Annotated in this window: 80 protein-coding genes and 1 pseudogene (1 of these 81 only partly in view); 39 read left to right on the plus strand and 42 right to left on the minus strand. The window is 70.1% G+C overall.

The genetic code is table 11. From position 1 onward, the window contains the following. The 6 genes from AB7F93_RS02180 to apbC all read right to left on the minus strand — a co-directional run. Positions 1-620, minus strand: the 5' portion of a protein-coding gene (locus AB7F93_RS02180) for an alpha/beta fold hydrolase (protein ID WP_428301241.1). 208 nt of this gene lie to the left of the window's left edge; the window shows 620 of its 828 coding nt (coding positions 1-620); the start codon lies at positions 618-620; its stop codon lies beyond the left edge, outside the window. Further along, the gene (locus tag AB7F93_RS02185) at positions 620-1,753 is read right to left on the minus strand and encodes an LLM class flavin-dependent oxidoreductase (protein WP_428301242.1); all 1,134 of its coding nucleotides are present in this window, start codon (positions 1,751-1,753) and stop codon (positions 620-622) included. The genes AB7F93_RS02180 and AB7F93_RS02185 overlap by 1 nt, the downstream gene beginning before the upstream one ends. Positions 1,754-1,776: 23 nt before the next feature. Continuing rightward, positions 1,777-2,562 (minus strand): alpha/beta fold hydrolase, encoded by a 786-nt coding sequence (locus tag AB7F93_RS02190; RefSeq protein ID WP_428301243.1) that lies wholly within the window; start codon positions 2,560-2,562, stop codon positions 1,777-1,779. Between the two features lie 177 nt (positions 2,563-2,739). Beyond that, a complete protein-coding gene (locus AB7F93_RS02195) occupies positions 2,740-3,567 on the minus strand; it encodes an MlaA family lipoprotein (RefSeq protein ID WP_428301244.1) in 828 nt (275 codons plus the stop codon). 118 nt (positions 3,568-3,685) lie between these two features. Beyond that, positions 3,686-4,252 (minus strand): dCTP deaminase, encoded by a 567-nt coding sequence (gene dcd / locus AB7F93_RS02200; protein WP_428301245.1) that lies wholly within the window; start codon positions 4,250-4,252, stop codon positions 3,686-3,688. Between the two features lie 8 nt (positions 4,253-4,260). Then, the gene (apbC, locus tag AB7F93_RS02205) at positions 4,261-5,352 is read right to left on the minus strand and encodes an iron-sulfur cluster carrier protein ApbC (RefSeq protein ID WP_428301246.1); all 1,092 of its coding nucleotides are present in this window, start codon (positions 5,350-5,352) and stop codon (positions 4,261-4,263) included. A 137-nt stretch (positions 5,353-5,489) separates the two neighbouring features. On the opposite strand from apbC, the pseudogene metG reads away from it, so the two are divergent. Further along, positions 5,490-7,127: pseudogene (metG, locus tag AB7F93_RS02210) on the plus strand (methionine--tRNA ligase); the annotation flags it as partial. Between the two features lie 43 nt (positions 7,128-7,170). Here metG and arsC read toward each other — a convergent pair. The 4 genes from arsC to AB7F93_RS02230 are packed head-to-tail and all read right to left on the minus strand — an operon-like array spanning position 7,171 to position 9,967. Continuing rightward, positions 7,171-7,518, minus strand: coding sequence for an arsenate reductase (glutaredoxin) (gene arsC / locus AB7F93_RS02215; protein WP_428301247.1), 348 nt, complete (start codon positions 7,516-7,518; stop codon positions 7,171-7,173). A 39-nt stretch (positions 7,519-7,557) separates the two neighbouring features. Continuing rightward, positions 7,558-8,412, minus strand: coding sequence for a sulfurtransferase (locus AB7F93_RS02220; protein ID WP_428301248.1), 855 nt, complete (start codon positions 8,410-8,412; stop codon positions 7,558-7,560). 13 nt (positions 8,413-8,425) lie between these two features. Beyond that, positions 8,426-8,749 carry a hypothetical protein gene (locus AB7F93_RS02225; protein ID WP_428301249.1) on the minus strand — a complete coding sequence of 108 codons (324 nt, stop codon included), beginning with the start codon at positions 8,747-8,749 and terminating at the stop codon, positions 8,426-8,428. 3 nt (positions 8,750-8,752) lie between these two features. Continuing rightward, the gene (locus AB7F93_RS02230) at positions 8,753-9,967 is read right to left on the minus strand and encodes an aromatic ring-hydroxylating oxygenase subunit alpha (protein ID WP_428301250.1); all 1,215 of its coding nucleotides are present in this window, start codon (positions 9,965-9,967) and stop codon (positions 8,753-8,755) included. A gap of 191 nt (positions 9,968-10,158) precedes the next feature. Here AB7F93_RS02230 and AB7F93_RS02235 point away from each other — a divergent pair, with 191 nt between their 5' ends. Beyond that, entirely contained in the window at positions 10,159-11,175 is a 1,017-nt protein-coding gene (locus AB7F93_RS02235) for a class I SAM-dependent methyltransferase (protein ID WP_428301251.1), read from the plus strand. Positions 11,176-11,399: 224 nt separating this feature from the next. After that, the gene (locus tag AB7F93_RS02240) at positions 11,400-11,546 is read left to right on the plus strand and encodes a hypothetical protein (protein ID WP_428301252.1); all 147 of its coding nucleotides are present in this window, start codon (positions 11,400-11,402) and stop codon (positions 11,544-11,546) included. A 13-nt stretch (positions 11,547-11,559) separates the two neighbouring features. Here AB7F93_RS02240 and hypE read toward each other — a convergent pair whose 3' ends face one another. The 11 genes from hypE to AB7F93_RS02295 all read right to left on the minus strand — a co-directional run bounded on the left by hypE (position 11,560) and on the right by AB7F93_RS02295 (position 21,493). Continuing rightward, positions 11,560-12,600 (minus strand): hydrogenase expression/formation protein HypE, encoded by a 1,041-nt coding sequence (gene hypE, locus AB7F93_RS02245; RefSeq protein ID WP_428301253.1) that lies wholly within the window; start codon positions 12,598-12,600, stop codon positions 11,560-11,562. Between the two features lies 1 nt (position 12,601). Further along, entirely contained in the window at positions 12,602-13,690 is a 1,089-nt protein-coding gene (hypD, locus tag AB7F93_RS02250; protein ID WP_428301254.1) for a hydrogenase formation protein HypD, read from the minus strand. Beyond that, a complete protein-coding gene (locus AB7F93_RS02255) occupies positions 13,687-13,923 on the minus strand; it encodes a HypC/HybG/HupF family hydrogenase formation chaperone (protein ID WP_428301255.1) in 237 nt (78 codons plus the stop codon). The genes hypD and AB7F93_RS02255 overlap by 4 nt, the downstream gene beginning before the upstream one ends. Positions 13,924-13,925: 2 nt before the next feature. After that, complete coding sequence (gene hypF / locus AB7F93_RS02260) at positions 13,926-16,205, minus strand: carbamoyltransferase HypF (protein WP_428301256.1); 2,280 nt, start codon at positions 16,203-16,205, stop codon at positions 13,926-13,928. Continuing rightward, positions 16,205-16,465, minus strand: coding sequence for a hydrogenase/urease maturation nickel metallochaperone HypA (locus AB7F93_RS02265; protein ID WP_428301257.1), 261 nt, complete (start codon positions 16,463-16,465; stop codon positions 16,205-16,207). The genes hypF and AB7F93_RS02265 overlap by 1 nt, the downstream gene beginning before the upstream one ends. A 110-nt stretch (positions 16,466-16,575) precedes the next feature. After that, positions 16,576-17,016 (minus strand): hydrogenase maturation protease, encoded by a 441-nt coding sequence (locus AB7F93_RS02270; protein ID WP_428301258.1) that lies wholly within the window; start codon positions 17,014-17,016, stop codon positions 16,576-16,578. After that, complete coding sequence (locus AB7F93_RS02275; protein WP_428301259.1) at positions 17,017-18,312, minus strand: Ni/Fe hydrogenase subunit alpha; 1,296 nt, start codon at positions 18,310-18,312, stop codon at positions 17,017-17,019. It lies immediately after the preceding gene. Further along, entirely contained in the window at positions 18,309-19,085 is a 777-nt protein-coding gene (locus AB7F93_RS02280; protein WP_428301260.1) for an oxidoreductase, read from the minus strand. Before AB7F93_RS02280 ends, AB7F93_RS02275 begins: the two co-directional genes overlap by 4 nt. Position 19,086: 1 nt before the next feature. Beyond that, positions 19,087-19,917 carry an FAD/NAD(P)-binding protein gene (locus tag AB7F93_RS02285; protein ID WP_428301261.1) on the minus strand — a complete coding sequence of 277 codons (831 nt, stop codon included), beginning with the start codon at positions 19,915-19,917 and terminating at the stop codon, positions 19,087-19,089. Continuing rightward, complete coding sequence (locus tag AB7F93_RS02290) at positions 19,914-20,381, minus strand: cyclic nucleotide-binding domain-containing protein (RefSeq protein WP_428301262.1); 468 nt, start codon at positions 20,379-20,381, stop codon at positions 19,914-19,916. The genes AB7F93_RS02285 and AB7F93_RS02290 overlap by 4 nt, the downstream gene beginning before the upstream one ends. Then, positions 20,378-21,493, minus strand: a complete 1,116-nt coding sequence (locus tag AB7F93_RS02295; protein ID WP_428301263.1) for a 4Fe-4S dicluster domain-containing protein — start codon at positions 21,491-21,493, stop codon at positions 20,378-20,380. The genes AB7F93_RS02290 and AB7F93_RS02295 overlap by 4 nt, the downstream gene beginning before the upstream one ends. Before the next feature lie 151 nt (positions 21,494-21,644). Between AB7F93_RS02295 and AB7F93_RS02300 the strand changes: the two genes are divergently transcribed. Next, entirely contained in the window at positions 21,645-22,196 is a 552-nt protein-coding gene (locus AB7F93_RS02300; RefSeq protein ID WP_428301264.1) for a hemerythrin domain-containing protein, read from the plus strand. A 37-nt stretch (positions 22,197-22,233) separates the two neighbouring features. Here AB7F93_RS02300 and AB7F93_RS02305 read toward each other — a convergent pair whose 3' ends face one another. Next, positions 22,234-23,445 carry an NAD(P)/FAD-dependent oxidoreductase gene (locus AB7F93_RS02305; RefSeq protein ID WP_428301265.1) on the minus strand — a complete coding sequence of 404 codons (1,212 nt, stop codon included), beginning with the start codon at positions 23,443-23,445 and terminating at the stop codon, positions 22,234-22,236. A gap of 163 nt (positions 23,446-23,608) precedes the next feature. Between AB7F93_RS02305 and scpA the strand changes: the two genes are divergently transcribed. Then, positions 23,609-25,774 (plus strand): methylmalonyl-CoA mutase, encoded by a 2,166-nt coding sequence (gene scpA, locus AB7F93_RS02310; protein ID WP_428301266.1) that lies wholly within the window; start codon positions 23,609-23,611, stop codon positions 25,772-25,774. After that, positions 25,771-26,751: a methylmalonyl Co-A mutase-associated GTPase MeaB gene (gene meaB, locus AB7F93_RS02315; protein WP_428301267.1), complete on the plus strand. Its 981-nt coding sequence runs from the start codon at positions 25,771-25,773 to the stop codon at positions 26,749-26,751. Before scpA ends, meaB begins: the two co-directional genes overlap by 4 nt. A gap of 17 nt (positions 26,752-26,768) precedes the next feature. Here meaB and AB7F93_RS02320 read toward each other — a convergent pair whose 3' ends face one another. Together AB7F93_RS02320 and AB7F93_RS02325 are read right to left on the minus strand one after the other, a co-directional pair. Beyond that, positions 26,769-27,248, minus strand: coding sequence for an aromatic-ring-hydroxylating dioxygenase subunit beta (locus AB7F93_RS02320; RefSeq protein ID WP_428301268.1), 480 nt, complete (start codon positions 27,246-27,248; stop codon positions 26,769-26,771). Continuing rightward, positions 27,248-28,534: an aromatic ring-hydroxylating oxygenase subunit alpha gene (locus AB7F93_RS02325; RefSeq protein WP_428301269.1), complete on the minus strand. Its 1,287-nt coding sequence runs from the start codon at positions 28,532-28,534 to the stop codon at positions 27,248-27,250. Before AB7F93_RS02325 ends, AB7F93_RS02320 begins: the two co-directional genes overlap by 1 nt. Before the next feature lie 146 nt (positions 28,535-28,680). Between AB7F93_RS02325 and AB7F93_RS02330 the strand changes: the two genes are divergently transcribed. Both AB7F93_RS02330 and AB7F93_RS02335 read left to right on the plus strand, forming a co-directional pair. Continuing rightward, on the plus strand, positions 28,681-30,405 hold the full coding sequence (locus AB7F93_RS02330; protein WP_428301270.1) for a thiamine pyrophosphate-binding protein: 1,725 nt from the start codon (positions 28,681-28,683) through the stop codon (positions 30,403-30,405). Between the two features lie 267 nt (positions 30,406-30,672). Further along, the gene (locus AB7F93_RS02335; protein ID WP_428301271.1) at positions 30,673-31,932 is read left to right on the plus strand and encodes an EAL domain-containing protein; all 1,260 of its coding nucleotides are present in this window, start codon (positions 30,673-30,675) and stop codon (positions 31,930-31,932) included. 67 nt (positions 31,933-31,999) lie between these two features. On the opposite strand, the gene AB7F93_RS02340 is transcribed toward AB7F93_RS02335, so the two are convergent. Continuing rightward, complete coding sequence (locus AB7F93_RS02340; RefSeq protein ID WP_428301272.1) at positions 32,000-34,489, minus strand: EAL domain-containing protein; 2,490 nt, start codon at positions 34,487-34,489, stop codon at positions 32,000-32,002. Positions 34,490-34,563: 74 nt separating this feature from the next. Between AB7F93_RS02340 and AB7F93_RS02345 the strand changes: the two genes are divergently transcribed. Further along, the gene (locus AB7F93_RS02345) at positions 34,564-37,773 is read left to right on the plus strand and encodes an error-prone DNA polymerase (protein WP_428301273.1); all 3,210 of its coding nucleotides are present in this window, start codon (positions 34,564-34,566) and stop codon (positions 37,771-37,773) included. Positions 37,774-37,795: 22 nt separating this feature from the next. On the opposite strand, the gene xerC is transcribed toward AB7F93_RS02345, so the two are convergent. Genes xerC through AB7F93_RS02365 form a run of 4 tightly spaced genes read right to left on the minus strand, consistent with a single transcriptional unit; the run spans position 37,796 to position 41,053 of the window. Then, positions 37,796-38,695, minus strand: a complete 900-nt coding sequence (gene xerC, locus AB7F93_RS02350) for a tyrosine recombinase XerC (protein WP_428301274.1) — start codon at positions 38,693-38,695, stop codon at positions 37,796-37,798. Then, positions 38,692-39,345, minus strand: coding sequence for a DUF484 family protein (locus AB7F93_RS02355; protein ID WP_428301275.1), 654 nt, complete (start codon positions 39,343-39,345; stop codon positions 38,692-38,694). The genes xerC and AB7F93_RS02355 overlap by 4 nt, the downstream gene beginning before the upstream one ends. Then, positions 39,342-40,151: a diaminopimelate epimerase gene (gene dapF / locus AB7F93_RS02360; protein WP_428301467.1), complete on the minus strand. Its 810-nt coding sequence runs from the start codon at positions 40,149-40,151 to the stop codon at positions 39,342-39,344. Before dapF ends, AB7F93_RS02355 begins: the two co-directional genes overlap by 4 nt. A gap of 23 nt (positions 40,152-40,174) precedes the next feature. Further along, complete coding sequence (locus tag AB7F93_RS02365; RefSeq protein WP_428301276.1) at positions 40,175-41,053, minus strand: ATP-binding protein; 879 nt, start codon at positions 41,051-41,053, stop codon at positions 40,175-40,177. Between the two features lie 49 nt (positions 41,054-41,102). Between AB7F93_RS02365 and cysQ the strand changes: the two genes are divergently transcribed. Next, a complete protein-coding gene (cysQ, locus tag AB7F93_RS02370; protein WP_428301277.1) occupies positions 41,103-41,912 on the plus strand; it encodes a 3'(2'),5'-bisphosphate nucleotidase CysQ in 810 nt (269 codons plus the stop codon). A gap of 23 nt (positions 41,913-41,935) precedes the next feature. On the opposite strand, the gene flgN is transcribed toward cysQ, so the two are convergent. From flgN to flgA, 3 genes are all read right to left on the minus strand, one after another. Further along, positions 41,936-42,289, minus strand: coding sequence for a flagellar export chaperone FlgN (gene flgN, locus AB7F93_RS02375; RefSeq protein WP_428301278.1), 354 nt, complete (start codon positions 42,287-42,289; stop codon positions 41,936-41,938). Positions 42,290-42,297: 8 nt separating this feature from the next. Beyond that, the gene (flgM, locus tag AB7F93_RS02380) at positions 42,298-42,597 is read right to left on the minus strand and encodes a flagellar biosynthesis anti-sigma factor FlgM (protein ID WP_428301279.1); all 300 of its coding nucleotides are present in this window, start codon (positions 42,595-42,597) and stop codon (positions 42,298-42,300) included. Positions 42,598-42,823: 226 nt separating this feature from the next. Next, positions 42,824-43,465: a flagellar basal body P-ring formation chaperone FlgA gene (gene flgA, locus AB7F93_RS02385; protein ID WP_428301280.1), complete on the minus strand. Its 642-nt coding sequence runs from the start codon at positions 43,463-43,465 to the stop codon at positions 42,824-42,826. A 408-nt stretch (positions 43,466-43,873) separates the two neighbouring features. On the opposite strand from flgA, the gene flgB reads away from it, so the two are divergent. From flgB to AB7F93_RS02530, 29 genes are all read left to right on the plus strand, one after another. Further along, positions 43,874-44,266 carry a flagellar basal body rod protein FlgB gene (gene flgB, locus AB7F93_RS02390; RefSeq protein ID WP_428301281.1) on the plus strand — a complete coding sequence of 131 codons (393 nt, stop codon included), beginning with the start codon at positions 43,874-43,876 and terminating at the stop codon, positions 44,264-44,266. 6 nt (positions 44,267-44,272) lie between these two features. Continuing rightward, complete coding sequence (gene flgC, locus AB7F93_RS02395) at positions 44,273-44,692, plus strand: flagellar basal body rod protein FlgC (RefSeq protein ID WP_428301282.1); 420 nt, start codon at positions 44,273-44,275, stop codon at positions 44,690-44,692. Continuing rightward, complete coding sequence (locus tag AB7F93_RS02400; RefSeq protein ID WP_428301283.1) at positions 44,689-45,354, plus strand: flagellar hook assembly protein FlgD; 666 nt, start codon at positions 44,689-44,691, stop codon at positions 45,352-45,354. Before flgC ends, AB7F93_RS02400 begins: the two co-directional genes overlap by 4 nt. A 46-nt stretch (positions 45,355-45,400) precedes the next feature. Further along, complete coding sequence (gene flgE / locus AB7F93_RS02405) at positions 45,401-46,624, plus strand: flagellar hook protein FlgE (protein ID WP_428301284.1); 1,224 nt, start codon at positions 45,401-45,403, stop codon at positions 46,622-46,624. A gap of 6 nt (positions 46,625-46,630) precedes the next feature. Then, a complete protein-coding gene (locus tag AB7F93_RS02410) occupies positions 46,631-47,374 on the plus strand; it encodes a flagellar basal body rod protein FlgF (RefSeq protein ID WP_428301285.1) in 744 nt (247 codons plus the stop codon). 19 nt (positions 47,375-47,393) lie between these two features. After that, the gene (flgG, locus tag AB7F93_RS02415; RefSeq protein WP_428301286.1) at positions 47,394-48,179 is read left to right on the plus strand and encodes a flagellar basal-body rod protein FlgG; all 786 of its coding nucleotides are present in this window, start codon (positions 47,394-47,396) and stop codon (positions 48,177-48,179) included. Between the two features lie 11 nt (positions 48,180-48,190). Beyond that, a complete protein-coding gene (flgH, locus tag AB7F93_RS02420) occupies positions 48,191-48,907 on the plus strand; it encodes a flagellar basal body L-ring protein FlgH (RefSeq protein ID WP_428301287.1) in 717 nt (238 codons plus the stop codon). Between the two features lie 12 nt (positions 48,908-48,919). After that, positions 48,920-50,014 (plus strand): flagellar basal body P-ring protein FlgI, encoded by a 1,095-nt coding sequence (locus AB7F93_RS02425; protein ID WP_428301288.1) that lies wholly within the window; start codon positions 48,920-48,922, stop codon positions 50,012-50,014. After that, a complete protein-coding gene (gene flgJ, locus AB7F93_RS02430; RefSeq protein WP_428301289.1) occupies positions 50,014-50,904 on the plus strand; it encodes a flagellar assembly peptidoglycan hydrolase FlgJ in 891 nt (296 codons plus the stop codon). The genes AB7F93_RS02425 and flgJ overlap by 1 nt, the downstream gene beginning before the upstream one ends. Next, positions 50,901-52,811, plus strand: a complete 1,911-nt coding sequence (gene flgK / locus AB7F93_RS02435; RefSeq protein ID WP_428301290.1) for a flagellar hook-associated protein FlgK — start codon at positions 50,901-50,903, stop codon at positions 52,809-52,811. The genes flgJ and flgK overlap by 4 nt, the downstream gene beginning before the upstream one ends. 2 nt (positions 52,812-52,813) lie before the next feature. Beyond that, entirely contained in the window at positions 52,814-54,016 is a 1,203-nt protein-coding gene (gene flgL / locus AB7F93_RS02440) for a flagellar hook-associated protein FlgL (protein WP_428301291.1), read from the plus strand. A gap of 209 nt (positions 54,017-54,225) precedes the next feature. Then, a complete protein-coding gene (gene gyrA / locus AB7F93_RS02445; protein ID WP_428301292.1) occupies positions 54,226-56,874 on the plus strand; it encodes a DNA gyrase subunit A in 2,649 nt (882 codons plus the stop codon). A gap of 43 nt (positions 56,875-56,917) precedes the next feature. Beyond that, positions 56,918-58,000, plus strand: coding sequence for a 3-phosphoserine/phosphohydroxythreonine transaminase (gene serC / locus AB7F93_RS02450; protein ID WP_428301293.1), 1,083 nt, complete (start codon positions 56,918-56,920; stop codon positions 57,998-58,000). Positions 58,001-58,183: 183 nt separating this feature from the next. Continuing rightward, complete coding sequence (locus AB7F93_RS02455) at positions 58,184-59,350, plus strand: phosphoglycerate dehydrogenase (protein ID WP_428301294.1); 1,167 nt, start codon at positions 58,184-58,186, stop codon at positions 59,348-59,350. A gap of 24 nt (positions 59,351-59,374) precedes the next feature. Beyond that, positions 59,375-60,466, plus strand: coding sequence for a prephenate dehydratase (pheA, locus tag AB7F93_RS02460; RefSeq protein ID WP_428301295.1), 1,092 nt, complete (start codon positions 59,375-59,377; stop codon positions 60,464-60,466). Next, a complete protein-coding gene (gene hisC, locus AB7F93_RS02465; RefSeq protein WP_428301296.1) occupies positions 60,463-61,566 on the plus strand; it encodes a histidinol-phosphate transaminase in 1,104 nt (367 codons plus the stop codon). The genes pheA and hisC overlap by 4 nt, the downstream gene beginning before the upstream one ends. Further along, positions 61,566-62,417 carry a prephenate dehydrogenase gene (locus AB7F93_RS02470; protein WP_428301297.1) on the plus strand — a complete coding sequence of 284 codons (852 nt, stop codon included), beginning with the start codon at positions 61,566-61,568 and terminating at the stop codon, positions 62,415-62,417. The genes hisC and AB7F93_RS02470 overlap by 1 nt, the downstream gene beginning before the upstream one ends. A 9-nt stretch (positions 62,418-62,426) precedes the next feature. Further along, complete coding sequence (aroA, locus tag AB7F93_RS02475) at positions 62,427-63,728, plus strand: 3-phosphoshikimate 1-carboxyvinyltransferase (RefSeq protein ID WP_428301298.1); 1,302 nt, start codon at positions 62,427-62,429, stop codon at positions 63,726-63,728. Then, a complete protein-coding gene (gene cmk / locus AB7F93_RS02480) occupies positions 63,725-64,420 on the plus strand; it encodes a (d)CMP kinase (protein ID WP_428301299.1) in 696 nt (231 codons plus the stop codon). Before aroA ends, cmk begins: the two co-directional genes overlap by 4 nt. A 112-nt stretch (positions 64,421-64,532) precedes the next feature. After that, positions 64,533-66,209 (plus strand): 30S ribosomal protein S1, encoded by a 1,677-nt coding sequence (gene rpsA, locus AB7F93_RS02485; protein WP_428301300.1) that lies wholly within the window; start codon positions 64,533-64,535, stop codon positions 66,207-66,209. Between the two features lie 109 nt (positions 66,210-66,318). Beyond that, positions 66,319-66,612 (plus strand): lipopolysaccharide assembly protein LapA domain-containing protein, encoded by a 294-nt coding sequence (locus AB7F93_RS02490; protein WP_428301301.1) that lies wholly within the window; start codon positions 66,319-66,321, stop codon positions 66,610-66,612. A 12-nt stretch (positions 66,613-66,624) separates the two neighbouring features. Continuing rightward, on the plus strand, positions 66,625-67,344 hold the full coding sequence (gene pyrF, locus AB7F93_RS02495) for an orotidine-5'-phosphate decarboxylase (RefSeq protein ID WP_428301302.1): 720 nt from the start codon (positions 66,625-66,627) through the stop codon (positions 67,342-67,344). A 3-nt stretch (positions 67,345-67,347) separates the two neighbouring features. Next, positions 67,348-68,325, plus strand: coding sequence for a D-glycero-beta-D-manno-heptose-7-phosphate kinase (rfaE1, locus tag AB7F93_RS02500; RefSeq protein ID WP_428301303.1), 978 nt, complete (start codon positions 67,348-67,350; stop codon positions 68,323-68,325). Next, complete coding sequence (gene rfaD, locus AB7F93_RS02505; RefSeq protein ID WP_428301304.1) at positions 68,316-69,308, plus strand: ADP-glyceromanno-heptose 6-epimerase; 993 nt, start codon at positions 68,316-68,318, stop codon at positions 69,306-69,308. The genes rfaE1 and rfaD overlap by 10 nt, the downstream gene beginning before the upstream one ends. Before the next feature lie 5 nt (positions 69,309-69,313). Then, complete coding sequence (locus tag AB7F93_RS02510) at positions 69,314-70,669, plus strand: MBL fold metallo-hydrolase (protein WP_428301305.1); 1,356 nt, start codon at positions 69,314-69,316, stop codon at positions 70,667-70,669. Beyond that, entirely contained in the window at positions 70,666-71,244 is a 579-nt protein-coding gene (locus AB7F93_RS02515) for a DUF2946 family protein (protein ID WP_428301306.1), read from the plus strand. Before AB7F93_RS02510 ends, AB7F93_RS02515 begins: the two co-directional genes overlap by 4 nt. Positions 71,245-71,247: 3 nt before the next feature. After that, complete coding sequence (locus tag AB7F93_RS02520; protein ID WP_428301307.1) at positions 71,248-72,492, plus strand: lipoprotein-releasing ABC transporter permease subunit; 1,245 nt, start codon at positions 71,248-71,250, stop codon at positions 72,490-72,492. Next, positions 72,485-73,174 (plus strand): ABC transporter ATP-binding protein, encoded by a 690-nt coding sequence (locus AB7F93_RS02525; RefSeq protein ID WP_428301308.1) that lies wholly within the window; start codon positions 72,485-72,487, stop codon positions 73,172-73,174. The genes AB7F93_RS02520 and AB7F93_RS02525 overlap by 8 nt, the downstream gene beginning before the upstream one ends. Before the next feature lie 459 nt (positions 73,175-73,633). Further along, positions 73,634-74,203: an AbiJ-NTD4 domain-containing protein gene (locus AB7F93_RS02530; protein WP_428301309.1), complete on the plus strand. Its 570-nt coding sequence runs from the start codon at positions 73,634-73,636 to the stop codon at positions 74,201-74,203. 493 nt (positions 74,204-74,696) lie between these two features. Here the strand turns inward: AB7F93_RS02530 and AB7F93_RS02535 are convergent, their stop codons facing one another. From AB7F93_RS02535 to AB7F93_RS02580, 10 genes are all read right to left on the minus strand, one after another. Continuing rightward, complete coding sequence (locus AB7F93_RS02535; protein WP_428301310.1) at positions 74,697-75,014, minus strand: addiction module antidote protein; 318 nt, start codon at positions 75,012-75,014, stop codon at positions 74,697-74,699. 5 nt (positions 75,015-75,019) lie between these two features. Then, positions 75,020-75,316 (minus strand): type II toxin-antitoxin system RelE/ParE family toxin, encoded by a 297-nt coding sequence (locus AB7F93_RS02540; protein ID WP_428301311.1) that lies wholly within the window; start codon positions 75,314-75,316, stop codon positions 75,020-75,022. A 194-nt stretch (positions 75,317-75,510) separates the two neighbouring features. Further along, positions 75,511-76,308 carry an ABC transporter ATP-binding protein gene (locus AB7F93_RS02545; RefSeq protein ID WP_428301312.1) on the minus strand — a complete coding sequence of 266 codons (798 nt, stop codon included), beginning with the start codon at positions 76,306-76,308 and terminating at the stop codon, positions 75,511-75,513. Between the two features lie 13 nt (positions 76,309-76,321). Further along, the gene (ntrB, locus tag AB7F93_RS02550) at positions 76,322-77,248 is read right to left on the minus strand and encodes a nitrate ABC transporter permease (RefSeq protein ID WP_428301313.1); all 927 of its coding nucleotides are present in this window, start codon (positions 77,246-77,248) and stop codon (positions 76,322-76,324) included. A gap of 3 nt (positions 77,249-77,251) precedes the next feature. Next, the gene (locus AB7F93_RS02555; protein ID WP_428301314.1) at positions 77,252-78,541 is read right to left on the minus strand and encodes a CmpA/NrtA family ABC transporter substrate-binding protein; all 1,290 of its coding nucleotides are present in this window, start codon (positions 78,539-78,541) and stop codon (positions 77,252-77,254) included. 180 nt (positions 78,542-78,721) lie between these two features. Further along, positions 78,722-80,419, minus strand: a complete 1,698-nt coding sequence (locus AB7F93_RS02560) for a bifunctional protein-serine/threonine kinase/phosphatase (protein WP_428301315.1) — start codon at positions 80,417-80,419, stop codon at positions 78,722-78,724. A gap of 30 nt (positions 80,420-80,449) precedes the next feature. Further along, positions 80,450-81,730, minus strand: coding sequence for an MFS transporter (locus AB7F93_RS02565; protein ID WP_428301316.1), 1,281 nt, complete (start codon positions 81,728-81,730; stop codon positions 80,450-80,452). A gap of 133 nt (positions 81,731-81,863) precedes the next feature. Further along, positions 81,864-83,186, minus strand: coding sequence for an alginate export family protein (locus tag AB7F93_RS02570; RefSeq protein ID WP_428301317.1), 1,323 nt, complete (start codon positions 83,184-83,186; stop codon positions 81,864-81,866). A gap of 202 nt (positions 83,187-83,388) precedes the next feature. Next, positions 83,389-83,733: a histidine triad nucleotide-binding protein gene (locus AB7F93_RS02575; RefSeq protein ID WP_428301318.1), complete on the minus strand. Its 345-nt coding sequence runs from the start codon at positions 83,731-83,733 to the stop codon at positions 83,389-83,391. A 171-nt stretch (positions 83,734-83,904) separates the two neighbouring features. Further along, positions 83,905-84,617: SRPBCC family protein (locus AB7F93_RS02580; protein WP_428301319.1), on the minus strand; the 713-nt coding region annotated here is incomplete at its 5' end.

Consider the following 84,617-nt stretch of genomic DNA (forward strand, 5'->3'; position numbering starts at 1 on the left):
GGCCGGCCGAACTGCGCCGGCGGCGTGCTGGCCGGCGAGCGAAAGCGCGCCGCGGCGGCACATTCCCACACGCCGGGTTCGAGCGTCAGCGCCACGCGCCGCTGCACGTAGGCCTCGTCCGCGGCGAAGCGCGGGTCGTTAAACACCGCCCGCAGCAGCGCGCGCATGGCGTCCGGCGTGCAGTCGTAATCCTGCAACGCGCGGCGGGCGGCGTTGTCGGGCGCGAAGCCGCCGCCGCTTGCCAGCACCAGGCGGCGGATCGGGAACGCTGGATTCGCGCTCGCCGCCACGCGGGCCAGAAACGTGCCGCCCATCGAATTGCCGACGAAGTCCGCCGCGTCGATGCGCATTTCCCGCAGGAACGCCGCCATGTGGCTCAGCACCCGCCGGTGGCCCTGCGCGAAGTCGTACAGCTTGTCGGTCCTGCCGAAGCCGAGCCAGTCCGGCGCGATGACGCGGCAGTGCTCGGCGAACGCGCCGATGTTGTGCTCCCACGACAGCTCGGCGCAGCCACCGAACTCGCCGCTGTGCAGCAGCACCAGCGTCGGGCCGCGGCCGGCTTCGAGGTAATGCGTGCGGATGCCGCCCACGTCGACGTAGCGGCTGTCCCAGGCGGCCATCAGGCGAGATCCTTCAGCCGCGGGTACACCTCGCGGCCGAACAGGCGGATGCCGGTCACCGTCTCGTCGTGTTCGAGAAAACCGGCCTGCCCCATCAGCAGCAGATGACCGAAGCCGCCGACGTCGTCGTAGAACTGCCGAATCTGCCGCTCGACCGTGTCCGGGCTGCCGGCGAACACGATGCCCTGCTCGATCAGCGTTTCAAGACTGAAATTGCCGAACAGGTACGGGCTCTTGCCGCTCTTGAGTACGCTCACCACGGCGTCCACCGGGTTGTAGCCCGGCGGGTTCGAGAAATGCGGCGGCACCTTGTTGTGCGTGATGTACCACATGAGTTTCTCGGCCCCGGCGCGCCCGGCGGCGTCGGTCTCGCCGGTATAGACCAGCGCCGCGTAGGCGGTGCGGTCGTTGTTCGGCAGGCCGTGGCCGCGCTCCTGACGGCGCCGGCGATAGGCGGCGAAGATGTCGCGCGTCTTGTCGCGGCCGGTCAGGAACGTGGCCACCACGTAGTGATGATCGGCCACCGGCGCGATGCTGCCCGCCGACAGCGCCGTCACCCACACCGGCGGGTGCGGCTGCTGCCAGGGTCTCGGCCAGATGTTCACCTGCCGGTGGTGGAAGTGCTCGGACTCCCAGCTGAACGGGCCATCGTGCGTGGTCCACGCCTTCAGGATCAGGTCGTGCGCCTCCCACAGGCGCTCGTGCATGCCGACCGGCTTGGAGTTCATGGCCGAGATTTCGTACGGCACGCCGCGCACGAAGCCGACCTCCACACGACCACGCGAGATGACGTCGACCATCGCCATCTCTTCGGCCAGACGTACCGGGTCGCGGCGGTTGGCGATCGGGTTGCCGAGCACCAGCAGCCGCGCACTGCGCGACTGGCGGGCGAGGATGCCGAGCATGATCGGCGCCGCCGGGTCCATGCAGGTGGCGGTCTGGTGGTGCTCGTTCAGCATGATGTCGAGGCCGCAGTCCTCGGCGTACAGCCACTCGTCGAGGTAGCGGTGGTAGAGATCCGCCCCCTTGTGCGGGTCGAAGATGCCGTTCGGCAACTGCACGCGGATCGACTCGAACTCGTCCTGCGGCGGCAAATAGGGATAGGCCGTCTCGGTGAAAAACCAGGCGCGCATTGTCAGCTCCGTCCGAAGGAGGGCTAGCGACAGGCCGCCAGCACGGTCGCCACGAACGCCTGCGGCTGTTCGAGCTGCGGCGCGTGCCCGGCCTGCGGAATCGGGTGAAAGCGCGCGTCCGGCAGCGCGGCGGCGAGCTGGCGCCCGTAGTCAGGCGTGGCGAGACCATCGCTCTCGCCCCAGATGCACTCCACCGGCACCCGCACGCGATGCAGCCGCCCCAGCAGGCGCGGGTTGTGCAGGTAGGGCTCCCAGACGTAGTGGACGAGCGCCTCGCGATTGGTGACGAAGGCGGTCAGCTCCTCCTCGGACAAACTCTGGAGATTCGGCGCCATGCGCGCGGGATCGTGGAACATGAGCTGCCCCACGCGCTCCGCCGGCATGGCGAAGATGTCCGGAAACTGCCGCGTTTCCCGGTCCGTGAACTTGACCCCGACGGCGTCCACCAGCACCAGCCGCCGCAGGCGCGCGCAACTCTTGGTCGCCATCTCCAGCGCCAGCCAGCCGCCCATGGAGAAGCCCATCACGGTGAGGTCGTCGAGCCCGCAGTCCTCGATGAGGTCCAGATACACGTAGGCGAGATCGTCCACCCCTGCCACGCGCGAGAGCGGCGGCGAGCCGTAGAACCACGGGTGCGTCGGCAGGATGATCTCGAAGTGCGCGGCGAGCGCGTGCAGAAACGGTGCCTGCGGCGTCGGCCCCGCACCGCCGTGCAGCATCAACAGCGGCGGGCCCGACCCGAAGCGTCGGCACGGCAACTCGGCGCCGCGCACGCGCAGCACGCCGTCCTCGACAGGCGGTCCACTCATGTCCCCTTCCTCCGGCAGCGCCTGCCCGAAGATCTCGGGGATCTCCTGTCGGCGGCGCTTTCAAGTCCAGAGCATACCCGACGATGCGATGACCGGTTTCGCGCACAAAAAAGGCCGCGGATCGCTCCGCGGCCCTGTCTCACATCCTGCCGGCGGGCGCGCGGCGCCCGCGCGCGCTTACTGCCCGAAGCTTGCTGCCGGAACCGCCTTGCCGGCGTCCTTGTTCTCGATCAGGTTCTGCCGGTGCTGCGCGTAGGACGAACGCACGAACGCGTAGCGGTCGAGTGCCGCCTGTTCCAGCACGGCGCTGGCGTCGAGCAGGCGGTAGCGTGTGTCTATGCCGCCGAGCAGCACGACGCCCCAGCGGGTTTCATCGTCCTCGATGTAGTTCTGCGGCGACAGGAAGTAGTTGCCGACCAGCCCCACGCCGTCGCGCACGTTGCTCGGACCCAGGATCGGCAGGACCAGGTACGGCCCGGAGCCGATGCCCCAGGCGCCGAAGGCCTGGCCGATGTCCTCACGGCGCTTCTCCAGGCCCCAGCCGGTGGCCACATCAAAGATGCCGACCACGCCCACGGTGCTGTTCACGACAAAGCGACCGACGTCCTCGGCGCTTTCCTGGAAGTTGCCTTGCAGCAGGTCGCTCACGGCCACCACCGGCGTGAACAGGTTGTCGAACACGTTGGAGACGCCGCGCTTGACGGGCTTCGGCAGCAGCCAGTCGTAGCCCTTGGCCACCGGCTTGATGACGAAGCGGTCGGCCTGCTCGTTGAACCAGAACACGCCGCGGTTGACCGTCTCCAGCGGGTCGCTCACCTCGACCGTGGTGTCCTGCTCCCACTCGGCGAAGTCGTCGTCGCCGGTGCTGGCCGCGGGCGCCGCCGTGTCGGCGGCGGCCACCGCGACGGGCCGCTCGTAACTGCCGGCATCAGCGGCCAGGGCCGCCCCGGCCAGCGTGGCACACAGGCTGCCGGTCAGCGTCAGCGCGACGATCTTGTTGTTCATTCGGGATTTCCTCGACTGGCTTGAAACTGGCCTTGTTTTCGCCGGCTGCGGCGCCGGCTTTAGCGCGGTTGCTCGACGCCGCGCGCGGCGGGCCGATTATGCACGTCCTGCCACGTGCTTACAGCCGGGGCACCACCACGCCCACCTGGCCCTGGTACTTGCCGCCGCGGTCCTTGTAGGACACCTCACACGCCTCGTCGGACTCGAAGAACACCACCTGTGCGCAGCCCTCGCCGGCGTAGATCTTCGCCGGCAACGTGGTGGTATTCGAGAACTCGAGCGTCGCGTAGCCCTCCCACTCGGGTTCGAACGGCGTCACGTTGACGATGATGCCGCAGCGCGCGTAGGTGGACTTGCCAAGGCACACGGTGAGCACGTTGCGCGGGATGCGGAAGTACTCGACCGTGCGCGCCAGCGCGAAGGAGTTCGGCGGGATCACGCACACGTCGGACTCGACGTCGACCAGGCTGCCCTCGTCGAAGTTCTTGGGGTCCACCACCGCCGAGCGCACGTTGGTGAAGATCTTGAATTCGCGCGCCACGCGGATGTCGTAGCCGTAGCTCGAAAGGCCATAGGAGATGACGCGCTGGCCGTCGCGCTCGCGCACCTGGCGCGGCTCGAACGGCTCGATCATGCCGTGCTTCTCGGCCTGCTCACGAATCCAGCGGTCGGCTTTGACGGTCATGGTCCTGCTCAGTCGTTGACGACGGTGATCTTGGGGAAGCGGCGCGCGTAGTCCTTGCCGCGCGTGGCGAGGCTGCCGGCGGCGCGCAGCGCGATTTCGCGGTAGGCGCGCGCCACGACGCCGTCCGGTTCGGCGACGACGGTCGGGCGTCCGCCGTCGGCCTGTTCGCGAATGCGGATGTCGAGCGGCAGCGAGCCCAGCAGCGGCGCGCCGTGCTTTTCGGCCATGCGCGCGCCGCCGCCGGCGCCGAAGATGTGCTCCTCGTGCCCGCACTGGCTGCAGATGTGGGTGCTCATGTTCTCGACGATGCCGAGGATCGGCACCTTCACCTTCTCGAACATCTTCAGGCCCTTGACCGCGTCCAGCAGCGCGATGTCCTGTGGCGTGGTGACGATGACGGCGCCGCTCACCGGCACGCGCTGGGCGAGCGTGAGCTGGATGTCGCCGGTGCCGGGCGGCAGGTCCACCACCAGGTAATCGAGATCGTCCCAGGCGGTGTCGCGGATCAGCTGTTCGAGCGCCTGCGTCGCCATCGGCCCGCGCCATACCATGGGCGCGTCGGGGTCGATCAGAAAGCCGATCGACATGCACTGCAGGCCGTGGCCGATCAGCGGCGCGATGCGGCGCTCGTCGCCCTCCACCAGGCGCGGCCTGTCGGTGATGCCGAGCATGGTCGGCAGGCTCGGGCCGTATACGTCGGCGTCCAGCACGCCCACGCGGGCGCCTTCGCGCTGGAGCGCCAGGGCGAGGTTCACAGCCGTGGTTGACTTGCCGACGCCGCCCTTGCCGGAGCCGACGGCGATGACGTTCCTGACGCCGGCAATCGCCTGCGTGCCCTGCTGCACCGCGTGCGCCACGATGGCGTGCGTGAGAGTCAGTTCCACCGCCTGCACGCCGGGCAGTGCGGCCAGCGCGGCCTCGATGGCGGGTTTCAGATCACCCGCGAGACCGGCGCTCGGGTAGCCGAGTTGCAGCGTGGCGCGCAGCCGACCATCGGCCAGCCCGAGCTCGCGCAGCGCCGGCTTCAGGCTGGCGCCGGTCCACGGATCGACGATGCCGTCGAGCGCGGCCTCGGCCGCGGTGCGCAGGGGGTCGCTCATGGTTCTGGAATCGCGTCTGGGGGAGCGCTCGGACCGCGGCCGCGGCCGGCAAAAAGGCCGCAAAGTCTAGCACGGGCGCGGCTTTGCACCGTGCTAAGCTGCCGCGCCCTGCCGCCCCGTCCCAGCCGTTCCGCCGCATGAGCCGCCGCCTCCTCGTCACCTCCGCCCTGCCTTACGCCAACGGCCCGATCCACATCGGCCACCTGGTCGAGTACATCCAGACCGACGTGTGGGTGCGCGCCATGCGGCAGTTCGGGCATGACGTGATTTACCTGTGCGCCGACGACGCGCACGGCGCGCCCATCATGCTGCGCGCCGAATCGGAGGGCATCACGCCGGAAGCGCTGGTGGAGCGCATCGGCGCCGAGCACCGGGCGGACTTCGCCGACTTCGGCGTCGGCTTCGACAACTACTACAGCACCCACAGCGACGAGAACCGCCAGCTCGCCGAGGACATCTTCACGCGCCTTTCGGACGCCGGGCACATCGTGCGCTACGGCGTGACGCGCCTGTTCGACCCGGTCAAGGGCATGTTTCTGGCCGACCGTTTCATCCGCGGCGAGTGCCCGCGCTGCGGCGCGGCGGACCAGTACGGCGACTCCTGCGAGGTGTGCGGCGCCACCTACGCGCCGACGGAACTGAAAAATCCCCGCTCGGCGCTGTCTGGCGCCGAGCCGGTGCTGCGCGAATCCGAGCATTACTTCTTTCGCCTGCGCGATTTCGCGGACCTGCTGCAGGGCTGGACGCGCGCCGGGCATTTGCAGGAAGAAGTCGCCAACAAGATCGCCGAGTGGTTCGAGGCCGGCCTCGCCGACTGGGACATCTCGCGCGATGCGCCCTACTTCGGCTTCAAGGTGCCGGGCTCGGACGACCAGTACTTCTACGTGTGGCTGGACGCGCCCATCGGTTATCTGGCGAGCCTGTGGGACTGGCTGAACCGGCGCGAGGGTCGCACCGTGACGCTGGCCGAGGTGCGCGAGTTCTGGGCCGCGCGCGAGGCGCGGCACTTCATCGGCAAGGACATCCTCTATTTCCACGCGCTGTTCTGGCCGGCCATGCTGCACGGCGCGGGCTACGGCATGCCGGCGGCCGTGCACGCGCACGGCTTTCTCACCGTGGACGGACAGAAGATGTCGAAGTCGCGCGGCACCTTCATCGAGGCGCGCCGCTGGCTCGATCACCTGCCGTCGGAACCGCTGCGCTACTACTTCGCCGCCAAGCTCGGCGCCGGCATCGACGACATTGACCTCAACCTCGACGACTTCGTGGCGCGGGTGAATTCGGACCTGGTCGGCAAGCTGGTCAACATCGCCGCGCGCACCGCCGGCTTCATCGAAAAGCAGTTCGGCGGAACGCTGGCCGGCACCCTGCCGCAGCCGGCGCTGTTCGAGGACTTCGTCGCCGCGGGCGACGCGATTGCCGCCGCCTACGAGGCGCGCGAGTACGCGCGGGCCATGCGCGAGGTGATGGCGCTCGCCGACCGCGCCAACGAGTACATCGCCGCCGCCGCGCCGTGGTCGCTGGTCAAGGATCCGGCGCGGCTGGCCGACGCGCACGGCGTGTGCACGCAGGCGCTGAACCTGTTCCGGCTGCTGGTGGTTTATCTCAAACCCGTGCTGCCGCGCCTGGCGGCGGAGGTCGAAACGCTGTTCGGCGCTCCGCTCGACTGGGCCGCGCGGGCGCAGCCGCTGCTGGATCACCCGATCGCGCCATACCGGGCGCTACTGACGCGTATTGATCCGAAGGCCATCGCGGCGCTGCTTGCGGCCGGCAAGACCGGCTAGCTTTCCACGCGAGCGGCGGGGCGCCGCGTCGGCCTTACAGCAGCTCCAGCACCTTTTCCGGCGGGCGGCCCAGCACCGCCCGCTTGCCGTCGGTGGCGATTGGCCGCTCGATGAGGATCGGGTTCTGCGCCATCGCCTCGATCAGCGCCGCGCGCGTCAACGCCGGGGCGTCCAAGCCGAGTTCCTTGTAGACCGCCTCGCCCTTGCGCATCAATTGCCGCGGCTCGATAGCGAGCCGCGTGAGCAGCGCATCGATCTCGACCGCCGTCGGCGGCTGCTTCAGGTACTCGACCACCTCCGGCTCCACGCCACGCTCGCGCAGCAGCGCCAGCGCCTCGCGCGACTTAGAGCAGCGGGGGTTGTGGAACAGCCGGATCGGCATGGCAATCACCTCGGGTATCAGCAATCGGGAAAGGAAGGCTCAGCCGCCGCGCGCCACCGGCCGCGCCGCGTCGCGGCACCACTCGCTCCACGAGCCGGCGTACAGCTGCGCGCCCGGCATGCTGGCGTGGGCCAGCGCCAGCAGGTGGTGGCAGGCGGTGACGCCGGAGCCGCAATACACCACCAGTTCGTCCACGGCATGCCGGCCGAGCAAAGTCTGCCACTCGGCGGCCAGCAGTCCGGCCGGCTTGAAGCGGCCGCCAGCGAGGTTGTCCGCGGCCGGCCGGTTCACGGCGCCCGGTATGTGGCCCGCGACTGGGTCGATCGGCTCCCGCTCGCCGCGGTAGCGCTCGGCGGCGCGGGCATCGACCAGCAGCCGGCGCGTGCCGCCCAGGCCGCGTTCCACCTCGTCGACGGCCACGGCGTGAACGCGTGGCGGGCGGATGGCTAGCGGCGGCGCGCTCGCCTGCGCCGGCCGCGGCTCACCCCGCTCGGTTGGAAGCCCCGCCTGCACCCACGCCGCGAAACCGCCGTCCAGCACCGCCACGGCGTCGTGCCCGAGCCAGCGCAGCAGCCACCAGGCGCGCGCCGCGAAGGCGCCGTCGGCGGCGTCGTAACAGACCACCTGCGTGTCGGTCGTGATGCCGAACGCACCCAACCGTGCCGCCAGCACGGCCGGTTCCGGCAGCGGATGGCGGCCGGACGTCTCCGTGACCGGGCCGGACATATCGGCCGCAAGATCGACGTAGCGCGCGCCCGGCAGGTGCGCGTCCGCAAAGGCGCGCCGCCCGGCGGCGGGGTCGGTCAGGTCGTAACGGCAGTCGAGCAACACCGGGGCGTCATCGTGCAGCGCCCGGTGCAGGGCGCCCACGTCGATCAGCGTCTCGCAGCGCACGGCCGGACGCCGCTCAGAACCACACCCTGAAGCGGGTGTGATCGAAGCCGAACGGCACCGTCGGCTGGCCGTGCGACTCGACCGCGAGCGCCACTTCCATCAGCGCGAGCGCGAGATTCAGCAGGCTCTGCTCGGCCGGCGGCAGGTTTGGCCACGGGTGCGTGTCGAGGTGCGTGCGGATGTCGCCAAGGCGCGGCAGCACGGCGTCGTAGAGAGCCTTCAGATCACCGAACGGGCCCTTGAGGCGCTCGGCGTGGCGCTCGCGCTCGGTGGGCAGCGCGTAGCGGTCAGCGTAGCCCTGCAAGTCGGCAAAGGCGGCGGGCAGTGCGTGGGCCATGACTCAAACCTCCCCGTTCACCCAGCGCATGACGTTGGTGTACTGGTGGCGCACGGCGACTTCCATTACCGGCCCGACCGTCATGTGCTTGAGCACGCCGGATTTGAGCGCCCGATGCGTGGTCTCCATGGTGGACAGATCCTCGTACAGCAGGTCGCGCAGCAGCACCTTGGTGTGCTCCTGCGCGATGCGCTGGCCGACGTCGGCGGCGGCGTACTGGTAGATGTCCATGCTCCACTCGGTCTCGTCGACGCTGATCGGCCAGAAGTTGTACGTGAAGTACCAGCCGGGGCCGGGGTCGATGAAGAAGTTCGGGAAGAACACGTTGATGTCGAAGTACCAGGCCGGGTCGTCGCTCGGGTTGGTGCCGGGCAGGCGCGGGGCCTGCTCGTTGGCGGCGAAGCTCGGGCCCATCTGCCAGGCGGCGCCGCCGAGCGGTGTGACATCGAGGCGGCTCACCAGTCGATTGCTGGCCGAGTGGTGCGGCGGGTAGAAGCGTGCCGAGGCGAGTGTGTCGAACTCGTAGCGCAGCTCGGACGGGATCGAGCAGCCCGGCAGCGAGCGGGCGTGCACCATGCCGACGTGGTAGGTCTCGTGGAAGGCGTCGACGAAGGTCTTCCAGTTCACCGCCACGCGCGCGCTGTAGCGGGCCACGCGCTCCATCTGCGCAAACGGGTAGCCGTCGATCTGCCGGCCAAGGCCGCCCAGGAACTCGACCAGCGGCCACTCGGGCTTCGCGTTCCAGTTCACGAACACGAAGCCGTTCCACACGTCGCACGCCACCGGCAACAGGCCGAGTTCCTTCTTGTCCACGCCCGGAAACTGCTCCTGCGCCGGCAGCGTGCGCAGGCTGCCGTCCAGATCAAACGTCCAGCCGTGGTAGCCGCACACGAAGGTGCGCGTGTTGCCCTCGCAGCCGTAGCGCGCCGCCACCTGGTTGCCGCGGTGCGTGCAGATGTTGTGGAAAGCGCGGATCACGCCGTCCTTGCCGCGCGTGAGCAGGATCGAGGCGTTCCACACCGCGATGTCGAACACCTTGAAGTCGCCCGGCTGCGGCAGGTCCTCCGCCCGGCACAGGTTCAGCCACGCGCGCTTGAAGATGCGCTCGCGCTCGCGCTCGAAGAACTCGGCCGACACGTAGGGCTCGACCGGGATCGGCCCCTCGATCATCGGCGGCAGGTCGGTGGTGATGCGGGTGTCGAGGTTGGGTGCGTTCATGGGGTTTCTCCTGGTGACCTCTCCAATCACGCCCGGCTCTGGGCGGCGACGCCTGGAGCCCACCCGGCCGGGTTCTGTCGTCCAAATCCTAGCAGGACGCTGACCCACGGCGGCCATGGCCGGGAGCGGCGCGCTTTGCACTATGCTGCCGACTGCACACACCGTACGCCACAAAACCACCGGAGGAGCCCATGCCCGACCGCGTCACCCAGATGCGCAAGCTGGTCGATTACTTTCTCGGCTACAACGCCACGCGTTACATCGCGCTCGGCGTCGAGACCGGCCTGTTCCGCGCGCTGGCGGCGACGCCGGACGGCGTGACGGCGGCGGACCTGGCCGCCGCGCAGGGCCTGGACGCCGAGTACACCCGCCACTTCCTGCAGACCGGCTACGCGCTGGAGTTGCTGGACCTCGACGGCGACCGCTGGCGGCTGGCCGAGCACATGGCGCCGCTGCTGGCGCGACCGGAGCACAACAGTTACCTCGGCTCGCTGGCCGGCTTTCACCACATCAGCGGGCGCGATTTCGAGCGCATGCCGGCGCTGCTGAAATCGGGCGGCACGTACACCTTCCAGCAGCACGAGGCCGATTTCATCGCCGGCGTGGCGCAGGTCACGGCGGGCATCGCCGGCTTCGTCGCCGCCAACATCCTGCCCGGCCTGCCGGAGTTCGCCGGGCGCGATGATCTCAAGGTGCTGGATCTGGGCTGCGGCATGGGCGGCACGCTGCTGGCGCTGGCCCGTGCGTATCCGAAGGCCGAACTGCTCGGCGTGGACGTCGAGCCGCGCTCGGTTGAGCGCGCCAACGCGCGCTTCGCAGAAGCCGGCGTCGGGGCGCGCGTCAAGGCGCAGCTGGCGGCGGCCGAGGGCATGGATCTCGACGCGCGCTTTGATCTGGTCACGCTGATCCAGGTGCTGCACGAGACGCTGCCCGCCGTGCGGGCGGACATCCTGGCCGGCGCCGCGCGGGCGCTAAAACCAGGCGGCGTGCTGCTGGTGGTGGACGAGCCCTACCCCGAGACCGTCGCCGGCCTGCGCGACGCGCCAAGCTGCGCCATGACGCAGTTCATCGAGCGTTTCTGGGGCAACGAGCTGCTGCCACTCACGCAGCAGAAGGCGCTGATCGAGGCGGCGGGCCTGCGCGTGGATGCCCAGTCCGTGCCGCCGCCGGGGCTGGTCAGCGTCACCATCGCGCGGCGGCCGGGCTGAGGACCACGTCCACGACCACCGGGCCAAGGTGCTGAATGGCGCACGCTGGCACTACCTGGGAGGTGCGACCACGCATTCACTGGGACGACGCCGGCGAGACGATCACCGGCACCTGACGCGGGTGCTGGGTGTGCTGGAGGCGCAGCTCGACGCTCTGGCGCGCGCGCACGACGTCGACTTCGACCTGATGCGCGACGCCATGACCTACGTCGCCGAGTTCGCGAGTGCATCACCGGAGAAGCTCTGCGAGGACATGCACCGACCTGCACCAGCTGTGGGGCCGCGGCGTGGTGCTGGACACCACCGTGCACGACAAGGCGGCGACGCTGGTGTTCGACGACGGCGGCTTCAAGCCGAAGCTCGCGGCCTGAATCGACGGCGCAGTCAACAAATACGCGGCAGCAGCTCCCCGGCCGGGAGATCCAGCGGCCGGTCGGTGCCGTAGGGGCTGCGCAGCGTCACCCGCCCGGCACCGGCGCCCACCTTGCCGATCACCGCCGCGTGCGCCCCGCCCGGCGCGGCACGCAGCACATCGAGCGCCACTGCGGCCTGCGCCTGCGGCACGAAGGCCACCAGCCGGCCCTCGCAGGCCACGTGCAGCGGGTCGATGCCGAGCAGCTCACACGCCGTGACCACTGGCGGCGTCACCGGCACGGCGGCTTCTTCCACGCTCAGATCGACTTGCGCCTCGCGGGCCAGTTCCACCAGCACGCTGGCGAGGCCGCCGCGGGTCGGGTCGCGCAGACAGTGCAGGTCGATGCCGGCATCGAGCAGCGCCGCCACCGTGCCCCACAGCGGCTGGCAGTCGCTGTCGATGGCGGTCTCGAATTCCAGCCCCTCGCGCCGGGCGAGCACCGCCATGCCGTGGCGGGCGATGTCGCCGCTCACCAGCAGCGCATCGCCCGGCCGGATGCGGTCCGGGTGCACGCGCACGCCGGCCGGCACCACGCCGATGCCGGCGGTGTTGATGTAGACGCCATCCGCCCGGCCGCGCTCGACGACCTTGGTGTCGCCGGTCACGATGCGCACGTCGGCCGCGTCCGCCGCCTGCCGCAGCGCATGCAGCACGCGGCGCAGCGTTGCCATCGGCAGGCCTTCTTCGAGGATCAGCGACACCGACAGCGCCAGCGCCCGCGCACCGGCCATGGCCAGATCGTTGACCGTGCCGTGCACGGCGAGACTGCCGATGTCCCCACCCGGGAAGAACAATGGCCGCACCACGTAGCTGTCGGTCGTGAAGGCGAGCTGTGCACCGGCCGGGAGCGCCTCCAGCCGTGCGGCGTCGTGCAGGCCGCGCGCGCCGTCCGGTCGCAATGTCGGAAGGATCAACTCGTCCAGAAGCTGCCGCATCAAACGCCCGCCGCCGCCGTGCGCGAGCTGCACGGTGGGGTAGTCGTCCTGCGGCAGCGGGCAGTCGGCGTTCACCTCAGGCCGCCGCCCCGTGGTAGCGGTAATAGGCCGCACAGGCGCCCTCGGACGACACCATCGGCGCACCCAGCGGGCGCTGCGGCGTGCACTGGCGGCCAAACGCGGGACACGCGTCCGGCCGCAGGCGGCCCTGCAGCACCTCGCCGGCGTGGCAGTCGGCGTGATCCGGCTGCGGCGCGTCGGCCAGAGCGAAGCGCCGCGCGGCATCAAAGGCCGCGTACGCCGGCCGCAGGCCCAGTCCGCCGCCGGGCAACGCGCCCAAACCCCGCCAGCGGCGCGTGACGGGCTCGAACACCTCGCCGATCAGTGCCCGGGCGGCCGGGTTGCCGTCGGCCTGCACGGCGCGCGGGTAGGCGTTTTCGAGCCGCGCCTGCCCGGCCTCCAGCTGGCGCACACAGCCCAGCACGCCGAGCAGGATGTCCACCGGCTCGAAGCCCGTCACCACCATCGGCACCGCAAACCGCTCCACCAGCGGCGCGTACTCGCCGTGCCCCATCACCGCACACACGTGCCCGGCGGCGAGAAAACCCTGAATGCGGTTGTCGGGCGCCGCCAGAATGCCCGCAATGGCCGGCGGCACGCGCACCTGCGCCATCAGCAGGCTGAAGTTCCCCAGCCCAAGCGCGGCCGCCTGGCGCACCGCCGCGGCGGCGGCGGGTGCCGTGGTCTCGAAGCCGACGGCGAAGAACACCACCTGCCGCTGCGGCTCACGCTGCGCCAGCGCCAATGCGTCGAGCGGCGAGTACACGGCGCGCACGTCGCCGCCTGCGGCGCGCGCGCCAAGCAAATCGCCCGCGCTGCCCGGCACGCGCAGCATGTCGCCGAAGGAACACAGGATCACCTGCGGCCGGCCGGCCAGCGCGATGGCCTGGTCGATCACCTCCAGCGGCGTCACGCACACCGGGCAGCCGGGGCCGTGCACCAGCGTGACCGCCTCGGGCAACAGGCGATCTAGCCCGGCGCGCAGGATGGCGTGCGTCTGCCCGCCGCAGATTTCCATCAACATCCACGGCCGGGTGACCGTGCGGGCGATGGCCTCGCACAGCCGGCGCACGGCGGCCGGGTCGCGATACTCGGCCGTGCTCACGGCGCGGCCTCGCCGAGGCGCGCGAGTTCGGCCCACGTGGCCTGCGCCGCCGCGGCGTCGATCACGGCAATGGCGAGCCCGGCGTGCACCAGCACCCAGTCGCCGACGCCGGCGTCCGGCGTGCACACCAGCGACACCTCGCGCACCACGCCGCCGAAGTCGACCCGCCCGCGGGCGAACAGGCCGCCGCCGTCCTGCACGTCGAGAATCTGCCCGGGTATCGCAAGACACATGCTCAGTGCACCTTCGCGGCCAATCGCGCCTGCGCCACCGCCGCCTGACCTACCGCGAGGCCGCCGTCGCCGGGCGGCAGGCGCTGCGGCCAGAACACCGCAAGGCCGCCATTTTCGAGCGCCGCGCGGGTTTCATCCAGCAGACGCCGGTTCTGGAAGCAGCCGCCCGCCAGCACCACGCGCGCCGCCCCCACGCGCGCCGCCACCGCCGGCACCAACGCCGCCAGCGCGGCGTGAAACCGCGCGGCGATTTCCGGCACCGCCACACCCGCCGCGCGGTCGGCGAGCACGGCACCCAGCAGGGGCGCCCAGTCGGCGACGAGTCCATCACCGTGCTGCACCAGCGGCAGGGGATACGGCGTTTGCGCCGGCGCCGCCTCGGCCGCCGCCTGCACCGCCGCCGCCGCCTGGCCCTCGAAGCTCGCGACCTCACACAGTCCCAGCAGCGCCGCGACGGCGTCGAACAGGCGCCCGACGCTGCTGGTGAGCGGTGCATTCACACGGCGCTCCAGCGCCTGCAGCAGCGTGCGCTGCTCGGCCGCGCTGAAGGGCAGCGTCACACCGCCGAGTCCCGGACCGTACGCGGCATACAGCAGCCCGAGCGCCGCCCGCCGCGGCTCGCGCGCCGCTCGTTCGCCGCCTGGCAGCGGAAACGGCCGCAGCCACGCCACGCGCCGCAGCTGCGCCCCATCGCCGCAGAGAAACTCGCCGCCCCACAGCGTGCCGTCGCCGCCGAGTCCTGCGCCATCGAACGCCACGCCGAGGACCTCACCATCGAGCCCATGCTCGGCCATCACCGCCGCCACGTGCGCGTGGTGGTGCTGCACGGCGATCGCCGGGCGCGGATCGCGGATCGCCCACACGCTCGACGCGTAATCGGGGTGAGCGTCGTGGACGAGCGCCTGCGGTGCAACGCCGGCCAGCGCCGGCAGCGTGACCGACACGGCGTCGAAGCGCACCAGCGCCAACGCGGTGTCGAGATCGCCGATGTGTGGTCCGGCGACGATCCGCCCGCCCCCGCCGACTGCCAGCGCGCTCTTGAGCTGGCCGCCGAGCGCCAGTACGGCGGGTTCGCCCCCCGCCAGCGCCAGCGGTGTCAGCCCCCGCGCCAGGCGCAGCACCTGCGCCCGCCCGGAGGCGATCTGCATGACCGAGTCGTCCAGCGGGTGCAGGATGGCGCGGTCGTGCAACAAAAAGCCGTCGGCGATGCCGGCCAGGTGTGCGAGTGCCTCGTCGTTGTCGGCGCACAGCGGCTCGCCGGAGGCGTTGCCGCTGGTGGCGACCACCGGAAAGCCGAGCCGCTCCAGCAGCAGCACGTGCAGCGGGGTGCTCGGCAGCATGGCGCCAAGGCGCGGATTGCCCGGCGCAAGATTGGTCGGCAGCGCGTCGCTGCAGCGATCCAGCAACACAATGGGCGCGGCCGAAGACACCAGCAGCGCCTGTTCGGCCGGGCTCACGCGGCACACGGCACCTAGCGCGGCCAGATCGGCAAATATCACCGCCAGCGGTTTGTGCGGCCGGTGTTTCCTCTCGCGCAGCCGCGCGATGGCCGCGCCATCGCGAGCGTCGGTGAGCAACTGAAAACCGCCCGCGCCCTTCAGCGCCAGGATGCCGCCGCCGCGCAGCAGCGCCGCGGCCATCGCGAGCGCATCTTCACCGTCGGACAGCGGCCGGCCCTGCGCGTCGCAGAACGTCAGCCGCGGCCCGCAGGCCGGGCAGGCGTTGGCCTCGTGCCGAAAGCGCCGGCTGGCCGGGTCCGCGTACTCGGCCGTGCAGGCGGCGCACAGCGTGAAGGCCGCCATCGCAGTGCGCGCGCGGTCGTAGGGCAGCGCCGCGATCAGGCTATAGCGCGGGCCGCAGTGGCTGCAACTGGTAAATGCATAGCCGAAGCGGCGGGCGGCGGGGTCGCGCAGTTCGGCCAGGCACCCGGCGCAGGGCGCCAGATCCGGCAGCGGCAGCGCGGTACCCGGCGCCTCGTCGCTGGCCGCGACGACGAAGCCGCGCGCGCCGAGCGGCGCCAGCCACGCGCACTCGACGCGCTCGACCCGCGCCGGGGCGGGCGCCGCGCGCAGGCCGTCGAGCAGCGCGGCGATGGCCGCCTCGCTGCCTTCGGCCTCGATCTCGACACCGGCCGGGGCGTTGCGCACGCAGCCGGCAAGACCGAGCCCGACCGCCAGCCGGTACACGTAGGGCCGAAAGCCAACGCCCTGCACGGCGCCCGCAACCACGATGCGCGCGCGGCGCGCGGCGGCCCGCGCGGCTGCGCTGGCCGCCTCGGCCATCAGGCTACCTCGATGCTGCGCAGCAGGATGTCCTGCGCCTGCGGGTGGTCGGCGTCGTCCGACAGCTCGATATCGAGCCGCGCGCCCTCGGCCAGGCTGCCGCGGCTGCCGGCCTCGAAATGCTCGCGAAAATGCCCGGCCGAGATGTGCGCCAGCGCGCCGATCCACACCGCCACGCCCACCACGCGCGTGGCGTGCTGCTCACGCGCCACGGCGTCGATCTTGCTCAGCAGGTTGGCGATCAGGGAGTGTTCGTGCATGGTCTGTGGCCCCGAAAAAGATGCCTGTGGGAGCGGCGCCTCGCCGCGAATCTTCCGGTCGCTACCGGCCCGCCCCGACATTCGGCCCGAGGGCGGGCCTCCCACATGAGTCAAGCTGTGGCCAGCTCTTCAACGAGCGCCGCCGCTGCCGCCGCCACCGGCGGGCTCAACCCCTCGCCGATGTCGAAATCGGCGCCCTCGATGCCGTACACGGCGAGCAGCGCCGGGAGCTGGCCGAGCGCCCTGGCGAGTTCCACGGCCTCGGCGACGCCGAGCGCGTGCGTCGAGCAGCGCAGCAGGGTCGGCGGCAGCGGCCTTGTGGCGGCATCGAAGCGGTGCACCGTGCCTGGCGCGGCGCCGGACCGCACGGCGTCGATGAGGATTGCCGCCTCGCCTCCGGCGAGTGCGTCCAGCAGCGCGAAGCCGTCGTCACCCAGCACGCGCACATCGGCACCCTCGCCAAGCCGCACGGCGAGCTGCCGGGCCACCCACACACCCACGCCGTCGTCGCGTCGGGCAGCGTTGCCGATGCCGAGCACGCGCAGCCCCACTCAGCGCCGCTCCACGGTCAGCGTGAGGAAATGCGCCGAGCAGGAGATGCACGGGTCGTAGTTGCGGATGGCGGTCTCGCACACGGCGCGCAGCGCCTCGTCCGGCTGGTCGAGCCGCGGCTCGACGACATGGCGAAGATCGGCCTCGATCACGGCCTGGTTCACCGACGTCGGGGCGACGATCTTGGCGTCCGCGATGAGGCCCGACTCATCGACCTGGTAGCGGTGATAGAGCACACCGCGCGGCGCCTCGGTGGCGCCGTAGCCCACCCCGGCGCGTGGCTCGATCGCCACGGCCGGCGTGTCGCCGGGCGCATAGCTGTCGATCAGGCGCAGCGCCTCTTCGAGTGCCAGCACCACTTCCACGCCGCGCACCAGAATGCTGCGGAACGGGTTGCGTACCACCGCCGGCAGCCCGGCCGCCTGCGCCGCCGCCCGGGCCCGCGGCGTGAGCCGGTCGCCGTTCAGCGCATAGCGCGCCAGCGGGCCCAGGTGCACCACGCCGCCATCGGCGGTGCGGCTGTGCAGCGAGGTGGAGTGCCGGACGTGGTGTTCGGTGAGGTAGTCGTCGTAGCTGGCGATGGGCAGATCGACGCCGCCGCTCGACACCAGGCGCCCGCGGCCCATCGGGTACTCGCTGTCGTGCCGCAGGGCGACGAAGGTGTAGTCGCGCTGGAAGTCCGGGAAATCGAGCGCCGCGAGCGGAACCAGCGCCGTTTCCATTGCCTCCAGCGCCCACGCGAGCTCGTCGCGCAGCGGCGCCAGTTCCGCCCGCGTCGGCAGCCGATAGAAGCCGCCGATGCGCACGTTGATGGGATGAATCTCGCGCCCGCCGAGCAGCGCCACGATGCCGTTGCCGGCCTTCTTGATGCGCAGCGCCGTGCGCACCAGCTCGCCGTGGTCCCGAGCCAGGCTCACCGCGTCCGGGTAGCCCAGAAAATCCGGCAGGTGCAGCATGAACATGTGCAGCACGTGGCTTTCGATCCACTCGCCGCAGTACAGCAGCCGGCGCAGGTCGGCGATCGGCGCCGGCACGGTCACGCCGCACAGGTCCTCGATGGCGGCGCAGGCGCTCATCAGGTACGCCACCGGACAGATGCCGCAGATGCGGGCGGTGATGTCCGGCGCCTCGCGGCAGTCGCGCCCGCGCAGCAGCGCTTCGAAATACCGCGGCGGCTCGAAGATGCGCAGTTCCGCTGCCGCAAGCTGGCCGCCCGCGATGGAAAGATGCAGCGCGCCCTCGCCTTCCACGCGGGCGAGGTAGTTCACGTCGATGGTGCGCGTGGCGTCGGTCATGGCGTGCCGTCGTGGCGGGCGGCCTCGTCGGCGAAGGCCGGCGCGGCGGCGTTGAAGGTGCGGTAAAGCCGCGTCAAGGTGGCGGGCGACATGCCGGCGGCCAGCAGATGCTCGCTCAGCGCCGGCGCGTTCGGCGTTTCCTTCGGCCCGAAGCAGCCGTAGCAGCCGCGGTTGTAGGCCGGGCAGATGGCCCCGCAGCCGGCCTGCGTGACGGGCCCGAGGCACGGCGTGCCGTGCGCCACCAGCACGCAGGCGCTGCCGCGCGCCTTGCACTCCTCGCACACGCTGTGGGTCGCCACGTTCGGCCGCCGGCCGGCCAGCAGCGCGGCGATCAGCTCCAGCAGTTGCTGCTTGTTGACCGGGCAGCCGCGCAGTTCGTAGTCGACCTTGACGTGGGCGGCGATCGGCGTCGAGGTCGCCAGGCTGTCGATCCACTCCGGCCGCGCGTAAACAATCCGCTTCCACTCCTCCACGTCGCGCAGGTTGCGCAGCGCCTGGATGCCGCCCGCCGTGGCGCAGGCGCCGATGGTGATCAGCAGCCGTGACTGGGCGCGCACGTCGGCAATGCGATCGCGGTCGTGCGCGCTGGTGATCGAGCCCTCCACGAACGAGATGTCGTACGGCCCGGGCTCCATGCGGCTCGACGCCTCCGGGAACAGCGCGATGTCGACCGCGTCGGCCACCGCCAGCAGCTCGTCCTCGCAGTCGAGGAGACTGAGCTGACAGCCGTCGCAGGACGCGAACTTCCACACCGCAATGCGGGGTCTGGCCATATCAGAGCTCCGGCACGTCGATCAGCGCCTTGAGCCGCGGCCAGGCCAGCACCGGCCCGTCGCGGCAGACGAAATGCGGGCCGAGCTGGCAGTGGCCGCAGTAGCCGACGGCGCACTTCATGTTGCGTTCGAGCGACAGATACACGGCCCCTTCCGGCACGCCGCGCTTGAGCAGCGCCTCGGCCGTGAAGCGCATCATGATCTCCGGCCCGCACACCAGCGCCGTGGTGCGCTCGGGATCGAAGCCGGCGCGCGCCACCAGACGCGTCACCACCCCCACCTCGCCACCCCAGCCGGCGCTGGCACGGTCCACCGTGATGGCGAACTCCACGTCCCGATGCGCCGCCCAGGCGGCCAGCTCGCCGCCGTACAGCACGTCCGCCGGCGTGCGCGTGCCGTAGAGGATGCACACGCGCCCGTAACGCTCGCGCTGCGCGAGCACCTGCACGATGGCCTGACGCAGCGGCGCCAGACCCAGGCCACCGGCGACGATCACCAGATCCCCGCCCGCGGCGGCGTCCAGTGGCCAGGCGCTGCCGTATGCACCGCGCAGTCCGATCACCGTGCCGGTGGCGAGCCCGGCCAGCGCGCGGGTCACGCTGCCGACGGCGCGCACGGTGTGCAGCAGCGTGCCGCCCTCCCCCACGCCGGCAATCGAGACCGGCACCTCGCCGATGCCATGGGCGTACAGCATGTTGAACTGGCCGGGCGCGCAGTCGATGCCGGCATCGCCGAGCGGCGCCACCATCCAGGTGAACACGTCGGCGGTGTCCTGGCGGCGCTCGGTGATGCGCCACGGCGCCGGCAGCTGCGGTTCGGCCGCGATGCTCACGGCGCGCCGCCCGGCGGCGCGTACACGTCGAGCACCTGCAACCGGCAGGACTGCACGCGTTCGCTCAGCGTCGCCACCAGCGTTTTCAGCACCGCGTAACCGACGGCGGGATCGCGCTCCATCAAGTCGCGCAGGCGGGCTGCATCGAAGGCCAGCACACGGGTCGGCGTCACCGCCCGGGCGTCGAACTGGCAGCGGTACGGCGGCTGGAACCACGACCAGCCCACCGCCTCGTCGGGACCGACCGTCTCCAGCGTGACGATGCCCTGTCCGGGCAAGGCCAGCTTGATCTCGACCTGCCCGTCCAGCACCAGATAGAAGGCATCCGCCGGCGCGTGCTGGCGCAGCAGGTAGGCGCCCGGCGCGAAGGTTTTCTCACTCGCGCAGCCGGCGAGGCCGTCGCACTGCTGCGGCGCGAGTCCCTCGCAGAAACGCTGGTGCTCCACCAGTTCGCGCAGCGTCATGACTTGGACCCTCCGTCGCTTGCGGCGATCGCGGCGACCTCCTCGGTCAGATCGATGCCGACCGGGCACCAGGTGATGCAGCGCCCGCAACCGACGCAGCCGCTCTGCCCGAACTGGTCGTGCCAGGTGGCGAGCTTGTGCGTCAGCCACTGCCGGTAGCGCGACTTGACTGAGCCGCGCACGCTGCCGTGGCCGAGGTGCGTGAAATCGACGTTGAAGCAGGAATCCCACACCCGCTCGCGGTGCGCCGCGCCGGCGAGGTCCGTGACCTCCTGGTTGGTCGAGCAGAAGCAGGTGGGACAGGCCAGCGTGCAGTTGGCGCAGGACAGGCAACGCTCGGCCACCTCGTCCCAGCGCGGGTGTTCCAGGTTGCGCAGCAGCAGGGCCGGGGTGGCGACGGCATCCATGCTCCGCGTCTGCGCGGCGGCGTTGCGTTCGGTCTGCGCGCGCGCGGCGGCGATGTCGTCGGCACTCGCCGGGCAACCGGGCAGACTGACCAGCAGCGCCCTGCCCGCCGCGCTGCCGGCCTCGACCAGAAAGCGCTGACCGGCGCCGTCGATCAGCTCGGTGAGCGCGAGATCATGCCCGCCGCGCACCGCGGGGCCGGTGTCCATGGCCGCGCAGAAACAGGTATCGGCCGCCACTGCACAGTTCACCGCCACCAGCAGCACGGCCTCGCGCCGGGCGGCGTAGGCGGCATCGACGTGCTCGCCGCCGGCGAACACCCGGTCCTGCACGCCGATGGCGGCGAGCTCGCAGGCACGCACGCCGATGAACGCGCGCTTGGGCGCGTCGAGTGGCGCGGGCTCGAAGGCGAGGCCACCGTCCGCCTCGCGCCGCACCGAGAACAGCGTCTGTTTCGGGGGGAACAGATACCGCTTCCAGGAATGCGGCCCCACGGCGTAGCCGAACACGGCCGCGTCGTCGCGGCGCTCAAGGCGATAACTGCCGGGCGCCTGGCGATCCGTCCAGCCGGCCGGCAGGTCTGCCACCGTATCGATGCGCTCGTAGACGATGACGCCGTCACGCCGCACCGGGCCGATGGTGTCGTAACCCTGCGCGCGCAGCGCCACCAGCAGCGCCTGCAGGCCGTCGAGGTCGATCAGCTTCATCGGATGCGCGTGTCCTGCCATGGATTGATTGTGGACCGCCGGTTCGGTGGCGTGTCGTGATCCGACGCAAGCGGCGTTCGGCCGGTGGCTTCCAGCGAGGCGAGGCGGGGTGTTAAATCAAGCCTGGTCGGGCTACCTGCGAGGTGTGACCATGCACCCACTGGCACAACGCCTCAGAGACGATCACCGGCACCTGACGCGGGTGCTGGGTGTGCTGGAGGCGCAGCACGACGCCCTGGCGCGCGCCGACGAGGTCGACTTCGACCTGATGCGCGACGCCATGACGTACAGCACCGAATTCCCGAACCGCCTGCATCATCCGGTCGAGGACGTGCTGTTCGGGCTGCTGGCCGAGGCCGACCCCGGCGCGGCGGCCGCCTGCCGCGAACAGATTGCCGAGCACGAGCGGCTGTTTCATGACAGCGCGGCGTTCTACCGGCTGATCGAGGCGATCGAGTTCGACGATGCCGCCCTGTCGCGAGCGCAGCTCACGACGGCCGGACAGGAGTTTGTCGCCGCCCAGCGCGCCCATCTGCGCCGCGAGGAAACCGAGCTGCTGCCACGCGCCGAGCAGCGGCTCGACCGCGCCGCCTGGGACCGCGCTGCGCAGACGGCGGCGCAGGTCGAGGACCCGCTCGACGCCACCCACAGACCGGCGCGCTACGAGGCGCTTTACCGGGCGCTCGGTGGGGTAGACGCGTGAGATCGCGGCGCGGCTGACGCCGCTCCAGGACGGCCCGTCAGCCGTGCGGCCGATGCGCCGGGTACTTCCAGTCCCGCCCGCGCAGGATGACGTTCCAGTACATCCACGGGAACAGCGTGGTCTTCATCCACCAGTACAGACGGCGCGGTTTGGCCGGGTCGAGCGGCAGCGTGGACACCACCTTGCCGTCGTAGCAGAACTCGGCCAGCAGCACCTTGCCGCGCTCCACGGTCAGCGGGCAGCCGCCGTAGCCGTCGTAGCCGGCCGTGACGGGCTTGCCGTCGCGCGCCGCGAGCAGGTTGGCCATCAGCACCGGAAACTGCTTGCGCACCGCCGCGGCGGTCTTGGCGTTCGACGTGCCGGCACAGTCGCCCAGCGCGAACACGTTGTCGAAGCGCGGGTGGCGCAGGCTGGAGCGGTCCACCTCCACCCAGCCCGCGGCATCGGCGAGCGGGCTTTGCTTGATCACGTCGGGCGCGCTCTGCGGTGGCGTCACGTGCAGCAGGTCGTAATGCTCGGTGACGCGCCCGCCGCCGTCGGCGCGCTCGAAGGTGGCCTCGCGCCGCGCGCCGTCCACGGCCACCAGGTTGTGGCCGAAATGCGGCGTGCCGCCGTAGCCGGCAATCACGCCATCGAGCGCCTTGGCGTAATACGGCACGCCGAACATGGCCGGACCCGCCGTGTAGAAATGCGGCTCGGCTGGCACGCCGCGCCGCCGCCACTCGTCGGCTGCTAGATACAGCACTTTCTGCGGTGCGCCGGCGCACTTGATCGGCATCGGCGGCTGCGTGAACAGTGCCCGCCCGCCACGGAAGTTCTGCACGCACTGCCAGGTGTAGGGCGCAAGATCGCCGCGGTAGTTGCTGGTGACGCCATCGCGCCCCAGCGCGTCCGTGAGTCCCTCGATGCGGTCCCAGTCCAGTTGCAGACCGGTCGCCACCACGAGCTGGTCATAACCCACGCGCCGGCCGGACGCCAGCACCACCGCGTTGCCGGCAGGGTCGAATTCGCCTACCGCATCGCGTATCCAGGTGGTCGGCATGAAATCGCGCATCGGACGGCGGGTCTTTTCCGCCGCCATCACGCCGCCGCCGACCAGCGTCCAGCCGGGCTGGTAGTCGTGCGTGTCCTTCGGTTCCACCACCGCCGTGCGCAGTTGCGGTCGGGAGTTCTTGAGCGCCGAGGCCACCGCGAGGCCACCCGCTCCACCGCCGATGATCAACACGTCGTAGTGGGGGCTGTCGGCCATCGGTCGCTCCTCGGCTTGTCAGTTGGTAGGTCAATCCGTTCTATGAATATACCCACTCGGCCTTAGGCACGCCCCACGCCTGCCGCGCCGGCGGGGCAGCGCGGACGCAGGCAGTAAAATGCCCGCTCCACCGCCCGCGCCAGCCAAAACCCGAAGCACCGCCATGACTTACCCCAAGTTCCCGTCCGTGTCGCTCGAACAGTGGCAGGCCGCCGCCGAAAAGACGCTGCGCGGCAAGTCGCTGGACACGCTCACCTGGCACACGCCGGACGGCCTGGCCGTGAAACCGCTGTACACGGCGGCGGATGTACGGGAGCTGGAGTTCACCGACACGTTGCCGGGCTTCGAGCCGTTCGTGCGCGGGCCGCAGCCGACCATGTACGCCGGGCGGCCGTGGACCATCCGCCAGTACGCGGGTTTTTCAACCGCCGAGGAAAGCAACGCCTTCTACCGCAAGGCGCTGGCGGCCGGCGGTCAGGGTGTGTCGGTGGCGTTTGATCTGGCCACCCACCGCGGCTACGACTCGGACCACCCGCGCGTGGTGGGCGACGTCGGCAAGGCCGGTGTGGCCATCGACTCCGTGGAGGACATGAAGGTCCTGTTCGACGGCATCCCGCTCGACCAGGTCAGCGTGTCGATGACCATGAACGGCGCCGTGCTGCCGGTGCTGGCGGGTTACATCGTGGCGGCGGAGGAACAGGGCGTCGGCCAGGAGCAGCTCAGCGGCACCATCCAGAACGACATCCTCAAGGAGTTCATGGTCCGCAACACGTACATCTACCCGCCGGAACCGTCCATGCGCATCGTCGGCGACATCATCGCCTACACCGCGCAGCACATGCCGAAGTTCAACTCGATCTCGATTTCCGGCTACCACATTCAGGAAGCCGGGGCCACGCAGGCGTTGGAACTGGCCTTCACGCTGGCGGACGGCATGGAGTACGTGCGCGCCGCCCGCGCCGGCGGGCTCGACATCGACGCCTTCGCGCCGCGGCTGTCGTTCTTCTTCGCCATCGGCATGAACTTTTATCTCGAGGTCGCCAAGCTGCGCGCGGCGCGCCTGCTGTGGTGGCGGATCATGAAGGAGTTCGGCGCCAGGGACCCGCGCTCGCTGATGCTGCGCACGCACTGCCAGACGTCGGGCTGGTCGCTGACCGAGCAGGACCCGTACAACAACGTCATCCGCACCACCATCGAGGCGATGGCGGCGGTGTTCGGCGGCACGCAGAGCCTGCACACCAACGCGCTCGACGAGGCGATCGCGCTGCCGACCGAGTTCTCGGCGCGCATCGCCCGCAACACGCAGCTCGTGATCCAGGAAGAAACCCACATCACGAACGTGATCGACCCCTGGGGCGGCTCGTACCTGATGGAGAAGCTCACGCAGGACATGGCCGACCAGGCGTGGGCGATCATCGAGGAAGTCGAGGCGCTCGGCGGCATGACCAAGGCGATCGACACCGGCATGCCGAAGCTGCGCATCGAGGAATGCGCCGCCGCCAAGCAGGCGCGCATCGACCGCGGCGAGGACGCCATCGTCGGCGTGAACAAATACCGCCTGGCCGCCGAGGACAGCGTCGACACGCTGGAAGTGGACAACGCCAAGGTTCGGGTAGGCCAGATCGCGCGCCTGAACGCGCTGCGCGCCGCCCGCGACGAGGCCGCCGTGCAGGCCGCGCTCGCCGCGCTGACAGACGCCGCACGCAGCGGCACGGGCAACCTGCTGGCGCTGGCCGTCGCCGCCACGCGGGCGCGCGCCACGGTCGGCGAAATCAGCGACGCGCTCGAGGCCGTCTACGGCCGCCACCGCGCGCAGGCACAGTCCGTGTCCGGCGTGTACGGTGCGGCCTACGCCGGCGACAGCGGCTGGGACGAACTGCGCGGCGACATCGAGGCCTTCCAGCGCGACTACGGCCGCCGGCCGCGCATCATGGTCGCCAAGCTCGGCCAGGACGGGCACGACCGCGGCGCCAAGGTCATCGCCACCGCGTTTGCGGACCTGGGTTTCGACGTCGACATCGGCCCGCTGTTCCAGACGCCGGAAGAAGCGGCCCGCCAGGCGGTGGAAAACGACGTGCACGTGGTCGGCATTTCGAGTCTGGCCGCCGGCCACAAGACACTCGTGCCGCAGATCATCGCGGCGCTCAAGGCCGAGGGCGCGGACGACATCCTGGTGGTGGTCGGCGGCGTCATCCCGCCGCAGGATTACGACTTCCTGCGCGCGGCGGGCGTGGCCGGCATCTTCGGCCCCGGCACGGTGATTCCGAAGGCCGCGCGCGAGGTGCTGCACGCCATCCGCGCCGCCCGGCCGGCGCACGCGGCGTCTTGACCGCCGCCGACGCCGCGCTGGCAACGGCGCTGCACGCCGGCGAGCGGCGGGCGCTCGCCAAGGCCATCACGCTGGTCGAGTCCACCCGCCCGCAGGACCGCCCGTGGGCCGATGCCCTGCTCGCCACGCTCGCGCCGCACACCGGCGGCGCCGTGCGGCTTGGCATCAGTGGCGTGCCCGGCGTCGGCAAATCCACCTTCATCGAGGCGCTCGGGCTTTACCTCATCGCCCGCGGTCATCGCCTGGCCGTGCTGGCGGTGGACCCGTCGAGCCAGCGCACCGGCGGGTCGATCCTCGGCGACAAGACACGCATGGAACTGCTGTCGCGCGAGCCGGCGGCCTTCATCCGGCCGTCGCCGTCCGGCGGCAGCCTCGGCGGCGTCGCCAGCCGCACGCGCGAGAGCCTGCTGCTGTGCGAGGCCGCCGGCTACGACGTGGTGCTGGTGGAGACCGTCGGCGTCGGCCAGTCCGAAACCGCCGTCGCCGGCATGGTCGACTGCTTCCTGCTGCTGCAATTGCCCAACGCCGGCGACGAACTTCAGGCCCTCAAGAAAGGCGTGGTGGAGCTCGCCGACCTCATCGTCATCAACAAGGCCGACAGCAACCCGCAGGCCGCGGCGCTGGCGAAAAGCCAGTTCGAGGTGGCGCTGCACCTGCTGCACCCCGCCTCGCCCAACTGGTCCGTGCCCGTGCTCACGGCAAGCGCACTGCAGCACCAGGGCATTGGTGACGTATGGGACGCCGTGCGGCGCTTTCACGCCACCCTCACCGGCAGCGGGGAACTGGCCACCAAACGCGCCCATCAATCCGTGAGCTGGCTGTGGACGCTGATCGGCGAGGCATTGCAGGGCGGCTTTCGCGGTCATCCGGCCGTGGCCGCGGCGCTGGACGGCGTAACCGCCGCCGTGGTGGCCGGCGAGATCACGCCGACGGCGGCGTGCCAGCGATTGATGACCTTGTATCGCCCGGGGCGCTGAAGACCGCGGCGACCGCCTTAAAGCAGAAACGTCAGGTTGTCGATCGCCATGTCGCTTTGCGTCAGCAGCACGGTCTTGGCCTTGATCCTGAAACTGTCACCGTCTGGCAGCAGGCGGTGCTGGCTGACGCCGGACCAGATTTCCTGTCGGCCGCGGCGCAGTTCCGCCAGCACGAAGTTGCTGCGCGTGTGCACCTCGCCCTCGCGCAGCTCGAAACGCAGGTTGCCGACCACGCGACGCATGCGCGAGCGCGGCCGCTGGCTGTGCGCGGCGCTGCTCATGAGGCGATACACGCGGTCTTCGAGCCGCGCGCGGTCGTCGTAGATGATGGACACCTGCCGCTCGGGGTCGGTGCTGTCGGCGTCGCGGTCGTTGCAGGGCACCCAGTAGCAGCACTCGGGCGTCCACAGGGCAAGCCAGTCCTCGATGCGCAGCTCATCCAGCAGGTCGGCCTCGTGGAACAGGAAGGCCTCCACGGCATCGCGGGTGATGCTCATCAGGCCTCCGACATCAGCTTGAGCCAGCCGCGTAGTTGCCCGCGCTGGGTGGTTTCGTCGCCGACGAGGCCCACGCGCGTGCCGTCCGGCTCGATGCGCTCCCGGTTCAGGCCGCGGGCGAGGTAAAGCCACGGGTCGACCGTCGCCTGCAGACCTTCCTGATTGCGCTCGAACAGCTCCGCGTCGTCCGGCGAGCCGGCGCCGGACGGGCCGTAGAACGACTCGTGTTGACGCAAACGCAGGCTGTTGATGCTGGGTGGCACGCCCTTGAGCAGGCCGGGAAACATCAGCACCTCGGTGTCGTCCACGGCGAGTGGGCGCACGAGGCGAATCTGCACGCCGATCAATTGCAGGTTGGGGTAAATGCCGACGTGCGGGTCGCCGGCCCAGGCCAGCAGTTCGCGCGCGCGCTCGTCGCCGTACGACGCGAACATGCTCGCGATGTAGTCCTCGCCCTGCGGCTGCTTGCGCAGGGTGGCGAGGTAGCGGTCCAGATGCGCGCTGCGGCCGGGGAAGAAATCCAGCAGCACGTGGCCGTTGCCAAGATCCCGCGTGAGGTTGCCGGACTCGTCCGCGAACGGGTCGCCGTGATGGGTGTCGGCCATGTTGCCGCCGGCGCGCCGCCGCCAGGCGTCCAGCACCGAGCGGTGCGTGTAGTGCGGGTGGTAGCCGTCCATGCCGACGAACTTCCAGTTGCCGCGGTAGCGCGTGCGGTGCACGCCGGCGGTGACCTCGATCTGCCCGCTCGGCGAGGCGTCCATGTAGACGTCGAGGTACTTGGCCGCCGGACCCAGGTGCTCGGCGAGCGTGGGGCCGGTCGGTGCCAGGCTCGCGAACACGAAGCCGCGGTAGATGGCCTGCCGCGGCGCGGGCGTGAGGCCGAAGTCGTCCTTGCAGAAGTCGGGTCCGTAGCCGGCCGGGCCCGGCGCGTCCTGCAACGGACCGGTATTTTTGTACACCCAGCCGTGGTACCAGCAGGTGAAAAAGCGCGCGTTGCCGGTTTCCGTCTCGCACACCGTCATGCCGCGGTGGCGGCAGCGGTTCATGAACACGCGCACCTGGCCGTCGTCGCCGCGCACCATGACGACCGGCTGGCGGCCGATGGTGGTGGCGCGGTAGTCGCCGGGATTCGGCAGCTCCGCCTCGTGACCGACGCACAGCCAGCTCCGGTGGAAGATGCGCGCCATCTCCTGCTCGAAGATGGCGGGGTCCGTGTAGATGGCGCTGTGCACGCGCTCGCGCTGCACCAGATGTGCGTAGTCGGACACGCTGTACGGGGCGTTCATGGCGGGGGCTCCGGTCGCCGGACGATGCCGAAAAATAGCATGCGGCCCTTGCTGATCGTTCGGTCGGTTGGGCGGTCTATGATGGCCGTCAAGCCCGGCGTGAATCCGCACCGGCAATAACGACTATCAACCCGAGGAGAAACACCATGAGCCAGCCGAACGGCGCCGAAGTCCTGATCGACATCCTGAACGGCTACGGCGTGGAGGCGATTTTCTCGTCGCCCGGCTCCGAATGGCCGCCGCTGTGGGAGGCGCTGGCGCGCCGCGCCGCCGCAGGCCAGCCGGCGCCGACGTACTACAACGCCCGCCACGAGGATCTCGCCATCGGGCAGGCCATGGGCTACGCACGCGCCACCGGCCGGCTCGGCGTGTGCCTGATCCACGCGACGGTCGGCACGCTGCACGCCTCCATGGGCATCCGCGCGGCGTATCACGAGCAGATTCCGCTGCTGGTGCTGGCCGGCGAGTCGGTGACCTTCGGCGAGGGGCCGGACGCCTGGGTCGGCGCGCAGTGGGGGCGGTTCCTGGCCGACCACGGCGGGCCGGCGCGGCTGGTGGATTCGTTCTGCAAGTCGAGCTTTGGCCTGAACACGCCGACCGTGCTGGCCGGCGCCGTGCACCGCGCCTGCGCGCTCGCCATGGGCGCGCCGCAGGGGCCGGTGTTCCTGTCGCTGCCGTTCGAGCACCTGCACCAGCCGGCTGTACTGCCGGCGCCGGCGCGCTACGCCAACCCGACCATCCCGCGGCCCGAGCGCGCGCCGCTCGAACAGGCCGCGGCGTGGCTGAAGGCCGCCAAGGCGCCGCTGATCATCGTCGAGAACGCCGTGCGTACGGCTGGCGAGGCGGCGAGGCTGGTACAGCTTGCCGAGCGCCTGGGTGCGGGCGTGGTGGAGGGCCAGCACCCGGGCTTCGTGAACTTCCCGCGCGAGCACGCGCTGCACGCCGGCTACTACGCGCAGGCCTACCTCAAGGACGTCGACGCCGTGCTGATGCTGGAATCGCCGGGGCCGTGGTACCCGCCGACCGCCATGACGCCAGCGAACGCCAAGCTGATCTCGGTGGCGCAGGACCCGCTGCGCGAGCGCGACCCGTACTCGGGCTTCACGGCCGACCTGATCGTCCAGGGCGACGCCATGGCGGCGGTGGATGTGCTGCTGGAACTCATCCCGTCCGCCACCGCGGGTGCCGCCGCGCGCACCGCCGCCTGGGGCGAACGCTCCACCGCCCGGCGCGCGCTGTGGCGCGAGCAGGCGCTTGCGAACGCGAGCACCACGCCCATCGACGCCCGCTTCCTGTGCCATGAACTCAACGCCTGCCTGCCGGACGACGCCGTCATCGTCGACGAAACCATCCTCACCCATCACACCATCATCAACGTGATGGACCGCCTGAAGCCCGGCCACTTCATCAACGCGCTGTCGGGCGGTCTCGGGCTTGGCATCGGCATGGGGCTTGGCGCCGCCGTCGGGCTGCCGGACAAGGTGCTGGTCACCTTCGTCGGCGACGGCACCTACAACTACAACCCCGGTCTTGCGGCGCTCGGTTTCTCGCAGCAGTACGGCGTCGGCATGCTGACCGTCATCTTCAACAACGGCCACTACCGGTCCATGCAGATGGGCACCGAGTTCCTGTACCCGCAGGGCGCGGCGGTGGCCAATCGCAACCACGTGAGTTCCCGCATCGGCCCGACACCGGACTACAGCCAGCTCGCGGCGATCTTCGGCGGCCACGGCGAGCGCGTGGAAGATCCGGCGCAGATTCGCGCCGCGGTCGGGCGGGCGGTGGCGGCGGTGCGCGAAGGCAAGGCGGCGATTCTGGACGTGCGCATCGGCGACGAGATCGCGTTCCTCGCCAAGGTGTTCGGGGGTTAGGGAAGCGCTGATTTATTCAACGTTTCCGGTTCGGGGCAGGATGCCCCGACCCGCATCATGGGCGTAGCCCTTGGTGCGGGGAGCGCCGCGCGGGCGTGTACCGCGCGGCAGCGAGCTGAAAAATTCCAGGGATGGAATTTTTCAGCATTTCCTCGACGAAACCCACGCGGCGCGCCATCAAGGCGCGCCGCCGGTGGTCGATACAGTGCCCGGATGTGCGCCGGACCCCGCGCACGGGATGCCCTCAACCGGACAGAATCGAACACCATGCTGCAAAGCAAGCTGGCGCCGCGCGTGCGCCCCGTCGAGGATCTTGCCCGTCAGGACGCGGACGGCGTGTGGGAGGGCCACTTCCGAGGCCTGCACCTGTCGAGCGCATTCCAGCCGGTGGTCACACTCAGCACCGGCCGGGTCATCGGTCACGAGGGCCTGGTGCGCCTGAATTACGCCGACGGTCGCGGCGCGACGCCGTTTCGCTTCTTCAGCGGCGGGCTCGACGAGAGCGGCCTGGTCGACCTCGACCGCCTGAGCCGGATGCTGCACCTGCGCAATTTCACCCGTCAGGCCGGCGCGGACAGCGGCTGGCTGTTCCTGAACGTGTCGCCGCTGGTGGTGGCGAGCTGGCACCGCTATGGCGAGTTTCTCGGTCGTTTGCTGGACGAGACCGGCATCGACCCGGCGCGGGTGGTGGTCGAGATCGCCGAGAGCGGCGTTCAGGACGGCGACACGCTGGCCCGGGCGGTGGCGCATTACCGCCAGCTCGGCTGCCTGGTGGCCATCGACGACTACGGCGTCGGCCTGTCGAGCGTCACCCGCCTGTGGTCGCTCGGCGTCGACATCGTCAAGCTCGACCGCGAGCTGCTGACCGCCGCCATGGCGAGCCCCGACGAGCGGCGGCTGTTGCCGAGCCTGGTCGAGTTCCTGCACGACTGCGGCACGCTGGTACTGATGGAGGGCGTGGAACACTTCGACGAGGCGCTGCTGGCCATGGAAGTCGGCTGCGATCTCGCGCAGGGTTTCCATTTCGCGCCGCCGCAGCCCGCGCTGGTGGACCCCGCGCAGACGTTGTCCATCGACGCGCTGCGCGCCGCCGCGGCCGGCTCCGTGCGGCCGACGCCGGGAGCCGATTGGGTGCAGCAGTGGACCGAGCGCCTGGCGGGCGCGGCGCGCCGCCTTGCCGACGGTGCGCCGCTGCCGGTGAGCGTCGACATGCTGGTCGGGCAACCGGCGCTGCTGCGCTGCTACTGGCTCGACAGCGACGGCGTGCAGCGCGGCGACAGCCTGCTCGGCGCGCAGGCGGCGGCGCCGCGGTTTCCCATGCTGTTGGACCAGAACGGCGCGGACGCGTCCGAGCGGGGGTTCTTTGCCCGCGCCATCGCCCACCCGCAGGCGGTGCAGATGAGCCGCCCGTACCTGCAGCGCGGCTTCGGCGTCGCCTGCGTGACGGCGGCCGTTACCGCCGAGCTGGCCGGCGCGCCCGGCGTGCTGTGCTGCGACGTGGCCTGGCGGGACGACCGCGGCGGGTGACAGGCCCGATCCATCGCGGGTTCACGCCCGCGATGGATGCCGGGGCATCCCGCCCCGACGCGGAAAATCAGACGGCGCTGGCCAGCGGCCGGCTCGACGCGAGCAAACCCTCCAGCGCAGCCGGCTGACCGAACAGGAAGCCCTGCCCATGATGGATGCCGATCTGCCGCAGCAGGTCGAGCGTCGGCTGGTCCTCGATGAATTCCGCGATGGTCTCGAAGCCCATGATCTGCGCCAGCCGGTGGATCGACTCCACCATCGCGTGGTCGATCGGCTCACGCGTGATGTCGCGCACGAAACTGCCGTCGAGCTTCAGGTAATCCACCGGCAGGTGCTTCAGGTACGCGAACGACGACACGCCGGTGCCGAAGTCGTCGAGCGCGAAGCGGCAGCCGGCGCCGCGCAGGCGGCCGATGAACTCGCGCGTGCGACCCAGGTGCGCCACAGCGGTGGTCTCCGTCAGCTCGATGCACAGCTGGTCTGGCGGATGGCCGGGGCTCGCGAAGTAGCGGTCGAGCGTGTCGACGATCGATGCGTCCTCCAGCGAACGGCCGGACAGGTTCACCGACAGCCGCGCCCCCTGCGCGTGGTCCGGCCGCAGCAAGCGAGCCAGTACGCGGTCCAGCACGTAGCGGTCGATCAGCGGCATCAGGCCAAAACGCTCGGCCGCCGGCAGGAAGGCGCCCGGCAGCACGATGCGGCCATCCCGCTGGCGCAGGCGCAGCAGAATCTCGTACCAGGGCCGTGACGCTTGGGCCGCGAGCGCGTGGATGGGCTGGGCGAACAGCAGGAAACGCTGCTCTTCCAGCGCCTCGCGCAGCTCGCTCGCCCATTGCAGCTCGCGCCGGCGGCGCGACAGCTCCGCATCGCCGTGACGGAACAGGTAGACGCGGTTGCGGCCAAGGTCCTTGGCGGTGAAGCAGGCGAGATCCGCCTCCGCCATCAGCTCGGCCGCCGAGGCCGAGGCCGCCGTCACCGGCACCAGACCAACGCTGGCGCCGACGGTGAAACTGCGCTCGTTCCAGCGGAAGCGGAAATCGGCAATCAGCGCCAGCAGCTCGCCGGCGATCTGCACCGCCCGGTCCGACGGGCAGTCCGCCAGCAGCAGGCCGAACTCGTCACCACCCAGGCGCGCCAGCAGGTCACCGCGGCGAATCTGGTGTTGCAGCAGGGTTGCGAGCTCCGTCAGCAGCGCATCGCCGGCGGCGTGGCCACAGCCGTCGTTGACGACCTTGAACTGGTCAAGATCGATGTAACACAGCGCGTGCTCGGCGTCGCTGCGCCGGCCCTGCTCCAGCAGCTCGGCCAGGCGGTACTCGAACGCGCGCCGGTTGGGCAGGCCGGTCAGGGGATCGTGGCGAGCCTGGTGGGCGATTTCCGCCGCCATGCGCTGGGTGTCCGTGACGTCGCGAAACACGATCACGGCACCGGCCAGGGTGTAATCCGGCAGGCGGATCGGCGCCGCTGAGTCTTCGACGTGGTACTCGGTGCCATCGAGGTTCAACAGCACCGAGGTCGTGGGCAGGTCGATGCCCGCATCGTCGCCCGCAAGCGATGGCGAGGGCTGGTCGATCGGCATCCGCGTGTGGACATCCACCACCCGGAACACCGCCGCCAGCGGTTGCCCTAGCGCGCTCGACTGCGACCAGCCGGTCAGGCGCTCGGCGATCGGGTTCAGGGCCGTGACGCGGCCGTCGGCGTCAGTAGTAATGACGCCGTCGCCGATCGATTGAAGCGTCACCCGGGCCAGTTCCTCGGCGCGCGCCAGCGCCTGTTCGGCCTGCTTGCGGTCGGTGATGTCGCGGCCAGAGAAATGCAGCACACCCTCGCCCCAGGAGGGCTGCACAGTGAGCGTCACGTCGAGCCAGAACGGCGTGCCGTCGAGGCGCCGCGAGAACCAGTCGAAACGCGCGAAACCATCGCGTAGCGCCTGCTCGGATACCTCGCGCGCCCGCTGCGCCGACGGCCGGCCGTCCGGTTGCAGCGGGGGCGAGAAATCGAGCGGCGTGGTGCCGATGACCGGCGCCTTGTCGATGGCACCGTACATGCGCGCCAGGCAGGTGTTGCAATCGATGAAGGCCGGTCCGCTCGGACCCACCGACACGAAGCCGAAGGCGTCGGTTGCCACCTCGAACAGGTCCCGGAAACGTGCCTCGCTGGCGGCCAGTTCGTCCTGTGTTTCAAGCACCTCCCCGATGTCCCGAATCTGCACGCAGAGCGCATCGTCGCCCAGCGACGGCAGCGCAGTCAGCTCCACCAGGGCACGCAACGTCCGCCCTGTGGCATCGGTGAATTCCCAGCGGGCGCTGACACGGCCCTCGCGCAACGCGCGTCGGTTATCGGTAACAAATACCTGCGCCCGCTCGGCGTCAAGCCGGATGGCGCGCTTGACTGCGGCCAGAACACGCCGCGCCGAAACCGGCCGGTGCGGCACCCCAAGCAGCGCGGCAAATGCTTTGTTCCAGCGCAGCGGTCGGATCCGATCGAGATCAGTCCCACGAGCGATGGCGACCGGATCGGGGTTGCTCAGCAGCCAGTCATCGAAGGGATCGCTCACGACTCGGCTCCCGAGCGCATCGCTAGTAAAAACATGTTAAAAAAAACACAATCCGCTTCCCTCCAGGCACACCCATGTCGGCATCCCTGCCCGCCTACGCGGAGTTGCACTGCGTCTCCAACCATACCTACCTGCGCGGCGCCTCCCATCCCGAGGAGCTGGTGGCGCGGGCAGCCGCGCTGGGCTACACGGCGCTCGCCATCACCGACGAGTGCAGCCTGGGCGGCGTGGTGCGCGCGCACCGGGCGGCCCGCGAGCACGGCCTGCCGCTCATCGTCGGCACCGAGCTGCGCCTGCACGACGGCCCGCGGCTGGTGCTGCTGGCCGCCGACCGCGACGGCTACGGCGACCTGTGCGAGCTGATCAGCCGCGGCCGGCGGGCGGCTGACAAGGGGTGTTATCGGCTGTGCCGGCAGGATGTTGAGCGCCTGGGGGAGGGCGTGCTGGCGGTGCTGCTGCCGGACGAGGAACCCGCGCTCGAACCCGCCCGCTGGCTGGCCGGGTGCTTTCCGGGCCGCGCCTGGGTGGGCTGCGCGCTGCTGCGCGGGCCGGATGACGGCGCGCATCTGGCCACCGTGCAGGCGCTGGCGGCCGCCGCCCGCCTGCCGGCGCTGGCGGTGGGCGAGGTGCACATGCACGCCCGCGGCCGGCGCGCGCTGCAGGACACGCTGACGGCGATTCGCCTCGGCACACCACTGCCGCACTGCGGCCGGGCGCTGTTCCCGAATGGCGAACGGCACCTGCGTCCGCGCGAGGCGCTGGCCGGAATCTACCCGCGCGCGCTGCTGGACGAGACCGTGCGCGTGGCGGCTCGCTGCACGTTCTCGCTGGGCGAGCTGCGCTACGAGTACCCGCAGGAGGTGGTGCCGGCCGGGCTCACGGCCGACCAGCACCTGCGCGCGCTGAGCCTGGACGGCGCGGCGCGGCGCTACCCGCAGGGCCTGCCGGGCAAGGTGCGGGCGCTGATCGAGCACGAACTGGCGCTGATCGCGCAGCTGCAGTACGCGCACTATTTTCTGACCGTGCACGACATCGTCGCCTTTGCGCGTGGGCGCGGCATCCTGTGCCAGGGCCGCGGCTCGGCGGCCAACTCGGCGGTGTGTTTCTGTCTTGGCATCACCGAGGTGGACCCGGCGCGCAGCGAGCTGCTGTTCGAGCGCTTCGTGTCGGCCGAGCGCGCCGAGCCGCCGGACATCGACGTCGATTTCGAGCACCAGCGCCGCGAGGAGGTGCTGCAGTACGTCTATGCCAAGTACGGCCGCGAGCGGGCCGGCCTCGCCGCCACGCTGATCACCTACCAGCCGCGCAGCGCCGTGCGCGACGTGGGCAAGGCGCTGGGGCTCGACCCGCTGCAGGTGGACCGGCTGGCGAAAACCCTCAGCTGGTGGGATGACCGGCTCGACCCGCAGCGCGTGCGCGAGGCCGGGCTCGACCCGGACAGCCCGGCGCTGCGGCAGCTCACCGTGCTGGTGGGGCAGCTCATCGGCTTCCCGCGCCACCTGTCGCAGCACGTCGGCGGCATGGTCATCGCGCGCGGCCGGCTCGACCGGCTGGTGCCGATCGAGAACGCCGCCATGGCCGACCGCACCGTGATCCAGTGGGACAAGGACGACCTCGACGCGCTCGGCCTGATGAAGGTGGACTGCCTCGCGCTCGGCATGCTGTCGGCCATCCGCCGCACGCTGGAGCTGGTCGGCGACTGGCGCGGCGCGCCCATGACGCTGGCCGACATCCCGGCCGAAGACCCGGCCACCTACCGAATGATCCAGGCCGCCGACACGGTGGGCGTGTTCCAGATCGAATCGCGCGCGCAGATGGCCATGCTGCCGCGTCTGCGTCCGGCGACGTTCTACGATCTGGTGGTGGAGGTGGCGCTGGTGCGCCCGGGGCCGATCCAGGGCGGCATGGTGCATCCGTATCTGAAGCGCCGGCAGGGCCTGGAGCCGGTCGAATATCCCAGCGAGGCGGTGCGGGGCGTGCTGGAGCGCACGCTCGGCGTGCCGATCTTTCAGGAGCAGGTGATTCGTCTGGCCATGGTGGCGGCCGGTTTCAGCGCCGGCGAGGCCGACCGCCTGCGCCGCGGCATGGCGGCCTGGAAACGCAGCGGCAGCCTTGCGCCGTTCGAGCGCCAGCTCGTCGACGGCATGCGCGCGCGCGGTTACGACGAGGATTTTGCGCGGCGCATCTGGGCGCAGATTCAGGGCTTCGGCGAGTACGGCTTTCCGGAATCGCACTCGGCGAGCTTTGCGCTGCTGGCGTACGCGTCGGCTTACCTCAAGCGCCACCACCCGGCGGCCTTCACCGCCGGCCTGCTCAACAGCCAGCCGATGGGCTTCTACGCGCCCGCGCAACTGGTGCAGGACGCGCGCCGCCACGGCGTGCCGGTGCTGCCGGTGGACGTGACGGCGAGCGCCTGGGACTGCACGCTGGAAGCGGGTGTGGCCGGCCGGCCGGCGCTGCGCCTCGGGCTGCGCCTCGTGAAGGGCCTCAAGGAAACGGCCGCGCGGCGCATCGAGGCCTTACAGCAACAAGGCCGTCTCGGCACACAGCACGAGCAGACAGTCGCGCTGGCCGCCGTGAGCGGCCACGACGTGCACCCGTCACTTGGCCGCGACACGCGCGTGGCCCACGCGCCGCCGGCGGGGCCGCCGATTGTCCGGCTGGACGAGCTCGTCGCCGCCGCGCAGCTCGACCGCGCCGACGTGCAGGCGCTGGCCGACGCGGGCGCGCTCAAGACCCTCGCCGGCAACCGCCACCAGGCGCGCTGGCAGGCGGCGGCGGTGGAAAAACCGGCGCCGCTGGTGGTGCACGCCCCAGAGGCGACGCCCCTATTGCCGCCGCCGACCGAAGGCCAGAGCCTGCTGGCCGACTACGCGAGCGTGGGCCTGACGCTCGGCCGCCACCCGCTGGCGCTGCTGCGTGCGCGCCTGCCCGGCGTGCTGACCGCCGCGCGCCTGCAGGGCGTATTGAGCGCCGCGCGCTTGCGCGAGCTGCCGCACGGCGCGCTCGCCCGGGTGGCCGGCATCGTCATCGGCCGCCAGCGGCCCGGCACGGCGAGTGGCGTGATCTTCGTGACACTGGAAGACGAAACCGGCCACGTGAACGTGGTGGTCTGGCAGCGCACCGCGCAGGCGCAGCGGCGCCCGCTGCTGCACGCGCGTTTGCTGGAGGTGGCCGGCACCGTGGAGCGCGAGGGCGAGGTCGTGCACGTGATCGCCGGCCGCCTGACCGACCGCTCCGTCTGGCTGGGGGCGCTGCTCACACCCTCGCGGGATTTCCGGTGATGCGTTGTGGGGTTGGCCGGGGCTATGGGCCGGATTTGCGTTTTGCCCGCGGGTGCGCCGCGTCGTACACGCGCGCCAGGTACTGAAAATCCACGTGCGTGTAGACCTGCGTGGTGGCGAGGCTGGCATGGCCGAGCAGTTCCTGCACGGCGCGCAGGTCGCCGGACGATTCGAGCAAATGGCTGGCGCAGGAGTGGCGCAGCAAATGCGGGTACACGCGCCGGTCAATGCCCTGCCGGTCCGCCCAGTGGCGCAGGCGCTGCTGCACGGCGCGCGCCGACAGCCGCCCGCCGAGTCGGCTCACGAACAGCGCCGGGTCGGCGCCGGCCAGCGTTTCGCGCAGCGTCAGCCAGTCCGCGAGCGCCTCTCGCGCACGGCGGCCGACCGGCACCACGCGCGTCTTGTTGCCCTTGCCGGTGACGCGCGCGCTGGCGTCGGCCAGATCCACGTCCGCGCGGTCGAGCGCGACCACCTCGGCCAGGCGCAGGCCCGACGAGTACAGCAGCTCGAACAGCGCCCGATCGCGGCGGGCGAGCGGATCCTTGGCGGGGAAATCGAGCAGCCGCGCCAGATGATCCACGTCCAGCGTGGCCGGCAGGCGGCGCGGGCTCTTGGGCGCGCTGATGCCGGCGCTGGGGTCGGCCAGCAGGCCGTGGTTGTTCAGCAAATGCCGGTAGTACGCGCGCAGCGCCGCCAGCAGGCGCGCGATGCTGCGCCCGGCAAGCCCCTCGCGCGCGAGCGCGGCGACCAGGCGGCGCACCTGCGGCGGCGTGAGGCTGGCGAGACTTTCAGCACCCAGCGCCGGCAACAGGCGCTCGCAGCGCAGCAGATCCCGCCGGTAGGCGGCCAGCGTGTGCGGGCTTGCGCGGCGCTGCGTGGCGAGCGCCGCGAGAAAGTCGTCGACGCCCGGCGCGGTGTTCACACCAGACGGTGCCAGTGCGCGCCGGCGAGGCGCGCCAGCCGCTCCAGCAGCAGCGTGCCGAGCTCCGGGCTGAAGCGCTCGGCGTCGTGCGCACCGAGCAGCAGCAGCGCCGGCGTCGCGCCGGCCGCGAGCGGCAGGATGGCGGCCGACGCCGTCTGCGCGTCGAGGTAGGGCTGCACGGTCGACAGGTCCGCGGCCGGCACGCAACGGGGCTTGCCGCGTTCGATGTCGGCGGCGAACAGCGCCGGGTCGAGCGTTCTGAGCGCGGGCAATGCTTCACCTGGCGGCAGCGGGTGCGTCAGCACGCGCAGCGCGTCGGTGCCGAAGTCGCGCCGCAGGTGCGTGGCGAGCGCGTGCAGCAGCGCCGGCAGGTCGCCACAGGCGGCCAGCGCCACGGCGAGTTCGAACAGCTTGCGGTACTGCTCGTCGTGGCGGTGGGCGGCCTCGATCACGGCATCGAGACGCGCCGTGAGCGCGCGGTTGCGCTCGCGCAGCACCGCCACCTGGCGCTCCACCAGCGACACGGCGCCGCCGGTCGGGTGCGGCACGTCGAGCGCCTCGAACACCTGCGGGTGGCTTTCGAGGAAGTCGGGGTTCAGCAGCAGGTAGGCGGCGACCTGGTCGGCATCGGCAGCGGTTTTCTTTTTCATGCGGCAAGTACGCCCTCGAACACGGTGACAGCGGGTCCAGTCATCAACACCGGCGTGCCCGGGCCGGCCCAGGCCAGGTCCAGCGCGCCGCCCGGCAGGTGCAGGCGCGCGGCGGCATCGAACAGCCCCCAGCGCACGCCAGCCACGAAGGCCGCGCAGGCGCCAGTGCCGCAGGCGAGCGTCTCGCCGGCGCCGCGCTCGTAGACGCGAAGGCGCCCCTCGCGGCGGCTGACGATGTGCAGGAAACCGACGTTCACCCGGCGCGGAAAGCGCGCGTGGGCTTCGATCAGCGGCCCGAGCGTGGCAACCGGCGCGCTCGCCACGTCCGGCACGCACAGCACGACGTGCGGGTTGCCGATGGCGAGCGCGGCGACGCTGACGGTCTGCCCGTCGACGTCGAGCGCGTAGTCGAGTGCCTGCTGCGGCGCCTCGAACGGAATGCGCGCCGGCTCGAAATCCGGCAGGCCCATCTCCACCTCGACCTGGCCGTCGGCCAAAAGGCGCGGGCGGATCAGCCCACCCAGCGTGTCGAAGGCGAGCGTGGCCTTGTCGCTGAGGCCCTGCTCGTGCACGAAGCGCGCCGCACAGCGCGCGCCGTTGCCGCACTGCTCCACCTCGCCGCCGTCGGCGTTGAAGATGCGGTAGGTGAAGTCCGCGTCGGGCCGGCGGGGTGCTTCGAGCAGCAGCAGTTGATCGCAGCCGACGCCGAAGTGCCGGTCGGCCAGCGCGCGCACCTGCGCGGCCGACAGGCTGACCGCCTGGCGCACGCCGTCGATGACCACGAAGTCGTTGCCGAGACCGTGCATCTTGGTGAAACGCAGCCCGCCGGTCACGGGGTTTCCCCGAGCGCCAGCCGGCCGGCGTAATCGCGCGCGAACTGGTACGCCGCGCGGCCGCTGCGACTGCCGCGCGTCAGCGCCCAGCGCAGCGCCTCCTCGCGCCAGTCGTCGACCGGCCGCTCGCAACCCAGACGCGCCAGCCAGTGCTGCGTAATGGACAGGTACCGCTCCTGGTCGAAGGCGTGAAACGCCAGCCACAGGCCGAAGCGCTCCGACAGCGCGATCTTTTCCTCGACCGCTTCGGCGAAGTGGATTTCCTCGCCCACGTGCCGCGTCAGGGCGTTTTCTTCCTGGTACTCCGGCAGCAGGTGGCGGCGGTTCGAGGTGGCGTAGATCAGCAGGCGCTCGCGCCCGCCGCTGACCGAGCCGTCGAGCGCAACCTTGAGCGCCTTGTAGGCCGGCTCGTCGCTGCCAAAGGACAGGTCGTCGCAGAACACGATGAAGCGGTGGGGCAGGCCGGCGGTGGCGGCGGCGATGTCCGGCAGGTCCACCAGGCGGTCCTTGTCCACTTCGATCAGGCGCAGGCCCTGCGCGGCGTGCCGTGTCAGCAGCGCCTTGACCAGCGAGGACTTGCCGGTCCCGCGGCTGCCCCACAGCAGCGCGTCGTTGGCCGGCGCACCTGCAAGGAACTGGCGCGTGTTGCGGTCGAGCGCCGTCTTGACCCGGTCGATGCCCTGCAGGTCATCAAGATCGAGCCGCTGCGGATGCTCGACGGCCACCAGCGCGCGCCGGCCACCCGGCCGCGCCTGCCAGCGCGCGGCGAGCGTGGTCTGCCAGTCGATGGCGCGGGGCGGCGGCGGCAGCAGGGCGTCGACGCGGTCCAGCAGCGCCTCGGCGCGGCGGACCAGTCTGGTAAGGTCATCGTTCATGGCGCCGGCATTCTACCGGCTCGCCCCTGGCCCGTTTCCGGACGCTTTCATGCCGCAAGACCCGACCCTCGCCGCGCTGCTGCCGGCCGTGATCGACATCGCCCGCCGCGCCGCGGGCGCCATTCTGGAGGTGTACGACGGCGAGTTCGCGGTCGAGCACAAGGACGACCGCTCGCCGCTGACCGCCGCCGACCGCGCCGCGCACGGCGTGATCGTGGCGGGGCTTCAGGCGCTCACGCCGCAGTGGCCGGTGCTGTCGGAAGAATCGGTGGCGGTGCCGTATGCGCAGCGCCGCGCCTGGCAGCGCTACTGGCTGGTCGACCCGCTCGACGGCACGCGCGAGTTCGTCAAGCGCAACGGCGAGTTCACCGTGAACATCGCGCTCATCGACGCCGGCCGGCCGGTGCTGGGCGTGGTGCAGGTGCCGGTGCGGGGCGAGGTGTACGCCGCAGCCGAGGGCGTCGGCGCCTATCACCTGGCGGCGGACGGCGTGCGGCGGGAGTTGCGCGTGGCCGACTATCAAGGCGGGCCGCTGCGCGTGGTGGCGAGCCGCTCGCACGGCAGCCCTGAACTGGCGCAGTTGCTGGCGGCGCTGCCGGGGCACCAGATCGTGTCGATCGGCAGCTCGCTGAAGATTTGTCTGGTGGCCGCCGGCGAGGCGGATTTCTATCCGCGCCACGGACCCACCAGCGAGTGGGACACCGCCGCCGCGCAGTGCGTGCTGGAGCAGGCCGGCGGCCAGCTCACGGATTTCGCGCTGCGACCGCTGCGTTACAACAAGGAATCGATCTTGAATGCGCCGTTTCTCGCCTTCGGTGCCGGCGAGCGGCCCTGGCAGGCGGCGCTCGGCGCCGTCTGATTACGGCTGACTCGCGTACGCGGTCAGACGCTCGCGCGGTACCGGCTGGCGGCGTCCGCCTGTGCCTGGCCGCGCGCGCCGTACGTGGTGGCGTCCGCGGCGGCGCCGGACAGCACGCGCATGGCGCGCGTGAGCATGCCCTGCTGCAGGTGCAGCAGTTCGCCGTTGCGGCGGTTCAGCTCCTGACAGCGACGCAGCGCCGGTTCCGACACGGCACCGTCGAGACTGCCGAGCGCCTCGGTGAGCGCCCGCTTGGCGTCGGCGATACGCATCAGCGCGGCGCCGTCGGCGGCGCGCAGCGCCGCGTATTCCTGCTCCAGCAGGTCGATCATGCCGGCCAGCGGGTTCTGCGCTGTACCGGTGGCGGCGTCCGTCATCGACCGGGTCAGCCGAGCGCCGCGCGGTCCTGCGCCAGCAGGCCGTCGGCGATGCGCTGCGGGTCGATCACGTAGGTACCGTTGGCAATTGCCTCGCGCAGCGCCGCGACGCGATCGGCATTCACGGCCGGCGTAGCCGCCACGGCGCCCTGCAGGTCATTCAACTGACGGGCGCTGTCGGTCAGCTTGACCGAATCGCCGTTGGCCGGCACCTCGCCCGACGGGCTGCGCAGCTGCGGCTCGGCGCGGGCGGCGCCGGTGTCGATGCGGGCAACGTCGGGCGTGTGCGAAGTGGACTTGATTTCCATGGCTGTCGCTCTTGGCAGAAACCGCTTCAAAACGCGGTGGATGCGCGCTTATCGTCAACCTTGGACGGGAACTTTAGCGCTCCGTGCTGATTTCTTGGCGCGACCCGCCTTGGTCACCCTGCATATCTGCTGAATCAACGGCTTATGTGCTCCGCCGCCTACCACGCCGTGCACGCCATCACGGCATCCGAAGCGGGACGTACTGCGCCGGATCCCGGCCGGCTCGTCAAAATTCCACCGTGACCTTGCCCTCGCCGGTGACCGTGCCCTGCACCACCCGCCGGGTGGTCGCGTTTTCGACACCAATCCGGTCGCCCTCGGCGCCGTTCGCCATCGCCTTGCCGGTGGTGCGGATGGCAAAAGCGGGGCTTTGCAACTGCACCGTCACCGGCTCGCCGCGGCGCACCAGCACGGGTGCTTGCAGCACCGCGGGCGTAAGGCGCTCGCCGGCGCCGACGCTGCGCCGCAGCGACTGGCCCACGGCAGCGGCATCGTCCACGAGGTACTGCCCGGCAAGCGCGCCAAGCTCCGTGGTCTGCCGGCGCAGGTCCGAGGCTTGCATGCGGTGGCCGCGCGGCAGCGGCCGGGCCGCCACCAGCACCGCGCCGCTCGCCTGCACCGTGACCGGCAGGTGCACGGACCAGCCCGGCGCCGCCGGGCAACTGACGCGTACCACCGCCCGCCCCGGCAGGCGCGTCTGGCCGGTCAGGCGAGCGTCGAGCGGCGCCGGGCAGTCGGCGAGGCGAAGGCGCGGGTCGGGCCTGGCGACGCTCGCCGTCGAATTATTGACGCCAGCCTCGCGAGCGGCTGCCAATGCAGCGCCGCGGGCGGCCTGCACCAGCGTGTCGGGTGCCTGCGTGGCTGACACGCCTATCGCGCAGCACAGCAGGCACGCGGCCAGAAACGTTTTGACTATTAAGGTATTGGGCTGCATAGGGACAAGCTCGGAAGTGTGGCCGGTAACGGCGACGCGGCGGCCAAGGCACCGCACACGCCATTCATGCGGCAGGTCTATCAGCACGCGCCGTGCCACTGCCCGCCGACACCCGCCCATACCCGACTATTCAGCCATCGGACGCGGCGCCCTGACCGTCGAGCGCGGCCCTGCGCCGGCAAACCGTCGCCGGACGACCGGCAAGGGCTTGCCAGACGGTCTGGCGGACCACTGCCGCAAGCCGAGAAAAGTCGAAAAAACCGCATGAAATAAGGCATTGCTTGTTTCTGGCCCGGCCCGTGCTTAAGGCCGATTCAGACGCAATCCGCCGCGGAGTTCGGCATGGCAAACCTCATCGACCAGGCTTTCGGCAGCCACGCCACGGCGCTGCAACTGCGCGCCGAGCGCTCGCAGCTGCTGGCGGCCAATCTGGCCAACGCCGACACCCCCGGCTTTAAGGCGCGCGACATCGACTTCCGGCAGGCGCTCGCCAGCGCCCAGGGTGAAGCCGGGCCGCTCGTGACGACGCAGGCGAACCATGTCGGCGGGCTGGATGCCGGGCAGGGCACCCGCGCGCTGTACCGCACGCCGCTGCAACCGGCGCTGGACGGCAACACGGTGGACGTGGCCACCGAGCAGGCGGCGTTCAGCGAGAACTCGAACCGGTATCTGGCGAGCCTCACGTTCCTGAACGGCCGCATCCGCGGCCTGATGACGGCCCTGCGCGGGGAGTAACGAACCATGAGCGACTTTCGGATGTTCGGCACGCTCGGCTCGGCGCTCGCCGCGCAGACCGTGCGCCTCAACACCGTGGCGAGCAACCTCGCCAACGCCGATCAGGCCGCCGGCAGCGCGGACGCCGCCTACCGGGCGCGCGTGCCGGTGTTCTCGGCCGTGCTCGACCAGGCCCAGCGCGACGGCGCGGCGGTTGGCGTGCAGGTGAAGGACGTGTCGGTGAGCCAGGAGCCGCCGCGCGCCGAGTACCAGCCGGGCCACCCGCTGGCCGACGCGCAGGGCTACGTCTACTACAGCAACGTGCGGCCGGTGGAACAGATGGCGGACATGATTTCCGCCTCGCGCTCCTACGAGAGCGCCGCGCAGGCGCTCGGCACCGTGCAGGAACTGATCCAGCGCACGCTGCGACTCGGAGAAGGCGCATGAACACCACCGACGCACTCGCCGCCGCTGGCCTTCGCAGCACCGACACGCTGACGCCCTCCAAGGAGCGGCGCACGGTGCTGAACCAGGAAGACTTCATGACGCTGCTGTCGACGCAGCTGAAGTACCAGGACCCCAGCAAGCCCATGGAAGCCAACGAGATGGTGGCGCAGATGGCGCAGCTGAGCATGGTCAGCGGCGTCGCCGACATCAAGCAGGCGCTGACCGACCTGTCGAGCAGCCTGTCGTCGAGTCGCACCGCGCAGGCATCGCAACTGGTCGGACGCGAGGTGCTGCTGGACGGCGGATCGACGCTGCTGCCGCTGGGCGGCGCACTCAAGGGCGCGGTCAACCTGCCGGCCGACGCGGCGGATCTGAAGATCAGCATCTACGACAGCGCCGGCCGCCTGGTGCGGCAGGTCACGCTGGGCCCGCAGCCCGCTGGCCTGGTGCGCTTTGCCTGGGACGGCAGCCTGCCGGACGGCACCGGCGCCGCGCCCGGGCAGTACCGCGTGTACGCCGATCCCGGCACGGGCGAGTCGATCCCTACGCTGGCTGCGGCGCGTGTCGACAGCGTGCTGCTCGGCAGCGACGGGCAGGCAACAAAGCTGGTTCTGGACGGCTACGGCGTCACCGATCTCGGTGCCGTCAAGCAGGTGATGTAAGCGACCCCTCGATCAAGCGATCACAAGCCTTTCACAGGAGACAGACATGGCTTTCGAAACGGCTATCAGCGGCCTGAACGCCGCCACCACGCAGCTCGACATCGCGAGCAACAACATCGCGAACGTCAACACCAACGGCTTCAAGCAGTCGCGGGCGGAGTTCGCCGACGTCTACTCCGGCTCGAACCTTGGCGTGTCATCGCTCGCGGTGAGCCGCGGCGTGCGCACCGCAGCCGTGAACCAGATTTTCGACCAGGGCAACGTCAAGTCCACCAACAACAACTTCGACCTTGCCATCTCTGGCGGCGGCTTCTTCCTGCTGGACGACAACGGCGGTCAGGTCTACACGCGCGCAGGCGCCTTCGGCGTGGATCGGTCGGGCTTCGTCACCAACAGCGCCGGCCAGAAGCTGATGTCGTTCGCGGTGGACGCCGCCAATCAACCGGCCGGCTCACCAATGCCGCTGCAGATCGACACCTCCGACGTCGCGCCAAACTCAACCAGCATCCTCACGGTGGGCGTGAATCTGCGCGCCACCGCGCCGGTGGTGGCAGTAACGCCGTTCGACCCTAACGTCGCCGGCAGCTACACCAACTCGAGCTCGGTCACCTTCTACGACTCGCTCGGCGGGGTCCACGACTCGGTGCTGTACTTCGTCAAGACCGCCGCCAACACCTACGACACGCATCTGGTAGTGGACGGCGCCGAAATTCTCCCGACGGGCGGCGGCACGCTGACCTTCGGCACGGACGGCAAGATCGCGACGCCGGCGAGCGGGCAGGTTGCCTACGCCTCCACCCCCATACCCGGCGCTGCCCCTCTAGCGGTGACGCTTGATTACGCCGGGTCCACGCCGTCCACGCAGTTTGGCGACACCTACAGCGTGAACGCGCTCGACCAGGACGGCTTCACCACGGGGCGTCTGGCGACCATCCAGATCGACGAGACCGGGCAGGTGTTCGCCCGTTACACCAACGGCCAGTCGCGTCTGCAGGGCGTGGTGGCGATGGCCAACTTCTCGAATCCGCAGGGCCTGCGCCAGGCCGGCAACAACGCCTGGATCGAGACCTACGCGTCGGGCATTCCGCTGGTCGGCACCGGCGGTTCGGCGCGGCTTGGCACCATCCAGGCCGGCGCGCTCGAAGACTCCAACGTCAACCTGACCGAGGAACTGGTCAAGCTGATCCTGGCGCAGCGTAATTTTCAGGCCAACGCGCAGGTGATCCAGACCGAAGAGCGGACCACCCAGGCGCTGATGAACATGCGCTGATAGGCCATGGATCGCCTCGTCTTCATCGCATCGGCCACCGCCGCGCGGCTCGAAACCGCGCAGGCCGTCGCCGCCAACAACCTGGCGAACGCCAGCACGGCCGGTTTCAAGGCCGACCTGCTGGCGAGCCGCGCGGCGCTGTTGCAGGGCGCCGGCTGGGACAGCCGCGTGTACGCGCCGGTCACCGGCGCCGGCCTCGATGCCAGCGCCGGTGCCTTGCAGCACACCGGGCGGGAGCTCGACGTGGCGGTGGATGGCGAGGGCGCGATCGCCGTGCAGGCGGCCGATGGCAGCGAGGCATACACGCGCGCCGGCAACCTGCGCGTGGCGGCCAGCGGTGTGCTGGAGACGGCCGCCGGCTTGCCGGTGCTGGGCGACGGCGGGCCGCTGCTGCTGCCGCCGTACGAGAGCGTCAGCATCGGCCGCGACGGCACCGTGTCGGTGGTGCCGGACGGGCAGGGACCAGAGGCGCAGGTGGTGGTCGGGCGCATCAAGCTCGTGACCATGCCCGCGGATGGCATGCGCAAGGGCGGCGACGGCACGCTGCGCACCGCCGATGGCGCGCCACTGCCCGCCGATGCCGCCGTCGGCGTCACGCCGCAGGCGCTCGAAACCAGCAACGTGAGCGCCGTCGGCGCCATGGTGCAGATGATCGAGACCAGCCGTCAGTACGAACTGCAGGTGCGCCTGATGCAGTCCGCCGAGAAGACCGACCAGGCCAGCAGTCGGTTGTTGTCACTCAACGGTTAACGCCGAGGAAATCGCACCCATGAACCAGGCCCTGTGGATCGCCAAGACCGGCCTCGACGCGCAGCAGACGCGCATGGAGGTGGTGTCGAACAACATCGCCAACGTCAACACCACCGGCTTCAAGCGCGAGCGGGCGGTGTTCGAGGACCTGCTCTACCAGAACATCTCGCAGGTGGGCGCCAGCTCCACGCAGGACACGCAGCTGCCGAGCGGCTTTTCCATCGGCACCGGCGTGCGCGTGGTCGCGACGGAGAAGCTGCACACCCAGGGCAAGCTCACGAACACCGGCAACACGTTCGACATGGCCGTGCAGGGCAAGGGGTTCTTTCAGATCCTGATGCCGGACGGCAGCCTCGCCTACACGCGCGACGGCAGCTTCCAGGTGAACCAGGACGGCCAGCTCGTCACCGCCACCGGCTACCAGGTGCAGCCGGCCATCAGCGTGCCGGAGGGCGCGCTCAGCGTCACCATCGGCTCGGACGGCACGGTGTCGGCGCTGTTGCCGGGCTCGAACGCGGCGACGCAGATCGGCAGCGTGCAGCTCACCAACTTCATCAACCCGGCCGGCCTGCAACCCATCGGCCAGAACCTGCTGCTCGAATCCGGCGCGAGCGGCGCGCCGCAGACCGGCACGCCGGGCCTGAACGGCCTTGGCACGCTGACGCAGGGGTCGGTCGAAAGCTCCAACGTCAACATCGCCGAGGAGCTGGTGAACATGATCGAGACGCAGCGCGCCTACGAGATGAACTCGAAGGCCATCCAGAGCGCCGATCAGATGCTGCAGTTCGTCACCAACAACCTGTGACGGTGACCGCCATGACCCGCTCCATCCTGGCGTTCGGCGCCCTGCTGCTGCTCGCTGGCTGCGCCGGCCTGGAGCACAAGCCGGACCCGGACTTCGCCGCCACCTACCCGGAAGCGACACCCCCGCCGCCGGCGCGCCCGAGCGGCGGCATCTACCAGGCGAGCTACCAGCCGGGCAACACGCTGTACCTGTTCGAGGACGTCAAGCCGCGCCGGCCAGGCGACGTGCTGACCGTGGTGCTGGTGGAGGAAACCAGCGCCAGCAAGGCCGCCAAGACCGCCACCAGCAAGAACAACTCGACCGACATCACCAACCCCACGCTGCTCGGCTCGCCGGTGCAGTTCGGCACGCCGGGTTTCCTGCCGCTGGAAAGCCACAGCGGCAACGGCCTTGGCACCAGCCTCGAAGCCGAGCGCGATTTCTCCGGCACCGGCAACAGCAGCCAGAGCAATAGCCTGACCGGCCGCGTCACGGTGACGGTGGCGCAGGTGCAGCCGAACGGCAACCTCATGGTGCGCGGCGAGAAGTGGCTGAAGCTGAACCAGGGCGAGGAGTACGTGCAGATATCCGGCATCGTGCGCCCGGCCGACATCCGCCCGGACAACACCGTGCTGTCCACGCAAGTCGCCGACGCGCGCATCGCCTACACCGGCAAGGGCGCCATCAACGACGCCAACGTCATGGGCTGGCTGGCGCGCTTCTTCGCCAGTGCCATCTTCCCCTTCTGAAGGACGCCGACCATGAAGCGCCTGCTGATCGCCCTGCTCGTGCTGGTGGTAACCCCGGCCAGCGCCGAACGTATCAAGGATCTGGCCGGCATCGCCGGCGTGCGCAACAACCAGTTGATCGGCTACGGCCTGGTAGTGGGCCTCGACGGCACCGGCGACCAGACCAGCCAGACGCCGTTCACCATCCAGAGCATCCGCAACATGCTGGCGCAGTTCGGCGTGGTGGTGCCGCCGAACGTGAACCCGCAGCTGAAGAACGTCGCCGCGGTGGTGGTGCACGCCACGCTGCCGCCGTTCGCGCGCACCGGCCAGACCATTGATGTGACCGTGTCCTCGCTCGGCAACGCCAAGAGCCTGCGCGGCGGCAGCCTGCTGCTGTCGCCGCTGAAGGGCGCCGACGGGCAGGTGTACGCCATGGCGCAGGGCTCGGTGGCGGTGGGCGGCCTTGGCGTGTCGGGCGCGGATGGCTCCAAGATCAGCGTCAACGTGCCGAGCGCCGGCCTGATCCCGGCCGGCGCCACGGTGGAGCGCGAGGTGGCGAGCCCGTTCGCGGATGGCGGCCCGCTCACGCTGCAACTGAACCGGGCGGATTTCACCACCGCCAACCGCATCACGCAGGCCATCAACCGCAGCTTTGGCGAGGGCACCGCGGTCAGCCGCGACGCCGCCGCCATCGACGTGCGCGCGCCGCAGGACGCCCAGCAGCGCGTGGCCTTCGTGTCGATCGTCGAGAACATCGCCGTCGACCCGGCCGACGCACCGGCGCGGGTGGTCATCAACACCCGCACCGGCACCGTGGTGATGGGCGGCGAGGTGCGCGTGTCGCCGGCCGCGGTGTCGCACGGCAGCCTCACGGTCACGATTGCCGAGCGCGCCGACGTGAGCCAGCCGGCACCGTTCTCGCGCGGCGAGACGGTGGTCACGCCGCGCACCGAAATCGAAGTCGCGGAAGACAAGAAACCGATGTTCCTGTTCGGCCCCGCAGTGACGCTGGCGCAGGTGGTGGAGGCCGTGAACCGCGTCGGCGCCGGCCCGTCGGACCTGGTGGCGATCCTGGAGGCGCTGCGCGAGGCGGGTGCGCTGCACGCGGAGCTGGTGGTGATCTGATGCTGCCCGCCGCCGTCTACACCGACCCGAACGGTCTTGCCGACCTGAAGCGCGCGGCGCGGGCGGATGCCACCGCCGCCGCGCCGCAGATCGCCCAGCAGGCCGAGGCGCTGTTCCTCGGTGAGCTGCTGAAGACCATGCGCAGCAGCGGCCTGGGACAGGGTCTTCTGGACGGCCCGCAGGCCGAGATGTACCGCGACCTGCTGCACCGCCAGCTGGCGGTGGAACTGAGCCAGCACGGCGGGCTCGGCTTTGGCAACGCCATCGCCGGCGCGGTCGGCGGCAGCGCCGCGCCACCGAGCCCGTCCGCCGCCGCGCTCGGCCTGCCGCGCGGTCTGGCCGGCCTGCCGCCGATCAGCCGCGCCGGCGTTGTGGGCGGCGGCACCGCGGCGGCCGACTTCGACTCGCAAAGCGCCTTCGTCACCGAGCTGTGGCCGCACGCGCAGCGCGCGGGGCAGGCGCTCGGCATCGACGGGCGGGTCATCCTCGCCCAGGCGGCGCTTGAAACCGGCTGGGGCGAGCGCGTGGCGCGCACCGCCGACGGCCGGCCGAGCTACAACCTGTTCGGCATCAAGTCGCACGGCTGGGGCGGCGCCGTGGCGCGCGTGCCGACGCTCGAATTTCGCGACGGCGCGCTCCAGCGCGAGACGGCCGACTTCCGCGCCTACGGTTCCTACGCCGAGGCCTTCGACGACTACGCGCGGTTTCTGACCGAGAACCCGCGCTACCGGCAGGCGCTGGCGGCCGGCAACGCGGCGGACTTCGCGCACGGCCTGCAGGCCGCCGGCTACGCCACCGACCCCGCCTACGCCCGCAAGATTCTGGGCGTGCTGGGCAGCCCGCTGCTGGCCGACCTCGGCGGCGCGGCCTCCAACGGAGCACAGGCATGAATTCGCTGAACATCGGCGTGTCGGGCCTGCTGGCCTTCCAGCGCCAGATCGACGTCACCTCGCACAACATCGCCAACGTCGCCACCGACGGCTACAGCCGCCAGCGGGCGGAGCTGACGCCGGCCTCGGCGCAGTTCCTCTCCGGCAGCTACCACGGCAACGGCGTGGAGGTGGCCACCGTGCGCCGCGCCTACGACGGCTTCGTCAACGCCGAGTTGTGGGGCCAGACGGCGACGCAGAAGAGCCTGCAAACGGTGGCGGACCTGAGCACGCGCCTCGGCGCACCGCTGTCGGACGCATCGTCCAGCCTGCAGGGCGCGCTGTCTGACTACTACGGCGCCCTGCGCGCGGTGGCATCGGCACCCCAGGACGCCGCCACGCGCCAGGCGGCTTTGTCCAGCATGGAAACGCTGGCGGCCCGCGTGCGCACGCTGGATGGCACCTTCGGCTCGCTGGATCGGGAAATCAACGGCCGCATCAGCGCCACGGTGGGCGAGATCAGCGCAATTGCGAGGCAGATTGCCGACGTCAACGGGCGCATCGCCAGCGCCGGCACGGCGCCGCCGAACGACCTGCTCGACAACCGCGACCGGCTGATCACGCAACTGGCCGGCAAGATCGCCGTGCAGACCGTAGCGCAGCCGGACGGCACGCTGAACGTGCTGGTCGGCACCGGCCAGGCGCTGGTAAACGGCACGCAGGCGTTCACCCTGTCGGTCGGTGGCGGCGCCTACGATGCTGCTCGGCCGGAGATCTACTTCAGCAGTTCCAGCGGTACAGGCTCAGTCACCGAGCAGATGAGCGGCGGGGAACTCGGCGGCCTGCTCGATTTTCGCCGCCAGGTGCTGGACCCGGCGCGCGCCTCGGTCGGCCGGGTCGTTACCAGCCTCGCCATGACCGCCAACCAGCAGCACGCGCTGGGTATGGACGCCTACGGCCAGCTCGGCGGCGCACTGTGGACCGATTTGTCCACCGTGCCGCGCGTGCTGCCGAGCGGCAACAACACCGGCACCGGGGTTGTTGCCGCCAGCATCACGGACCTGGCCGGCCTGTCCGACAGCCGCTACCGGCTGGCGCGCGACACGGGCGGCTACACGCTGACCCGCCTCACCGACGGCAAGGTGTTCGCGCTCGCGAGCTTCCCGGCCACGCCCGAGACCGTGGATGGCGTGACGCTCGGTCTCAGCTCGGGCGCGCTTGCGGTCGGCGACAGTTACCTCATCGACCCCACCGGCGATGCAGCCCAGCGGTTCAAGCTCGCGGTCAGTGACCCGGCGCGCCTCGCGCTGGCGGGTCCGGTGCGAGGCGCCGCCGCGGCTGCCAACCTCGGCACCGGGCAGCTGGGCGCGCCCGGCGCTGTGGCCCTGCCCTCCCCGCCCGGCGACCTGCTGAACCCGGTCACCGTCACCTTCACGTCGGCGACTACCTTCGACGTCACCGGCGTCGGCGCCGGCCTGCCAGCGACCGGCCTTGTCTATAACCCCGCCACCGGCGCCACGCTGGCCTACAACGGCTGGAGCGTGCGCCTGGACGGCGTACCGGCGGCCGGTGACGTGTTCCGCGTGGAGCCGAACGTGGGCGGCACCGGCGACGGCCGAAACGCCCAGGCGCTCGCCGGGCAGGAATCCCTGCAGGCGCTCGAAGGCGGCCGGGCGAGCGCGCTCGTGAGCTACGGTGGCCTGCTGGCGCGAGTGGGCAGCGCCGGCCAGCAGGCGCGCATCGGTGCCGACGCGCGGCAGGTGCTGGTCGACCAGGCCAGCGCAGCACGCGCGGCGGTGGCCGGCGTCAATCTCGACGAGGAAGCCGCCAACCTGGTGCAGCTGCAGCAGGCCTACCAGGCGGCGGCGCAGGTGATCGCGATCACCAACGTAATCTTCTCCAGCCTTCTGAACGCGGTGGCCAACTGATGATGCGTCTGTCGACAGCCGATTTTTATGCCCGCAGTCTAGCCAGCATGCAGCGCCGCGAAAGCCTGATCGCGCAGGTGCAGCACCAGCTCGGCAATGGCCTCAAACTGGAAAATCCGGTCGACGACCCGGCCGGGGCAGCCAACGTGAGCCGCTTCAACGCCGCGCTCGCCGCCGGCGCCTCCTTTGACGCCACCATCAACCGGGCCAACGCCGCCATGGCTGCCGAGGAAGGCGCGCTGATCAGCGTGGGCGATGTGCTGCAGCGGGTGCGCGAGCTCACCCTGCAGGGCGTGTCCTCCACGCAGTCAGTGCACTCGCGCACCGGCATCGTCGCCGAAGTGCTGGCGCTGCGCGGTCAGCTGCTGGCGATTGCCAACAGCCGCGGCGCCGACGGGGAACACCTGTTCGCCGGCTACAGCGTGGACACGCCGCCGTTCACGCAAGCGGCGGGCACCGTCACCTACGTCGGCGACGCCGGGCAGCGGACGCTCGAAATCGGCCCCGGCAACCGTGTTGCCATCGCCGATGCTGGTTCGACGGTGTTCGCCGGCGCGCGCGCCGGCAACGGTGATTTCCTCACGACGGCCGGCGCAGCCAACGCCGGCACGCTGCTGGTCGGCAGCACGGCCTTGTCCGGCAGCCTGGTGCCGGACGACTACACCGTCACCTTTACCGTCGCCCCAAGCGGCGCCATGAGCTACGCCGTCACCGGCGTCACCAGCGGCCCTGTGGCGAGCGGCAGCTTCAACCCGGGCGCAAGCGTGGTCTTCAATGGCGTCACGCTGGCAACCGCCGGCGTGCCCGCCGATGGCGACACACTCAGCGTGCGCCCGGCCGGTCGCCAGGACGTGTTCAGCGTAATGACCGAGATCGCCAGCGCGCTGGCGCTGCCGGATGGCACACCACAGGCGGTTGCCGGCCAGGCCAACCGCCTGAACCGGGCGCTCGAAGCGCTCGACCAGCAGATGGCGCATGTGCAAACCGTGCGCGCAGACATCGGTTGGCGCATGAAGGCGGCCGAGGTGGCCGCCGACGCGAGCGCCGGCGCCACGCTACAAATCCAGAAGGCGCTGTCGGACGTGCAGGATCTCGACTACGCCGAGGCGTCCACGCGCCTTGCCAAGAACCTCACCGGTCTACAGGCGGTGCAGGAGACCTTCAGCCGCCTGTCGAACCTGTCGCTGTTCAACTACCTGCGCTGACCGCAAGCGCCCGCCCAGCGGGCCGCCGCCAGCCGGGGCGTACCCCGTCCCTGTGCTAGACTTCGCGGCGCGTTGCAGCGCCCTCCCCACGCCTGTGGCGCCGGGCTTTGCGGCCCGCGCCCACGTCCTGCGGACATCGTAATCACCGCCCGCAGTCACGGCGGCCCGCCCGCCGGACCCCCGTCCTTATTCCCGAGTTTGGCGACAGCATGACCGACTTCGCCCGCGAAGTTATTGCCGCGAACATCGAGGACGAGCTCAAGCGCTCCTACCTCGATTACTCCATGAGCGTGATCGTCGGGCGCGCGCTGCCGGACGTGAAGGACGGCCTGAAGCCGGTGCACCGGCGCGTGCTGTACGCCATGCACGAGTCCGGGCACCACTGGAACCGGGCGCACGTCAAATCCGCCCGCGTGGTCGGCGACGTGATGGGTAAGTACCACCCGCACGGCGACTCGGCCATCTACGACACGCTGGTGCGCATGGCGCAGCCGTTCTCGCTGCGCTACCCGCTGATCGACGGCCAGGGCAACTTCGGCTCGGTGGACGGCGACTCGCCGGCCGCCATGCGCTACACCGAATCGCGCCTGTCGCGCATCGCGAGCGAACTGCTGGCCGACATCGACATGGAAACGGTCGATTTCGTGCCGAACTACGACGGCAAGGAGCGCGAGCCGGCGGTGCTGCCGTCGCGCCTGCCAAATCTGCTGGTCAACGGCGCCACCGGCATCGCGGTCGGCATGGCCACCAACATCCCGCCGCACAACCTCACCGAGGTCGTGAACGCCTGCGTGGCGATGATCGACGACCCGGCCATCGATCTCGACGGCCTGATGGCGCACGTGCCGGGGCCGGACTTCCCGACCGCCGCCAGCATCAACGGCGCCGCCGGCATCCGCGAGGCCTACGCCACCGGCCGCGGCAAGATTTACCTGCGCGCCCGGGTCGAAATCGAGGAAGACAGGAAGACCGGCAAGGCGAGCCTGGTGATCGTCGAGCTGCCGTACCAGGTCAACAAGGCGCACCTGCTGGAGAAGGTCGCCGAGCTGGTCAAGGAAAAGCGCATCGAGGGCATCACCGAGATCCGCGACGAGTCCGACAAGGACGGCATGCGGGCGGTGATCGAGCTGCGCCGCGGCGAGGTGCCGGAGGTGGTGCTGAACCACCTGTACCAGCAGACGCAGCTGCAATCGGTGTTCGGCATCAACATGGTGGCGCTGGTGGACGGCCAGCCGCGCCAGCTCACGCTGCACGAGGTGCTGGACGCCTTCATCCGCCACCGCCGCGAGGTGGTGAGCCGGCGCAGCCTGTTCGCGCTGCGCAAGGCGCGCGAGCGGCTGCACATCCTGGAAGGCCTGGCGGTTGCGCTCGCCAACATCGAGCGCGTGATCGCGCTGATCCGCGGGTCGCAGACCACCGACGAGGCACGCGCCAAGCTGACGGCAGAAGGCTTTGCGCCGGGCTTCGTCGGCGAGATGCTGGCCCGCGCGCTCGGCGCGGACGCGCAGCGCCCGACCGAAACCGGCCGCGGCCTGATCGACGGCGCGTATTACCTGAGCGACCGGCAGGCGCAGGCCATCCTCGACATGCGCTTGCAGCGCCTGACGGGGCTCGAACGCGACAAGATCGTCGACGAGTACGGGGAACTGGTGGCGCAGATCATCGATCTGCTCGACATCCTCGGCAGCGAGACGCGCCTGCTGTCCGAGATCCGCCGCGAGCTGCTGGAAATCCGCGACCAGTACGGCGACAAGCGCCGCACCGAGATCATGGCGAACCGCCTCGACCTCACGTCCGAGGATCTGATCGCCGAGCAGGACGTGGTGGTCACCTTCTCGCACCAGGGCTACGTCAAGTCGCAGCCGGTCAGCGAGTACCGCGCCCAGCACCGCGGCGGCCGCGGCCGGTCGGCGGCGCGCGTCAAGGAAGAGGACTTCATCGAGCGGCTGTTCGTCGCCAGCAGCCACGACACGCTGCTGTGCTTCTCCAGCGCCGGCAAGGTGTACTGGCTGAAGGTCTACGAGCTGCCGATGGCCGGCTCCGGCAGCCGCGGGCGGCCAATCGTGAACCTGCTGCCGCTCGGCGAGGGCGAGAAGGTGAGCGCGGTGCTTGCGGTGCGCGAGTTCGCGGCCGACCGCTACGTGGTGTTTGCGACCCGCCGGGGTCTGATCAAGAAGACGGCGCTGGCTGATTACTCGCGCCCGCGCAGTGCCGGCATCATCGCGCTCGACATTCTGGACGGCGACGCGCTGGTCGACGTGGCGCTCACCGGCGGCCACGACCACGTGCTGCTGTTCACCGACGACGGCAAGGTGCTGCGCTTCGACGAGGGCGACGTGCGCGCCATGGGCCGCGACGCGCGCGGCGTGCGCGGCATGAACGTGCGGGGCGACCAGGCCGTGATCGGCATGGTGGTGGCGCAGGCCGGCGGCGACATCCTCACCGTCACCGCCAACGGCTACGGCAAGCGCACGCCGCTGGCCGACTACCCGCTGCGCGGACGTGGCGGCATGGGCGTGATTTCCATCCAGACCACGGCCCGCAACGGCCAGGTGGTGGGCGCCGTGCAGGTGGCGGCCGACGCCGAGGTGATGCTGGTCACCAACGCCGGCACCGCCATCCGCACCAAGGTCGCCAGCATCTCGCTGCTCGGGCGCAACACGCAGGGCGTGACGCTGATGGGCGTCGGCGAGGGCGAGCAACTGGCGGGTCTCGCCGTGGTGGCGCCGGAAGAAACGTCCGATGCCGATGACGAGGCGGTGGCGATCGATGGCGCCGATGCCGACGAATTGACCAGTGACCCGGATGCCGACGCGGCGCCGGACGACGCTGCGGGCGAAGACCCCACTCAGGATTGATGGCGGCGGTCGCCTGACCGGCGGCCTGGACATGGAGACGACGATGGCACGCGTATACAACTTCAGCGCCGGTCCGGCGGTGTTGCCGGAGCCGGTGCTCGTGCAGGTGCGGGACGAGCTGCTCGACTGGCACGGCAGCGGCATGTCGGTGATGGAGATGAGCCATCGCGGCAAGGAATTCATCGAGATTCAGGGCCAGGCGGAAGCGGATCTGCGCGCGCTGATGGGCATCCCGGCCAACTACAAGGTGCTGTTCCTGCAGGGCGGCGCGAGCCTGCAGTTCTCGATGGTGCCGCTGAACCTGCTGCCGGTGGGCGGCAAGGCCGACTACGTGCTGACCGGATCGTGGGCCAAGAAGGCGGCGTCGGAGGCCAAGCGCTACGGCACCGTCAACGTGGCGGCGACCAGCGCCGAGACCAACTTCAACCGCATCCCGACCCACGCGGAGCTGAAGCTCGACCCCGGCGCGGCCTACGTGCACATCACCGGCAACAACACCATCTTCGGCACCGAGTACCCCTACACGCCGGACACGGGCGCCGTGCCGCTGGTGAACGACGCGTCGAGCAACATCCTGTCGCGCCCGGTGGACGTGAGCCGCTACGGCCTCATCTACGCCGGCGCGCAGAAGAACATCGGCCCGGCGGGCCTCACGCTGGTGATCGTGCGGGACGACCTGATCGGCCGCTGCCGCGAGGGCGCGCCGACGATGCTCGACTACGCCATCCACGCCGAGAACGACTCCGCCTACAACACGCCGCCGACGTTTGCCATCTACGTGGCCGGCCTGGTGTTCAAGCACTTGCTGAACCTGGGTGGCCTGCCGGCGGTCGAGAAAGCCAACGTCGAGAAGGCCGACCTGCTGTACGGCCTGCTCGACCGCAGCGGTTTCTACAACTGCCCGACCGAGCCGGCCAGCCGCTCGCGCATGAACATTCCGTTCACGCTCGCCAACGCCGAGCTCGACACCGCGTTCCTCGCCGAAGCCAAGAAGGCAGGCCTCGTGCAACTCAAGGGCCACCGCAGCGTCGGCGGCATGCGCGCCAGCATCTACAACGCCATGCCGCTGGCCGGCGTCAAGGCGCTGGTCGACTTCATGGTCGACTTCGAGCGTCGGAACGGCTGATGAGGACCGGCCAGGGAAGCTCTGAATAATTCAGAGCTTCCCGTCCGGGGCAGGAGGCCCCGGCATGATGCGACGACGGAGTCATTGCATCATGGAGCGCAGCGCGGGCGTGTACCGCGCAGCAGCGAACTGCAAAATGCCAGAGATGGCGTTTTGCAGAAGTTTCCAAGAGACCCACCTGCCATGTACCGCATCCTGACCCTGAACAACATCTCGAAGGTCGGCCTGTCGCGCCTGCCGGCGGACCGCTACCAGACCGGCAAGGACCTGGCCGACCCGGACGCCATCCTGCTGCGCTCGGCGGACCTGCACAGCATGGCCGTGCCGGCCTCGCTGCAGGCCGTCGGCCGCGCCGGGGCGGGTGTCAACAACATCCCGGTGGCGGCGCTGTCGGCGCGCGGCATCCCGGTGTTCAACACGCCGGGCGCCAACGCCAATGCGGTCAAGGAGCTGGTGATTGCCGGCCTGCTGCTGGCGGCGCGCAACATCTGCCAGGCCTGGTCCTACACGCAGGCGTTGACCGGTGACCACGAAACCGTGGAGCACGCGGTCGAGGCCGGCAAGAAGCAGTTCGCCGGCTTCGAGCTGCCGGGCCGCACGCTGGGCGTGGTGGGCCTCGGCGCCATCGGCCGGCAGGTGGCGAACGCGGCACTCGCGCTCGGCATGAAGGTGATCGGCTTCGACCCCGGCATCACTGTCGAGGGCGCCTGGCAGCTGTCCGCGCAGGTGGAGCGTGCGACCAGCGTCGAGGCGGTGTTCAGCCGCGCCGACTTCATCACCTTCCACGTGCCGCTGAACGACCACACCCGCGGTCTGGCCAACGCCGACACGCTGCGCCTGGCGCGGCCGGGACTCACGGTGCTGAACTTCGCCCGCGCCGGCATCGTCGACACCGACGCCGTGGCCGCGGCGCTGGAGACCGGGCAGGTGCACTACTACGTGAGCGATTTCCCGAAGCCCGGCCTGATCGGCCACCCGCGCGTCATCGCCCTGCCGCACCTTGGCGCCTCGACCACGGAAGCGGAGGAAAACTGCGCCGTGATGGTGGCCGACCAGGTGCGCGACTACCTTGAGAACGGCAACATCACCAACGCGGTGAACTTCCCGTGGGTGGTGATGCCGCGCGCCGAGGAGGGCGTGCGCCTGGCGGTCGCCAACGCCAACGTGCCGAACATGGTGGGCCAGATCACCACCGCGCTGGCCGACGCGGGCCTGAACATCATCGACATGATCAACAAGTCCAAGGGCGAGCTCGCCTACACGCTGGTGGATGTCGACCGGCCGGTGCCGGCCGAGGTGCTGGGGAAGATTCGCGCCATCGCGGGCGTGCTGTCGGTGCGCTGCCCCTGACGGCAGGCCGGGCGGGGGGCAGGCATGAGCAAGGACGACCGCCTCGGCGAGATCCGCCGTCGCATCGACGCCATCGACGCTGACCTGCTGCGCCTGCTGTCCGAGCGGGCGCGCTGCGCCCAGCAGGTGGCGGAGGTCAAGCAGGCCGCCGGCGAGACGGCGTTTTACCGCCCCGAGCGCGAGGCGCAGGTGCTGCGCCGCGTGGCCGCCGACAACCCGGGGCCGCTGCCGGCGGACGCGGTGACGCACATCTTTCGCGAGATCATGTCGGCGTGTCTCGCGCTCGAACGGCCGCTCACGGTGGCCTACCTCGGCCCGCCCGGCACCTTCTCGCAGGACGCCACGCACAAGCAGTTCGGCCAGTCGGTTGCGAGCCTGCCGCAGGCCACCATCGAACAGGTGTTCCGCGAGGTGGACGCCGGCGCCGCCGACTACGGCGTGGTGCCGATCGAAAACTCGACCGAAGGCGCCGTCACGCACACGCTCGACATGTTCGCGACCTCGCCGCTCAAGGTCTGCGGCGAGGTGGAGCTCGCCGTGCATCAGCAGCTGCTGAGCCGCGCGGCGCAGCTTGGCGCGATCACGGTCGTCTACTCGCACGCCCAGTCGCTCGCGCAGTGCCGGCGCTGGCTCGCGGCGCACCTGCCGGGTGTGCGCACGGAAGCCGTCAGCAGCAATGCCGAGGCGGCGCGCCGCGCGGCCGGCGAGACGGGCGCGGCGGCGATTGCCGGCGAGTCGGCCGGGCGGCTGTACGAGCTGCCGCGTCTGGCTGCCAACATCGAGGACGAGCCCGGGAACACCACGCGGTTTCTGGTCATCGGCCAGCAGGACACCCAGCCGTCCGGGCGCGACAAGACCTCGCTGCTGCTGTCCACCGGCAACCGGCCGGGCGCGCTCGCCGCGCTGCTGGAACCGCTGCGCCGGCACGGCGTGTCGATGACGCGCATCGAATCGCGCCCGGCCCGCACCGGGCGCTGGCAGTACGTGTTTTTCGTGGACATCGAGGGCCACACGCAGGACGCGCCGGTGCAGCAGGTGCTGGCCGAGCTGCGCGAGGTGGCCACGCTGTGCAAGGTGCTGGGCGCCTACCCGCGCGCCAGCGGAGACGCCGCATGAGTTTTTCCATCCGCGATCTCGCCACGCCCGGCGTGCGCGCGCTACAGCCGTATCAGCCCGGCAAGCCGCTGACGGAGCTGGAGCGCGAGTACGGCATCACGGGTGCCATCAAGCTGGCTTCCAACGAAAACCCGCTGGGGCCGAGTCCGCTGGGGCTGGCCGCGGCGCGCGAAGCGCTGAACGAGGTCGAGCTGTACCCGGACAGCCACGGCTTCGCGCTCAAGCAGGCGCTGTCGGCGGCGCTCGCGGTCGGCGCCGATCAGCTGGTGCTCGGCAACGGCTCGAACGAGGTGCTGCAACTGGTGGCGCGGGCGTTCCTGAACCCCGGCGACGAGGTGGTGGTGGCCGAGTTCGCGTTCGCCATCTTCACCACCGAGGCGGTCAGCGCCGGCGGGCGGGTGGTGACGGTGCCGGCGCGGGACTGGGGCGCCGATCTGCCGGCCATGCGCGCGGCCGTCACCGAGCGCACGCGCGTCGTCTTCATCGCCAACCCCAACAACCCCACCGGTACCTGGCACCGCGCGGCCGAGTTGCTGGCGTTCCTGGAATCGCTGCCCGCGCACGTGGTGGTGGTGCTGGACGAGGCGTACTGCGAGTACGTGAGCGAGCCGGACTACCCGAATGGTCTCGCGTGGCTCAAGCGGTTTCCGAACCTGATCGTATCGCGCACGTTTTCCAAGATTTACGGCCTCGCCGGCCTGCGCCTGGGTTACGGCGTGGCGAGCGTCGAGATGGCGGACCTGCTGAACCGCCTGCGCGAGCCGTTCGCGGTCAACAACCTGGCGCTCGCCGCTGGCGTCGCCGCGCTGGCCGACCACGCGCACGTCGAGCGCGCCCGGCAGCTCAACGCGCAGGGTCTCACGCAGCTCGCCGACGCCTGCCGGCGGCTCGGGCTCGATTTCATCCCGTCGGTCGGCAACTTCATCGCCGTCGACGTTGGCCGCCCGGCCGGGCCCGTGTACGAGGCGCTGCTGCGCGCCGGCATCATCGTGCGCCCGCTCGCGCCTTATGGTATGCCGCGGCACCTTCGCATCACCATCGGCACGCCGGAGCAGATGCAGCGGCTGCTGACGGCGCTGCCGAACGCGCTCGCCGCCTGATGGCTGAGGTTGTCGTCATCGGGCTCGGGCTGATCGGCGGCTCGTTGGCGCGCGATCTGCGCCGCGTCGGCCATCGCGTCACCGCCTGCGGGCGCGATGCCGCGAAGCTGGCCCCGGCGATCGAACTCGGCATCGTCGATGCGGTGGCGGACGACTGGGCGCCGGCGCTCGCAATCGCCGACGTGGTGGTGCTGGGCGTGCCGGTCGGTTCGCTGCGCGAGCTGTACGCGCGCATCCGCCCGCACCTGCCGGCAACGGCGGTGGTCACGGATGTGGGCAGCACCAAGGCATCGGTGGTGCGCGACGTCGCCGCCGCCTGCGGCGGGCGCTTGCCGACGCAGTTCGTGCCGGGGCATCCGATTGCCGGCACCGAGCAGTCGGGCTTCGCCGCCAGCGTCGAAGGCCTGTTTGCCGGCCGCACGGTGGTGCTGACGCCGACCGCCGACACCGACCCCGCCGCTACGGCGCGCGTCGCGGCGCTGTGGCAGGAAGTCGGCGCGCGCGTGCTGGAACTGACGCCCGAGCGCCACGACGCGGCGCTGGCGCTCACCAGCCACCTGCCGCAGATGCTGGCCTACACATTGATGGAACAGTTCGCCGACGCCGGCGACGATGCGCTCGCGCAACTGATCGGCAGCGGCTTTCGCGGCATGACGCGCCTGGCCGGCAGCGACCCCGTGATGTGGCGCGACGTGGCGCTCGCCAATCGCGCGCAGCTCAGTCTTGCGTTGCGGCGCTATATGGAGCGCCTGGGCGAGCTCGCCGCGGCGGTCGACGCCGGCGACGGCAAGCGTCTTGAAAAGCTGTTTGGGGCCGCGCAGGCGGCGCACCGCCGGCTCCCCCCGGTCTGAGGTTCTGCTGTGGATTTTCATGTTTCGCCGGGCGGACGCATCGCCGGCACCTGCCGCGTTCCCGGCGACAAGTCGATCTCGCACCGCGCCGTGATGCTGGCGGCGCTGGCTGATGGCGAGAGCCGTTTCGAGGGCTTTCTCGCGGGTGCTGACACGCTGGCGACTGCGGCGGCCTTCCGCGCCATGGGGGTCGCCATCGACGGCCCGCGCGACGGCGTACTCACGGTGCGCGGCGTTGGCCTGCACGGCCTCAAGCCCCCCCCGGGTCCGCTCGACATGGGCAACGCCGGCACCGGCATGCGCCTGTTGGCGGGTCTGATGGCCGGTCAGCGGTTCGGTGTCACGCTGGTCGGCGACGAGTCCCTGTCGCGCCGGCCGATGCGCCGCGTGATCGGGCCGTTGCGGCAGATGGGCGCAGACATCAGCGCCGCCGAGGGCGACACCCCGCCGCTCGCGCTGAGCCCGGTCGAGTCGCTGCACGGCATCGACTACGCGCTGCCGATGGCGAGCGCGCAGGTCAAGTCCTGCCTGCTGCTGGCCGGCCTCTACGCTGCCGGTCGCACCTGCGTCACCGAGCCCGCGCCGACGCGCGATCACACCGAGCGCATGCTGAGCGCGTTTGGTCGTGCGGTTTCCCGCGACGGCGCGCGGGTGTGCGTCGAAGGCGGCGCGGCGCCGCTGAAAGCCGCCTCGTTCGCCATTCCGGGCGACATCTCGTCCGCCGCCTTCCCGCTGGTGGCGGCGCTGATCGCCGACGGCGGCGAGGCGCTGATCGAGAACGTCGGCATCAACCCGACGCGCACCGGCATCCTCGACATCCTGCGCGCCATGGGCGCCGACATTGCATTGCTCAATCCGCGCGAGGCGGGCGCGGAACCGGTGGCGGATCTCCGCGTGCGGGCGTCGGCACTGCGCGGCATCGCGGTGCCGCCGGAGCTGGTGCCGCTTGCCATCGACGAGTTCCCGGCCATTGCCGTGGCGGCGGCCTGCGCCACGGGCGAGACGCTCATCACCGGCGCCGAGGAGCTGCGCGTGAAGGAGAGCGACCGCATCGCGGCCATCGCGAACGGCCTTGCCGCGCTCGGCATCGCCGTAGGCGTGCTGCCGGACGGGCTGCGCATCCAGGGTGGCCAGTTCCGCGGCGGCGTAGTGGAAAGCCATGGCGATCACCGCATCGCGATGGCCTTCAGCCTCGCCGCGCTGCGCGCCGACGGGCCGGTGCAGATACGCGACTGCGTGAACGTCGGCACCTCGTTTCCGGGCTACGTCGATCTGATGCGCGGCCTGGGCCTCGGTATCCGCGCGTCGTGAGCGACGCGCCCGTTCTTGCTATCGACGGCCCGGGCGGCGCCGGCAAGGGCACGGTCAGCCTGCACCTGGCTCGGACGCTTGGCTGGCACTACCTCGACAGCGGCGCGCTGTATCGGCTGGTTGCGGTGGCAGCGGCGCGCGACGGCCTCGACCTCGACGATGGCGACGCGCTGGCGCGCGCAGTGGCGCAGCTGAAGATCGAATTCCGCCTCGCGGACGCGTTGCAGGTGTGGCTCGACGGCGCGGACGTGACCACCGCCATCCGCGAAGAACCCACCGCGCGCGCGGCCTCGCGCCTTGCCGTGCACGCACCGCTGCGCGCGGCGCTGCTGCCGCTGCAGCGCGATTTCGCCCGCCCGCCGGGGCTGGTGGCGGAGGGGCGCGACATGGGCACGGTGGTGTTTCCGGACGCGGCGCTGAAGATTTTCCTCACCGCCAGCGCCGAGCAGCGCGCGCAGCGGCGCTGGCGTCAGTTGAGCGAGGCCGGCGTCGATGCTAGTCTTGCGGCCATTTTGGATGATTTGCGGCGGCGTGACGCGCAGGATGCCTCGCGTGCCGCCGCCCCGCTCCGCCCGGCGGACGACGCTGTCCTCATCGACAGCAGCGGTCTCACGGTGGAGGAAGTATGTGCCCGCATCGTCGGGCAGCTTGAGGAGCGCGGTCTCGCGGTCGGTGACCGCCCGGTTCGTTGAGAATCCGGGCGCGCCGGCGTTTTCCGTTTCGTGGCCACCCGGCCGCCGCAAGACAGCGCAGTTACCCATCAAAGCGGTTCGCGGAGCCGCCACGCCGTAGTCCATAACCCTTATGTCCGAATCCTTTGCCGCCCTGCTCGAACAGAGCCTGTCGAACCGCAAGTTGCAGCCCGGTGCCGTGGTCCGCGCGACCGTGGTCGACATGGACAACAACTTCGTCACCGTCAACGCCAGCCTCAAGTCCGAGGCGCTGATCCCGATCCAGGAGTTCCGCAACGAACGCGGTGAACTCGAATGCGCCATCGGCGACATCGTCGAGGTGGCGCTGAAGGCGATCGAGGACGGCTACGGCGAGACCGTGCTGTCGCGCGAGGAAGCGCGCCTGAACAAGCAGTGGATCGTGCTCGAAGACGCCTTCGAGAAGGCCGAGGCGATCACCGGCGTCATCACCGACAAGGTCAAGGGTGGCTTCACGGTCATGGTCGGCGACGTGCGGGCGTTCCTGCCGGGCTCGCTGGTCGACATCCGCCCGGTGCGCGACGTGACGCACCTGGAAGGCCGCGAGATCGAGTTCAAGGTCATCAAGCTCGACCGCAAGCGCAACAACGTGGTCGTGTCGCGCCGCGCCGTGATGGAGGACAGCTACGTCGAGGAACGCCGCACGCTGATCGAGAGCCTGGAAGAAGGACAGATCCGCCACGGCGTGGTCAAGAACCTCACCGACTACGGCGCGTTTGTGGATCTCGGCGGCATCGACGGCCTGCTGCACGTGACCGACATGGCGTGGAAGCGCGTGCGTCACCCGAGCGAGGTGGTAAAGGTCGGCGACGAGCTCGACGTGAAGGTGCTGAAGTTCGACCGCGAGCGCGTGCGCGTATCGCTGGGCCTGAAGCAGCTGCAGGAAGACCCGTGGGTCAACATCGCGCGCCGCTATCCGGTCGGTACGCGCATGGTCGGCACCGTCACCAACGTGACCGACTACGGCTGCTTCGTCGAGATCGAGGACGGCGTCGAGGGCCTGGTCCACATGTCCGAGATGGACTGGACCAACCGCAACGTGCAGCCCTCGAAGGTGGTGCAGCCGGGCGACCAGACCGAGGTGATGATCCTCGACGTGGACAGCGAGCGTCGGCGCATCTCGCTCGGCATGAAGCAGTGCCGCATGAACCCGTGGGAAGAATTCGCTGCGCTGCACCGCAAGGGCGACAAGGTCAGCGGGCGCATCAAGTCGATTACCGATTTTGGCGTGTTCGTAGAGCTCGACGGCGGCATCGACGGCCTGGTGCACCTGACCGACATCTCCTGGGACAAGCCCGGCGAGGAAGCCATCCGCGACCTCAAGAAGGGCGACCTGGTGAACGCCGTGGTCATGCTGGTGGACCCGGAGCGCGAGCGCATCTCGCTCGGCATGAAGCAGGTCGAGGGCGACGCCTGGTCCGACTACGTGGAAGCCAACCCGCGCGGCACGCGTGTCATGGCCAAGGTGACGCAGGTCGAGCCGAAACTGGTGCAGTTGCAGCTGGCGGACGGCATCGAGGCCACCATGAAGGGCACCGACGCCTCGCAGGACAAGACCAAGGACGCCACCGAGGTGCTGAAGGTGGGCGACGAGGTCGAGGCGATGATCATCGCCATCGACAGCAAGACGCGCAGCATCCAGCTGTCGGTGCGCGCGCAGGAGCTGAAGGACGAGGCCGAGGTGGTGGAGGACTACCGGTCCACCAACACCACCGGCACCACCAGCCTCGGCGACCTGCTCAAGGAGCAGCTGGGCGACCGCGGCCGTTGAGCGCCCGTAGCACGGCCGGCCCTGGCGCCGGCCCGCTACCGCTCGGATGGCAGTGTCTTCAAACGGCGTGGCGATTGCCACGCCGTTTTTCGTTTGTGGAGGTGCATCGATGCGCAGGCTTCGATTGCTGATGCTTGTCCTGGTGGCGGTGGTGGCGGGGCTATTTGCCAGCGTCAACCCGCAGCCGGTGCGGGTCAATTTCCTCATCGGCAGTGGCGAGTTGCGGCTTGCCTACTTGCTGCTGGCAGTGGTTGCCATTGGCATGCTGATGGGCTGGCTCGCCAGCCTGCCGCGCCGCTGGCGCAGCGGGCGCGAACTGCGGCACCTGCGCGCGCGCCACCGGCGGCTTGAGGGCGAGCTTCAGGCGCTGGTGCAGGCGCCGGACTTGCCGTCGAATCACTGAGTGCCCGCCCGCATGACCGCCCGCCCCTTGTCCGTTCCGACCCGCCCCGTCGTCGTTGCCATCGACCGCCCGGACCTCGCCTCGGCGCAGGCGCTGGCGATGCGTCTTGACCCCGCGCTGTGCCGCCTCAAGGTCGGCATGGAGCTGTTCACCGCGGCCGGGCCGGCGGCGGTGGAGGCGTTCCAGAAGCAGGGCTTCGAGGTGTTTCTCGACCTCAAGTTCCACGACATTCCGAACACCGTGGCCGGTGCCTGCCGCAGCGCGGCGGCGCTTGGCGTGTGGATGATCAACGTGCACGCCGGCGGTGGCCCGCGCATGCTGGCGGCGGCGGCCGATGCCGTCGCGTCGGCCAGCCGACCGCCGATTCTGGTCGGCGTGACCGTACTGACCAGCATGGATGCGGCGGAACTCGCCGCCGTCGGCGTGGCGGCCGATCCGGCGACGCAGGTGCTGCGCCTGGCGACGGCCTGCGCCGATGCTGGCCTCGACGGCGTGGTCTGTTCGCCGCTCGAAATCGGCCCGCTGCGCACGGCGCTCGGGCGCGAGTTCGTGCTGGTCACGCCGGGCATCCGCAGCCCCGGCGACGCGCCCGATGACCAGCGGCGCACGCTCGCGCCGGCCGCGGCGCTCGATGCCGGTGCCGATTACCTCGTCATCGGCCGGCCGATCACCGCCGCAGCCGATCCCCTCGCGACGCTGCAGGGCATCGTGACCAGCCTCAAGGGCGGCTGAACCGTGTTACGCGCACTCCTGCCGGAGCATCTGCCGCGCCTCGCCGGCCAGCGCGTGCTGGTGGTGGGCGACGCCATGCTGGACCGCTACTGGTTCGGCGCCGTCGAGCGCATCTCGCCCGAGGCGCCGGTGCCGGTGGTGGCGGTCGGCGGCAGCGAGGAGCGTCTGGGTGGCGCGGCCAACGTGGCGCGCAACGTGGTGGCGCTGGGCGGCCAGGCGCGCCTGCTGGCCGTCACCGGCGTGGATGAGGCCGCCGCGCGTATCGACGCGCTGCTCGCGGAAACGCATATCGACGCTCAACTGCTGCGCGACCCGGCGCTGCCGACCACGCTCAAGCTGCGCGTGCTCTCGCGCAGCCAGCAGTTGATCAGGCTGGATTTCGAGGCGCGCCCCGCGGCGGCGGCGCTGGCGCAGATCGAAGCGGCGTTTGCCGATGCTCTGGACTGGGCGCAGGTGGTGGTGCTGTCGGATTACGGCAAGGGCACGCTCGGCGCCGCCTCGACCCTGATCGAACGGGCGCGCGCCGCGGCGCGGCCAGTGATCGTCGACCCCAAGGGGCACGATTACGAGCGCTATCGGGGCGCTACTCTGCTCACGCCCAATCGCGGCGAGTTCGCCACCGTGGCCGGCCCCTGGGCGCGCGAGGACGAACTGCACGCCAAGGCGGCCGACTGGCTGGCGCGCCTGCGCGTGGAGCGCCTGCTGGTGACGCGCAGCGAGCAGGGCATGACGCTGTTTCGCGCCGGCGCGCCGGCCCTGCACGACCCGGCGCGGGCGCGCGAGGTGTTCGACGTGTCGGGCGCCGGCGACACCGTGGTCGCGGCGCTGGCGCTGGCGTTTGCGGCGGAACTGGACGACGCGGCGGCGGTGCATCTGGCAAATCTCGCCGCCGGCATCGTCGTCGGCAAGCTCGGCACGGCGACGGCGAGCGTGCAGGAAGTGGCGGCCGAACTGGCCAAGGAGGACTCGGCGTGTATGTAGTGACCGGCGGCGCCGGCTTCGTCGGCAGCAATCTGGTGCGGGCGCTGAACGCGCGCGGCGTGACCGACATCCTGGTGGTGGACAACCTCGAAACGAACTCCGCCAAGTTCCGCAACCTCACCGGCTGCACCATCGCCGACTATCAGGACAAGCGTGAGTTCCTGCGGCGGCTGGAGTCCGGCAGCCTGCCGCGCGTGACCGCCGTGCTGCACCAGGGCGCCTGCTCCGACACCATGGAGCTCGACGGCCGCTACATGATGGACAACAACTACGCCTACTCGAAGGCGGTGCTGGAGCACTGCCAGGCGGTGCGCGCGCCGCTGCTGTACGCGTCCTCGGCGGCGGTGTACGGGGCGAGCGAGGTGTTCGCCGAGCAGCCGGTTAACGAAAGACCTCTGAACGTCTACGGTTATTCCAAGCTGCTGTTCGACGAGTACCTGCGCCGCCGGCTGGGGAGTCTGACGGCGCCGGTGACGGGCTTTCGCTACTTCAACGTCTACGGCCCCGGCGAGGCGCACAAGGGCCGCATGGCCTCGGTGGCGCGGCAGTTCTTTCTGCAGTATCGCGAGCACGGCCGCGTGCAGTTGTTCTGCGGCAGCGGCGGCTATGCGGATGGCGAGCAGCGGCGGGACTTCGTGGCGGTGGACGACATCGCGCGCGTGGTGCTGCATTTCCTCGATAACCCGGCAAGCGGCGTGTTCAACCTCGGCAGCGGCGAGGCGGCGAGCTTCAACCGCGTGGCGCAGGCGGTGATCAACACTTGCCGCGCCGCGGCGGGTGAGCCGGCGCTCGATCTGCCCGCGCTGGTCGGCGCAGGGGCGCTGCGTTACGTCGACTTCCCGCCGGGGCTCGCCGAGCGCTACCAGAGCTACACGCAGGCGGATCTGACTGCGCTTCGCGGTGCCGGCTACGCGGGCGAGTTCACGGCAGTGGAGCGGGGCGTCGCGGACTACGTGCAGCGCCTGTTGGCCGGGCAGGACTGAGCGGCGTGCACCTCAGCTTTCTTGGCGCCGCCGGCACCGTCACCGGCTCGAAATATCTGCTGGAGGTGGGCGAGCGGCGCCTGCTGATCGACTGCGGTCTGTTCCAGGGCTACAAGCAGCTGCGCCTGCAGAACTGGGCACCGCTGCCGGTGAAGCCGGGCACGCTCGACGCCGTGCTGCTCACCCACGCGCACATCGACCACAGCGGCTACCTGCCGCTGCTGGTGAAAAACGGCTACGGCGGGCGCGTGTGGTGCACGCCGGGCACGGCGGCGCTGTGCGACATCCTGCTGCCGGACAGCGGGCATTTGCAGGAGCAGGACGCCGAGTACGCCAACCGCAAGGGCTACTCCAAGCACCGCCCAGCCCTGCCGCTGTACGACAAGCAGGACGCCATCGACGCGCTGCCGGCGCTGGAGCGCGCCGGCTTTGGCGAGTGGTTCGAGCCCTGCGCCGGCGTGCGGGCACGCTTTCAACCGGCCGGGCACATCCTGGGCGCGGCGAGCGTGGAAATCGAGGCCGGCGGCCGGCGGCTGCTGTTCAGCGGCGATCTTGGCCGTTACGACGACCCGATCATGGTCGACCCCGCGCCGCCGCCGCCGGTGGATTACCTGATCGTCGAGTCCACCTACGGCGACCGCCTGCACCCGGACAGCGACCCCGGGCAGGAACTCGGCGACGTCATCACGCGCACCGCGGCGCGCGGCGGCATGGTGCTGATCCCGTCCTTTGCCGTCGGGCGGGCGCAGGAGCTGCTGTTCTATATCCACCGCCTCAAACAGCAGGGCGGCATCCCGGACCTGCCGGTGTTTCTCGACAGCCCGATGGCGATCGACGCCAGCGAGATCCTGTGCCGCTACACGCGCGAGCATCGCCTGACGGCGGCCCAGGCGCGCGCCGTGTGCGCCACCGCCACCTACGTGCACGAGCGCGAGGACTCGATCGCGCTGAACGCCCGCGCGCAACCGATGGTCATCATCTCCGCGAGCGGCATGCTCACCGGCGGGCGGGTGCTGCATCACCTCAAGGCCCGCGCCGGCAACCCGCACAACACCATCCTGCTGGCCGGCTACCAGGCCGGCGGCACGCGCGGCGCGGCGCTGCAGGCGGGTGCGCGCGAGGTGAAAGTCCACGGTCGCTACATCGCGGTGAAGGCCGAAGTCGCGAGCATCGGCAGCCTGTCCGCGCACGCCGACTGGCAGGACGTGCTGCGCTGGCTGGATGGCCTGCCGGCGCCGCGGCAGGTGTTCGTCACCCACGGCGAGCAGACCGCTGCCGACGCGCTGCGGCTGCGCCTGCAGGAGCGTTTCAATTGGCAGGCGACCGTGCCGCTGCACGGCCAGCGCGTGCGCCTGCGGTGACCGACGGCCTGACGCCCGCGTGGTCCGCCGGCCAGCCCATCGCCGGCTGGCTGCGCCTGACCGCGCGCGGCGCGTGGCTGATCCGCGACGCGGCGGTCGAGCACCCGGCGCTGCGCGCGCACCTGAACCGCCATTACTTTCGTGACGCGGCCGGCCGCTACTGCGTGCAAAACGGCCAGCAGGTGGTCTACGTGCGGCTCGACTACGCGCCCTACGCGCTGCACGCCGCGCCCGATGGCGCGCTCGAAGCCCACACCGGCGAGCCGGCCGGCGCGGTGCAGGCGGCGTGTCTCGACGAAGCCGGCGCGCTCACGCTGCTGACGGCGCTCGGCGCCGGGCGGGTGGACGAGGCGAGCCTTGGCTACTTCGCCGACCGGGTGTGCGATGCCGACGGCCGGCCGGCCGACGAGGCGACGCTCGCCGCCTTCATGGACGGCACGGCCCAGCCGGCGCTGTTCCTCGACCTGCCCGGCGGCCGCGTGCCGATCGAGCGCTGCCTCGCTGCCGATTTGCCTTCGCGCTGCGGTTTCGTGCGCGATCCAGACCGACAATACGCCGCCCCCGACCCCGGCTGAGCCATGTTCAAGCCTTACGAAATCTTCATCGGCCTGCGCTACACGCGCGCCAAGCGCCGCAACCACTTCATCTCCTTCATCAGCCTGGTGTCGATGGCCGGCATCGCGCTGGGCGTGATGGCGCTGATCACCGTGATTTCGGTGATGAACGGCTTCGAGCAGGAGCTGCGCTCGCGCATCCTCGGCATGGTGGCGCACGTCACGGTCAGCGGCGACGGCGGCGCCCTGCGCCGCTGGCAGGACGTGCAGAAGCTGGTGTCGGGCGAGGGCGAGGTGCTGGCGAGCGCGCCCTACGTGGAAACCGAGGCCATGATCTCGTTTGCCGGCAACGCCAGCGGCGTGCTGCTGCGCGGCATCGACCCGGCCCAGGAGCCGACGGTCGCCGAACTCACGCTGAACACCACCGGCACCACGCTGGCGGCGCTCACGCCCGGCGAGTTCGGCATCATCCTCGGGCGCGATCTTGGCAACGCGCTCGGCGCCAAGCCCGGCGACAAGGTGACGGTGCTGATCCCGGAGGCCAGCGCCACGCCGGCCGGCGTGCTGCCGCGCATGAAGCGCTTCACCGTGCTCGGCTACTTCTCGGCCGGCATGTTCGAGTACGACAGCGCGCTCGCGCTGATCGCCCTGCCGGACGCGCAGCGCCTGGTGCGCCTGGGTGACGCCGTCAGCGGCGTGCGCCTGCGCCTGACGGATCTCATGCGCGCGCCGACCGTGGCGGCGCGGCTCGCCGAGCGCATGCCGTACTTCGCCGTCAGCGACTGGACGCGCCAGCACGTCAATTTCTTTCGCGCCGTGCGCACCGAAAAGACGGTGATGTTCATCATCCTGTCGCTCATCGTGGGCGTGGCGGCGTTCAACATCATCTCCACGCTGGTGATGATGGTGGCCGACAAGCGCGCCGACATCGCCATCCTGCGCACCATGGGCGCCACGCCCGGCAGCGTGATGGGCGTGTTCGTGGTGCAGGGCGCCGTCATCGGCGTGGTCGGCACACTGCTGGGCCTCGTCGGCGGCGTGGCGCTGGCGCTCAACATCGCCACGCTGGTGCCGTGGCTGGAACGCACCCTGCACGTCAGCCTGTGGCCGACCGACGTGTATTACATCTCCAGCCTGCCGTCGCGGCTGGACGCCGCGGACGTGGCCAACATCACCGGGCTCGCGCTCGTGCTGTCGCTGCTGGCCACGCTGTACCCGGCCTGGCGCGCCGCCCGCACCGATCCTGCCGAGGCGCTGCGCTATGAGTAACCCGACCGCCGTGCTGCAGGCCCGCGGCCTTGGCAAGACCTACGCCGACGCCGGCGGCGCACTCACCGTGCTGCACGGCGTGGACCTGCGCGTGGCGGCCGGCGAGAGCGTCGCCATCATGGGCACGTCCGGCGCCGGCAAGAGCACCCTGCTGCACCTGCTGGGTGGCCTCGATGCCGCGAGCGAGGGCGAGGTGTGGATCGACGGCCAGAGCCTGACCGGCCTTGGCGAGCGCGAGCGCTCGCGCCTGCGCAACCGCTCGCTCGGCTTCGTTTACCAGTTCCACCACCTGCTCGACGAGTTCACCGCGCGCGAGAACATCGCCATGCCGCTGCTGATCGGCGGCATGGCGCCGAGTGAGGCCGGAAAGGCGGCCGATGCCATGCTGGCGCGCCTCGGTCTCGCTGCACGCGGCCACCACAAACCAGGCCAGCTATCCGGCGGCGAACGCCAACGCGTCGCCATCGGCCGCGCGCTCGTCACCCAACCGCGCTGCATCCTAGCCGACGAGCCGACCGGCAACCTCGACCCGCACACCGCCGAACAGGTATTTCAGCAACTGGTGGAAGTCTGCCGCGAGCGCGCCGGCGGGCTGGTGGTGGTCACCCACAACCCGGACCTCGCCCGTCTGCTTGATCGGCGGCTGGTGCTGGCGGATGGGGCGTTGACTGCGGGCGGGTAAGCCCCATGGCGGCAGCGCCCACAACGACGCCGACCGCTCATTTGCAAATCTGGAAACTGGGCGCTCCGCGCGGCGGTGGCCTGTTTCTGGGTGAGAAAGAGACATGCCAGCGGCGCCCGGGCCGGCAAGGTGGCCCGCGCGCCTAACGGAGAGTGGCGTACCGCACGGCAATCCGCCTCACTCGGGCATCCCGCGCGCTGCCGACGCGACGCTCGCTGCACGTATTGTGTCTCCTCGCGGATGCTGTAATGCTTGACACGAGTTAGGTCACCACCCTGATCGACAAGCTTGTGGCCTCGCGGCACAGGGGTGTTCTGTAGCAGCGTGTGTCCCCTATGAATTTCAATAAGCATCCAAGGTGAAGAGGTTATGAGCATTTCCCGGGTGATATACACCTGTGCCGCGACGGGATATAAACCTGTCAAGGTGTCTATTTCACGTTAGCCACTAAGGCATCCCATGACCTTTTCTGAACGATACGGATATAAGGCGATTCGAAATGCAATTCAACTCGAATCGATGGATGAACCGCTAAGAAATGGCCTTTGGAGCATCTTAGACATAATGGCTTTTCAAGGCGTTGAGAACGCCAGTCACCAGTATGCGTTAGTCATCGATCGGAATAAACCAATAAAGACGCTCTGTCAGAGATTGTGGCTGCTTCACTTCAAAGAACCTATTGACACGCTTAATGACAATTGGCGGTACATCAGCAACAAACTTCGGACGTACTACTTTTCGTGTCCGTGGAATGAGGTGTATGACTTTATCGAGTTCGTTCACGACCATTGTGAGATACGCGGATTCCCAGAAAGTTTCGCTGAATCATGCAACAGCGTGCTTCAACGAGAAATGTCTGCTTATCGGTTCGTATCCGGTAAAATTACTAGAATCACGGAGGAAGAACAAATCGCGGAAATTGAAAAAGCCGCCTACTCGGATAAAGAGGGAGTTAGGTCACACATTCGGCGGTCGCTCGATTTATTGTCATCCAGAACAAATCCCGACTATAGAAACTCAATTAAATAATCAATCTCCTCTGTCGAAAGTGCTGTTTCATCGGCTCTTGGAGATGAGCGCGGTACGCTTGGGCAACTGCTCAAAAAACTTGATGACATTCATCCGGCGCTTAAGGCCGCGTTCAGCAATCTGTACGGGTACACCTCGGATGAAGGGGGCATACGTCATGCGCTTCTTGAGGCAGACTCCGTGACCTATGATGAAGCCATGTTCTTTTTAGTGTCGTGCTCAGCCTTTGTAAACTATGTTCAGAGCAAAATTGAGGGTGCGGCTAACTCATCCATCAGCGAGCCGTAGGGTGGGCAAAGGCCGTTAGGCCGTGCCCACGCAGCTTTATCGGCACGCGCCAGCTCGCGGGCGGTGATTCACTTTTTTCCGCGTGGGCACGCTGCGCTTTGCCCACCCTACAGCACGCATGGGACGATGCAGCACATGCCTCCTTCCATGTCTTTCCAAGCCTGCGTAATGCACTTAACGCGGAAGGCGGATCACAGTCCGCACGCTATGGGGTTGGCGCGCTATCAGGTGAACCGGCCTCGGCATGCAGTTTCAAACCAAGCGCACCAATCACCTTGAGGATCGTGTCAAAGCCAGGGCTACGTTCCCCGGAAAGCGCCTTGTAGAGGCTTTCCCGGGAAAGCCCGGCATCTCGGGCAACCTGCGCCATGCCTTTGGCGCGGGCGATGTCGCCGAGCGCCTTTGCGATAAAGGCGGCATCGCCATCCGCTTCTTCCAGGCAAGCTTCGAGATAGGCAGCCATTTCTTCCGGGGTGCGGAGGTGTTCTGCAACATCGTAGCGAGTGGTAGCGGTCTTGGCCATGGTGGTTACTCCGAAAGGTTTCGCGCGAGACGCAGGGCTGCCTTGATGTCCTTGGCCTGACTGCTCTTGTCACCGCCGGCCAGAAGAATGATCAGCCCACGCCCGTGCTGCTTGAAATACACCCGGTAACCGGGACCGTAGTTGATTCGCAACTCGGAGACACCTTCGCCAACAGGCTCACTGTCGCCAGGATTTCCACTCGCCAGACGCTCGATTCTGGTTTGGACTCGCGCCCGTGCCTGGATGTCGCGCAAGGCATCGAGCCATTGGGCGAAAACGTCGGTTTTCCGGACTTCGATCACGAAGCGACCGTAGCCGCACGGCTACAAGTTGTCAATCATAAGGCGAGGCAGGCGCGGCTGCAGCGTGTAAAGAGTCCGCCCGACCGGCGTCGGCACGCCCGCGCGGAACGCAACCCAACACGCATCGCGACCCCGCCCTCGCCCGGACCGCACCGGGCGGGGCCGGATGGGCTGGAACCCTCGCGGCTGTGCGCTTACGCCGCCTTGGCCGGGTGCGCGCTGTGCAGAAAGCGCAGCAGCTCGGCGCGGCAGTGTATGAAGGCCGGGTCTTCCGCCAGTGCCAGGCGGTCGCGCGGGCGCGGCAGCGGCACGTGGATGATTTCGCCGACGTGGGCGTGCGGGCCGTTGGTGAGCATGACGACCTTGTCCGACAGCAGCACGGCTTCGTCCACGTCATGGGTGACGATGATGACGGTCATGCCGAGCGCGGTCTGGATTTCCAGCAGCGAGTCCTGGAGTGACGCGCGGGTGAGCGCGTCGAGTGCGCCGAAGGGCTCGTCCATCAGCAGCACCTTCGGCTGCATGGCGAGCGCCCGGGCGATGCCGACGCGCTGGCGCATGCCGCCCGAGATTTCGCCGGGCTTGCGGTCGGCGGCGTGCGCCATGTGGACCTCGTCGAGGTGCTCCATGGTCCAGTCGTGGCGCTCGGCGCGGGTCTTGGTCTTGCCGAACACGCGGTCCACCGCCAGGCGCACGTTGTCGTAGGCGGAGAGCCACGGCAGCAGCGCGTGGGTCTGGAACACCATGGCGCGGTCCGGGCCGGGCTCGGTCACCTCGCGGCCCTCCAGCGTGACGCCGCCGCGGCTGGCGCGGTTGAGGCCGGCGATCACGTTCAGCAGCGTGGACTTGCCGCAGCCGGAGTGGCCGATCAGCGCCACCACCTCGCCGCGCGCCACGTCGAAGCTCGCGCCCTCCAGCACGGTGAGCGGGCCCTTGGGCGTATCGAAAGTGACGTCCACTTTCTCGACGGTAAGGAATTTCGATTCGTTCATTGGAATGCTCCGGTCACGGCAAACGTCGCGCGATCAGCAACAGCGCCTGCTCCAGCAGCAGACCCACCGCGCCGATGACGAAGATGGCGATGAGGATGTGTTCGACGTTGAGGTTGTTCCACTCGTCCCACACCCAAAAGCCGATGCCGACGCCGCCGGTCAGCATCTCGGCGGCGACGATCACCAGCCACGCCACGCCCACCGACAGGCGCACGCCGGTCAGCACCTGCGGCAGGCTCGACGGCAGCAGGATGCGCCGGAACACCGTCCACTCGGACAGGCGCAGCACGCGCGCCACGTCGAGGTACTCGCGCGGCACCTGCTGCACGCCGGACGCGGTGTTGATGATCATCGGCCAGATGCTGCAAATGAAGATGGCAAAGATGGCCGACGGCTCCGCCGACTTGAACAGCAGCAGGCCGATCGGCAGCCAGGCGAGCGGCGACACCGGCCGCAGCAGGCTGATGACCGGCCCCGCCGCGGCGCCGAGGAACCGGAACCGGCCGATCGCAAAGCCGATCGGGATGCCGACCAGCGCCGCGGCGCCGAAGCCGAGCCCGACGCGTTTCAACGACGCCAGCACGTTCCAGCCGATGCCCTGGTCGTTCGGCGAGTTCCGGTAGAACGGGTCGCTGAACAGCTCGACCGCGGAGGTCCAGGTGGCACCCGGCCCCGGCAGGCGCGTGTTGGCGGCCAGCGCAGACCACAGCAGTACCAGCACCAGTAACCCGGCCAGCACCGCCACGGCGCGCTGTGCAAACGCGCGCGCACGCGGGTTCGGCCCGCTGGCGCGCAGCCAGGCCGGGGCCGCGCGCCGTGCGGGTTCGGTGCTCGCCGCAGGCGGTGCGGCGTCGGTGGTCACGGGCGCGGGCGCCACAGGCTCGGTCGCGGTCATTGGCGCCTCCAGCGACGCGGCGGGAAAGGCAATCACGCTGGCCATGGCTTACACCTTGAGGGCGAAGGACGCCGCGTAGGCGGCCGGGTCGGCGCCGTTCCAAACGGTGCCGTCGATCAGCGTCGAGCTGCGCAGCGTGTCCTTGGGCACCGCCACCCCTGCCGCGGCGGCGGCCTGCGCGTACACGTCGATGCGGTTCACGGCCTTGGCCACGGCCAGGTAGTCCGGGTCCTTGTCCATCAGGCCCCAGCGGCGGTGCTGGGTGAGGAACCACATGCCGTCCGACAGCCACGGGTAGGTGACCTCGCCGTCGCGGAAAAAGCGCATTGGCTTCGCGTCCGTCCAGGTCTTGCCGAGGCCGTTCTCGTACTCGCCAAGGATGCGGCCCTTGATGATGTCCACCGGGCAGTTGACGTAGGACTTGGCGGCGACGGTGTCCGCCATCTCCGGGCGGTTTTCCTGCGCGTCGCACCAGCGGGCGGCGTCGAGCACCGCGGCGGTCAGCGCGCGGGCGGTGTTCGGGTACTGGGCCACGAACTCGGCCGTGGTGCCCAGCACCTTTTCGGGGTGATCGGGCCAGATGTCCTGCGTGGTGACGGCCGTGAAGCCGATGTCGTCGGCAATCGCACGCGCGTTCCACGGCTCGCCCACGCAGAAGCCGTCCATGTTGCCGACGCGCATGTTGGCCACCATCTGCGGCGGCGGCACCACGATGTTCTTGACGTCCTTGAACGGGTGGATGCCGTTGGCGGCCAGCCAGTAGTACAGCCACATGGCGTGCGTACCGGTGGGGAAGGTCTGCGCGAAGGTGTAGTCGCGCGCCTTGCCGTCCACCAGTTTCTTCAGCGCGGCGCCGTCGGTGACGCCGGCGGCCTTGAGGTCATTCGAGAGCGTGATGGCCTGCCCGTTGTTGTTGAGCGTCATCAGCACCGCCATGTCCTTCTGCGGCCCGCGCGTGCCGAGCTGCACGCCGTAGACGAGGCCGTACAGCACGTGCGCGGCGTCGATCTCGCCGTACATCAGCTTGTCGCGCACGGCGGCCCAGGACGCTTCCTTGGTGGGCGTGATGGTCAGGCCGTACTTCTTGTCGAAGCCCTTGAGCGCCGCCATCACGACCGGCGCGCAGTCGGTCAGCGGGATGAAGCCGATCTTCAGGTCGGGCTTTTCCGGCGCGTCCGAGCCGGCCGCCCAGGCGGCGCTGCGGATCGGCGCCGGCACCAGGTTCAGCAGCGCCGCGGCGCCGGTGGTGGCGAGCGCGCCGCGCAGCAGGCTGCGGCGGGCGGGGTTGACCGGCGCCTCGACGTTGGCCGGGCTGAGGTTCTTGTCGACGTCGTCCATGCGCGCGCTCCGTGAGTGTCCAAGCCAAAAAAAAAGCCCACCGTCACGGCGTGTGACGGTGGGCTCCGTTGCCCCTGGCCGGCGCGCCGTCGCTGGCGCCCCGGGCCGGTGATGTGGGTTCCGGCGACGACTGCATTGCCGCCGCCGGAACTGGTTTCGTCAGAGCACGCGGCGTGCCAGTCAGCCTCCGAGCGCCAGTGAAATCAGCAGCGCGATCAGCAGCAGCAGCGACAGGCCCTGCCAGAACCGCAGCGGATTGCGGGCGTACAGCGGCTGGCGGCGCTGCGGCGCGGTGCCGGCGGCGCCCGCGAACCCGGCTTCAAGATCGCTCACCAGGTCCGCGACGTGGGCGTAGCGATCGTCGGCCTGCACCGCCGTGGCGCGTGCGAGCACCGCGTCGAGCCACGCCGGCAGGTCCGGCCGGTAGTGCGCCAGCGGCTGGCGGCGACCGAAGCGCGGCCGGGCGAAGGCCTCGGTCTCGCCGTACGGGTAATGGCCGCTGAACATCCGGTACAGCGTGACGCCGAGCGCGTACACGTCGGTGCGCTCGTCGCCGGCGTTGCCGTCGAACATCTCGGGCGCGAGATAACTCGGTGTGCCGGGGATGTCCTCGTCCGGCGCCGTCTCGATGCCCGGCAGGCGCGCGACGCCAAGGTCGAGCAGCCGAAGACCGCCGGCTTTCAGCAGCAGCACGTTGTCCGGCTTGATGTCGCGGTGCACCACGCGCCGGCGGTGCAGCGCGTCCACCGCCCGGCCGAGCTGGCTTGCGATGGCGATGCCGTCCGCGAGTGACACCGGGTGGCGCTTCAGGCGCTGCTCCAGCGTCTCGCCCACGTAGAAGGGCATCACCGAATACAGGCGCGTCTGGCGCTCGGGCGGCAGCTCGATCACTTCGGCTACGTGGGCACTGCGCACCTGCGCGGCGACCGCCGCCTCGCGCAAAAACGCGCGCCGGTAGATGCCCTCCCCCTCCAGGCGCGGGTGCGGGAATTTCAGCGCCACCTCGCGGCCGTCGTGCCCGTCCCGGGCGCGGAACAGGCGGCTGTAGCGGCCGTCCGACACCTGCTCCAGCAGCTCGAAGCCGTCGACCACGTCGCCCGGCTTCGGCAGCGGCAGCAGCGGCAGCGCGGCCAGCGTGGCTTCGAGCCCGGTCTGGTCGAGCGGCGGCAGCGCCAGCACGTCCAGCACCAGCGCCGTGGTGTTGTCGCGGCTGCCGGCATCGAGCGCGGCGGCAACTACCCGCGCCGCGCTGGTCTGCGGGTCGGCGCGCTCGGCGAGGAGTTCCAGCAGGCGCCGGTCCGGCAGCACGCCGTGCACGCCATCGGTGCACAACAAAAACCGATCGTGCACGCGCAGCGCGTGGCGGCTCGCGTCGGCGTGCACGCTGTCCTCCAGGGCCACCGCCCGGTACAGCACGTGCCGCAGGTCCGGGTGATCGTGCGCGTGGTCGGTGGTGAGGCGCTGCACGCGCCCCTCGCGCAGGCGGTACACGCGGCTGTCGCCCACATGCAGGACATGCGCCTCGCGCCCGCGCAGCAGCAATGCGCTGAACGTGGTCGCCATGCCGCGCAGATCAGCGCTTTGCCGCCCAAGGCCGTGCAGCCAGCGATTGACGGCCTGCAGAGAACGCGCCCCGGCACGCTCGGCGCCGAGCGTCGCCGGCAGACTGAGATAACCGTCCAGAAACGCCCGCACGGCGGTTTCGGACGCCAGCCGCCCGCCGGGCCCGCCGCCGACGCCGTCCGCAACGGCGGCCGCGAACTCGTGCTGGCCGCGGCTGCCGGCCGGGCGATCGGCGGCGACAAAATCCTCGTTGTGCGCACGCCGGCCGGTCTCGCTTGCAAGGCCGACCCCGACGTCGAGACGTTCTCCACTCATCGTGTGGCGCCACTCATGGCGCGTCGCCGCTCACACGCGCGCCTGTGCCACCGCGCCCCAGGTGGTGCGCCAGCGGGTCTTGACCGCCGCAAGGCCGATCAGACCGACCAGCGCCAGGCCGGCGAACACGTAAAAGCCCATGCCGAAACCGCCCGTCGCGGCGCGCGACCAGCCGAGCGTCTTGGCAAGAAAGAAACCGCCGACGCCGCCGGCTGCGCCGACCAGACCCGTGACCACGCCGATCTCGCGCCGAAAGCGCAGCGGCACCAACTGGAAAACCGAGCCGTTGCCCATGCCGAGCGCCATCGCCCCGACAAAGAACGCCGCCACCGCCGCCCAGGCGATGCCCGGCAGTTCGTGGATGCCCCAGCCGGCCACCTTTGCATTCGCTACGGCGTCCATTGCCGGCGCCGGCCCCTGCGGCAGCAGGCCGACCACCACGTAGCTGACCGCCACCACGCAGAACAGCACCTGCAGCGAACGGATGCCGCCCACGCGATCCGCCAGCCAGCCACCGACCGGCCGGAACATGGAACCCGCGAATACCACCAGCGCCACCATCAGGCCCGCCGCCACGCCGGACACGTGGTACCAGGTGGTGAAGTACAGCGGCAGCGCGTTGCCGAGCCCGACGAAGCCGCCAAACGTGATCGAGTAGAAAAACATGAACCACCACGTATCGCGGTCGCCCAGCACGGCCTTGTAGTTGGCGAGCGAGGCCGGCACGCGCTGTTCCGGTGCGTCCTTGGCCATCAGCGCGTACAGGACGAACACGCTCACCATCGGGATCAGCAGCAGGCCGAACACCGCCTGCCAGCCCCACGCCTCGGCCGCCCACGGCACGAACAGCGAATCCAGCACCACGCCCATGTTGCCGGCGCCGGCAATGCCGAGCACGATGCCCTGGTAGCGCGGCGGGTACCAGCGGGACGCCTGCGGCAGCGCGACGGCGAAGCTCGCGCCGGCCATGCCGAGCAGCACGCCGAACACTTCCAGCGCCAGGATGGAATGCAGGCCGACCAGCCAGCCGTAGGCCAGCGTCGCCATCACGATGACCTGCGCCATCAGGCCCGTGCGCTTGGGCCCGATGTGGTCCGACAGCATGCCGAGCGGGATGCGCAGCAGCGCGCCGAACAGCACCGGGATGGCGACGACGGTGAACTTCTGCGACACGTCGAGCGCCACGTCCTGCGCGATGTACAGCGACAGCGGCCCCAGCACCACCCACACCATGAAGCTGAAGTCGAAATACAAAAACGCCGCCAGCAGCGTCGGCCAGTGGCCGCTGCGGCGGAAATCCTGAAAATCCATCCCACTCCTCCTGCAAGGCGTCGGCGACGCCGGTCGATCGGCCTTCCCCGGAAAGCACGCCGCCGGAGAACGCAAAAAGGCGGCCAGCACCCGTGGGTGCCGGCGCGCCTGCTCACAGCGCGTCAGCCGCGCGTCAGATCTTGATCTGCAGCCACAGCCAGCCCTTGCTGACGTCGCTCGTGTCCGGCCGGCCGGCGATGAAGGCCGGCGCGTCGGTGCTGTAGTCCGCGTACTTCACGCCGACCGTGTACTTCTCGGCGAAGGTCTTGCTGAGCATCACGCCCCATTCGCTGCCGTAGTCGGTGCTGCCGGCGTCGGACTCGTAGCTGTCGTAGCGCACCAGCCAGTCCACCGCGAGACCCGGCACCGGCCCACCCACGGTGACGTAGGTGTCCTTCAGGCCCGCCGCCGGCGTGCGCAGGAACTGGTCCGCCCAGCCGTTGAAGGCGTGCAGCGTGGCAAGCGGTGTCTGCAGGGCGCGGGTGCCATTCACGGCGCCGCCCTCCAGCAGCTCGTAGGCGACCTTGAAGTTCACCCCGAACAGGCGCACCCCGCCTTCGAGCAGGCCATAGTCGAGATCAAAGCTGCCGGGGTTGTCGGCGTAGTCGCTCTGGCGCGCGTACTCGGCGGTGTAGAGGATGGCCGAGCCCGGCGCTCCCGGCAGCGTCGGCAGCTTCAGCGACGGCAGCGGGATTTCGCCCGCGGCGCGCAGGCCGTAGGTGGCGGTCGATTCCGCGTCGAAGTCGTCGAAGTCCAGCAGGTACGCGTAGCCGGTCAGCGTGGTGACCGGGTTCAGCTTCCACTGCAGGTTCACCAGGTGCCCGTCGGTGCTGAAGTCGCCGTCGTTGGCAAACGCCGAGTTCGGCGTGTCCTCACCGAACACGCGGTTCACGTTGTAGACGTAGGCGTAGCTGCCGGTCACGCCGGGCAGCATCTTGTTCTCGTAGAAAAAGCTGTCGAAGGTCTGCTGGTTCTGCCGCCAGCCGACGTCGCCGACAAAGCGGTGGTTGTCGAAGAAAAACGCCTGCCGACCATAGCGGAACGTGTTGCCCTTCAGGCCGAGGTAACCGAGGTAAGCCTGATTGACCTCGGTGCCGTCCGGGTCCGCCACCACCGGGAAGCTGGTCTCGCCGTTGTAGGTGTTGTTGTAGTCCTCCTCGCCGACCACCGACACGTTCTCGGCCTCGCCGTAGGCGAAGAAGCCGTGGAACAAACCGGTGCGCCAGCCAAGACGCGTGCGCACGGTTTGGGCATTCGCCTCGTCCAGGATGCTGGCGGGTCGGTCCTGGTCGACGGTCTCGAAGCGGTAGCGCACGTCGAGGCTGACCCTGCCCTGCAGCAGCGAGTCGGTGAGCGGAAACAGCGCGTCGTCGATGGCGTGGGCGGCGGCGTTACCCGCCAGCAGACCGGCGCCCAGCAAGGCACCGGCGCGGATCAGAACGGTATGGGCGTGCATGCGTGTCATCCCTGCGTTGAGCGTGCCCAGCAACCGCGGGCACAAAAAAAAGGCCGCACCCGCCGCAAGGGCAGGTACGACCTCGTTGTCGTTATACCGACGCAACCGTGCGTCGCTGGATCAGTCCGAATGGCCGCAGCGTCGCGGCCGGCTTACGCAATGCAAGAGATGAGCCAGATGGTCTGGCGGGAGGGCGCAGCGCTCAGCCGGGCGGCCAGTGCATGGCGCGGCCGGCCAGCACGTGCAGGTGGATGTGATAGACGGTCTGGCCGGCCAGACGGTTGCAGTTGACGACTGTGCGGTAGCCGTCGGCCGCGAAGCCGTGCTGCCCGGCCAGCTCCCGCGCCGCCAGGTACATGTGACCGACCACCGCCGCGTGGGCCGGCGTCAGGTCGTTCAGCGTCGCGATGTGCTCGCGCGGCAGCACCAGCGCGTGAAACGGCGCCTGCGGGTTGATGTCGCGGATGGCCAGCACGTGCTCGTCGCTGTACAGCACGTCCGGCTTGATGTCGCCGGCCACCATCTTGCAGAACAGGCAATCGCTCATGGTGTGGACCTCGGAAGCGCCCAGCGGGCTGGCGCGTCGGCGCCCGCCGTCTGGGGCAGGATGCCCCAGCGTTGATCCGGGCGAAGTCCCGGATCAACGGAGCGTGGTGCGGGCGTGTACCGCACCACCGCGAGCCGAAAAATTCCAGGGACGGAATTTTTCTGCATACGACTAGGCACTCGCGGCGCGTCGCGCCGGGGCAATGCCCTGCTCGCGGGCGATGCCGTCCTGCATCAGGCGCATCCACTCGCGGTACTGGCCGTGGTACAGCGTCTCGTCGGTGGCATCCGGGCCGCTGGTGCTGGGGTGAATGCCAAGCTCCTTCGCAAACTGGTCCGGCCCGCGGGTGATGTGTTCAAGGCCGCGGTCGTAGCCCTGCTGCCACTCCACGATGCGCGCCTTGTAGCCTTCCTGGCAGGCCTCGAAGATGGCGAGGTCATCCGGCGTCGCCATGCCGGTGGCGTTGAAGAAGTCCTCGTACTGTCGGATGCGCCGCTCCCGCATCACGGCCGACTCGCCCTTGGCGGCGATGCAGTAGATCTTGACCTCGGTGAGCTCCGGCGAGATCGGGCGGAACACGCGGATCTGCGACGACGCCTGCTCCATGAGCTGCACGTTCGGGTAGATCAGCAGGTTGCGCTGGCGCTTCAACATCCATTCGGCCATGGCGCCGCCGACGCGCTGCTCCACCTCGTCCTTGGCCTGCCACAGCGGGCGGTTCTGCGGCATGGGGAAGTCGATCCAGATCAGCGCGTGGCCGCGCTGCAGGTCGTAGCAGCCGCTCTTGAAGCCCTTCATCATGGACTCGTCGTAGGCCACCTTGACCTTGTCGTCCTTGCCGGCGGCGGACGCCTTCATGCGCCGCGCGATCACGCCGACGTAGT

Origin of the sequence: Immundisolibacter sp. (assembly GCF_050250495.1) — a bacterium.
GTDB lineage: Bacteria > Pseudomonadota > Gammaproteobacteria > Immundisolibacterales > Immundisolibacteraceae > Immundisolibacter.

Bases quoted from the DNA above. Each gene is read 5' to 3' on its own strand.
- cysQ (WP_428301277.1), top strand. From the start codon at position 41,103: ATGCCGCAAGACCCGACCCTCGCCGCGCTGCTGCCGGCCGTGATCGAC.
- flgH (WP_428301287.1), top strand. From the start codon at position 48,191: ATGACCCGCTCCATCCTGGCGTTCGGCGCCCTGCTGCTGCTCGCTGGC.
- scpA (WP_428301266.1), top strand. From the start codon at position 23,609: ATGACTTACCCCAAGTTCCCGTCCGTGTCGCTCGAACAGTGGCAGGCC.
- AB7F93_RS02535 (WP_428301310.1), bottom strand. From the start codon at position 75,014: ATGGCCAAGACCGCTACCACTCGCTACGATGTTGCAGAACACCTCCGC.
- AB7F93_RS02335 (WP_428301271.1), top strand. From the start codon at position 30,673: ATGCTGCAAAGCAAGCTGGCGCCGCGCGTGCGCCCCGTCGAGGATCTT.
- rpsA (WP_428301300.1), top strand. From the start codon at position 64,533: ATGTCCGAATCCTTTGCCGCCCTGCTCGAACAGAGCCTGTCGAACCGC.
- hisC (WP_428301296.1), top strand. From the start codon at position 60,463: ATGAGTTTTTCCATCCGCGATCTCGCCACGCCCGGCGTGCGCGCGCTA.
- AB7F93_RS02470 (WP_428301297.1), top strand. From the start codon at position 61,566: ATGGCTGAGGTTGTCGTCATCGGGCTCGGGCTGATCGGCGGCTCGTTG.
- pheA (WP_428301295.1), top strand. From the start codon at position 59,375: ATGAGCAAGGACGACCGCCTCGGCGAGATCCGCCGTCGCATCGACGCC.
- AB7F93_RS02425 (WP_428301288.1), top strand. From the start codon at position 48,920: ATGAAGCGCCTGCTGATCGCCCTGCTCGTGCTGGTGGTAACCCCGGCC.
- flgK (WP_428301290.1), top strand. From the start codon at position 50,901: ATGAATTCGCTGAACATCGGCGTGTCGGGCCTGCTGGCCTTCCAGCGC.
- AB7F93_RS02235 (WP_428301251.1), top strand. From the start codon at position 10,159: ATGCCCGACCGCGTCACCCAGATGCGCAAGCTGGTCGATTACTTTCTC.
- ntrB (WP_428301313.1), bottom strand. From the start codon at position 77,248: ATGGCCAGCGTGATTGCCTTTCCCGCCGCGTCGCTGGAGGCGCCAATG.
- AB7F93_RS02225 (WP_428301249.1), bottom strand. From the start codon at position 8,749: ATGGCCCACGCACTGCCCGCCGCCTTTGCCGACTTGCAGGGCTACGCT.
- flgJ (WP_428301289.1), top strand. From the start codon at position 50,014: ATGCTGCCCGCCGCCGTCTACACCGACCCGAACGGTCTTGCCGACCTG.
- AB7F93_RS02530 (WP_428301309.1), top strand. From the start codon at position 73,634: ATGACCTTTTCTGAACGATACGGATATAAGGCGATTCGAAATGCAATT.
- AB7F93_RS02185 (WP_428301242.1), bottom strand. From the start codon at position 1,753: ATGCGCGCCTGGTTTTTCACCGAGACGGCCTATCCCTATTTGCCGCCG.
- flgC (WP_428301282.1), top strand. From the start codon at position 44,273: ATGAGCGACTTTCGGATGTTCGGCACGCTCGGCTCGGCGCTCGCCGCG.
- AB7F93_RS02305 (WP_428301265.1), bottom strand. From the start codon at position 23,445: ATGGCCGACAGCCCCCACTACGACGTGTTGATCATCGGCGGTGGAGCG.
- AB7F93_RS02325 (WP_428301269.1), bottom strand. From the start codon at position 28,534: ATGAACGCCCCGTACAGCGTGTCCGACTACGCACATCTGGTGCAGCGC.
- AB7F93_RS02275 (WP_428301259.1), bottom strand. From the start codon at position 18,312: ATGACCGACGCCACGCGCACCATCGACGTGAACTACCTCGCCCGCGTG.
- AB7F93_RS02190 (WP_428301243.1), bottom strand. From the start codon at position 2,562: ATGAGTGGACCGCCTGTCGAGGACGGCGTGCTGCGCGTGCGCGGCGCC.
- AB7F93_RS02320 (WP_428301268.1), bottom strand. From the start codon at position 27,248: ATGAGCATCACCCGCGATGCCGTGGAGGCCTTCCTGTTCCACGAGGCC.
- AB7F93_RS02400 (WP_428301283.1), top strand. From the start codon at position 44,689: ATGAACACCACCGACGCACTCGCCGCCGCTGGCCTTCGCAGCACCGAC.
- AB7F93_RS02300 (WP_428301264.1), top strand. From the start codon at position 21,645: ATGCACCCACTGGCACAACGCCTCAGAGACGATCACCGGCACCTGACG.
- AB7F93_RS02560 (WP_428301315.1), bottom strand. From the start codon at position 80,419: ATGAGTGGAGAACGTCTCGACGTCGGGGTCGGCCTTGCAAGCGAGACC.
- dapF (WP_428301467.1), bottom strand. From the start codon at position 40,151: ATGCACGGTCTCGGCAACGACTTCGTGGTCATCGACGGCGTGCGCCAG.
- AB7F93_RS02490 (WP_428301301.1), top strand. From the start codon at position 66,319: ATGCGCAGGCTTCGATTGCTGATGCTTGTCCTGGTGGCGGTGGTGGCG.
- pyrF (WP_428301302.1), top strand. From the start codon at position 66,625: ATGACCGCCCGCCCCTTGTCCGTTCCGACCCGCCCCGTCGTCGTTGCC.
- gyrA (WP_428301292.1), top strand. From the start codon at position 54,226: ATGACCGACTTCGCCCGCGAAGTTATTGCCGCGAACATCGAGGACGAG.
- AB7F93_RS02265 (WP_428301257.1), bottom strand. From the start codon at position 16,465: ATGCACGAACACTCCCTGATCGCCAACCTGCTGAGCAAGATCGACGCC.
- flgL (WP_428301291.1), top strand. From the start codon at position 52,814: ATGCGTCTGTCGACAGCCGATTTTTATGCCCGCAGTCTAGCCAGCATG.
- AB7F93_RS02365 (WP_428301276.1), bottom strand. From the start codon at position 41,053: ATGAACGATGACCTTACCAGACTGGTCCGCCGCGCCGAGGCGCTGCTG.
- AB7F93_RS02195 (WP_428301244.1), bottom strand. From the start codon at position 3,567: ATGAACAACAAGATCGTCGCGCTGACGCTGACCGGCAGCCTGTGTGCC.
- AB7F93_RS02295 (WP_428301263.1), bottom strand. From the start codon at position 21,493: ATGAAGCTGATCGACCTCGACGGCCTGCAGGCGCTGCTGGTGGCGCTG.
- flgB (WP_428301281.1), top strand. From the start codon at position 43,874: ATGGCAAACCTCATCGACCAGGCTTTCGGCAGCCACGCCACGGCGCTG.
- flgE (WP_428301284.1), top strand. From the start codon at position 45,401: ATGGCTTTCGAAACGGCTATCAGCGGCCTGAACGCCGCCACCACGCAG.
- AB7F93_RS02410 (WP_428301285.1), top strand. From the start codon at position 46,631: ATGGATCGCCTCGTCTTCATCGCATCGGCCACCGCCGCGCGGCTCGAA.
- AB7F93_RS02555 (WP_428301314.1), bottom strand. From the start codon at position 78,541: ATGGACGACGTCGACAAGAACCTCAGCCCGGCCAACGTCGAGGCGCCG.
- arsC (WP_428301247.1), bottom strand. From the start codon at position 7,518: ATGCCGATCCGGCTGTTCCACAACCCCCGCTGCTCTAAGTCGCGCGAG.
- apbC (WP_428301246.1), bottom strand. From the start codon at position 5,352: ATGAGCGACCCCCTGCGCACCGCGGCCGAGGCCGCGCTCGACGGCATC.
- AB7F93_RS02520 (WP_428301307.1), top strand. From the start codon at position 71,248: ATGTTCAAGCCTTACGAAATCTTCATCGGCCTGCGCTACACGCGCGCC.
- AB7F93_RS02255 (WP_428301255.1), bottom strand. From the start codon at position 13,923: ATGTGTCTTGCGATACCCGGGCAGATTCTCGACGTGCAGGACGGCGGC.
- AB7F93_RS02545 (WP_428301312.1), bottom strand. From the start codon at position 76,308: ATGAACGAATCGAAATTCCTTACCGTCGAGAAAGTGGACGTCACTTTC.
- flgG (WP_428301286.1), top strand. From the start codon at position 47,394: ATGAACCAGGCCCTGTGGATCGCCAAGACCGGCCTCGACGCGCAGCAG.
- AB7F93_RS02355 (WP_428301275.1), bottom strand. From the start codon at position 39,345: ATGAAAAAGAAAACCGCTGCCGATGCCGACCAGGTCGCCGCCTACCTG.
- AB7F93_RS02565 (WP_428301316.1), bottom strand. From the start codon at position 81,730: ATGGATTTTCAGGATTTCCGCCGCAGCGGCCACTGGCCGACGCTGCTG.
- AB7F93_RS02455 (WP_428301294.1), top strand. From the start codon at position 58,184: ATGTACCGCATCCTGACCCTGAACAACATCTCGAAGGTCGGCCTGTCG.
- AB7F93_RS02330 (WP_428301270.1), top strand. From the start codon at position 28,681: ATGAGCCAGCCGAACGGCGCCGAAGTCCTGATCGACATCCTGAACGGC.
- AB7F93_RS02525 (WP_428301308.1), top strand. From the start codon at position 72,485: ATGAGTAACCCGACCGCCGTGCTGCAGGCCCGCGGCCTTGGCAAGACC.
- AB7F93_RS02575 (WP_428301318.1), bottom strand. From the start codon at position 83,733: ATGAGCGATTGCCTGTTCTGCAAGATGGTGGCCGGCGACATCAAGCCG.
- AB7F93_RS02230 (WP_428301250.1), bottom strand. From the start codon at position 9,967: ATGAACGCACCCAACCTCGACACCCGCATCACCACCGACCTGCCGCCG.
- AB7F93_RS02345 (WP_428301273.1), top strand. From the start codon at position 34,564: ATGTCGGCATCCCTGCCCGCCTACGCGGAGTTGCACTGCGTCTCCAAC.
- AB7F93_RS02570 (WP_428301317.1), bottom strand. From the start codon at position 83,186: ATGCACGCCCATACCGTTCTGATCCGCGCCGGTGCCTTGCTGGGCGCC.
- AB7F93_RS02290 (WP_428301262.1), bottom strand. From the start codon at position 20,381: ATGACGCTGCGCGAACTGGTGGAGCACCAGCGTTTCTGCGAGGGACTC.
- flgM (WP_428301279.1), bottom strand. From the start codon at position 42,597: ATGGAAATCAAGTCCACTTCGCACACGCCCGACGTTGCCCGCATCGAC.
- hypF (WP_428301256.1), bottom strand. From the start codon at position 16,205: ATGGCCGAGGCGGCCAGCGCAGCCGCGCGGGCCGCCGCGCGCCGCGCG.
- dcd (WP_428301245.1), bottom strand. From the start codon at position 4,252: ATGACCGTCAAAGCCGACCGCTGGATTCGTGAGCAGGCCGAGAAGCAC.
- AB7F93_RS02280 (WP_428301260.1), bottom strand. From the start codon at position 19,085: ATGGCCAGACCCCGCATTGCGGTGTGGAAGTTCGCGTCCTGCGACGGC.
- serC (WP_428301293.1), top strand. From the start codon at position 56,918: ATGGCACGCGTATACAACTTCAGCGCCGGTCCGGCGGTGTTGCCGGAG.
- flgN (WP_428301278.1), bottom strand. From the start codon at position 42,289: ATGACGGACGCCGCCACCGGTACAGCGCAGAACCCGCTGGCCGGCATG.